This is a genomic window from Bacillus sp. MN7755 (genome assembly GCF_054771475.1).
In genome coordinates this window covers 1-115,343 of the sequence record NZ_BTRL01000012.1, presented here as the reverse complement: position 1 = coordinate 115,343, position 115,343 = coordinate 1, and the positions used below count along the sequence as shown (strand labels likewise).

The window sequence follows — 115,343 nt, the reverse complement described above, 5'->3', positions numbered from 1 at the left end:
ATTATCTAACACAAAAGTTAGATATCCAAAAGCAAAAAGTATCTCATTTTAGTCAAGAAATTGAGAAATTAAGAAATAAACAGCAACAATTACGTACTTCCAGTGAAAATTTAGCTGGAAAGATGCAACGTTTAGAAAGAGGGTATAAACAAAGTGCTCAAGCAACTGGTAAAAACTCTGAACAAACAAAACGTTTAAAGCAAGAATTAGATAGTGTTAAAGCTCAGTACACAGAGAATATTCAAAGCTTAAGTCGAGTCAATGCAGCAATTGAAAAGAATGCTACCAACCTAAATAGGGCAAGGGAAGCTGAAGCGAGACTTAAGAATCAAATTCATCAAACGAATGAAGCTTTAGAGAGACAAACTTCTCTTTTTCATAGAGCTGGAGAAAGAATGCGCTCAATCGGGACCCGAATGCAAGATGTCGGGGCTACGATGGGCGCTTCTTTTATGGCTGGAGCTACAACTCTTGGATATGCTCTTGGAAAAACAATTACAACGGCAGCTGATTTTGAATCAGCAATGTCACGTGTAGCGGCTTTATCTGGTGCATCAGATGCTGAATTAAAAAAGTTAACGCAAACGGCGAGAGATCTTGGAGCTTCAACATCTTTTAGTGCAAGTCAAGCAGCAGAAGGTATGCAATATTTAGCGATGGCTGGTTTCAAAACAAATGATGTTATTGTAGCGATGCCAGGATTATTAGATCTTGCAGCAAGTGGTCAAATGGACCTTGGGGCAGCGGCGGATATTACATCAAATATTATGTCTGGTTTTGGAATCGCAGCACAAGATGCAGGAAGGGTAGCAGATGTATTAGCGAAGGCAAGTACAAATGCAAATACAGATGTTGCTCAATTAGGTGAGGCAATGGTTTATCTTGCTCCAGTATCTAAATCATTAGGATGGTCACTTGAAGAAGCGACGGCGGCCGTTATGGCAATGAGTGATGCAGGTATTCAAGGGGCTCAAGCCGGGGCAGCATTCTCAACTTCTATGGGACGTTTAGCTAAACCGACTGGCGAAATGGAAAAAACAATGAAGAAGCTAAAAATAGAAATATTTGATGCTAATGGAAAAATGAAATCCATGCCAGGTGTGATTAAAAAACTGGAAAAAGCAACTCGCGGAATGACGGATCAGCAAAAATCAGCTACTTTAACAACTATTTTTGGAGCTGAAGCGTATAAGCACTGGGCGGTATTAATTGATAAATCATCAGATGCTTTAGCTAGTAATACAGATATGCTTAAAAAGAGTGCTGGCACAGCAAAAGAGATTGCAGCTAAACAGCTAGATAATTTAAAAGGTAAGATAGTAATCTTACAATCTTCTATCGAGGGCGCATCTATAACGATTGGTCATGCATTAATACCAGCGATTGATGCAATTGCTTCTGGCGTACAAAGTGCTGTTGATTGGTTTAATAACCTTGATGAAGGTACTCAGCAAATGATTGCAACGGGCGCCGCGTTGACTGTCGGGATAATGGGGATCGTTGGTGTGTTAGGACTTATGTCTATGGCTGTTGGAGCGTTATTAGCTAATCCGGTTGTTATCGCAATTGCAGCAGCGACAGGAGCCGTGGCAGGTCTAAGTTTAGCTGTAATAAAACTTATGGATGATACAAAAAAGGCTGATAATGATGCACGTAATTTTGGCGATGGTGTTTCAGAAGGTACAAAAAAAGCAGCATCTGGTTATGTGAAAATGCGTGATCAAGCACTTGTTGCGTTAAATGATTTGGCTTTTTCTACAGGAGAAAAATCTAAAGAAGCTGTACAAAAGGCACATGAGGAATTTGCTAAATTAACCGATGAAGCAATAAAAGCGTTAGAGAAAGATAAAGCAAAATTCAATAATTTCATGGGTAAGTTCTTTGGAGATGCAGCTGACGAGGGAACAAAAAAACTTAGTGAACGTATTAGAGCTAAAGCAAATGAATACTACGCTCAACAAGAAGAAGCAATTCGTAATGCTGATAAAACGATGCATGATCTAATTAATAAGTATGGAAATAATCTATTTGATATGTCAGAGAAAGATTTCCAGCGCTATACGGCAGCATGGCAAGCGTTTGATAAATCAACAGCTACATCAGTTTCTAAATCGATTGGAGAATTAAAAAAAGTAAACGATGCTTTTAATAAAATCGATAAAGGTGTCTCGTTAGAACAAGCACAGAAGCATGTTGTTGAATTAACCAATTCTACTACGAAATCTCTGTCAGAGATCTCAAAGGCTAGGGATAAAGATGTAGACAATGCGAAAAAATATGCTAAACAAATTGGACTCCAAGGTCAAGAAGAGACCGCATTTATTGATCAAGTAAAGCGTAAGTACGGAGAACAAGAGGTCGCTGTACGAGAAAATTATTTTACAAAGATGAATAAAATTCGCGATGTACTTGGTGCAAAACAGTCTGAAATTGATTTTGAAGGGAAAATGACTAAAGCTGAGAAGGACCGTTTCGATGCATTTTTAGCAAGCACAGGAAGCGTATCTTCTGGATTTGAAGATTTGTATGATAAGAACAATAAATTCTTTGATAAATTAAAAAATAACTTCGATAAATCAGTATCTGATTGGACGAAATATGAAGAAAGTGTAAAACGTTTTGGAGACGCTTTACCAGAGTCTTTAAATAAGTTTTACGATACTTTAAAGTCTGGTGGAGAAAAGGCGAAAATAGCAACTGAATTGATTGCTATTGAAATGGAGAATGGGGTCAAAGCAGTAGACCTTGGGCCAGCAGGTAAAGTGAAAGTTGACGAGTTCATAGCAGGAGTGCAAAACGGGACTTACAACATAGAGCATGTAGCTATTGCTACAATTAATCAAATGCGAGATACATTTGGTCAGCAGAGTTTGACACAAGAAGGTATAGATACAATGAAATCTTATGTGGATGGACTTCGTGAAATTGACAACGTAAAAGAAATCGCAAAAAATTTAAAGTTAGATCTTCAAAGTGAAACGAAAATTGATCTTGGGCCATATGGACAACATACAGCTCAAACTTTTGCCGACGGGTTAAAAGATGGAAGTATGGGGATTGATTCAGTATATATCTATTTTCAACAGAAATTAAAAGGTGTTACACAAGTTGACTTGAACCAAGAAGGACGCCAAACGATAGCAACATTAAAAACTGGTCTTCAAAATGGATTTTTAGATATAAATCAAGTTTTGGAAAAATTCAAGTTAGACGTTAAATCGGATGTGAAAGTAGACGTAAAAGGTGAAGGACAATTCACCGTTCAAACTCTTGCTGAGGGATTATCCGGTGGACAAATTAATGTTGATACCGCAATTCAGGCGATTAAAGGTCTTGTAGAGCAAGGGGCAACTATTGATCTAACTGAAAAAGGAAAGCAAACATCACAAACACAGGCTGATGGTATGCAACAAAATCAACAAGCACCATTTGCAGTAGCTGAGCAAACAAAACAAGGTATAGAAAATACACTCGGAGCCACTAGTGATGGTAACGGTGGTCCTAAATCTATGTTAGATATGTATAATGGCATACTTGGTAATCAAGCTCTTGTAAATCAACAGGCGGATGCAACAAAGAATAATATCCAAAGTACACTTGGAAGTACAACAGATGGTAATGGTGGCTCTAATTCAGTTAATATGATGCATGGAAATATGATTAATACACAAGGACTTGTATTCAATCAAGCTGGATTTATTAATAGTAATGTCCAAGGCACTTTAGGAAGTACAACAGATGGCGATGGTGGTTCGAAAGCTGGGGGCATGATGGCTGGAGGCCTAGGTTCGCAACAAGGTAATGTACAAGGAAATGCTGTAGGACTAGCAAACTCAGCAACTGGTGGGATGAATACAGTAAATGGCCGTGATCCAGGTATAAAAGGTGGAACAGAGTTTGCGAGAGGAGCCTTGAGTCAAGAAGGTAACGTGCAGTCTTCCGGTAAACAAATAGCGGAATCAGGAAAGAATGGTATGAGTAGTGTTTCAACGAATTCGGCTGGAATGAATTTTATTTCTGGATTTATTACTGGTATGCAAAATAAAGAAGGACCTTTAATGAGTGCAGCTAGAGGTCTAGGTAATATGGCACTTGGTGCTATGAAACGTGCGTTAGACATTCGCTCACCATCTCGTAGAGCAAAGTCTGAAGTTGGTGAAATGGTCGGAGAAGGTGTTATTTTAGGGCAAGAGAATAAAATTCCAGCATTGAAAAAAGTAGCACAAAGAATGGCTGATGCATCTATACCTAAAGTAAACCCGAGTGATATTTCACGTGCCACAAGTTACCTAAAAAATTCTACTAGTAATGTAAGTACTGGAGATAGTTATCAATCTAGTAACTCGCCTTCATCAAGAAAGGGAGCTTCATTTGGAAGTATGCCAATGCAACGGAGTACTCCAATTCAATTAGTAATAAATGATCAAGTTCTCGGGGAGGCAGTTGTTCCTTGGGTGGATCTTGCTCAAGGACAGCGAGTAAATACAACATTATTCTTTTCGGGGGCGAGATGATGCACTTAACAATAATAAGAAAAAATGGGAAACGATATAAGTTGTCTCAAGAAACCGGATATCATGTTTTATATTTTCGTCCGGATTCTATAAAAGTGAATTCTATATCAGATAAAGTAGATGGGAGACCTGGTGCTGTTAGTTCTGGTATAGAAGTTGAAGGCAGGATGATTCGAACATCAATTGTTTTTGAAGCATATGACTTTCCAGATTATGCATTAAAACGAAATGAATTCTTTCAAATTCTTGATTCGAGAGAAGATTTTTATGTGATATATAGTGAAGAACCGGGAAAACGTTGGCTAGTAAGGGCTAATCAATTTACTCCTGAACCTTTAACTCGAGTGTGGGGACAATGTGATATCATTCTTGAATCTGATTTTCCATATGCAGAATCCATCGGTACCACGATGGATTCTTTTACTTTTAATTCAAACCTCTGGCAAATAGGCCAGGGCTTAATCGCAGAAGATACAAAGTATGTACACAATACTACGTCTTTCCGGATTTATAATGCTGGTGATGTGTTAATAGATCCTAAGTTCATGCCATTAAAAATAAAGTATAAAGGCAAGTCTAACAATCTATCTATAAAAAATGTTACTACTGGTGACCTTTGGAGTTACACAGGTAGCACAACAACAGAGCGTGATGTTATTACTCTAGATGGTGTCAAAGCATATCGAAATGTGCTAGGAAGTATTTTTAAAAATACGAATTGGGGACTAATCACATTAAAGTCTGGATGGAATGACCTTGTGTTAACTGGTACAACAGGTGATTTTAAAATAGAATTCGATTTTCGTTTCTATTATTTGTAGGTGAAGAGAAATGTTAGTAGTGAAAGGTATTAATCAACAAGAAGAAATGCTAGCAGATTATAAAGAGGTGAAGAGAAAGAGACGTGTGAATGGCGAACACTCTCTTTCTTTTTATTTATTGAATACTCCTAATGTGAAACACGCTTATCATTTGGTAGATAAGCGTGCGAGCATTATGGATAAAACTGATGAGTATATCGCATTGGGCATTAGTAAACGAGGTCATTATGGAAAGGTCATAACAGCACCGCATATCTTCTTTGATGACATGATGGATTGGAAGTATGAACTATATAACGGATACGCCAATTTTAAGCAGTGTATGGATTTCATTTTTAATGGGACAGGCTGGAAATATGTTAATCAAGGAGCGTTTGCAGCAACGAAATTTGAAAACTTTGGTGATGACACACGGTCAGCGCTTTTACAAAAGGCTTTAAATCGTTATGAAGCTGAGATGGAAATTAGTTATTCATCTAAAACAGTTACATTTAAAAATCAAATCGGAAAAGAAACTGATGCGCAGTTCCGTTATGGCCATAATCTTAAAACGTTTGAAGAAGATACGGATATGTCTAACTTTGCAACGGTCATCCGTGGGTATGGTAAAAATCATAACGGACAAGAAATTATGGTTGAATATGTATCACCGATGGCTAAAATTTATGGGCGTATTCATCAGAAACCAATTCGTGATGAGCGATTTAAATCGAAAGAAACACTATTAGAAAAATGTAAAAAGGAAATTAATGATGTACCGGATACAAGGTTTAAGGTAAGCATTGTTAGTTTAATAGAAAATGGCTTATCGCCACTTCATAAGTTTGACTTAGGTGACTATGTATATATGTTATATGAAGAAGCTGATGTGAAAGTGAAAATTCGTGTCATCGAAATTGAGGATGACCCAACAGATCCAACTAAAGCGCCGATAGTTGAATTATCAACTTTTAAAGAATTAAAAACGGCGAGTGCCGTTCAAGCGCAATTTAAACAAACACAGAAACAAGTGCAGCAACTTATGGATGACGGTGGTAATTTAAATCTAGCGTTAAAACGTCTATACATGAATACCGAAACATTTGCTGATAACACTGGCGTTTGGTATATAGATCCAGAAGATAAAAACAGATACGTCCATATTGGTGCAGGAGGCCTCGATGTTCATCGTGGTCTTATTCGCGTTGAAAGAGAAGATGGTTTTGCAACAATTATTGGCGGTGCTATACAGTATGGGTTTGATATCGCAGGACATTATCCTCCATATCGGGGGATTCATGTAGTAGAAGATGGTTGGTGGTTAACGTCTACCCATGATGTCTTAGATAGTTGCCAATTTTACACCTTTGAACACAAAACAAGATATGTAAAATTAAAGGCACAGATTTTCACTGAAGAAGGCGGAGAAGTTGAAATCGCAATGGTTTCTGCCGATAGTGGTCAACAAATCATGAATAAAGTTTCATCTAAACAGACTAGCGCACCATCACAAAACGATGATGTGGATCTTGTTTATGATTTAGGTGTTCCAAATGGTGAACTTAAAAGTTTTTATTTCCGCATGAGAAATAAGGTCAAAGGAAAGAAAGCATATACGCGTGTGTTTCGCGTGTGGTTAGAAGGTTAATAGAGAAGTATTAAAAAACGAATTTTATATAAAAACAAACTTTAGGAGGAATTATTTATGAAATCAGTTCAAATTTACTTAGGGAAACCTCAAACAAACAAATTAGTAGTATATGATGTGCAACAAAATCAACAAATTACTGTAAAACAACTCATCTTCAATAATGCATTAGAAACTGAACAAACAGTAACATTGACACTTAATACGATTGATATTATGACTGTTAAATTGAAACCTGGGGACAATGTACGCGATACATTTATTGTTCTAAATTCCGGAGATAAACTACTAATTCAACAGGAAACAGAAAATGCAGTAAATGTAATGATTAACGGAACTACAGAATCAACAACTCAATATTAAATAGGGAGCCTTTTTGGCTCTCTTTTCTTTATATAAAAATCATGCCGAACAACAATGTTAAAGAAAAGATAGGTGATGTAAATGCCAATGAATTTAGATCGATGGGGCAATGATTTGTATGACAGACGATTACGTAATGAAACCAATAAGAACTGGGATAAAATTGAAGGTTCCTACAACAATATCGAAAAAAACAGTAGCAAAGCGACATTAGATGCTACGGCAGCAATAACAAAAGCAAATACAGCTAATGAATTATCTAAAAGTGTACAAGAACAACTAAATAAAGTAACCATTCAAGGCGATTCTTCAGTTGAAGCAGCGCAAGCACGTGTATCACTAAACGGAACTACTTTTAATGTCCTAAATGATAGATTGAATTACATGGAAGCCAGTAATCCTGAAACAGGAATTATCGCCTTTACACACGATGATGGGTTTTTTGAAGATCGTTTAACATATAGCATTTTTAAAGAATACGGTCTTCCTTGCACTTTCGCTCTTATTAAAGACAGGGTATTTAGTTATAACTACATCGACTACTATCGCCAATACCAACAAGATGGATTCACTATTATGTCACACAGTTGCACTCATCAAGATATGAGTACAGAAGTAATGTCATTACAAGAAGCAGAATATGAAATTTCTAATAGTGCTAATTGTTTTGGTAAATTTGGATTAAGTGTAAATGGATGGGTAACTCCAAACAGTACACTTAATGATAAATATTTAGATTTAATTAAAGCGAACTATGATTATGCGGTTACAAGATTCAATGGGACCTTAGGTGCCGACGCTATAGGGCATATAAAAAAGTCACATGATCCGTATAAATTGTATCGTTACAGTTTAACTCATAATCGCCTAGATAGAATCAAAAAGGCAATTGATAATTGTATTAAAGAACGTGGGTTACTGTTATTTTACGATCATCGTACTGGAGCTGGTTCCGGTCATGTGGAAGAAGCAAAATTAAGAGAGATATTAGCCTATGCAAAATCTAAAGTAGAAAGCAAAGAATGTCGTGTACTCAATATGAACGATGCAATTAGTTCATTCTTTGGAAAACAATTAATTGATAAAACAAAAGGAAGTGCAACAATTAATGTTTCGCCAAGTTTATTTGATAATACAGGGGCAGTATTAACGGAGAAAAAGTGGTTTTTTTCAAAACATGGTAATAATATAGGAGAAACCTACAAAATAGTATCGTTGAACAATGAAAATATCGGTATGGTTGAGTATTATGGGATGATACCAAAAGGAAAAGGGAATAGCTTACAAACAAAATTACCACTAAATAATATAAATATGAATAACATCGAAAGTCAAAATGTGTATTTCGCACAAGATGTTTGGGTAGATGGTGATATTTCAAAAGCAAAATTTACTTTTGAAGTAAGGTTCTATGCTAGAGATGGAAGTTATGACGGTACCCACGTTCATAAAATTAATGTAGGTAATAAACGAATGAGATTCGAGTCTATTTCAACTCCTTATAAGTTAATAGATTTTAGTTACGCCATGGTATATCTTCGATTTGAATCTTTAGAAAACATCGAATCGACATTTAAATTTTATCTAGGGAAACCTGTTATTTCTTTTGGGATTCCTAAGGAAGATCTTACTCCTGTACAGGAAACGCCAAGTTTAGATAATAAAGAAATAAGGTTATCTCTTGATGCAAGTACGCCGTTAGGAATACCTTGGTCCCCAAGAACTTGGACTAGTTATTCGCTACCAACATATGAAAATGGTTATTTAAAAAGCTCTTCGAATGCCACTTTTGAAGTGAAGGTAAGCGGGTTCTACAATATTAATTTCAACGCACATTTTAATGTAGTTGAATCTGGTTCACCGAATGCTTTTTCTCGCATGGTTTTTGATATTGGTAAAAGTGGATTTGGACCAAATGCAGCAGAAAGAAGTATTTGTTATTTCAGGCCGCCGGATGACCGTTTTTCTGTTCAAACAAATCATCTATTGTATTTAGAAAAAGGAGAAAAGATTTATATTCGGGGGTTTTATGATGACACGATAGGGACATGTACTGAGTATAAAGAAAAGGCGACTGTAAGTGTAATGTATATGGGGTTTAAACTTTAATGAATCTATTTGAAGTAGGGTAAGTTATCATTGCAAAAGCTCCAAGGATTAAGATTAATAAAAAGTGATTTAAAAAACGTTACTCTTGATGTCCGTTAAATCACTAAGTCAAATTAATCCTGTGAATCAGCGTCGCCATGATTATTGCCGTCTGAATAATCATGAGCGCTTTTCATAGATGCTGTAATAAATGCGGTTGTCATCACGGCATTCATCCAATTTGCTTCAGCATCATTAGCATTTGTTCCTGGGATGCTTTGATTACCATTTTCTTGTGTTGAGGAATGGGTTTTTAATTCTTTTTCAATAAATTTGTTAGGTTGTTTCTTTCTACCAAAAATCTTCATGAATACTTGTATTATAAAACATGCAATGAAGACTACTAGAAGAAAGAAAAAAAGACCTAAGGATAGATTAATTATATCTTCCATGCTTATACCCGCTTTCTAAATCATTAAATGAAATGGAATTTTATGTTTTTTATATTAGTATGCCGGTCATTAAAGTAGTTGTACTATTAAAAGATAACAAAAAAATATTTAATTGTAAAAAATCAAAGGATACAAGGGATATGAGTTTTCAAAAGTTGGTGGTTTGAAAAAGTATTTCATTATTATTTGAACAATGATAAGATTGCTAGGGACAATATATGTTGATTTTATAATTAGGGAGATATGGTTAATAATGGTTAAGCAAATAGCTATTTTAGGTTCTTGTGTTACAAGGGATAATTTCAATTCCCTTTTCAACAAAAATTACAAAATATTTTTTGATGTTGTGGCATATCATCATCAATCTTCTGTACTGAGTCTTATGTCAAAGCCACTTCCTTTTCTAGAAGGGGAAGACTTGACGGGGTTAAGGGATTTTGATAAATGGCATTTAAGGTCAGAACTAAGTAAAGAATTTTTAGGTCTATTAGCAAATAAAAATATTGATTATCTAATTATAGATTTTTATGGGGACCTCTATAATAGTGTAATTAAACTAGATGATGAAAATTACTTAACGGATAATCCTAAGTTTAAGAATTTATCTTTTTTCAAAAATCATCAAAATAGAATAAATATCAAGGATGAAAAAGATCTATTTTTAGATTTATGGAAAGAAAAGGTTGATGCCTTTTTCAAATTTATAAAAGAAGTTACACCGAATACTAAAGTTATTTTGAATCAATCAAGATTCGCAGATACTTTTGAAAATGGAAAAAGCTTAACGGCGTTTAGAAAGCAAATGAATATCCAAACTATAGATGTAGATGAAATGAATGCTATTTGGGATATTTTAGACAACTATGTAATAGACAACTATGATGTAATAACCATAGATATGAATGAAAAAACATATCATTTAAGCGAAACGCACCCATGGAAGGCATTTTATGTTCATTACACAATGGACTTTTACGATGATTTTTTACATAAATTTTTAAATTTTGATGTTAATCAATTGCAGAGTGAGATGGAGCATACAAAGAAAAAGGTAGAAAACATGGTACATGAAATAGAATGTACAAAGAAAAAAACAGAAGACATGGCACATGAGCTTGAAACGTCAAAAAAGACAATTAGTTTAGTGACAAACCAGATTAATGATTTAAATCAAAGTAATCTAGATCTTCTCTCTAAGATAAATATAATGGAGAATGAAAATTTTATTGGATTCATTAAAAGAAAACGCGCTTTTAAGAAAGAAGACAGGTAATAGTCTTCTTTTTTTTATTTTTAAGTATGGTAAAATAATCCTAAGCAATGAGGACTGGAGGATTTACTAACATGAATTTAAAGAAGATTGCTATTATATCTGTAGTATTAAATGTAGCCTTTCTAATAATAGGTGGTTATTTCATCTACTCAAATATGAATCTGTATTCTGATTCTAATAAAAAAGTATCGGTCGCAAACGATAATAATGAGAGAAATGTAGAAAATAAATCAAATAATAGTAGTACTGAATCAATATCAACAGAAAAAAATAGGGATAAAAAATATAGTGTTTCTCCGCAGTATAAAGTTCGTTCAACGCTTATTAATAGTGATAATAAATCAGAATCAGGAGTACTATTTTTAGGCGATAGTTTAACAGATTTCAATGAATGGGATGAAGCATTTCCAGGTATTAAAACTTATAATCGGGGGATTAGTGGCGATACAACTGTAGGAGTAATCCATCGATTAAACCAAGCTATTAGTTTAAAACCGTCTAAAATATTCCTTATGATTGGCGTTAATGATTTGGCAGCGAAAACACCAAAAGAAAATGTACTAAAAAATTATAAGAATATCCTTGAACAACTTACAGTAAAACTTCCTAACACAAAAATATTTATTGAGAGCATGCTTCCTGTTAAACCATTATCTAAGGCAACAAACTTAAACAACTCCGATATAAATTGGTTGAATAAAGAACTTGAAAAATTAGCTGAAGAAAATAACCATACTTTTATCGATTTACATTCTTTATTTACAGATGAAAAAGGGGAATTGAAAAAAGTATGGACGGTTGATGGGGTACACCTAAATGGAGAAGGATATAAAATATGGGAAAATAAAATAAAGAGTTATGTTTACTGATAATTAATTTTCAAACAAAATACGGATTTGATTAAATTTAGTCCATAAATCAAGAGGAGCGATTTCGCTTCTCTTTTTATTTTGTATAAAGGAGATGAAAAAGTGGAGGATGCAATTTTTAATTCAGTTATTCAGCAAGGAGCATTCGCAGCATTATTTGTGTGGATGCTTTTTACTACACAAAAAAAGAATGAACAGCGGGAAGAAAAGTATCAACAAGTAATCGATAGAAACCAACAAGTTATTGAAGAGCAGGCCAAGGCCTTTGGATCTATTTCTAAAGATGTAACAGAAATTAAACAAAAACTATTTGAAGGAGATGTTCAATAATGGGACACATTGTAGATATTTCAAAGTGGAATGGTGATATTAACTGGCATGTAGCAAAACAGTATTTAGACTTTGTTATTGCTCGTGTACAAGATGGTTCAAATTATGTAGATCCATTGTATAAAGGATATGTACAAGCGATGAAGCAGTATAGAATTCCATTTGGTAACTATGCTTTTTGCCGTTTTGTTTCAATCGCTGATGCAAAGAAAGAAGCGCAAGACTTTTGGAACCGCGGTGATAAAAACGCTACGGTTTGGGTGGCGGATGTAGAAGTGAAAACAATGGAGGATATGAGAGCCGGTACACAAGCGTTTATCGAGGAGTTATATCAATTAGGAGTTAAGAAAGTTGGTTTATATGTCGGTCATCATATGTATGCTCCATTCGAGATGGCTAATGTGAATTGTGACTTTGTATGGATTCCACGATATGGTCGTCATAAGCCAGCATATCCTTGCGATATTTGGCAGTACACTGAAACAGGAAATGTACCTGGTATCGGGAAATGTGACCTAAATTCACTTATAGGAAATAGGTCACTGTCTTGGTTTACTGAAGCGGTAACAAAAGAGCCTGTACAAGTACCTACACAAAACATCATTCAATCAGGGGCCTTTTCAAGGGATTATGTTGGAGATGTGATGGGAGCATTAACATCTCTAAAAATGACAGCTAATTTCATTTTACAACCGAATGGACAAGCATACTTTATTTCTGATTCAACATCGGATACACAATTAAATGCAATGAAAGAGTACCTTGATCGTAGAGATTGGTGGTATGAAGTTAAATAAAAAAATACCGGCTCTTAATTGAGCCGGCTTTATTTTAATAATTCTAATGTTCTATTATGTAACTTAATAAGTAATTCTTCGGATATATTTCCATTCTCTATAGACTTAAAATCTTGTTCAATCTCACAATATAATTCATAAAGATCATAATCATAAATGTTCTTATTTTTAAATGAGTTCTTTACTTCCGTCAAAATTGTACGAATTTCATTCTCATAATTAACTACAGACATAATACAGACCCCCAGATTTGTTACATAATATAATTATATTTTATGAAAAATTTTACAAAAATCCAATTACAATATTATAATTTATTAATATAAATACCCTTGCAAAAATCACTCTCCAACTAAAAAAACATCCAGTGATATGATCCCCCTTATAATAGACAGGATATAAAGCTTTCTTTTTTCTGTCTACTATAGGGGATCATATCATTAATTGGACGGCTTTGTTATATGCTCGTTTGTTTTGCTATACTCCGTATGTCATTTCCTCCAAAAATTCCCCACCACTCTTGATACATTTTATTAATCTACTACATGCACAATGAAAGTAATGCTCACTTGTTGCAGCTGATTTTACCAGAACTGGATCTATTTCATGAAACATTTGCTCTTTTTTATGAAAATACATTTTTCCGATTTTATCTGGATATTCTGAGGGATAAAATTGATATACAACTATTTCCTCATCTTCAAATTCTTTATTCATTGTGATATGAATCGCTATAATTTATCTCCTCTTCTGTTTATTTTTTATCTATTGAATGAACTGTTGATTAGAGGCACCAATCCGCTGAAAACACAAATAGTTAATTTCATTACGTAAATTATTATGTATAGATTCTAATGCGATTCTGGTATTACTTGCAAGATTTGCAACTTCGTCTAGCAGTTCAGGTGTCACTTTGATTTGAACCATTTTTCCCCCCTTTCCCAATTAAAATTATGAAATAAAAAGAAAAAATGTAAATTTCAGATTATATTAAGGGACATTTATATAAACTAAAAATCGTTATCTGGTTCTATAAGTAGATAATTATATATTGATTTTCATATTTATAAATGTTAGTGTAAATATACACCGTTTCTTATTTATCTATGAGTACTGTCTGTAGAACGAATAGAATAATTTGAAAAAAATCCCCTTTTGCATCCGTATGCAGAAAGGGGATTTTTATTTTTATGAGATTTAAAATTTACTTATTAGATAATGTCTTTAATATTATATTTATGATTTTACTCAACAAACGACATATGCTGAAAATAGATCCCATAACCTTCACAGTAATGTCCCTACTTTCATACCTTATAAATTTGAAATTCTTTTCACTTCTGTTTCTTTGCTTTCATTGTATATGCTCCTTTTAGGAATTATTGTAATTAATTAACATATTGTACCGTAAAAGTATTATAAATATTAGATATACAAATTTCCTATCTTTACAGTGGAATTCATTTATTGTATTAATGAAGAATAGGATATACATACTTGGAAATAAAAATAAATTTACAGTCCGCAAAAGGGACATATAATAGAAGAAAAAAGAAATATTTATATTGTCATTACCCTGTTGGCGTCAACCTGATGCGCCTAATGGCGACAAAAAACATCTATTTCGTCCCATTCGGTCAAGATGCACCAGAGAAAAAACCAAACTCGATGGTAGCTCGTATGGAGTTACTGGAAGATACAGTATTAGAAGCGCTGCAAGGTAAGCAATTGCAACCGGTTGTCGTAGAAAAATTCAGATATATGAATTAAAAAACGAAAAAAAACGGACAATTTTTGATGAAACCATCATTCTTACTGTAGAATATGATAAAATTAACGTTATTAAGATTAGAAGGGGTATTCTATACTCCTTCTGATTCTAAGTTATAGAAGGATTGGTATCTAGAAAGGGGCATAGTGATGGAAAAGCAAAAAACTTTTCATGTCGCTGTAGTTGGAGCAACCGGCGCAGTTGGTGAACAAATGTTAAATACTTTAGAGAAACGAGAATTTCCAATCGGGAAGTTAACGTTACTTTCATCTAAACGATCTGCAGGTAAGAAACTTGTATTTAAAGGCGAAGAATTTACAGTTCAAGAGGCAACTCCTGAAAGTTTTGAAGGAGTAGATATCGCACTATTTAGTGCTGGTGGATCTGTATCAAAACAATTAGCGCCAGAAGCAGCAAAGCGCGGTGCGATTGTTGTTGATAATACAAGTGCATTCCGTATGACAGAAAACGTGCCACTTGTTGTACCTGAAGTAAATGAAAACGACTTAAAAGAACATAATGGTATCATTGCAAATCCAAACTGTTCTACAATTCAAATGGTAGTAGCTCTTGAGCCAGTTCGTCAGCAATATGGTTTAAAACGAGTAATCGTTTCCACATATCAAGCTGTATCAGGTGCTGGTGCGGCAGCGATTGAAGAACTTCATGAACAATCACAAGCAATCTTAAATGGCGAAGAAGTGAAGGCGAATGTTTTACCTGTATCAGGTGATAAGAAACATTTCCAAATTGCTTTCAACGCGATTCCGCAGATTGATAAGTTCCAAGATAATGGATTTACGTTTGAAGAAATGAAAATGATTAATGAAACGAAAAAAATTATGCATATGCCTGAATTAGAAGTAGCGGCAACATGTGTACGTTTACCAGTTGTATCAGGTCACTCTGAGTCTGTTTACATCGAAGTAGAAAAAGAAGGCGTAACAGTAGAAGAATTAAGGAGCTTACTTGCAAATGCGGAAGGTATCGTTCTGCAAGATAACCCAGCAGAGCAGTTATATCCAATGCCAGCTACTGCAGTAGGTAAAAACGAAGTATTCGTTGGAAGAATCCGTAAAGATTTAAATAACGATAAAGGATTCCATCTTTGGGTCGTATCTGATAACTTATTAAAAGGCGCTGCATGGAATTCTGTTCAAATTGCAGAGCGCTTAGTAAAATTACAATTAGTGTAAACGGCTAAGAGAAGGTGCAAAATATGAAAATTATTGTTCAAAAATTTGGTGGCACATCCGTACGTGATGAAAATGGACGTAAGCATGCGCTTCATCATATAAAAAAATCGCTAGATGCGGGTTATAAAGTAGTTACTGTCGTATCTGCTATGGGCCGTAAAGGTGAACCATATGCAACTGATACTTTGTTAAGTCTTGTAAATCAAGAGGAATCTCACATTTCTAATCGTGAGCAAGATTTATTATTATCATGCGGAGAATTAATCTCAGCAATCGTCTTCTCTAATATGTTAAATGAGAACGGTATAAAAGCGGCAGCGTTCAATGGTGCACAAGCTGGTTTTGTAACAAATGCTGATTTTACGAATGCTAAGATTATTGAAATGAATTGCGATCGTATACATGAAGAGTTAGAAAATGTAGATGTAATCGTCGTTACAGGATTCCAAGGGCAAACGAAAAAAGGTGATACGACAACACTTGGACGCGGAGGTAGCGATACTTCAGCTTCAGCTTTAGGTGTTGCGCTTCATGCTGAATATATCGATATCTTTACAGATGTAGAAGGTGTTATGACTGCGGATCCTCGTATCGTAAAAGATGCACGTCATCTTCAAACAGTAACGTATAACGAAATCTGTAACATGGCATATCAAGGTGCAAAAGTTGTTCATCCACGTGCAGTGGAAATTGCGATGCATGCTAAAGTACCGCTTCGTGTACGTTCTACGTATTCTGATAGTGAAGGTACGCTTATTTCAGCATCTGACGGTGCTACAAAAGGCCGTGATGTAGAAGAACGCCCGGTTACAGGTATTGCTCACGTATCAAACGTAACGCAAATTAAAGTGCTTGCAAAAGAAACAGCATTTGATTTGCAGCAGCATGTGTTTAAAGAAATGGCGAATGAAGGAATAAGTGTCGATTTAATTAACATTTCACCTACTGGGGTAGCTTATACGGTGAGTGATAATGTATCAAATCGTGCAGTTGAATTATTACAGAACCTTGGATATGAGCCAATTGTGACAGAGCATTGTGCAAAAGTATCTATTGTAGGAGCTGGAATGGCAGGATACCCAGGGGTTACTGCGAAAATCGTTACAGCTTTAGCGGAAAAAGGTGTTCAAATTCTGCAATCTGCAGATAGCCATACGACAATTTGGGTTCTTGTAAAAGAAACTGATTTAGTGGAAGCTGTAAATGCATTACATAGTGCGTTTGAGCTTTCAAAAGAAAAGCAACTGGAACAATAAGGAGTGAGACCATGATAGATTTTGGGACAATTGCAACCGCGATGGTAACACCGTTTGATATAAACGGAAATATCGATTTTGCAAAGACAACGAAATTGGTAAATTATTTAATAGATAACGGTACAACAGCAATCGTGGTAGGAGGAACGACAGGAGAATCTCCTACATTAACTTCAGAAGAAAAGGTAGCGTTATATCGCCATGTCGTATCTGTTGTCGATAAAAGGGTGCCCGTAATCGCTGGAACAGGTAGCAATAATACGCATGCTTCTATTGACTTAACTAAAAAGGCAACAGAGGTTGGTGTTGATGCAGTAATGCTAGTAGCACCGTATTATAACAAACCGAGCCAAGAAGGAATGTATCAGCACTTTAAAGCAATTGCTGAAAGCACGCCGCTTCCGGTTATGCTATATAACGTTCCAGGACGATCTATTGTACAAATCTCCGTTGATACAGTTGTTCGTTTATCAGAAATAGAAAACATTGTTGCGATTAAGGATGCAGGCGGCGATGTGTTAACAATGACAGAAATCATTGAAAAAACAGCGGACGACTTTGCAGTATACAGCGGTGATGATGGTTTAACGTTACCAGCTATAGCAGTTGGAGCGAAAGGTATCGTTTCTGTAGCATCTCATGTTATCGGAAATGAAATGCAAGAAATGATTGCGGCATTCCAAGCAGGAGAATTTAAGAAGGCGCAAAAATTACATCAATTACTTGTAAGAGTAACGGATTCATTATTTATGGCGCCAAGCCCAACTCCAGTAAAAACAGCGTTACAAATGGTTGGATTAGATGTAGGTTCTGTACGTTTACCGCTTCTTCCATTAACAGAAGAAGAAAGAGTAACGTTACAATCCGTTATGCAATCTATCCCTCGTTAATAAAAAATGACCTAGTGTAGAACTAGGTCATTTTTTATTGGTATGAAAATCTTTTCCTCTCTATTCTCATCTATATGTCTTCTTATAAAATCTATATTATGCACCTGTTTAGCCGCTTCTTCATTATATATTGCAACATGTATAAGAAAATAATCGTACCCCTTTAAAGGAAGCAAAAAATCATAGTTATTTTAGAATAAACATTTGTATAAACGTAATAAACTATCGATTTTGTTTATTGCAGAAATTGCCTCAAATGTGACGGGAATCGAACAAAAACTACATTTTGTAAGTGTTTTTGTTCGATTCTAGAAAAATAAGTCTTGAAAATCCATATTATGAAATTAATTTAGTATTTATGGATATTTCTTCAAAATAATATGAAGTATAAAATCGAAGTAAACATAAAGGAAATATGTTTGATACTTTTGTTGTAATTCCGTTCTTTTACTTTTTCTTTCGCACGATTTAACTTGTGTTCTATTTCTTGTATCAGGTATAATATGGCTAAGTAGCTTAGTACGGGTATGCTTAGCAAAATTGGTAAAAAATTATAATTTGATTACATTTTCATATCATATCGAATAAGATATTTGATTTATATAATGAAAGAGAGGTGAAACCTGGTTTAAAAAATAAACAAGGACATGATATCGCATAACGGTAAGGACATTCGTCTTGGACGGTGAATATATGGTGGTTGTAGAGTTTCCCCTGGTGTCTCTGCAATTTTAGTGAAATCAGTGTTTGAAAGATTTTTAAACCAGGCAACAACATGAAGAGAAAAGAGAATGAGTCTGTTAAAGTATTTGCTCTTGGTGGAGTAGGTGAAATCGGGAAAAACATGTACTGTGTTGAAATTGATTCTGAAATCTTTATTGTAGATGCAGGATTAATGTTCCCGGGAGATGAAATGTTTGGAATTGATATCGTTATTCCTGATATTACATATTTAGTGGAAAATCAAGAGCGAGTAAAAGGTTTATTTATTACTCACGGTCATGAAGATCATATTGGTGGTATTGTTTACGTACTTCGTAAATTATCTATTCCAGTGTATGCAACGAAATTAACAGTAGGGCTTATACAAGAAAAACTTGGCGAAGCGGGTATGTTAGGCCGCGTAGACTTAAAAACAATCGATTCAAATTCAACAGTAGAGTTTAATACTACAACGGTGTCATTCTTTGGAACGACACATAGTATTCCAGATTCTGTTGGTGTTTGTTTCCATACATCAAAAGGTGCTATCGTATATACGGGAGACTTTAAATTCGATCAAACTCCAATTGGAAATAATGGAGCGGACCTTGGAAAAATGGCGCAAATCGGAAATGAAGGCGTACTATGCTTACTATCTGATAGTACAAATGCTGAGCGTCCAGGCTATACAGGTTCTGAAAAAGAAGTTGGTGTAGAAATTTCTAAAGTGTTCTACGGAGCAGAAGGACGTATTATTGTTGCTTCATTTGCATCGAATGTACATCGTATTCAACAAGTATTTGATGCAGCTGCTGAAACAGGACGAAAAGTAGCGGTTGTAGGACGTAGTATGGTGAAAGTGGTAGATATCGCAAGACGTCTTGGTTATTTAGATGTTCCAGAGGGTATGGTTATTTCACTACAAGAAGTAGACAATTTCCCAGAGAAAAAGGTAGCTATTTTAACGACAGGTAGCCAAGGTGAACCGATGGCAGCCCTTTCTAGAATGGCAAAGCAAGCTCATAAACAAATTTCAATTCGTAAAGGTGATACGGTTATTATTGCGGCTTCTCCAATTCCGGGTAATGAAATATCTGTATCGAAAATTATTGACTTGTTATTTAGAGCTGGAGCTGAGGTTGTTTATTACGGTGAAAGAAAAGTTCACGTTTCAGGTCACGGTAGCCAAGAAGAATTAAAACTAATGTTAAATTTAATGAAACCGAAATATTTTGTACCCGTACATGGTGAGTTTCGTATGCAAAAAGCACATGCATATTTAGCTGAAGATGTAGGTATTGCAAGAGAAAATATCTTTATCGTAGAAAAAGGCGATGTAATTGCTTTTGGTGACGATGAAGCAAACTTAGTTGGCAAAGTGCAAGCTGGTAATGTTTTAATTGATGGACTAGGTGTAGGTGACGTTGGTAATATCGTTCTTCGAGATAGAAAAATGTTATCTCAAGATGGAATATTAGTAGTTGTTGTAACACTTGGTAAAGATGAAAAGAAAATTATCTCTGGTCCAGAAATCATTTCACGTGGCTTTGTATATGTTCGTGAATCAGAAGCGTTAATTGACAGATCTACAGAGATTGTACGTATGATTGTTGAGCAATCAATTAAAGAATATTCAATTGAATGGTCTATGTTAAAACAAAATATTCGTGAATTATTAGGGCAATTCTTGTACGAAGAGACGAAGAGAAAGCCTATGATTTTACCGATTATTATGGAAGTATAAAAAAGGTCACCTTTACGGGTGATCTTTTTTTCTTTTTTCACTCTATCGAATGAAATTTATAACTTAAGAAATAATAGTTATATACGAGTGAAAGGGGATGCGATATGACAGAACGTGATCGTTATACAAATGAAGAGAAAGAGGCTGAGCCGAAAGAAGGTGGGAAAGAAGCTTCATTAGTGGAAAAAATTCAACAGCTTGGACAAACGAATGTACCACAAATGAATGAATCGCGTATTCATTGTTTAACAATCATTGGACAGGTGGAAGGTCATGTTCAGTTGCCGCCGCAAAATAAAACAACAAAATATGAGCATATTATTCCGCAAATTGTTGCGATAGAACAAAATCCGAAAATTGAAGGATTGCTTTTAATATTAAACACGGTCGGAGGTGACGTTGAAGCAGGGCTAGCAATTTCTGAGATGGTCGCTTCGCTTTCAAAGCCAACGGTATCACTTGTTCTGGGTGGAGGGCATTCTATCGGGGTACCAATAGCCGTTTCTACGGACTATTCATTTATTGCAGAAACTGCGACGATGACAATTCATCCTATTCGTCTAACAGGTCTTGTTATAGGTGTACCGCAAACATTTGAGTATTTAGATAAAATGCAAGAAAGAGTCATTCGATTTGTGACGAAGCATTCGAAAGTGACGGAAGATCGTTTTAAAGAGCTTATGTTTGCGAAAGGGAATCTAACGCGAGATATTGGTACGAATGTAATTGGTGGAGATGCAGTGAAGTATGGTCTTATAGATGATGTCGGTGGTATTGGAAATGCGATTCGAAAATTAAACGAATTAATAGATGCTCGCGGGAATGATAGTGCAGAAGGGACAATGTTACAATGATTTTATATACAATTATGCCAGAGCAACTCGTGTATCCAGCCGATTATTCACAATGTGAAAGTCAAAAAATCGTAAATATAAACGGTGTTGAATTAATGGTTTCTGAAGAAGAACGTGGGAGTTATTCGATTGTGCGGGTGTTAAGTACGGACCCGCTTCACTACTTAGAGTTTGAGCCTGGCCAGCAAATAACCTTTTAGCAAAAAGAAGGATTTTGTGTAGAAGCTATGGTATAATATAAAAAACAAGACGGTTGAGCAGCCATGAGAGGGCTGCTTTCTTCTGTTTATTTAACATTTTACAAGAAGTGTAAAAATAGAAGATATAAAGACCTGAAAAAATAGAGAAAACGGACATATAGGTGGAGTTTTTTAGGGGGCTTTACTTATATGTAGAACACGAGGTGAAGAAATGGCAAAACAAAAGCAAAGAGGGACGAAGGCAAAGGCAAGACGTACGATAAAGCCAACTTTGTATTATGAAATCGTCGGTTTAACTCTTTTTGCACTTTCAATCATTACGATTTTACAGCTAGGTGTTGTAGGGAAATCGTTTGTGTTATTTTTTCGCTTCTTCTTTGGTGAGTGGTACATAATTGGTGTGTTAGGTGTAATAGCTTTATCCGTTTCGTTCGTTATAAAACGTGGATGGCCGAATCTATTAAATAAACGGTTAATCGGTTTTTATTTAATAGTATTGGCGATATTAATGTTTAGCCATATTACATTATTTAACCTTCTTACGAAAGACGGGGCAGTGCAAAATACTTCTGTTATTGTGAGTACGAAAGATAATTTCTTTCTTGAAATGAAAAAAGGACCAGATAGTGTTCATTTAGGTGGTGGCATGTTTGGTGCGCTTATGTTTGCTACATGTTACTTCTTATTTGACGAAGTAGGAGCTTATATCATTGGTATTATTTTAGTTATTCTCGGTATACTTTGTATAACAAATAAGCATATTGGAGAAGTGTTAGCTCCAGTTGGTAGAATTCTTAGAAGTCAATTTCAAGTGATGCAAGGGGATTATAAAGATTGGAGAGCCAAAAGAACGGCTGAACAAACAGAAAAGAAAAAAACAACAAGAAGCACAAGGAGCAAACGTGCTGCAGAACAAGAAGAAATTATTGAGCCGATGGAAGAAATCTCAATTGATCCTCCAATTATTTCAAATTTCACTGAGAATTATCCTGTAAATGAAGAAGAGGATAAACGAATTGAAGTAGAGCAAGAAGAGTTAATCACTTCACCGTCTATCGAAGAGGCTCCGCCAATTGAAGAGCCGAAGAAAAAGCGTGGAGAAAAAATCGTTGAATCGCTAGAGGGGGAAACACAAGCGCCTCCTATGCAATTTTCAAATGTAGAAAATAAAGATTACAAGCTTCCTGCACTTGATATATTGAAATTTCCAAAGAATAAACAAGTTACAAATGAAAATGCGGAAATTTATGAGAACGCTCGTAAATTAGAACGTACATTCCAAAGTTTTGGTGTGAAAGCGAAAGTAACAAAAGTACATAGAGGTCCTGCAGTTACGAAGTATGAGGTGTACCCTGATATGGGGGTAAAAGTAAGTAAAATTGTCAGTTTAAGTGATGATTTAGCGCTTGCTTTAGCTGCAAAGGACATTCGTATTGAAGCTCCAATTCCCGGGAAATCAGCTGTAGGGATTGAAGTTCCGAACTCAGAAGTTTCTATGGTAACACTAAGGGAAGTTCTTGATTCTAAGGCTAATAATCATCCGGAAGAGAAGTTGTTAATTGGTCTTGGACGAGATATTACAGGTGAAGCTGTATTAGCTCGATTAAATAAAATGCCCCATTTGCTTGTAGCTGGTGCGACAGGTAGTGGGAAGAGTGTATGTATTAACGGTATTATTGTTAGTATTTTAATGCGTGCAAAACCACATGAAGTAAAATTAATGATGATTGATCCGAAAATGGTAGAGTTAAATGTATATAACGGTGTACCTCATTTGTTAACGCCAGTTGTAACTGATCCGAAAAAAGCATCACAAGCATTGAAAAAAGTTGTGAGTGAGATGGAACGTCGTTATGAACTATTTGCTCATAGTGGTACACGTAATATTGAAGGGTATAATGACTATATTAAAGAACATAATAGTCAATCAGAAGCGAAACAACCGGAATTACCGTATATTGTAGTAATTGTAGATGAGTTAGCAGATTTAATGATGGTTGCTTCGTCTGATGTAGAGGATGCGATTATGCGTCTAGCGCAAATGGCTCGTGCTGCTGGTATTCATTTAATTATTGCAACGCAGCGTCCATCAGTTGATGTTATTACGGGAGTTATTAAAGCGAATATTCCATCACGTATTGCATTCGCTGTATCTTCTCAAACAGATTCTCGTACAATTCTTGACGGCGGTGGTGCAGAGAAGCTACTAGGTCGTGGAGATATGCTGTTTATACCAATTGGTGCATCGAAGCCTGTACGTGTACAAGGTGCGTTTTTATCAGATGATGAAGTTGAGAGAGTTGTAGAATATGTTATTGGCCAGCAAAAAGCGCAATATCAAGAAGATATGATTCCGCAAGATGTTCCTGATACAAAGCAGGAAGTAGAAGATGATTTATATGATGAAGCAGTTCAGCTCGTAGTGGAAATGCAAACAGCATCTGTTTCTATGTTGCAACGTAGGTTTAGAGTTGGTTATACGCGGGCTGCCCGTTTAATTGATGCAATGGAAATGAATGGTGTAGTAGGTCCGTATGAAGGTAGTAAACCACGAGAAGTGCTCATTAATGATGTACAAGAAAAAAGTTCATAAAAAAAGCCTAATTGTTTTTACAATTAGGCTTTTTTATATGCTGGTTTTGTTATATACTATATTCAGTGATAAAGAAAGGGCTTACATTTAAAGTGATTCTTTAGAATACGAATACTTTGGTGTGGTTTTTTATGAACGTTCGATATTTAATGTAGAAAAATGTTAAATTTTGTTGACACGTATGGGAGCAAGTGGTAAGATTACTTCGAAAAGAATCACTGCCTCATATAATCTTGGAGATAAGGTCCATAAGTTTCTACCTGGCAACCATGAATTGCTGGACTATGAGGGGAAAAGTGTGTAACAAAGGATGTAAGCGATCTTTGTGCCGAACTTTTTCTCGAAATGAGGAATGTTTATGGTGCAAAGTTTTTTTTATGCAGTAAAGAGTGAAAATTTCATCTTAAAAAATTATTAATATTTATTCGACAATTATGATTATTTTTAGTATTCAGTAATTTTATTATGTTGTAAGTTGAAAAAAGAGAAAAGAAGTCTTACATCAGAGGTCGAATAATTGAAATGCGGGGGAGTCTTATGTCAGTAAAATCCGATAGTCGTCACCTATATTTACGGGTGATTGATCACATCAAAGAAAAAATTAAAGATGGAGCTTACAAAGAAAGGCAGAAGCTACCATCAGAGTTTGATTTAGCGAAAGAACTTGGCGTAAGTAGAGCGACTTTAAGGGAAGCGCTGCGTATTTTAGAAGAAGAAAATGTTGTCATTCGTAGACATGGTGTAGGAACATTTGTAAATGCCAAGCCGTTATTTTCTTCTGGAATTGAACAACTTTCTAGTATTACAGATATGATTTCTAGTGTGGGGAAAACACCAGGAACTATCTTTTTATCATCATCTACAACAAGTTTAACAGAAGAAGAAAAAGAGAAGTTTAATAGTGAAGAGGGTTTTAATGCAGTGATGATTGAGCGTGTACGTACAGCAGATGGGGAACCTGTTGTATATTGTATCGATAAACTTGCAAAAGAAATATTGCCGGATTTATCGGGATACAATGAAGAATCATTACTAACGGTGATACATAATAACACGCATAAGCGCATAACATATGCGGTTGCTCATATTGAGCCAATTGGTTATCACCCGAAAATCTCACCGATTTTAGAATGTGAGCCAGAAACAGCACTGCTAGTATTAAAACAAATGCACTATGATCAAAATGATGAGCCAATCTTATATTCTATCAATTACTTTAGAGCTGACAAGTTTAGCTTCCACGTACTAAGAAAACGTATGTAGGTGAGTTCCTTTTTAGGGAGGTGACAGCAAGAAGTTAGGGACAGCAGCGTATAAAAAAATAGACAAATCATTTCAGGAGGGGTTTCTAGTATGAAGAAAAAAACAGGTCTTTTATTATCATTAACATTAGCAGCAAGCACGGTGTTAGGTGCATGTGGTAACTCGGATAAGGCGAGCAGTGACAAGAAAGAAGATAAAGAGTTTAAGGTTGGTATGGTTACAGATGTTGGGGGCGTTGATGACAAATCATTCAACCAATCTTCTTGGGAAGGATTAAAAAAGTTTGGTAAAGATAATGGATTAAAAGAAAAGACAAATTATCGTTACCTACAGTCTGAAAAAGAAGCAGATTATATTCCAAACTTAAAGAAATTTTCAAAAGATAAGTATGATTTATCTTTCGGAATTGGTTATAAATTAGAAGGTGCAATTAAAGAAGTTGCAAAAGAATCTCCAAAACAACAATTCGCAATCGTTGATACGGTTGTAGATGCACCGAACGTAACAAGTATTACATTTAAAGATCATGAAGGATCATTCCTTGTAGGTGCGGTAGCAGCTATGTCAACAAAATCAAATAAAGTAGGATTTGTTGGTGGGATGAAAAGTGATTTAATTAGTAAATTTGAAAATGGATTTAAAGCTGGTGCAAAGGCAGTAAATCCAAACATTGAAATCGTATCTGAATATGCAGAAGCATTCGATAAGCCTGAAAAAGGTACAGTTCTTGCTTCAGCAATGTATGGTCAAGGCGTAGACGTAATTTATCATGCTGCTGGTGGTACAGGTAACGGTGTGTTCACAGAAGCGAAAAACCGTAAGAAAAAAGGTGAAAATGTTTGGGTGATCGGTGTTGACCGTGACCAACATCAAGAAGGTATGCCTGAAAATGTAACATTAACTTCAATGATTAAACGTGTTGATGTAGCTGTAGAAAAAGTAGCTAAAGAAGCAAAAGATGGGAATTTAAAAGGTGGGAAAATTGAAGAGTTTGGCTTAAAAGATGACGGTATTGGTATTTCCAAAACAACTGATAACGTGAAAAAAGTTAACCCTGAAATTTTAACAAAAGTAGAAGAGCTTGAAAAGAAAATTACAGCCGGTGAAATTAAAGTACCAGCTACAGATAAAGAGTATAAAGAATACGAAGCTTCTCTAAAAAAATAAATAGAGAAATAGCAAAGGTTAGTTCATAGAACTAACCTTTGTATGTATAAAACTTCCAAATCGCTTAATAAGTTAATAGTGTAATAGGGAATGTTCCCTGTTAAAAGGAGGAACACAATGGAATACGTAATTGAGATGAATAACATTACGAAAGTATTCCCAGGCATTGTAGCGAATGATGACATTACGCTGCAAGTAAAGCAAGGAGAAATACATGCTTTACTTGGAGAAAATGGTGCAGGGAAATCCACATTGATGAATGTACTATTTGGTTTGTACCAACCAGAACAAGGTGAAATTAAAATTAAAGGAAAGCCTGTAAACATTACCAATCCGAATGTGGCAAATGACCTTGGTATTGGAATGGTTCATCAGCACTTTATGCTTGTTCATAATTTTACAGTTACAGAGAATATTATTCTCGGAAATGAGCCGAAGAAAAAAGGGAAAATTGCTGTTGACGAAGCTGCTAAAGAAATTCAGGAATTGTCTGAACAATACGGTTTAGCTGTAGATCCATATGCGAAAATACAGGATATTTCAGTTGGTATGCAACAGCGTGTTGAGATTTTGAAAACTCTTTACCGCGGTGCAGAAATTTTAATATTTGATGAACCGACAGCTGTGTTAACACCACAAGAAATTCATGAGCTAATTCAAATTATGAAAAAGCTTGTACAAGAAGGAAAATCTATTGTTCTTATTACACATAAGTTGAAAGAAATTATGGAAGTTTGCGATCGTTGTACGATTATTCGTAAAGGAAAAGGGATTGGAACGGTTGACGTTGCAAATACGAATGAAAATAAACTTGCAGAATTAATGGTCGGACGTCAAGTGAATTTTAAAACAGAAAAAATAGACGCGAAGCCAAAAGAAGAGGTACTTTCAATTGCAAACCTTGTTGTTCACGATGCACGTCAACTACCTGCTGTAAAAGGCCTTGACTTAACTGTTCGTGCGGGGGAAATTGTTGGGATTGCAGGGATTGATGGAAACGGACAAAGTGAATTAATAGAAGCGATTACTGGTTTACGAAAAGTTGAGTCAGGTTCTATTGCAATTAAAGGAAAAGAAATAACAAATTGGCCTGTTAGAAGAATAACAGAAGAAGGAATTGGTCATATTCCAGAAGATCGTCATAAACACGGTCTCGTTCTTGACTTTTCTGTTAGAGATAATATAGTGCTGCAAACGTACTATAAAAATCCGTTTTCAAAGAAAGGGATTTTAAATTTCAGTAAAATTACAGAAAAAGCAAAGGCGCTTATTGAACAGTTTGATGTACGTACACCTAGTGAGCAAACGTTAGCACGCGCTTTATCTGGGGGGAATCAACAAAAAGCAATTATTGCACGTGAAGTGGACCGTGATCCGGACTTGTTAATTGCGGCACAGCCAACACGCGGTTTAGATGTAGGAGCAATTGAATTTATTCATAAGAGATTAATAGAGCAAAGGGATAAAGGAAAAGGGGTATTACTTTTATCACTAGAGTTAGATGAAATCTTAAATGTTAGTGACCGAATTGCTGTTATTTATGAAGGGAAAATCGTAGCAATTGTTGATGCGAAAGAAACGAATGAACAACAGCTTGGGTTGTTAATGGCTGGAGGAACAAAGAAGGAGCAGGTGGGTACAAATGGCTAAAAAACTTTTAACAGAACGAACGATAAATATTTTAGTCCCAGTACTATCCGTTATTTTTGGCTTACTTGTCGGAGCAATTGTAATGCTAGTTAGTGGCTATGACCCAATTGTTGGTTATAGTGCACTTTGGACAGGAATGTTCGGCAGTTCAAGTGCAATTGGTGAAACGCTTCGTACAATGATACCGCTTATTCTTGCTGGCTTATCTGTGGCGTTTGCATTTCGTACAGGTTTATTTAATATCGGAGTAGAAGGTCAATTGTTAGTTGGTTGGCTTGCAGCGGTTTGGTTCGGTTATGCAGTTTCGCTACCAGCTGTTCTTCACATTCCATTATCTATTTTATTTGCAGCATTAGTGGGCGGAATATGGGGATTCATTCCTGGATATTTAAAAGGCAAGTTTCAAGTTAATGAGGTTATTGTAACAATTATGATGAACTATATCGCATTATATGTAACATATGACATCATTAAGCGCTTTTTACATGAGGGTAATGATAAAACATACGATATTAAAGAGAGTGCGTCATTATCTTCAGACTGGCTTGCTTCTATTACTGATGGTTCACGCCTTCACTGGGGAATTATTGTGGCTATTTTAGTAGCTATCTTAATGTGGTTCTTATTAGATCGAACAACTTTAGGTTATGAATTAAAGTCGGTAGGTTTTAATCAACATGCTTCTCAATATGCAGGTATGAAAGTTTCTCGTAATGTAGTATTCTCCATGACAATTGCTGGTGCATTTGCGGGAATTGGTGGCGCGATGGAAGGATTAGGAACATTCCAAAGTATGACAGCAATGTCTTCGTTTACAGGAGTAGGATTTGACGGGATTGCCGTAGCCTTACTTGGAGGGAACAATCCGTTTGGTATTATCCTTTCAGCTTTATTATTTGGTGGTTTAAAAAGTGCTTCCCCTCAAATGAACTTTGAGGCAGATGTACCATCAGAGCTTATTAACGTAATTATTGCATGTATCATCTTCTTTGTTGCATGTAGTTATGTGTTAAGATGGGCGCTTACACGCATGAGCAAGGAGGGGAAATAAATGAGCTTTTTAGATATATTAGCCATTCTTGTGACGGGTACGTTATATACATCAGCACCTATAATTTTTACAGCACTAGGTGGTGTATTTAGTGAACGATCGGGTGTTGTAAATATAGGATTAGAAGGACTAATGCTATTTGGTGCATTTATTGGAGTTGTTACAAACTTATTAATGGGTGATACTTGGGGAACGATGACTCCTTGGATTGCATTATTATTTGCGGCAATTGGTAGTGGATTATTTGCATTACTTCATGCGGTAGCTTCTATTACATTCCGAGCGGATCAAGTTGTAAGTGGTGTAGCGATTAACTTCTTATCTCTTGGTTTAACAGTATTTGCAATTAAGAAGATTTTTGATAAAGGGCAAACTGACTTTATTCAGTATCGTATTGAAAAGATTGACATTCCAGGCCTTTCGGATATTCCGGTTTTAGGAAAAATATTCTTCTCAAACGTACCAATAACGTCGTATATTGCCATTATTTTAGCATTCGTTGTTTGGTATGTTATTTATAAAACACCGTTCGGTCTTCGATTGCGTGCTGTTGGTGAACACCCAATGGCAGCGGACACGATGGGGATTAACGTATATAAAATGCGCTATATCGGAGTTTGTATATCGGGAGTGTTTGCTGGAATTGGTGGAGCGATTTTTGCAATGTCAATTTCTAATAACTTCTCAGGGGCAACTATTACAGGACAAGGTTTCCTAGCTTTAGCTGCTATGATCTTTGGGAAGTGGAATCCACTAGGTGCATTAGGTGCAGCGCTATTCTTTGGTTTTGCGCAATCATTAAGTGTAACAGGTGGAACAATTCCTGTATTAGATCAAATTCCGAGTGTTTTATTAACAATATTACCGTATGTATTCACAATATTAGCACTTGTTGGTTTTGTAGGTCGTTCTGAAGCTCCGAAAGCATTAGGAACTCCTTATGAAAAAGGAAAACGATAAGTATAAAAAAGCTCGCACATTAGTGCGGGCTTTTTTACATAGACTATATTTAATACGGAATTTTACTATGTTCCTTACATATTACAGTTTTTAGAAAGGGGCTAATGTAAGTATAGTGAGGAAGAAAAGTTGATTTTTCATTTCTAAAAACTGTATATTGAAGAGGAATATTCCTATATACGTAAAGGAGGGCTATAAATGAAACTGATGGAACAACAGTTACATGAGTTAGGTGGTTTACGAGTACATATTATTTCAACTGATAAATATAAAACAAATACATTTGTATTTCGTTTTAAAGCACCTTTAAATGAGGAGACGGTGACAGAGCGTGCCCTATTGCCATACGTATTGCAAAGTGCGACAGAAAAGCTTCCTTCTGTAATTCGTCTTCGTCAATATTTAGAAGAATTATACGGATCTTCTTTGGCAGTAGATGTAAGTAAAAAGGGAGAAGACCATGTCATCTCTATTTATGTAGACATTGCAAATGAAGTATATTTACATGATGCACCACCGTTATTTGAAAAAGCGCTTTCTATGTTATCGGATATCGTTTTACATCCAGCAACAGAGGGGAACAGTTTTTTATCTTCTATTGTAGAAAGTGAAAAGAGAGCGCTCTTGCAACGAATTGAAGCGACTTATGATGATAAAATGCGTTATGCAAACGAGCGTTTAATTGAAGAAATGTGCAAAGTAGAACCGTATCGTTTAAGCGCAAATGGGAAAAAAGAGAGTGTTGCATCTATTACAAATGAAAGTTTGTATCAATATTATCAAAAAGTGTTAGCGGAAGACGAAATGGATCTATACATTATTGGTGATATTTCAGAAAATGCAGTTGATCTTGTAAGTAAGTATTTTTCAATTTCAGCGCGTCCTGCGAGAGAAAGAAATGTACTTCTTCATAAGAGAAATAATGAAGAAAAAGAAGTTGTGGAAAAACAAGAATTAAAACAAAGTAAATTACACATCGGTTATCGTACATTTATTACGTATAAAGACGAAGATTATTTTGCGCTGCAATTGTTCAATGGATTGTTTGGAGGATTTTCTCATTCGAAGTTATTCGTTAATGTTCGTGAAAAAAATAGTTTAGCGTACTATGCAGCATCCCGCTTTGAAAGTCATAAAGGCTTATTATTTGTCATGTCAGGGATTGAAGCGAAAAATTATGAAAAAGCGGTTGAGATTATTAAAGAGCAAATGCTTGCAATGCAAAATGGTGATTTTTCTGAAGAAGAGATGCATCAAACGAAAAGTGTCATTCAAAATCAAATATTAGAAGCAATTGATACACCACGTGGATTTGTGGAAATGCTGTATCATGGTATTATTTCAGACCGTACGCGTCCGGTTGAAGAATGGCTTACAGGCATTGAAAGTGTGACGAAAGAAGAGATTGTGAAAGTTGCTAAAAATATTGAACTAGATACAATTTACTTTTTACACGGAACGGAGGGAGAATAAATGGAGAAAATTGTTTATGAGCAATTGAAAGAGACACTCTATTATGAAAAACTTCCTAATGGATTAGATGTATATATTTTACCGAAGCAAGGATTTAATAAAACATTTGCAACGTTTACGACAAAATATGGTTCTATGGATAATACATTCGTACCACTAGGCAAAGAAGAAATGATTCGTGTGCCTGATGGGATTGCTCATTTTCTTGAGCATAAATTATTTGAAAAAGAAGATCACGATGCTTTCCAATTGTTTAGTAAACAAGGAGCATCGGCCAATGCTTTCACATCTTTCACAAGAACAGCTTATCTTTTTTCGTGTACATCAAATGTAGAACAAAATTTAAATACATTGTTAAACTTCGTACAAGAGCCTTACTTCTCTGAAAAAACAGTTGAAAAGGAGAAGGGGATTATCGGGCAAGAAATTCAAATGTATCAGGATAATCCAGATTGGCGCTTATACTTTGGATTAATTGATAGCTTGTTTGTAAAGCACCCAATTAAAATTGATATTGCAGGGACAATCGAGTCTATTAGTAAAATTACGAAAGACCTACTATATGAATGTTATGAAACGTTTTATCATCCAAGTAATATGTTGATGTTTGTTGTAGGTGCAATTGATCCAGAGAAAACGATGGATTTGATACGTGAAAATCAAGCGAAAAAAGATTATAAAAACCAGCCAGAAATTGTACGTTCATTTGAAGAAGAACCAGATGAGGTAAATGAAAAGAAGAAAATTATTTCAATGCCTGTACAAACACCGAAATGTTTAGTCGGTATTAAAGCGACAAACTTAAAAGAAAAAGGGGAAGCCCTTTTAAAACAAGAAATTGCGCTTACGTTACTTTTAGATTATTTATTTGGGAAAAGCTCCGTTCATTACGAATCTTTATATAATGAAGGACTCATTGATGATTCGTTCTCGTATGATTATACGGAAGAGAATAACTTCGGTTTTGCAATGGTAGGCGGCGATACGAAGCAACCTGATGAGCTGGAAGAGCGTTTGAAAGGAATATTATTAAACACAAATTATGATCAATTAGATGAGGCGGCATTAGAACGGGTCAAGAAAAAGAAAATAGGTGGCTTTTTACGCTCCTTGAATTCACCTGAATATATTGCGAATCAATTTACAAGATATGCGTTTAATGAATCGAGTCTGTTTGAAGCATTGACTGTATTAGAAAGTCTAACGGTTCAAGATTTACAAGAAGTAGCCAAATTATTGTTGTCAGAAGAGAAAATGAGCGTTTGTCAAGTTTTACCGAAAAAATAAAAGGTTTCATAATAATACCCTCATCTTATCATTGATAAATTGTAAGATGAGGGTATTATTTATTTATAGGAAAAAGATTTTGTCGAGATAAGAGAGGGAATTTATGAAAAAGTATGCATTAGTAACTGGAGGAAGCGGAGGGATTGGCTCTGCTATTTCAAAACAATTAATTCAAGATGGATATACAGTATATGTTCATTATAATAACAGTGAAGAGAAAGTGAATGAGTTGCAGAAAGAATGGGCTGAAGTGATTCCTGTTCAAGCGAATTTAGCTTCTAGTGACGGGGCAGAGCGATTGTGGGCACAAATTGAACATCCTCTTGATGTTATCGTATATGCAGCTGGGAAGAGTATCTTTGGACTCGTAACAGATGTAACGAACGATGAATTGAATTATATGGTAGAACTTCAAGTGAAGAGCATCTATAAACTATTATCAATGGCACTGCCATCTATGATTCAGCGGAGAAGTGGTAATATTGTAATTGTTTCGTCTATATGGGGACAAATTGGCGCATCATGTGAAGTGCTTTACTCGATGGTAAAAGGTGCGCAAAATTCATATGTGAAAGCTTTAGCAAAAGAAGTTTCATTAAGTGGATTAAGAGTTAACGCGGTGGCGCCAGGTGCAATTGAAACAGAAATGTTAAGTGTATTTTCAGAAGAGGATAAGAATGAAATTGCTGAAGAGATTCCGTTAGGTAGGTTGGGATTACCAGAAGAAGTAGCAAAAACAGTGTCATTTCTCGTATCGCCAGGTGCATCTTACATAACTGGACAAATTATCGGAGTAAATGGCGGTTGGCATTGTTAAAAATTTCTTACATAAAAAATGAAAAACTGTACAAATTAAGCATGATTCTATTACTAAGTAGTGAGGTGCTTACACATGTCAGTTTTAGATAATTTTGATCAATGGAAGAGCTTTTTAGGAGAACGTTTAGAACAAGCAGAAGGAAAAGGGCTTAACAGTGGTGCTGTATCAGATATGGCATTTCGTGTTGGTGATTATTTAGCAAATGAAGTAGAAGCGCGCAACGATCAAGAGAAATTATTGTCTGAGCTTTGGAAAGTTGCTGATGAACAAGAGCAACATACAATCGCAAACTTAATGGTAAAGTTTGTACAACATAAGTAAAAAATAGAGAGGAGATTCTCCTCTCTATTTTTTTTGTATAACAATAACGCGGGATAGATTATACATTTAGCTTCCCTATTAAGGTGAAATCATATAATATAGTACGTAGGTGTAAAGTAAGCAAGGGGAGTGATCTTGGATGATTGAATGGTATTTTGAATATGAAATACATAAAAACCGACCTGGCTTGCTTGGTGACGTTTCTTCGTTAATCGGTATGCTCGGCATTAATATTGTCACAATTAATGGTGTAGATAATGCACGACGTGGATTACTCCTTATGTGTGATAATCAAGAGCAAATCTCTAGACTTGAATCAATTTTAAATACGATGGATAACATAACGGTAACGAAATATCGTCCGCCAAAGCTAAGAGATAAGCTAGCGGTTAGACATGGTAGGTACATACAACGGGATGCAGATGATAAGAAGACATTTCGTTTTGTGCGTGATGAATTAGGATTACTTGTAGACTTTATGGCTGAAATAATGAAAAAAGAAGGTCATAAACTAATCGGGATACGAGGAATGCCTCGTGTCGGAAAAACAGAATCCATTGTTGCCGCAAGTGTTTGTGCAAATAAAAGATGGTTATTTGTATCATCTACTCTTATTAAGCAAACTGTTCGTAGTCAATTGATTGAAGATGAGTATAGCGACGACAATATTTTTATCTTAGATGGAATCGTGTCAACAAAGCGTGCTAACGAAAGGCATTGGCAGCTTGTTCGTGAAATTATGAGATTGCCTGCAACAAAAGTTGTGGAACATCCTGACGTATTTGTGAGTCAATCAGAATACACGTTGGATGATTTTGATTATATTATCGAGTTGCGTAACGATTATGATGAAGAAATTCAATATAATTTAGTAGATGAAATTGAGCAAGGTACGCAAAATAATTTCTCTATGTTTGACTTTTAAAGAAATATTGAGGTGTTAGTAGTGACAGAATTAGGACAAAAGCTGAAAGAAGCAAGAGGAACGAAAGGCTTGTCTATTGATCAGCTGCATGAGATTACAAAAATTCAAAAGCGCCATTTAGTAGCGATTGAGGAAGGCAATTATGATGTATTGCCAGGAGCTTTTTATGCGCGTGCATTCATTAAACAATACGCAGATGCGGTTGGATTAAGTGGAGAGGAACTGCTTGTAGAGTATCAGAGTACGATACCACAATCTGAAAAACGCGACGTTCCACAAGTATCAACTGGACAAAAAACACAAGAAACAATGCAAAAATCTTCATCTTGGCCAATTGCAGATCATATGCCGAAAATCTTAGTTGCGCTGTTAGTAATCGCAGTTGGAGTGGTAATTTGGTTTGTGTTTCAAGCGTTAACTGGAAAAGATGATGAGAAAGTTCCGAATGCTCAAAGTGAGAAAATTGAAGTTAAAAAAGCGGAAAACTCTCCGTTAGACACGAAGAAAGAAGAAGTGAAAGCGGAAGAGCCGAAAAAAGAGGAACCAAAAAAGGAAGAGCCTAAGAAAGAAGAACCAAAGAAAGAGGAACAGCCAACTGGACAAGAAGAAGTGAAAGTAGTTGGAACAGCTGGTAAGGAATCCACTTTGGAAATTCATAACAATAAAACGTTAGAACTAGAAATTACAACAAAAGGCGCAAGTTATGTAGGTATTAAAAATGAGGCAGGAAATGATATCTTTAGTGGTACAATAGAGGAAGGTCAAACTCAAAAATATGATTTATCAACAGCGAAAGTGGTAAACCTTAATATAGGAAGTGCACCGAATGTTGAATTTAAATTAAATGGCCAAGTCGTTACATTCCCGTTGAATCCAGAAGAGAATTATCATCAAAAATTCTTGATTAAAAATCTAGGGATAGAGCAACCTGCACAATAACAGTCATCGCTTCGATGACTTTTTTCAATGAACAAATGTTTTTGATATGATGGAGGAATAGCTGTGAATTTACCAAATAAAATTACAATATCTAGAATCTGCTTAATTCCAATTTTTATGGTAATTATGTTAGCACCCTTTGATTGGGGTTCATACACAATTGGTGATGTTGATTTACCAATTCAACATTTAGTAGGAGCACTTATCTTTATTATTGCTTCGGCTACAGATTGGATTGATGGACATTACGCAAGAAAGTATAATCTTGTAACGAATTTAGGGAAGTTTCTTGACCCGTTAGCTGATAAATTACTTGTTTCAGCAGCACTTATCACGTTAGTTGAGATGCAATACGTACCTGCTTGGATCGTTATTGTAATTATAAGCCGTGAGTTTGCGGTAACTGGTTTACGCCTTGTACTTGCTGGGACAGGAGAAGTAGTTGCGGCAAATCAGCTAGGGAAAATTAAGACATGGACACAAATTATTGCGATCGCAGCATACTTATTACACGATGTACCTTTAAATTTAATCCATATTCCGGTAGCTGATATCTTTATATGGATTGCATTAATTTTTACTGTTATTTCAGGATGGGATTATTTCTGGAAAAATAGAGAAGCTTTTGTAAACTCAAAATAGAAGTTTATGGGGGAATTGGGATGAATGCTGAAATTATTGCGGTTGGAACTGAATTATTACTTGGACAAATTGCAAATACAAATGCCCAGTTTTTATCTGAAAAGTTAGCTTCAATTGGAATTAATGTGTATTACCATACTGTAGTTGGAGATAATAACAAACGATTACAGCAGGCGATTGAAGTTGCGGAAGAACGTGCTGACATGCTTATTTTCACAGGTGGATTAGGTCCGACAAAAGATGATTTGACGAAAGAAACGATATCTTCTTGTTTGGGTGGAGAGCTTGTGTATGATGAAAAAGCATTAGCCTCAATAAGCGATTACTTTAAGCGTACAGGCCGCGAATTCACGGAGAATAATAAAAAGCAGGCGCTCGTTTTAGATGGAGCAACTGTATTTGCGAATGATCACGGTATGGCACCTGGTATGGGGTTAAATAAGAACGGAAAAGTTTATATTTTATTACCAGGACCACCAAAAGAGATGAAGCCGATGTATGTAAGTTATGTAGAGCCTTTTTTACGTAACTTTACAACAGGAGAAAACATTTATTCTCGTGTGCTTCGTTTTTTCGGAATTGGGGAATCTCAATTAGAAGTGAAAGTTCAAGATTTAATTGATAGACAAACGAACCCGACAATCGCCCCCCTTGCGAATGATGGAGAAGTGACACTACGTTTAACTGCCAAACATCAAAATGCTGATGAAGCAACGAAACTCATCCAGCATATGGAAGATTTGATTTTAGAAAGAGTAGGAGAATTTTTCTATGGATATGACCAAGAGTTTCTGCACTATAAAGCGATAGAGTTATTGAAGAAAAAAGGATTAACTTTAGCGTGTGCAGAAAGTTTAACAGGTGGTCTCTTCGGCAATCAAGTGACAGAAAGTGCTGGTGTGTCTTCAGTATTTAAAGGCGGTGTCATTTGTTATCATAATGATGTGAAACAACATGTTTTACATGTACCTGGGGGAGTGTTGTCTACTGATGGTGCAGTTAGTAAAGAATGTGCTCGTTATCTCGCTGAAAATGTTAAAGGTTTATTAAAAGCGGATATCGGAATTAGTTTCACTGGGGTAGCAGGACCGGATGCTTCAGAACAGAAAGAGCCGGGAACGGTATTCATTGGATTGGCGATTAAGGATGAACCAACTATAGTCTTTCCTCTCCATTTAAGTGGAAGTCGTCAACAAATTAGGGAACGTTCGGCGAAATATGGATTTTATCATTTGTATAAAAAGCTAGAAGAGATGTGAGTCTCTTCTAGCTTTTTTTAATGCTAAAATGGAGTTTTATTAAATGGAAAATAAAAAAATCGAATAAATGTTCGATTTTTGTTGGCAAATTGAATTGAAAATAGGTATAATAAGATTAGCAATTCAGTTAAGGAGGAATTTTGAATGAGTGATCGTCAAGCGGCATTAGATATGGCGTTAAAACAAATAGAGAAGCAATTCGGTAAAGGTTCAATTATGAAATTAGGAGAACAAGCGGAGCGTAGAATTTCTACAATTTCAAGTGGTTCTTTAGCACTTGATGTGGCACTAGGGGTAGGCGGATACCCGCGTGGCCGTATTATTGAAATTTACGGACCTGAAAGTTCGGGTAAAACAACAGTTTCATTACACGCAATCGCTGAAGTACAGCGTCAAGGTGGACAAGCAGCGTTTATTGATGCGGAGCACGCGATGGATCCTGTATATGCACAAAAATTAGGCGTTAACATAGATGAATTACTATTATCACAACCTGATACAGGGGAGCAAGGACTAGAAATCGCAGAAGCACTTGTACGAAGTGGCGCGGTTGACATTATTGTAATTGACTCTGTAGCAGCTCTTGTACCGAAAGCTGAGATTGAAGGGGACATGGGTGACTCTCACGTAGGTTTACAAGCTCGTTTAATGTCACAGGCACTTCGTAAACTTTCAGGTGCAATCAATAAATCAAAAACAATCGCAATCTTTATTAACCAAATTCGTGAAAAAGTTGGGGTTATGTTCGGGAACCCAGAAACAACTCCAGGTGGTCGTGCGTTGAAATTCTATTCAACAGTTCGTCTTGAAGTACGTCGTGCGGAGCAATTAAAGCAAGGTAACGACATCGTTGGTAATAAAACGAAAGTAAAAGTAGTTAAGAATAAAGTAGCACCACCATTCCGTGTTGCTGAAGTTGATATTATGTACGGAGAAGGTATTTCAAGAGAAGGTGAAATCTTAGATATGGCTTCTGAACTTGATATCGTTCAAAAGAGTGGTGCTTGGTATTCTTATAATGAAGAGCGTTTAGGACAAGGTCGTGAGAATTCGAAGCAATTCTTAAAAGAGAATACGGATTTAAGAGAGGAAATTGCCTTCTTTGTTCGTGATCATCACGGAATTGGTGAAGATTCTGGTGTGGAAGACACGGAAGATTCAACTCTTCAAGATTAAAAAATAAAAGACACGGGACCGTGTCTTTTATTTTTTTTATCTTCTATTAAAGTGGAATATATCGCAGTGATAAAAATATTTTTTTGACTCAAATGGGATGTGTAAAGAGGAATATTTATATGTTTTAGGTAAATGAAATGGTATTTACTAAGGTTTTCCAGGATAATATGCTATCTATTTTTCAAATTCAGACAACATTCAGGGCTGAAGGTAAAGAAAGTAAAAGTAGACAACGCTTGACAATGAAAATTGCGATAGATACAATGAGAATGTATATTTTTTCTTATATACGAAATACTCTTCTCAAGAAGAGAAGTAATATTCGGAGTAAGACTTAAATCTTGCCGAAATAATAATATGACATTTTAATTGTGAAATGAAGAAAGTCCCTTAAAAAAGCGGGACGACGGTCTTTGCTGTATGTTGGTATTTAATGTACATGCCGACAGTCTTTTTTCATTCATAGCAAGGGGAGGTGAAATCATGAGTAGTACAGTTTGGATACTCATCTCCATTTTGCTTGCAACAGTCGGTGCAGTTGTTGGCTTTTTTGTTCGAAAGTCTATTGCTGAAGCGAAGATTAATGGTGCATCTAATGAAGCGAAACGTATTCTAGACGAAGCGAATCGTGAGGCTGAAGCACTTAAGAAAGAAGCGCTTTTAGAAGCAAAGGATGAAATTCATACACTTCGTACAGAAGCTGAATTAGAAATTCGTGACCGTAGAAGCGAATTACAAAAACAAGAAAATCGTTTAATGCAAAAAGAAGAGAACCTTGATCGTAAAGACGAAACGCTCGATAAACGCGAGCAACAGTTAGAAAAGAAAGAGGATTCTCTTGTAGCGAGACAACAACAGATTGAAGAGTTGGAAAGCAAAGTGGGAGAGTTAGTTCAAAAGCAACAAACAGAATTAGAGCGCATTTCCAATCTGACACGCGAACAAGCGAAAGCAATTATTCTTGGTAAAGTAGAAAGTGAAGTTTCTCATGAAATTGCCGTAATGGTAAAAGAAAGTGAAGTTCGTGCGAAAGAAGAAGCGGATAAGAAAGCAAAAGAGATTTTATCTCTTGCAATGCAAAGATGTGCAGCTGATCATGTTGCTGAAACAACCGTTTCGGTTGTAAATCTTCCAAATGACGAAATGAAGGGACGTATTATCGGACGTGAAGGTCGAAATATTCGTACGTTAGAAACGTTAACAGGTATTGACCTAATTATCGATGATACACCAGAAGCGGTTATCCTTTCTGGATTCGACCCAATTCGTCGTGAAACAGCTCGTATCGCTCTTGATAAACTAGTACAGGACGGACGTATTCACCCAGCGCGTATTGAAGAGATGGTCGAAAAATCAAGACGTGAAGTGGACGAGTATATTCGTGAAGTCGGAGAGCAAACAACGTTTGAAGTGGGTGTTCACGGATTACATCCAGATTTAATTAAGATTTTAGGTCGTTTAAAATACCGTACAAGTTACGGACAAAACGTCTTAAAACACTCTATGGAAGTTGCATATTTAACTGGACTTATGGCAGCAGAGCTTGGTGAGGATGAAAAACTAGCAAGACGTGCTGGTCTATTACATGATATCGGTAAAGCGATTGACCATGAAGTAGAAGGTAGCCACGTTGAAATTGGTGTTGAACTCGCAACGAAATATAAAGAGCATCCTGTAGTTATAAACAGTATTGCATCTCACCATGGGGACACAGAACCAACTTCTATCATTGCAGTTTTAGTTGCAGCAGCAGATGCATTATCAGCTGCAAGACCTGGAGCACGTAGTGAAACACTTGAGAACTATATTCGTCGTCTTGAAAAGCTAGAAGAGATTTCAGAGTCTTATGAAGGCGTAGAAAAATCTTTCGCAATTCAAGCAGGACGAGAAGTTCGTATTCTGGTAAAACCAGATACAATTGATGATTTAGAAGCTCATCGTTTAGCTCGTGATATTCGAAAACGTATTGAAAATGAACTGGATTACCCAGGACATATTAAAGTAACTGTTATTCGTGAAACACGTGCAGTGGAATACGCAAAATAAAGTGGTGAAACACCACTTTATTTTTTTGTGTTGGAATTGGTTAAAATAAAGGAAATTAGTTATATATAGCATACAAATGAAACAAACTTATAATAAATATATTGTAAGGAAATCACTTGAAGCTATAGTAATAAAAAATGTAGTACATAGGAAGGGTAAGACATATGAGAATATTATTTGTTGGGGATGTAGTAGGATCTCCTGGTAGAGGTATGATTCAACAATACGTACCGGCATTAAAGAAGAAATATACACCTACAGTAACCATTATTAATGGAGAAAATGCAGCAGGTGGACGTGGAATTACAGAAAAAATATATCGAAACTTTTTAGAATGCGGGGCACAAGCGGTTACACTTGGAAACCATGCTTGGGATAACCGTGAAGTATTTGAATTTATTGATGATGCAAAATATCTTGCAAGACCAGCTAACTTTCCAGAAGGAACTCCAGGAAAAGGGCTTATCTTTGTAAACTGTAATGGAACAGAAGTTGCAGTTATTAATTTACAAGGACGTACTTTCCTTCCTCCAATTGATTGTCCATTCCGTAAAGTGGATGAATTAATTAATATTGCAAAAAAACGTACGAATATTATCTTTATTGATTTTCATGCAGAAACTACAAGTGAAAAACAAGCGTTAGGTTGGTATGTAGATGGTCGTGCTACAGCGGTAGTAGGTACACATACGCATGTTCCTACAGCAGATAATCGTATTTTACCAAGCGGAACGGCATATATCACAGATGTTGGTATGACAGGACCGTACGATGGAATTTTAGGTATGGACCGCGAAGCGGTATTGAAGAAGTTTTTAACAAACTTACCAGTACGATTTGAAGTAACAAATGGTAGAACGCAATTAAGTGCAGTGCTAATTGATGTGGATCCTAATACAGGAAAAGCTAAGAAAATTGAGCGTATCTTAATTAATGATGATCAACCATTTTTTGAGTAATTCTTGGCTAAAATTTAGATAAGTTATTATTTTTTAATTTTTTAGAAAAATTACAGAAATTTAGCAGGAATACGCGTCATTCCTCGTGAATATAAGTTAAAGTGAAATAATTGCTAATACTTTTTATAGAAACGAGGAGGAAACGCGGAATGGAAATATTAAAAGTTAAAGCAACGTCGGTCCCTAATTCTGTAGCTGGTGCACTTGCAGGTGTTATTCGCGAACGCGGAACAGCAGAAATTCAAGCTATTGGTGCAGGTGCATTGAACCAAGCGGTAAAGGCAGTAGCAATTGCAAGAGGATTTGTAGCGCCTAGTGGTTTGGACCTGATTTGTATCCCAGCGTTTACGGATATTATGATTGATGGGGAAGAACGTACAGCAATAAAATTAATTGTAGAACCTCGTTAAGCTTAAACAACCTGTTTGCAGTATGCAAACAGGTTGTTTTTATAATGGAGGAATGAAAATGAAAATTTTTGATGCTCATTGTGATGTGCTTCTTCAGTTATGGAGTGCACAAGGGAAAAAGAATTTTAAACATGATCCGCAATTACATATTACATTTGAACAATTAAAGAGAAGAAAAGGAAGTATACAATGTTTTGCTATATATGTGCCAGAAACAGTGGCATATGAAAACCGATTTGAAGTAGCATTACAAATGGTAGATATTTTTTATAATGAAATTTTATCCCTACCAGGTGTGAAGTTTATGCAGACAAAAGATGATATTAACATGTTAAAACAGGACGAGATTGGAGCGATATTAACACTAGAAGGATGCGAAGCAATTGGAAGAGATGCAATGAAATTACGGTTGTTGTATCGCCTAGGAGTACGTTCTTTTGGACTAACATGGAATTATGCCAATCTGTTAGCTGATGGTGCGCTAGAGACACGTGGGGCAGGTTTAACGACTTTCGGTAAAGAAGTTGTACAAGAACTTAATACGTTACATGCATGGACTGATGTGTCTCATCTGAATGAAAGAAGTTTTTGGGATGTTGTAGAAAGTGCAAAAAATCCTATTGCTTCCCACTCAAACTGTATGAAACTTTGTCAGCATCCACGTAATTTAAACGATGAACAACTTAAAGCTCTTATAAAGCGAAATGGTATGATAGGTGTCACTTTTGTACCGCAGTTTCTAACAAATGAAAAACAAGCGAATATAGCAGATATAGTAAGACATATCGAATATATTTGTTCATTAGGTGGAGAGAACAATATAGGATTTGGTTCAGATTTTGATGGGATTTTAGAAACGGTTGTAAATGTATCAGCGTATCGAGATTATGAAAATGTAATGAATGAGCTTTGTAAACACTATGCTGCATCTACTGTAGAGCGATTTTTATATGATAATTTTGTTGAACATATAAGTTTTTGAGATTTTTGTTTTAAAAATCCAGAAAAATTAGAATTAATTCATTTGATATTATTGCTTTTTTTAAGACCTAATACTAGAATGAAAAACAAAATAGCTTTATACTAAAGATTCAGGGAAATCAGAAGAGGCATAATTTGCGTCCGTTGTAGTTTATTTGTATAAAAAATGCTAAACTATTACTGTAAAAAAATACACTACAATGAATGCAGCCAAAAGGGGTGTAGGAGATGATTAGTCAACTTTCATGGAAAGTTGGAGGCCAACAAGGTGAAGGAATTGAAAGTACAGGAGAAATCTTCTGTATTGCATTAAACCGATTAGGATATTACCTATACGGTTACCGCCACTTCTCATCACGTATTAAAGGCGGCCATACAAATAATAAAATTCGTGTAAGTACAACAGAAGTACGCGCGATCTCAGATGACTTAGATATTTTAATTGCTTTTGATCAAGAAACAATTGATTTTAACTTCCACGAACTACGTCCGGGCGGGATTGTAGTTGCAGATGCGAAATTTAATCCGACAATACCTGACAATACAGATGTAAATCTATATGTGATACCGTTTACAGATATTGCTTCAGAATTAGGCACATCATTAATGAAAAACATGGTTGCTGTTGGGGCATCAAGTGCGGTATTAGGATTAGATGAGACAGCTTATTTAGATGTTGTTGAAGAGATCTTTGGTCGTAAAGGAGAGCAAGTTGTTCAAAAGAATATGGACGCAATTAAGCGCGGCTCTCAATATATGAAAGAGTTACTAGGTGAGAAAGTAAACATGATGCAGCTTGAAAAAGCTGATGGTAAGAAACGCATGTTTATGATTGGAAACGATGCAATCGCATTTGGTGCGGTAGCTGGTGGTGCTCGCTTTATGTCTGCATATCCAATTACACCTGCATCTGAAATTATGGAATACTTAATTAAAAAATTGCCAAAGGTTGGCGGGACAGTAATCCAAACTGAGGATGAAATCGCAGCTTGTACAATGGCAATCGGTGCAAACTATGCTGGTGTTCGTACATTAACTGCATCTGCTGGTCCAGGTCTATCTTTAATGATGGAAGCGATTGGTTTAGCGGGTATTACAGAAACGCCATTAGTGATTGTTGATACACAACGTGGTGGTCCAAGTACAGGATTACCAACGAAACAAGAGCAGTCTGATTTAATGGCTATGATTTACGGTACGCACGGTGAGATTCCAAAAATCGTAATGGCGCCAAGTACAGTTGAAGAAGCTTTCTATGATATTGTAGAAGCATTTAACCTAGCTGAAGAATATCAAGTTCCTGTTATTTTCTTAACAGATTTACAGCTTTCTTTAGGGAAACAAACGGTAGAACCACTTAAGTTAGATAAAGTGGAAATTCGTCGTGGTAAGCTTGATTTAGAAGCGGAATTGCCAGAACGTGAAAATAAAGCATACTTCAAGCGTTATGAAGTAACAGAAGATGGCGTTTCACCACGTGTTTTACCTGGTATGAAAAATGGTGTTCACCATGTTACAGGTGTAGAACATGATGAAACTGGTAAACCATCTGAATCAGCAATAAACCGTAAAGATCAAATGGACAAACGTTTCCGTAAAATGGAGAACTTGAAGTTCAATACCCCTGTCTATAAAAATGTTAAGCATGAAGAAGCAGACGTATTGCTTGTTGGATTTAACTCAACTCGTGGTGCAATCGAAGAAGCAATGGAGCGCTTAGAACAAGAGGGCATGAAAGTAAACCATGCTCATGTGCGTTTAATTCACCCGTTCCCAACAGCTGAAATCGATCCACTTGTGAAAAATGCGAAGCGTGTTGTAGTGGTAGAAAACAATGCAACAGGTCAGCTTGCTAACATTATGAAAATGAATCTTGGTAACGGTGAGAAAATTTCTAGTCTTTTAAAATATGATGGGAACCCATTCTTGCCAAAAGAGATTTACAACGAATGCAAAAAAGGGGTTGTATTAAATGGCAACATTTAAGGACTTTCGTAACAGTGTAAAACCAAACTGGTGCCCAGGTTGCGGAGACTTCTCAGTGCAAGCTGCAATTCAACGTGCGGCAGCTAACGTTGGTTTAAATCCAGATGAACTAGCTGTTATTTCTGGTATCGGCTGTTCAGGTCGTATTTCAGGTTATATTAATTCATATGGTGTGCATAGTATTCATGGTCGTGCCCTTCCAATTGCACAAGGTGTGAAAATGGCAAACCGTGATTTAACAGTTATTGCATCAGGTGGTGACGGTGATGGATTTGCGATTGGTATGGGACATACAATCCACTCTATTCGTCGTAACATCGACATTACATACATCGTAATGGATAACCAAATTTACGGATTAACAAAAGGGCAAACTTCACCACGTAGTGAAGCTGGATTTAAAACGAAAAGTACACCACAAGGTTCAATTGAACCGTCACTAAATGTTATGGAAATGGCTTTAACAGCTGGTGCGACATTTGTGGCGCAAAGCTTTTCAAGTGATTTAAAAGAATTAACACAAATTATTGAAGCTGGTATTAATCATAAAGGATTTTCATTAATTAACGTGTTCAGCCCATGTGTTACTTACAATAAAGTAAATACTTACGATTGGTTTAAAGAAAATTTAACAAAACTAAGTACAGTAGAGGGATATGATCCGTCTAATCGCATGATGGCTATGCAAACGTTAATGGAAAATAACGGATTAGTAACAGGTTTAATTTATCAAAATACAGCACAACCTTCATACCAAGAACTTGTAAAAGGCTATAGCGAGAAGCCTTTAGTGCAATCTGATTTAAATATGGATCAGAAAATGTTTGATGAGCTTGTTGCTGAATTTATGTAATGTAAGAAGAGCAGGTTGCCATTTGGCAACCTTTTTTAATGAGGAAAAATATAAGGTAGTTATATTTACTTAGAAAATTCAGAATGGTAAAATAATATATAAATCGTTGTATGAAAATTGCATGTTCATTAACTAGGAAATGTAATAATAGGATAAGCCTTCTTCTTTGTAAAAATTGGCGAAACGCTTCATACTATGGTAATGTTTATAGGGATAAAGCAATATGCTTTTGGGTAGGACAAAAGAAATACAAAAAGGGAATGTCTATTTGTGTGGGGAAGACTTCATTCTTACGGATGATTAGATTGATTACTCAAGTTTCAAAGGACAAGTTATCTCTCAAGCTATCTAACCATTTTTGAGGTGGGTCTAGGCGCATTAAAATGGACTATAGAGTGTGTATAGTTAAGGGTGAAAGGAGATTACCGATGAACGAGCAACAACGATTAGTAAGTCAACAAGCAAATTCCTCTACGAAAAAAGAAGAGAAAGATTATAGCAAATACTTTGAAAATGTATACCAACCACCATCCTTAAAAGATGCGAAAAAACGAGGGAAAGAAGAAGTTAAAATTGAACGGGATTTTGGCTTACCTGAAGAGTTTCGCAATTTTGGTATAGGGAGAAAGTTCTATATTCGTACATATGGTTGTCAAATGAATGAGCATGATACTGAAGTAATGGCTGGTATTTTCACTGCACTTGGATATGAGCCAACCTTTTCAACTGAAGATGCAGATGTAGTATTATTAAATACTTGTGCCATTCGTGAAAATGCTGAAAATAAAGTATTCGGTGAACTAGGTCATTTAAAGTCACTAAAACGAAGAAATCCGGACCTTTTAATTGGTGTATGTGGTTGTATGTCTCAAGAGGAATCTGTTGTAAATAAAATTATGCAAAAAAATCAGCATGTAGATATGGTGTTTGGAACGCATAATATTCATAGATTACCGTACATTCTAAAAGATGCAATGTTCTCGAAGGAAACGGTAGTTGAGGTTTGGTCAAAAGAAGGGGACGTAATTGAAAACCTTCCGAAAGTACGCCGTGGCGATATTAAAGCTTGGGTAAATATTATGTATGGCTGTGATAAGTTCTGTACATATTGTATCGTACCGTATACACGCGGAAAAGAGCGAAGCAGACGTCCAGAAGACATTATCCAAGAAATTCGTCATTTAGCTGCGAATGGTTATAAAGAAATTACGTTACTTGGACAAAACGTAAATGCATATGGTAAAGACTTTGAAGATATAGAATATGGTCTAGGCGATTTAATGGATGAACTCCGTAAAGTTGATATAGCCCGTATTCGTTTTACAACGAGCCACCCACGCGATTTCGATGGTCACTTAATTGAAGTGCTTGGAAAAGGTGGAAACTTAGTAGAACATATTCACTTACCAGTTCAATCTGGAAGTACAGATATGTTAAAAATTATGGCGCGTAAATATTCACGTGAGCATTATTTAGAACTTGTAAGAAAAATTAAAGAAACAATTCCAAATGCAGTATTCACAACTGATATTATCGTCGGTTTCCCAAATGAAACAGATGAGCAATTTGAAGAAACGATGTCGTTATATCGTGAAGTAGGATTTGATACTGCCTTTACCTTTATTTATTCACCGCGCGAAGGTACACCAGCTGCAAAAATGAAAGATAATGTACCGATGGAAGTGAAAAAAGAACGTCTTCAACGCTTAAATACACTAGTAAATACGTTGGCAATTGAAAAGAATAATCGTTACAAAGGTCAAATTGTAGAAGTGTTAGTTGATGGGGAAAGTAAAAATAATCCAGAAGTACTTGCAGGTTATACTCGTACGAATAAACTTGTAAACTTCGTCGCTTCAAAATCTTTAATTGGTCAGCTTGTGAAAGTAAAAGTAACGGAAGCAAAAACTTGGTCTCTTAACGGGGAATTAGTTGAAGAGCCGATTGAGGTGGAATAATAGATGAAAGCATATTCAAAAGATGAAATTGTTGAACAAGCGAAAGAATTAGCAAAAATGATTTCTGAAACAGAAGAAGTTGATTTCTTTAAGAAAGCAGAGGCGCAAATTCATAAAAATGAAAATGTAAAGCGCGCAATTGATGAAATTAAAGCACTGCAAAAGCAAGCAGTAAACTTGCAGCATTACGGGAAATGGGAAGCTTTGAAAAAAGTAGAAGCTGAAATTGATGCCCTGCAAGATAAGTTAGACAGTATTCCAGTCGTACAAGAATTTAAATCTTCACAAACATACGTAAATGACTTACTACAGCTAGTTGCAAGTACGATTTCTAACAACGTAACAGATGAAATATTAATTTCAACTAATGGCGATGTATTGAAGGGTGAAACGGGTGCAGCGGTAGAAAGTAAAAAAGGAAATTGTGGTTGTTAAAGAGATGTCGAATTGACATCTCTTTTTTTAGTGGATTAAACGTAGTTCTTCTCGAAAAAAGAATGACACATTCCGCTATTGTCACGCATATGATTAAGTGAATAGTGATTGAGGAGGGTTACGAATGTCCGAATTTAGAGAGATTATTACAAAAGCAGTGGTTGGAAAAGGACGTAAGTATACAAAGTCAACGCATACATGTGAATCGAATAATGAGCCAACAAGTATTTTAGGGTGCTGGGTAATTAACCACTCGTACGAAGCAAGAAAGAACGGAAAGCATGTGGAAATTGAAGGTTTCTATGATGTGAACACTTGGTATTCATTTGATGGCAATACAAAGACAGAAGTTGTAACAGAACGTGTGAACTACACGGATGAAGTAAGTATTGGGTATCGTGATAAAAACTTTTCTGGTGATGATTTAGAAATTATTGCTCGTGTCATTCAGCCACCAAATTGTTTAGAAGCTCTTGTGTCACCAAATGGTAATAAAATTGTTGTAACTGTAGAACGTGAATTTGTAACAGAAGTAGTTGGCGAAACGAAAATTTGTGTAAGTGTAAATCCTGAAGGTTGTGTAGAATCAGACGAAGATTTCCAAATCGATGATGATGAGTTTGAAGAGTTAGATCCGAACTTTATCGTTGATGCAGAAGAAGAGTAATAGAAAGCTAGGGAGAAGTTCTTCCTAGCTTTTTACTTTACATAAGTAGTGCTTGAATGAACATGGTTCCTTATGAAATGTGCTATAATGAAGAAAGACTCCTGAAATAGGAGATATGGATGTCCGTGAAGTGTGACATATATGAAAATTGATTACTATGTAAGAATTATGGAGGAAAAGTATGACGCAATATACCCCTATGATACAGCAATATTTAAAGGTTAAGGCAGACTATCAAGATGCCTTTTTATTTTTCCGATTAGGTGATTTTTATGAAATGTTCTTTGAAGATGCGATTAAAGCAGCTCATGAGCTTGAAATTACATTAACGAGCCGAGATGGTGGTAGTAGTGATCGTATACCGATGTGCGGTGTACCGCATCATGCAGCTAAAAATTATATTGAGCAACTTGTTGAAAAAGGATATAAAGTAGCTGTTTGTGAGCAAGTGGAAGATCCAAAAACAGCTAAAGGTGTAGTGCGCCGTGAAGTAGTACAACTAATTACGCCAGGAACGATGATGGAAGGGCGTACGATTGATGAGAAAGAAAATAACTTCTTAGCAGCATTAACACATTTTGAAGATGGATCGTATGCTTTAGCTTGTAATGATTTAACGACTGGACAAAATACAGTAACGTTGTTAACAGGTTCAGTAGAAGATATTTTATTAGAAGTGTATGCAACTGGTTCAAAGGAAATTGTTGTAGATTCTTCATTTTCTAAAGATGAATTAAATAAATTAACTGAAACATTAAAAATGACAATTTCATATGAAGATGCAACGGCAATTCCTGAAGGATTAGAACATCTTGTGAAAAATGTTTCGCAAGCAAAGTTAATTAAAGCAATTGGACGCTTATTTAACTATGTGATAAGAACGCAAAAACGTTCATTAGATCATTTACAACCAGTAGAAATTTATTATACGAATCAATTTATGAAAATTGATGTGCATTCAAAGCGAAATTTAGAGCTGACAGAAACACTTCGAACGAAAGAAAAAACAGGATCATTATTATGGCTATTAGATAAAACAAAAACAGCTATGGGTGGTCGTATGTTAAAACAGTGGATGGAACGTCCACTTATTCAGAAAGAAAAAGTTGAAGAGCGTTTAGAAATGGTTGAAACATTTGTAAATGATTACTTCTTACGTGAAGATTTAAAAGAAAAACTAAAAGAAGTATATGATTTAGAACGTTTAGCAGGGAAAGTTGCATTTGGTAATGTGAATGCACGGGACTTATTACAGTTAAGACGATCTTTACTTCAAGTACCAGCTATTTTAGAAGCGATTAGTTTGTTAGATAATGCTTATGCAGCAAGGTTAATTCAAGGGGCGGATCCATGTGAGAGCTTAACTGAATTACTAGGAAGAAGTATTCAAGAAAACCCACCGCTTTCTATTAAAGATGGAGATATTATTAAAGACGGTTATAATGACAAGCTTGATCAATATCGTTACGTTAGTAAAAACGGAAAAACGTGGATCGCTGAGCTTGAAAAACGAGAGCGTGATATTACAGGAGTTAAATCGTTAAAAATCGGGTACAACCGTATTTTCGGCTACTACATTGAAGTGACGAAGGCGAATCTTGCAGCACTTCCAGAAGGGCGCTATGAGCGTAAACAAACACTTGCTAATGCGGAACGTTTCATTACAGATGAACTGAAAGAAAAAGAAACATTAATCTTAGAAGCAGAAGAAAAAATTGTACAACTAGAATACGATTTATTTACAGCGCTTCGTGAAGAAGTAAAAGTATTTATTCCGAAATTACAACATTTAGCGAAAGTAATTAGTGAATTAGACGTACTGCAAAGTTTCGCGACAGTTAGTGAAGAAGAACAGTTTGTAAAACCTGTACTAACAACGAAGCGCGAAATCTTTATTAAAGATGGTCGTCATCCTGTCGTTGAAAAAGTATTGAACGGGAAATTGTATGTACCGAATGATTGTATTATGCCAGAGAAGATGGATGTCTTTTTAATTACAGGACCGAACATGTCTGGTAAAAGTACGTATATGAGACAATTAGCACTTGTAACTGTTATGTCGCAAATCGGTTGTTTCGTACCAGCAACAGAAGCAGTATTACCTGTATTTGATCAAATCTTTACGAGAATTGGTGCAGCGGATGATTTAATATCAGGCCAAAGTACATTTATGGTCGAAATGTTAGAAGCGAAAAATGCAATTGCAAACGCATCAGAAAGAAGTTTAATTTTATTTGATGAAATTGGACGCGGTACATCTACGTATGATGGGATGGCGCTTGCACAAGCAATCATTGAACATATTCATGACCAAATTGGTGCAAAAACGTTATTCTCTACGCATTATCATGAATTGACAGTGTTAGAAGAGAGTTTAGATCAACTGAAGAATGTACACGTTTCAGCTATTGAAGAGAACGGAAAAGTAGTATTCCTTCATAAAATTCAAGATGGAGCAGCTGATAAAAGTTACGGAATTCACGTTGCGCAACTTGCGGAGCTTCCAGATAGTTTAATCGCTCGTGCGAAAGAAGTGTTAACACAACTAGAAGGACAAGAAGAAATTATTATTCCAAAGCGTGTAGAAGTGAAAGTGCAAGAGCAAGAAGTTATTCCAGAACCTGTAGTTGTAAAAGAAGCGCCAGTAGAAATACAAGAGACGAAAGTAGAGACTGAAGAAGAATCGCAACTATCATTCTTTGGTGGAGAACAGTCTTCGAAAAAACAAGACAAGCCAGTTCTAGATGCAAAAGAAACGGCAGTACTTGCGCAAATTAAAAAAATTGATTTACTTGATATGACACCTTTAGAAGCGATGAATGAACTGTATCGCTTACAGAAAAAGTTAAAGAAAGGATGAGTAAGTAGATGGGGAAAATTCGCAAACTCGATGACCAACTCTCTAACTTAATTGCGGCAGGGGAAGTAGTAGAGCGACCTGCCTCAGTCGTAAAAGAACTTGTGGAAAATTCTATCGATGCGAATAGTACATCTATTGAAATCCACTTAGAAGAAGCTGGTTTATCGAAAATTCGCATCATTGATAATGGAGATGGTATTGCAGAAGAAGATTGTATCGTCGCCTTTGAACGACATGCGACGAGCAAAATTAAAGATGAAAACGATCTGTTTCGCATAAGAACACTCGGTTTCCGTGGCGAGGCATTGCCGAGTATTGCCTCTGTTAGTGAATTAGAATTAATCACTAGCACAGGTGATGCGCCTGGTACACACCTTATTATTAGAGGTGGAGACATTATAAAGCAGGAAAAAACAGCGAGCCGAAAAGGAACAGATATTACAGTACAAAACTTATTCTTTAATACACCAGCGCGTCTAAAATATATGAAAACCATTCATACAGAGCTTGGGAATATTACAGATATTGTGTATCGTATTGCAATGTCACATCCAGAAGTATCATTAAAGCTGTTTCATAATGAAAAGAAATTGCTTCATACATCAGGAAATGGTGATGTAAGACAAGTACTTGCATCGATTTATAGCATTCAAGTTGCGAAGAAGCTTATTCCGATTGAAGCACAATCTTTAGATTTCACAATTAAAGGTTATGTAACATTACCAGAAGTAACGAGAGCATCTCGAAATTATATGTCAACAATCGTAAATGGCCGTTACGTTCGAAATTTCGTATTAATGAAAGCCATTCAGCAAGGATATCATACATTACTGCCAGTCGGACGATATCCAATCGGCTTCTTATCAATTGAAATGGATCCAATGCTTGTTGACGTTAACGTACATCCAGCGAAATTAGAAGTTCGTTTTAGTAAAGAACAAGAACTGCTAAAGCTTATCGAAGAAACATTGCAAGCGGCATTCAAAAAAATACAGCTCATTCCAGATGCAGGTGTAACAACGAAGAAAAAAGAAAAAGATGAAAGTGTGCAAGAACAATTCCAGTTTGAGCATGCGAAGCCGAAAGAACCATCCATGCCGGACATCGTTTTACCGACTGGTATGGATGAAAAACAAGAAGAACCAATAACTGTGAAACAACCAGCACAACTGTGGCAACCGCCGAAGCAAGAATGGCAACCACCACAGTCGCTAGTAAGAGAAGAGCAAAGTTGGCAGCCATCTACTAAACCGATAATGGAAGAACCGATTCGAGAAGAAAAATCGTGGGACAGTAACGAAGAGGATTTTGAACTAGAGGAATTAGAAGTAGAAGTTCGGGAAATAAAAGAGATTGAAATGAACGGTAATGATTTACCACCGCTTTATCCAATTGGACAAATGCATGGAACATATATTTTCGCCCAAAATGATAAAGGCTTATATATGATTGACCAGCATGCCGCGCAGGAACGTATTAATTATGAATACTTCCGTGATAAAGTAGGACGAGTAGCGCAAGAAGTACAAGAACTACTCGTACCATACCGTATTGACTTATCTCTTACTGAATTTTTACGTGTCGAAGAGCAGCTAGAAGAACTAAAGAAAGTCGGTCTATTCTTGGAGCAATTCGGCCATCAATCCTTTATCGTCCGCTCACATCCAACGTGGTTCCCGAAAGGACAAGAAACAGAAATTATCGATGAAATGATGGAGCAAGTCGTTAAACTAAAAAAAGTTGATATTAAAAAATTGCGTGAAGAAGCAGCCATCATGATGAGCTGTAAAGCATCGATTAAAGCAAATCAATATTTAACGAACGATCAAATATTTGCTTTACTGGAAGAACTTCGTACAACAACAAACCCATACACATGCCCGCACGGAAGACCGATTCTTGTGCATCATTCTACTTATGAGTTGGAGAAGATGTTTAAGAGGGTTATGTAGGGATAATATATTGAGGTCAAAGTTAATCTTACTGAGTTAAAAATAAATTATAAAAAAGATGTTTTCGGTATAATGCCGAAAACATCTTTTTGTTTGTTTCAATTGGATCATTTTTTATAAAAAGTTGGATTATTTCCTGCCGATATTGCTCAACAATCCCGCCTGGTAGCTTAATAAGAAAAGCTTTTATTCAAATACAACCATTTCCCCGACATCTATAAATTCAAATCGCTTATAAATATTTTTCCCATCATCTGAAGCTTGTAATACAACTGGCTTTTGTTTGATTTAGAAGAAATTGAAACATGTCACTGCCAATTCCTTTACCTCTAAATGTTTCTTTTGTCATGACATCATAAATACCATAACTATCTGGCGGAGTGATTTTGTAGTTTATTTAAATTTGAGCGTATCAATCTTAAGGTTGTAAGTAGTTCTAGACTAAGATAACTTTGATTTATCTATGTATAAAAAAGCGCCGTATATCAGCACTTTTTAAAGGTACGTAAATTGTATAATAAAGATTTCTACATTACTAAACACATAACTATGAATGGCCAAATATTGATTCTTATTTGGCTAATTGTCATAAGGATCAATATCATTATTTATTTTTATTATTATTAATTTTTTCCGTATATAACACCTGTTCTTTATAGTGCTTCTTAATTGGGAAAGTGTGTGTACCAGAGCCGTTTTTAAAATTTTTATTGATAGGATTCTTTAGAGGGATTGTTGTAGTTTCTGTAAATTCATATGGGTAGTTGATTTTAGATTTATCTTCAAACATGAAAATGCCTCCTTTTAGGATTTCCTGAATTCTTTACTATAACATGATATGCATATAGATTTTTTTTGGACTAGTTATTTATAGAGGTTAATGGAATTTAATTACGTAACTACTGAAGTATTTTAAAGGAAAACAATTCGAGAAAGATATTGTATGAATAGCCGCTCGCTATTATTGTTGTTTAAGTTATCATGGTATATTTGAAATTCACGTAGCATATCAGTCTATCTAACAAGCACTACGTGACGAGTTCTTTTATATAGGTGAAGTTAATTGTGCATATATATTCGTTATAAATTGTTTTTATAATGTAATCCATATAGGTTTTTCCTGATAATATAATGTGGGATATTATAGTCTTATTAGGTTATTAGGAACATTTAATGCTGTTTCACAACTGAAAGGGAATTGAAAAAAAACTGAAACTTTTCTCATAAAAATTCAATCTAACTTGAAAAATGAAAGGAAAATGAAATTTTTCACAAGATATTCTTTGTTAAGATAAAAAGCATACATAAATAAAGTGTTGACATATCTTAAAAATGTATTTTCAAGATATAGTGGGGGAAAAGATGAGATTAGAAAAACAATTAATAAAAAAGATGTATTATGAAACATTCCTAATGGAGAATGAAACAAAACCAACTCTTGACGTACTTGGACAAGCTTATGTAAACGAAGAAAAAAATGAGATTTCTGATGGATCTTATATTCGTTTTGCGCAAGGTGAATTTTATTATCGCCATCAAGATTTTGAAGCAGCTATTTTTAAATGGGAGAAGGTTAGTAATGAATTAGCACCATGGGCACAAAAAAATATTGCGGATGCTTATTTCGAACTTAATCAATTAGCAGTTGCTGAAAATGTTTATACTTCCATTACTACTGATAATAAAATATTGATGACCGAGATTGGACTACAATTACTTTCTCTTTACATAGAGCAAAATAATTTTGACTCAGCTTTCTCTGTTATTAAAGAAGCAGTTTCCTTAAATCCTGATTATCCAAATGTCACAAAAATTGCCCGTTCTTTTTATGAGGAACAGCAAGATTTTGATAGTGCAGTAGAGCTTGCTGTGAATGAGTTAATTCGAACAGAATCTTATCCATGGTTTGAGGTGTTAAAAGGATATATTGATAAAGGATTTACTAAACATATTTCACCAGATTATTTTTATGATGCATTAATTACATTAAATAATGTAGATCAAGTACAATTTACACAAATGGTTTCATCACTTTGGAACAGTTATAGAAATGAACAAAATTACTTATTATGGCTTAATACAATAAATGAGTTTTTCTTACATATTGAAATACATTCGTCCGATATATGGGACAAAATTTCTTCTCTTTACGAAGAAACGTACTTTGCATTAATTCAAGGGCAATATATGCTTAGACAATTACACGATATCATTCCAAATCTTTTAACAAATTGGTTAAAAGTAGTCAATCCATCTTATGCTGTATTTCCATCAGCAGCTGTATTGGCATGGGAGGAGATTTTCCCTTCCAAAATAGATTCAGCAAATATAAAACATGCGGAAAACCTAATGTCATATTCTATTAATCATGTGAATGGTTTAGAGTACAGTTTACATCTTTTTGATTCTATTACACAGTGGGCACAAAAGCACAATATAGAAATAGGTCACCGATTTAGATGGTTAGTTGACGAACTCGCAGATTTAAGAACAACTCGTATTTTAGTAACGGGAACTTCAGGGAACGGAAAAACTACATTTATCAACTCTATATTAGGAGAAAATATATTAGAAAAATCAATTTCAAATGTAGTAGTTTTAAAAAATGATGCTCATACAGAAATTAACGCCATAACAGACGCTGCAATTACAACAACGGAAGATGTCTCTGATTACCATAATATGATGTCTCAGCACCATCAAACATATAGAGATAGAGCATGTGTTGAATTTAAATTACCATGCAGATTTTTAAGTGAAAATAAACTTACATTTGTAGTTACACCTGGCTTTAATAGGAATAACGACACTAGGGATGAGGTATTTGAATATCTAAATTCTGTGGATGAATTATTGTTTGTATTGAATGCGGATTCACCTTTTACTGATAAAGAGCGTGATATTCTATTAAGCATTCAAGAACATACACCAAATTTACAAGTGCATTTCTTATTAAATAAAATCGATAACATTTATAGTGAAGCAGAAGTGAAAAGAGTATTACATGATACGGCAGCGAGAATAAACACATATTTCCCGCATGCGAGAATTTTCCCTTACTCTTCGTTATATACAAGTAGTCAGCAATTGAATGAATTAACAGAGTTTATTCATTTTAACTTTAATCATAAAAATATCGATGCAGAACGTACTGAAAAGCTATTGTTTTTCATTCGAAAAACAATTACATATCTTTTAGATAAACGAGTTGAGAAAGAAAATAATCTAGTGGATGCTATGAATTGGAATGAGGATATGCTAGTGAAACTAAACGGTAGCATTAATAACCTTACTGCATTTGAGAGGGAAAAAATTCATTTCATTACACAATCATATCGTTCAATGAAGACTGAAATTACAAATGATCTTACCGAAAATATTCCGAAGATATTAAAGAGCTGTTCTAATTTAATTAGTGAAGAAAGCGATTTCGGGCGCATGGATACGGAACTAAATAAAGCAATGAATGAAAGAGTGCATAAATATTTAGAACAAACTGTATTACCTAATCTTGCTCTTTCTATGCAAAATTGGATTGCAACTTCTAATAATGAGCTTCTTCAAAGTCAAACGTATTTAGAAGAACTTAGTGAAGGGCTTAATTCACTATTTGGAGAAAATAGAATACAGTTAGAATGTGACTTTAAAGTGCTTGATGACTGGCGTAGAGATACTGACAGGATGACGACTAGAATACAAATGGATGAAGTAAATATTTTACGTCGATTTACGCCAGCACAATTTTTACTGAAAAGTGCCGGTAAATTATTTGGAGTTCTTCCTAAAAATAAATCTATGCTGTATAACAAATACAAACAGTATGTAGAAAATGAAGATTATACCGAGGTAACGGATTCTATTATGAAGAAGTTTTTCTTGCAATTTGAGCTGTTTGAAAACACACAAGAGCGAGATATTAATATATTCTTTAGGAATCCATTTAACTCCTTGAAACAAGCTGTAGAAAATATGCAATTAGAAATACAAGAAAAACAAGAGATGTTACATAAAATGAAATCAAATCCTGAAGTTTATCATGATTCTATCGTGCTCTTTGAATTGAGATTACGTCAATGTGAAGTGATTTTACATATAGGTGATGATCATACCTATACAGATGTAACTTTAGAAACAAGCGTAGAATAAAAGTTAAAAATTTCAGGTTTTTTATATGAAATTGCATCATGTGTTATAAGAGAATAAAAGGGAGCAACTGTAATGAGTTGCTCCCTTTTTATATTTAGATTATTTTTCTATTTATTTAATTTTAGTTTGTACTTCGCCAGTTTTAATTTTATTACTTTCTGAGAAACGTAATAAATCGCCTTCAATAATTTTGTCAGACATTCGTAATTCATTTTGTGCACGGTTAATGAGTGCTTGCGCTTCTTTCTTTGGTAAATTTACAATTTCACCTGTTATGCGGTCATAGAAAATATTGTTTTTGTAAGCATACTTGTCTGTAACGAAGCTACCATCACGTAAAACAACAAAGCCAGTATATTCATCTGAAAACATATCATGACCAAAACGGATATCGTTCGTAGTATCAATTCCTAATAAATTTAGAATAGTAGGTTTCATATCAATTTGCCCCGTAGGCTTTGATATAGTTTGACCTTCTGTCTGTCCAGGGATATGAATATATAAAGGTGTGCGTTGTAAATTTAAAGTGTCAAATTCTGTTATTTGATCTTTTTCTAAAAACTGTGCCATTGCGCGATTATGTTTTTCAGAAATGCCATAATGATCACCATATAAAACAATAATAGAATCATCATACATTCCCTCGGCTTTCAAACGCTCAATAAATTTTTTAATTGATTCGTCTAAGTAACGTGCTGTTACGATATAACGATCAAATACGCCATTACCAGAGTTGTATGGTTCAATGAATTTTGTATCTTCATCATACGTAAATGGATAATGGTTTGTTAGAGTAAGGAAACGAGCGTAAAATGGTTGATTAACAGTTTTTAATATATCTACTGATTGATCAAAGTATTCGATATCTTTTAAGCCCCAATTTAAATTTGTTTCAGGCGTAATTTTGTAATCAAGTTCATTATAGTAACGATCATAACCGAGAGCAGAGTACATGATATTACGATTCCAAAATGTTGCGTTATTCGCATGGAATACAGAAGTGAAATAACCTTGCTGACGTAAAATTTCTGGAGTCGCAGTATAATCGTTGTTACCGTGTGTGAAGAATACAGCTCCTCGATTTAATGGATACAACGACGTATCGATGAGAAATTCAGAATCGGATGTTTTTCCTTGTCCAGTTTGATGGAAAAAATTATCAAAGTAATAGCTTTCATTTATGAATTCATTCAAGAATGGCGTAACTTCTTGGCCATTGACCGATGCACCTATTAAAAAGGTTTGCAAGGATTCAAGAGTAACGACAATTACGTTTTTTCCTTTCGCTGAACCAAACATATTAGGGTTTGGTTCACTTTGGTTTGCCTTTACATAGTTTTCTGTTTCTTGTAATTTGCTACTATCAGCAAGTGCTTTTTGTGATCCTGCTTTTACTTGCAGTGTTAAGTCATATACTTGATGAGTGTATAGTCCTAAATTTTTAACAAGCATGACTCGGTCGAATGATCTCGTTAATAGTTCAGGTCGTTCTTTTTCTGCAAGATGTAGATTTGCAGAAAATACACCAATCGTTAAGAGAAAATATAACAAGCGTGCCGAATGAGTTACACGTCCTGTTTGGAAGACTAGTGACTTCTTCTTTAATAAAATAAAGAAGAAAATAATGTCTACGAATGCGAGAATAATTTTGTAGTTCAATATTTCTATAATACTGCCGCCTAATTGGCCGAAGTTTGATGTTTGTCCAAGTACTGGTAACGTAACGAAATCACTATAAAAATCATAGAACATTACATTCCCAACGAGAACAATTGTTAATAAGAAATTGATACATAGCGCGATATAATTTCGTTTTTCACCGGTTGCAAATAATGCTAGTCCGACAAAAGCTAATGATGCAGCGAGAGGGCTAATAAACAAAATAAGCTCTTGTATAGAAGACTCAATTTTTAAATCAAAACTGAATCTTGTAATAAGATATGTTTTTAACCATACTGCTAAAGCAATTATTAAAACAAAGCTTATATTTTGCATTTGTAAATTGATTTTATTTTTCATTTTTACACCTTCTTTATACATTTTATTTAACTTGTGTTATATATTATGTTTTTATAACTATTAGAGTATAATGAACCATTTAACTTATGTTTTCCAAAGGTAATAATATGAAGTATTCACATACGTACAATGGGGAATTTTAAAGCACAAATCTATTTTTTAGAAGCAGAACAGAAAAAGTCATAGTTGTAGTAAAAAATACTTATAGACATCCTAACATATTAAACACTATGATGAAGTTACAAAATATCGAACAAATGAAAGTGGAAACGAATAGAGACTTGTAAAACTGTTGACATTCAATTTGTTAGAATGGAATGTCAATAGTTTTACATACATAGTTATGTTACATATGTATCTCATAAAATCCCGATTCTTTGCGGGATAATCGTTAGGGGGGGAGGGATAAGGTACATAAATAAAGCGTTGTGAAACTGAAAATATTTAATTGGTATCTTAATTAAAGAATTTAAACCGTAGATAAACATTTTCCAACATACAACCCACTTGCAGCAGCTTGAGATAATGAATGAGTGACGCCTGAACAATCTCCAACTAAAAATAGTCCATGCACACTTGTTTCAAAATGGTTATTGAGTTTTATCGTAGGAGCATAGAACTTTCCATCAATTCCATATAATAAAGTATCTGTATCGATCGGTTCTTGGATGAATTGTTCTAAGCGTAATAAAAATTCTTTAAGTCCTTCAATATATAATGGAGGAATTTCTGTATTCAAGTCTCCATAACCTCCTTGTAGTGTAGGCTGTATATGGTTATGTTTCATGTCGTTCGCTGTTGTAGGCTGTTTATTTAGTAAATCCTCTAAGCGCTGTATAACAATCCGATCTCGTCCTTGGTTAATGCCTTTAATAATTGAACTTGCGTATACATTTGCTTCTTTGAGAGTTGGAAAATAGCGAGGAATAAATAAAGTGAAATTTAAATTAGAGGTGCCAGTTCCTTGCTCTCGAAAATTTTGACCGTCAGGCATAACTAAACCTTCTTCGTACTTTCGAATGATGCGTCCTTGTGGATTCATACAGTAAGTAGTTGCTGTGAAATACTCACCTTGATAAGAAAGTTTTGTTTCAAAAGTATCTTTTAATATAGAACGTAATTGATGTTCTTTCATTTCTACTCTAATTCCTAAATCTACACGTGTTTGCTCCTGAGAAATATTTAGAGAACTGCACATTTCTTTTAACCAATCGGCCCCAGAGCGCCCAGTTGCAAATACTAGTTGCTTAGATTGAACTGTTCCTTCATTTGTCTCTATTGTAAAATGATCTTCCTGTTTCAGAATATGTTGTACATCTATATGAAATTGGATCTTTATTTTCGTCAGTAAAAATTCATAGAGCTGCTGAAAAATATTACTGGAAAGTGTAGTACCAAGATGTCTTACTTCTGTTGTGAGCATTTGTAAACCACACGCTTCAGCTCTCTTAGTGAGATTTGAATTTTCAGTAGAATATTTTGAGACAGAACTTCCACCAAACTGGCATAGAATTTCATCTACTTCAGCCATGAGTTGTATAAAGACCTCTTTACCGACTTTTTGCTCAAGTTCTCCGCCAAATCCGTTTGTATAATTAAATTTCCCTTCAGATTTTCCTAAACCACCAAACCCGAAATATTTATCACATGTAGTACAATTGCATGTTTTCCCTTCGTCTAAAGGACAATGTCGATCTTCAAGCGCTTTACCTTTATCAAGAATTAAAACCTTTTTGTTACTTTTAGCTAGTGAATAAGCCATAAAAATGCTACTTACTCCAGCACCGATAATTGTAACATCATACATATTCTTTCACCTGCTAACGAATAGTTTGTTTTTTATTTTTCTAGTGTATAACAATTTTATGAAGTTAAGAAATAGCTTTTATTAATAAAGAGGGAGTTTTTGAACTTGATGCTTTTTTAATTTCTCCGACTGGTGGAGTAAATACAAATGTTTTTATTTGAAAGAAGAGATAGTTTTAAAAGATCACTATGTCATATGATTAATAAAATCTTACATATAAAAAAACAGACCTTTTAAGTGAAGAGGTCTGTTAATGATTTTAAATCTTATTTAGCGAAGACGTGGTTACCAATTACTGCTACTGTTTGACGTGTCGTAATCCATTTGTCTGTTGATGTTTTCGGATTATAGAAATAAAGCCAATCAGAATGTATTCCATTTGTGGAGATAGCCTCTTCTACTGCCATTTTTGCTTCTGGGCTTGCAGGGTGATTAATTCTTCCATCTGTAACAGGAGTAAATGCATATCCATATTTAATAGGTTCGTAAATAACGCCTGTTATTGTATTTGGAAAACCTTTTGCGTTTACACGATTTAGGATAACTTTTGCTACGGCTACTTTTCCTTTATACGATTCGCCACCTGCTTCAGCAGTAACTAAGCGTGCCATTAAGTCTTTTTCTTTTTCTGAAATGTTTGAGTTGATTTTTAAATGTTGTCCTGTATAAAGTTTGTTTCCGGCTGTATTGTTAATTTGTTTTATAGATTGAACGGTAACATTGTAACGCTTTGCTATCGTTTCTAATGAATCTCCCGGTTGTACTTGATAAATAATTTGTCCAGAAATGTTCACAGGTTTTGCGTTTTGAGGAACAATGTTTTCATTTGAGTTCACGGACCCTGGAATATGTAACTGTTCGCCAATAAAAGTTTGATCGGTTCTTTTATTATTAGCCTGTTTAATGGATTGTATTGAAACGCCGTATTGTTTACTAATGCCCCAAAGTGTATCGTTCTTTTTTACTGTATGAATGGTAGAGGCTTCAGCTGTACTTTGACTACATACGAATGTAATTGCAGCCGCAGATAAAGGGATTATATGTTTTATTTTTAGTAATTTCATTGTAAATCCTCCTAAGAAAAAATTAAGGTGAAACTGTTAAGTAATGTAGTTCGAAATGTTTATATACGTTATATATTAATGTAAGTATATTAGCACGTATAAAATAAATAATCATCAAAAGTTTCTTATTCATGTAGTGTAGAGTCCGAATATGAAATATTGCATATGAAAATACATTGAAGTTCATATTTCTGATTACTATAATCTATTTAGTAGAAAGGGAATACGTAATAGAAATAAAATCATTATAGATTAATATAATGATTAATAATTGTTAATAGGAGGATTGATGTAATGAAAATATTTCAAAAAATGTGTGCGTCAACTGTAATCATTACAACACTTTTAGGAATAGGAGGCACTGTCAATAGTGTACATGCTGATTCTATAGAACAGCAGAGTAAATTAGGAATAGAACAAGAAACAGATAAGCAAATCATTGTAAAATTTAAAGCGGATTTGAAATTTCCATATGAAGATGGTATTGAAAAACAAATACGATCTCAAACGAACGATAAAGTAATAAAAGATCTTTTGACAGAATATCCAGATGTAACATTTACTCGTTTATTCACATCTGTAAGCCCGGAACAAATACAAAACCTTGAGGTGAAAGCACCCAATAATGTATCTACAAGTTTATTAAACTACTATATTCTTCAAACTCAAAATAGTGGGCATGAAGAAGAACTAGTAGATAAGTTAAAGACATCTTCTTTAATAAAAGATGTGTATATGAAGAAACAAGAAAAAATAACACCACCGGAGGTACAACCATTAAGTATATCTTTTAATCCGAATAACAATCCTAGATATGAAAAACAAGGTTATCTTGAAGCAGCACCATACGGTATTAATGCGCCTTTCGCCTGGGGAGTTCAAGGCGGTAAGGGAAGCGATGTCACCTTTGTTGATATGGAATATGGATGGTTATTAAATCATGAGGATTTAGTACATCAAAATATTGAATTAATGTCTGGAATAAATATAGATCAACATGTCGGTCATGGGACGTCTGTACTAGGAATTGTATCCTCTGAGGACAATAAAATTGGGAATATTGGGATTGCGCCAAAAGCGAAAGCAAAGGTGATTTCTCAAATAAGAGATAACGGACAGTATAATACAGCTGATGCAATATTAAGTGCTGTGAATCAGTTAGAAGCTGGAGATGTTTTATTACTAGAGGCACAGGCTTCCTTTGATGGATATGGTGATAAATATTTACCTGTTGAGGTACAACCAGATATCTTTGATGCAATTCGTGCTGGTACAGATAAAGGTGTTGTCATTATAGAAGCTGGAGCAAATGGTTGGAATGATTTAGATCAATTTAAAGATAGAAATGGTAAACAAATTTTAAATCGTAATAGTAAAGATTTTAAAGATTCAGGTGCAATTATGGTAGGAGCGGGCTCCTCATCTTTCCCTCATGAGCGTATGTGGTTTTCGAATTATGGAAGCCGTATTGATGTGTATGGCTGGGGAGAAAACGTAGATACAACTACAGCTGAGCAAAGTCGAAGTGCTGTAAATCTTTATACATCTAGCTTTAGTGGCACGTCGAGTGCTTCGCCTATTATTGCCGGAGCAGCGACTTTAGTACAAAGCATTGCTAAAGAAAATTTAGGACAACCATATAGACCGAGTAAACTAAGAGCAATATTAAGCAACCACAACACAGGAACAAAATCTAAAGATCCATATTCAGATAAAATTGGTGTTTTACCAGATTTGAAGTCTATACTAGTAAACTTAGGGTATGGACAAAGAAAACCAAACGGTGGGAATGAGTTACAAGTAACAGAAAATGAACCAAATAATGAGCCTAGACAGGCAAATAAAGTTAACATTCATACACCGGTGAAAGGAACGCTACATAATAGTGATAATGTAGATGTATTTACTTTCCAAATTGACTCACCAGAAAATATTAATATTTCTCTACTAAATGAACAAAATATCGGAATGACATGGGTACTTCATCATGAATCAGATTTAAATAACTATGTAGCATATGGTGAAAATGAAGGAAATGTAGTTAAAGGTACTTATAATGCAAGGCCAGGTAAATATTATTTATACGTCTATAAGTATGAGAATAAAGATGGTTCATATGTATTGAATATAAAGTAAACGAAAGGAACTTCAGATGAAGTTCCTTTAAATTTTTCTGATTCAGGATATGTGAATGATTTTTTAACTTTACTTCTATGCAATATTTCATACTTATGAAATGTTATTTATTTTTTACTCACCAGATTATATTATATTCAATAAGTTTGATATAAAACAGAAAAAGGAGGAATAATAATGAGCAGTAAGAAATTTATTTTGAAATTATTCATATGTAGTACGATATTTATCACATTTGTATTTGCTTTACATGATAAGCAAGTAGTTGTAGCAAGCTCTGTTAATGAGCTTGAAAATTGGTCAAAGTGGATGCAACCTATACCTGATAATATCCCATTAGCACGAATTTCAATTCCAGGAACACATGATAGCGGGACGTTCAAGTTGCAAAATCCGATTAAGCAAGTATGGGGAATGACGCAAGAATATGATTTTCGTTACCAAATGAATCATGGAGCTAGAATTTTTGATATAAGAGGACGTTTAACAGATGATAATACGATAGTTCTTCATCATGGGCCATTATATCTTTATGTAACACTGCATGAATTCATAAACGAAGCGAAACAATTTCTAAAAGATAACCCAAGTGAAACGATTATTATGTCTTTAAAAAAAGAGTATGAGGATATGAAAGGGGCAGAAGGTTCATTTAGTAGTACGTTTGAAAAAAGTTATTTTGTTGATCCTATCTTTTTAAAAACAGAAGGAAATATAAAATTGGGAGATGCTCGTGGGAAAATTGTACTACTAAAAAGATATAGTGGTAGTAATGAATCTGGAGGATATAATAATTTTTATTGGCCAGATAATGAGACGTTTACCACAACTGTAAATCAAAATGTAAATGTAACCGTACAAGATAAATATAAAGTGAGTTATGATGAGAAAGTAAAATCTATTAAAGATACGATAAATGAAACGATGAACAATAGTGAGGATTTAAATCATCTGTATATTAATTTTACAAGCTTGTCTTCTGGTGGTACAGCATGGAATAGTCCATATTACTATGCCACCTATATAAATCCTGAAATTGCAAACCATATAAAACCAAAGGACCCTACAAGAGTAGGCTGGATAATTCAAGACTACATAAATGAAAAATGGTCACCATTGCTGTATCAAGAGGTTATAAGAGCGAATAAGTCACTTATAAAAGAATCAAAATGATGAGAGTAAGAAGCGATAAAATACGTCGCTTCTTTTTTGTTTTGCAAAAACTAACAGTAGATATCGTACTTTCATGATAGAAAAAAATAAAAACATACGATATAATCTTACATATAAAATTTGTACCTATAAATTTTATATGTACGAATAAATTTAATTTATTGTAATGAAATGGAGGTATATACTATGAAGTTTCCACATGATTTTTTATTCGGGGCTGCTTCAGCTTCTTATCAAGTAGAAGGTGCATGGAATGAAGATGGAAAAGGTGTTACGAATTGGGATGAATTTTCAAAAATTCCTGGTAAAACATACAATGGAACAAATGGTGATGTAGCTGTTGATCATTATCATCGATATAAGGAAGATATTCGCTTAATGGCTGAGATGGGGTTAGAATCGTATCGTTTTTCTATTTCTTGGGCGAGAATATTGCCGGCTGGAGATGGAGAGGTAAATGAAAAAGGAATCGAATTTTATAACAACTTAATTGATGAGTGTTTAAAATACGGGATTGTACCATTTGTCACTTTATATCATTGGGATTTACCATTGCCTTTAGAGAAAGATGGCGGATGGACAAATAAACGAACAGCAGAGGCTTTCGTAAAATACGCAGAAATTTGTTTTAAGGCATTTGGTGATAGAGTTAAACATTGGATTACTTTTAATGAGACAGTAATGTTTTGTGGATTAGGTTATTTAAAAGGTGCACATCCACCAGGAATACAAAATGATGTTCCAAAGTATTTTCAAGCGACTCATTATGTATTTTATGCGCATGCGAAAACAGTTGCGGTGTACAAGCAGCTGAAACAATATGGTGAGATTGGGATTACACATGTTTTCTTACCTGCTTATAGTGTGGATGATCAAAAAGAAAATATACTAGCAGCAAATCATGCGAATGAATATGAAACGTATTGGTATTATGATCCCGTTTTAAAAGGTGAGTACCCGTCTTATGTTGTACGACAATTAAAGGAAAAAGGGTGGACGCCTAATTGGACGGTTGAAGAATTAGAAATCATTAAACAAAATGCCGAAAAGAATGATTTTATTGGCTTTAATTATTATCAACCAATACGAGTAGAAAGATACGATATGGATATAAAGAGCGAGGAGCATTCTAGAGAAAATTCAACACTTGCTCCAGGTAGTCCTTCTTTTGATGGTTTTTATCGAACAGTTAAAATGGATGATAAAACATATACAAAATGGGGATGGGAAATATCTCCCGAAGGTTTCTTAGATGGATTACACATGTTGAAAGAGCGTTACGGTGACATAAAGATGTATGTAACGGAAAATGGACTTGGTGATGAAGATCCAATCATTGACGGAGAAATTGTAGATGTTCCGAGAATTAAATTTATTGAAGAGCATTTAAAAGTAATAAAGCGTGCAATTGAAGAGGGAATCAATTTAAAAGGTTATTATGCATGGTCAGTGATTGATTTGTTAAGTTGGTTAAATGGATATAAAAAGCAATATGGCTTTATTTTTGTCGATCATAATGATAACTTAAAACGTAAGAAGAAACTTTCGTTTCATTGGTATAAACATGTGATTGAAACGAGAGGAGAAGAGTTATAACAGATAAAAGAGTATTTTAGGAGAAAGTGTATGAGTGCAAAGTATAAACAAATTGCAGATGTGTTAGAGCAAAACATTCGAGATGGGATTTTTAATGAAACGAAAAAATTACCTACAGAAGAAGCGTTGATGAATCGATTTGAAGTAAGCCGTAATACGATACGTAAAGTAATTAGTCAGCTTGTGAATAGAGGTTATATTTTTCAAGTGCAAGGTAGTGGCATGTTTTTACGTGAAACTTCTGTAACAGATTACATTAATTTAGGAAGTTTACGTGGATTAACGAAAAATCTCGTTTCGCAAAATATTGAAACGAAAGTGTTAGAGCTTGAAGTAATAGATGCGGACGAAGAGATAGCAAAGCGGATGCAATGTGAAGCTGGAACTAGGATATATTTTTTGAAGCGCTTAAGAATTGTAGATGGAAAACCATTCTCTATTGAAGTAAGTTATTTCAAAAAGGATATTATTCCATATTTGAATGAAGAAATAGCATTAAGTTCTGTATACAGTTATTTCATTGAAGATTTACGATTAAATATTGGTTTTGCCGATAAAGTTATTAGTTGTGAAAAAGTAAATAAAGAAAATGCCCAGCTTTTAGAATTGAATGAAGGTGATCCGGCGCTTCTTATTGAAAATACTGTGTATCTTGTAAATGGAACAATTTTTGAATTATCTCAATCGATGTTTCATTATGAAAAGACTAAACTTTTAAATCGAATTAATTTTAAATGAAAATTAGCATAAATAATCCTGCGAAAAAGCAACTGATCATAAGTGTTCAGTTGCTTTTTATTTTTAAAGTGGATGAGCAAAAAAACGTAAAAGTGGTTGGTCCGTTTTTTGCAAACATCTATTATGATAAGAGAAGAAAGGTAGTATGTTATCAACGTTTTAAAGAGGAAGTTCTTAATAAAAATAGACTAGCCTTAGAGAGGTGAAAATACAATGAGCTTTGCGATTTCACTAGTCGTTATTATTGTAATTGTATCACTGTTTGGGACCGTACTAGTTGCACGAAATGTGGAGGAGAATTACGGAAAGTCCACAAAGAAAAATGTAAAAAACTTATCAACTATTTATATTATCCTTCTTTTCGTACTACTTGTTGGAGTAACGTGGTATGCGGTAGTGATTTAATAGTTTTTAAAGAAAAAGGTTAATATGGTGTACGATGGAGGAGTATGATTTTGATAAAAAATGAACGCCACGTTTTAATTGTTTTTCCGCATCCAGATGATGAGTCATATTGCGTGGCAGGTACAATTTTGGCTTACGCTCAGCGGAATGTTCCTTTAACTTACGTTTGTTTAACGCTAGGTGAAATGGGGAGAGCGATGGGAAATCCGCCTTTTGCAACACGTGAATCGTTATATGCTATAAGAGAGAAAGAACTAAAGAGCGCTACAAATATTTTAGGGATTAAAGATTTACGTATGATGGGATATCGTGATAAAACTCTTGAATTTGAAACTCCTGGAGAGTTAAGACGTGTAATACAAAAATGTGTAGAAGAATTGAATCCTTCATTGGTCATTTCTTTTTATCCGGGGTATGCAGTTCATCCAGATCATGATGCAACAGGAGAAGCGGTGGTTGAAGCGTTATCTAATATTCCTGAAAATAAAAGGCCAACATTTTATGCGGTAGCTTTTTCAAATAGTCATGAAGTGGAAATAGGTCCGCCACATTTTAAAAATGAAGTAAAAGAATATGTTCCAAAAAAGCTAGAAGCATTGCAAGCACATGCATCACAATTTGCGACTAAAGTAACGGAACTGAAAAGAGAGTATGACGATGGTGTACCAGAAACAGTCGAGTGGTTAGAAAGAGAACCGTTTTGGATATATCCATTCAAAGATAAAAATAAGTGATGCTACAGCAGAAGGTGATGAATATGTATTTTGAATATAAGAATCGAAAGGTTTTTTACAATATAGAAGGGTCGGGTCCTGTCATATTGTTTTTACACGGCCTTGGAGGAAACGCAAATAATTGGTTATATCAAAGGCAATATTTCAAGGGGAAATGGACAGTAATCTCTCTTGATTTACCAGGTCATGGAAAATCTGAAGGGCTAGAAATTAACTTTAAAGAATATGTAAATGTTTTGTATGAGTTATGCAATTATTTAAAGTTACAAAAAATAGTCATTTGTGGACTTTCAAAAGGAGCTAGGGTAGGTATTGATTTTGCTATTCAATATCCAGACTTTGTTTCTAGTTTAATTATTGTAAATGCATTTCCCTATTTGGAGCCTGAAGATCGAAAGAAACGGCTTGAAGTATATGATTTACTTAGCTTACATGATAACGGGAAAACATGGGCGGATACATTGTTGAAGGCGATGGGAGTAGCAAATAATGAAGTAATTGTCAGGGGGTTTTATCAATCTTTACAGTTTATTAATCCGGTGCATATTCAAAGATTATTTGCTGAATTAGTAGATTATGATCAAAGACCATTTCTTTTGAATATTTCATGTTCCGCTTTAATTATAAGAGGGGAACATGATGATTTTGTCCCCGAGAAATATGTAAGAGAGTTTGAAAGACGTTTGAAAAATACAACTTTTATTGAGTTTAAAAATAGTGGACACTTACCTTATTTAGAACAACCGAGCAGCTTTAATATGACGGTAGAAAGATTTTTAAATCATGTAATTAATTAATTAATACTATTATTACAGTCAATACTGTTATTAGTGAGTAAAATATAGTTAGTTTTGAGAGGAGGCAACTATATGGAATGGAAACCAAATCGTGCAGATAAAACGCCTGTATATAAACAAATAGCGGATTATATTGAAAGGGGTATTTCTTCAGGTGAGTTTCCTTCTGATAGCAAGTTACCTTCTGAGCGTATGTTAGCAAAAGAGTTACAGGTGAACCGGAGTACAATAGTAGCTGCATATGAAGAATTAAAATCACTTGGAGTAGTAGAACGGCAAAAAGGAAGCGGAACAAGGGTGAATACAGACATATGGGGTGTTTCACATAAACGAATACCGAACTGGGGTAGGTACGTTGAGGATGGATCGTTCTTACCTAATGTACCACTCGTTCAACAAATTAGGACGGAAACACAAAAAGATGACTTAATTAATTTAGCGAGTGGTGAATTGTCACCAGAATTAATTCCGAGTGATAGATTCCGAACGATTTTGTCGGAGAAAACATTTATGGAAAACCTCGGTTATGACCATCCACTTGGAAATGAAATGTTGCGAAAAACAATTGCAGCACATGTTCAGCAATATAAACAAATTGAAGCAGATTCAAATTCTATCCTTATTACATCTGGAGCACAACAGGCACTTAATCTTATCGTTCAATGCTTATTAAAACCTGGCGATGCGATTGCAATTGAGGACCCTTCGTATTGTTTCTCATTGCCGATGTTTAAATCTGCTGGCTTAAAAATATTCCATTTACCTGTAGATCAGCATGGAATGAATCCAGATGACTTAATTGATTTGCATAAAAAGCATCGTATTCGTATGGTGTTTTTAAATCCAGATTATCAAAATCCAACGGGTACTGTGCTTTCATTAGCGAGACGTAAAAAGATTTTAGAGTTGTCTTCTGAATTTGGTATACCGATTGTAGAAGATGATCCGTATAGTTTAACTTCTTTTAATGGAGAAGTGAATCCAACATTAAAATCAATGGATCAAAACGGAAATGTTCTTTATGTAAGTTCATTATCAAAAATTGTTGCATCAGGATTACGTATTGGTTGGGTAATTGGCCCTACGCGTGTAATAGAACGCTTAGCGGATGCGAAGCAGCAAGTTGATTTTGGACATAGCGTATTTACGCAGTGGGTGGCAAATCAATTTTTAGAATCAGAAGATTTTCATGCTCATATTACAATGCTTCGTGGACAATTAAAGGAAAGAAGAGATGCGTTAATTAGAAAGCTTGAAGAAATATTAGGGGACCAGGTTGAATTTTTTGTTCCAGAGGGTGGAATACATTTATGGTGCAAAGTGCAAGGAACGTTTGATGAATATCATTTATTAGGTGAATCTATACGAAATGGTGTAGCGTTTGTCCCAGGAAGTGTTTTAGGTACTAAGAGTGAATATATTCGATTTACTTTTGGGAGAGTAGATGTCGAACAAATTCAACTGGGAATTACGAGGTTTGCGGAAACGTTAAATGAAATTTCATAATAGTGATGCGTAATATTGAAATGAGGAAAAGAAATGAAGTACGTGACGCTTTTACTTCAAGTAGGCGTGTTATATGTATTTGGCTTAGTTGGTACGTGGATTCAGGGAGTGTTCCATCTATCAATGCCAGGAAGTTTAATAAGGATGTTAATGCTGTTTCTACTCCTTTCTACTCGTATTGTACCATTAAAGTGGTTTGAGGAAGGTGCGGAAAAATTAATAGTATTTTTACCGTTATTTCTAATTCCTTCGACAACAGGGCTGATGGAATACGGGTCTTTTCTTTTCAGTAAGGGGAGTAGTATATTCCTTTTAGTAGTAGTAAGTACAGTAGTGACTTTGATTGTTTCAGGGTATATAAGTCAATTATTAGTAACATCAAAAAAATAAAATCGACAAGGTGCACGATGCAAACGGTCTTCATTATTATTACTGTAGTAATGTATGTATTGGCGACAAAGTTATATAAAAAATTTCCGTTTCCATTTACATTACCAGTGTTAACAGTTACGGCAATTATGATTTGTTTATTTCTGACTTTTGATATTTCTCATCATGAGTATAGGGAAAATGGGGGAGACATTCTTTCCGGTTTATTGAGTCCTGCAATTGTAGCGTTAGCGATACCTTTATTTAAAGAGCGAAAAATACTTATGAAAAACTTTTTTTCGATACTTATCGGTGTAGCGGTAGGTATAGTGGCTTTAACGAGTATGAATGTAGTGATTGGTGAGATGTTGAATATAGATAAGGAACTCATATTAACAACACTCCCGCAATTAGCGACGATGCCTATTGCTATTTCATTAGCGGATCAAATTGGTGGTATTCCATCTATGACTTCTAGTTTTGTAGTTGTTGCAGGAATCACAGGTGCTATTATCGGACCAACGGTACTTAAGTTTTTCCGTATAACGAGCACGATTGGAAAAGGAGTGGGAATGGGTTGCGCCTCACATATTATCGGTGTGAGCCGTCTCGTGAAGGAAGGCGAGAAGGAAGCGACGATTGGTTCGGTGACGATGATTGTAACCGGAATACTTATTAGTATAGTCATACCGTATGGAACGAAATTTATATTTTAAAATGTAATGGAGATGATGAAAATGACAACATGGTTTATAGTTACATTATTTATTTTTGGAGCTATTAAAGTATTAGTTTCTAGTATGCCCACTTCTGTTGTAGAATCAATTATTAGTAGATTTGAATTGCATCAAAAGCTTGAGGCGGAGAATACCTCTATATCGATAGATGGAAAAAATATAGAGGGAGAAATGAAATTACAAGTTATTCATGAATTTAATGAGGCTTTATTTTTAGATAAACATTATTTTCCACCGTACGGGGAAGGCATACCAATTGTTATTAATACGAAGAAAGGGAATAAAGAGATTAGGTTTTCTCTGTATAGCTATGAGGAACACGTTGATGTAATAAAGCAATATAAGAAGAAAATCGTTGCCTATCGTTTACGTTCAAAAAGTCTTCAAAACCCTACATCATTAATGGTAACCAAAGATTATGCTTAAGAAGAGATCTATAAGGATCTCTCAGACTGCAGACAAACTATTTTTTGAGAGTTCAGATGCTAAAAAATAGTTTGTCTCTTGCTTTATGGGAAATTTATCCAACAATATTTATACGTAGTGCTTTCTATGCTACAATTTACTACAAGTGAGGAAGGAAGGTGTCTTATGGAAATATCCGTCTATGTTGCAAGTGCATTCAGCAAGGATCATAAAGGTGGAAATAAAGCAGGAGTGGTATTTATTGAGAATACATTGACCACTACTCAAAAAATGGCAATAGCCAAACAACTGGGCTATGCGGAAACCGCATTTATATCAGAATCTGAAATTGCTGATTATAAATTTGAGTATTTTACACCAAAAGAAGAAGTTGATTTATGTGGTCATGCCACAATTGGCTCTTTCGCGATACTGATGCATTTAAATAAACTTTTCAGGAATCGCTATACGATTGAAACGAACAGCGGTGTTCTTACTATTACCATAAAAGATGACATCATATTCATGGAACAAAACAAACCGATATTCTATGATGTTGTATCTCCAAACGAGTTCATCGACTGTTTTGACATTAAAGCTATAGACAATACATACCCAATTCAAATTGTCTCCACGGGTCTAAAAGATATTTTAATTCCTATAAAAAGCGAAACACAATTACATACACTGCAACCTAATTTTGAAAAAATTAAAGAAATCAGCAAGTATTATAATGTTGTCGGGATGCATCTATATACTTTTAATGACAATCGTATTATATGCAGAAATTTTGCTCCACTATACGATATCAATGAAGAAGCAGCGACTGGAACTTCAAACGGTGCATTAGCTTGCTACCTTTATGAACAGCACAACTTGCAAAAAGAAGTCTATGTATTTGAACAAGGTTATTCTGTACACTCGCCTTCTGAAATATTAGTTACATTAGCAACCAATAGCAACAATAAAGTAGAAAAAGTTTATGTTGGCGGCAAAGGCTATTACTGTGAAACTAAGTATTTAAATGTAGAAAATATTGAGTGAAAATAAAGAGATTTATAAGGGTCTCTTTATTTTTGTATGAAATAATATATTTTCCAAATAAAAGAAAAGAAAATCATATAACCAAATAAAGAGTATGTATGATTCCAATCTACGCTATGAATAAAGAAACCTAATCTTTCAGCAATCTGTTCAAAAATGCTGGCACAAATACCTATTGCAACAATAAATAGAGTCCTAGAAAATACAGATAATGTTTTTGAAATTTGTATAAAAGTCGTTGTTAAAATTGGTAGTACAAACAAAGTAAAGCCGATGTTAACTGAAAATATGGAGGGAAAGGGTCTAACCGGAAAGGAATATATTTGTTTCGCAATAAAGAAAGCATCTAAGTAAGTCCCGATAATAGAAGAGAGTAAGATTGTAATAACTAGTGCGAAAAGGTTATTCGTCTTCTCGAAGGAGAACATTTTTCTTTGCAAGAATGGCAAGTTCAATTTTTTCGAGCGTTTTACAGTAGTCTTCTGTAATTTGTCCATTTATATTTTCCTCCTTATCCACTAAGTAATTTACAACTTGCCAGTCCGTAAACCAATCTTCACTGTCAACTTCTTCATGCTCAATATCTCGCCATGCGTAGCTGAGTGCAGGGCTGTATATACGATAAGCGCCATTACGCAACTGGCATTTCTTTATTCGGCGCTTATAAAATTCACGGGAAAAAGTTTCATTTACACTTGAAAATAAATGGGGCCAGTAATCTTTCCTTGATCCTGTATGCGGATGATGTTGAGCCCAGCTTATTATTTGGGATAAAACATGTGTATCCCGAAATAATAATGAATACAACCTTTTTCCGATTAAGATTCGTTCATGTAAGGAAGTAAAATGCTTCATTGTATCACCAAATAGTAATACTTTTTGTTTCTTATCATTTTCGTAGAATGGGAAAAGGATATGATTAAACTGAAAAAAATCAAAGAGTTTAAATCCAATACTATTTAGTACCGTCTTTTTAAAGTGTACATTTTGAATCACTCTTTTTTCTAAATAGTTTTGTTCATTAATAATAGTTGCAATCGCTAATGTTTTTTTATTACCTGTTTTCCAAAAATCGTTCCACATCGTTTCCATAAATGTAGAAACATTTAGGTGAGGGAGAAGGTGAAATAGCTTTTGTGATTTTTTTAAACTTTGTTCGTACAGCAAAAATTGAGGATAAACATCTTGGAAAATAAGCCAATTCCCTCTTTCTAAAAAAGAAAAAAATGTAATTTGATCTTTCTCTGATAAAATTCTCGTATATAAATCGCCCTTTAAATCAGTCATATTCCAACCGCCGTTACGTGATACCATATGTCCAAGTAGTGCCCAATGTATTTCTGGATGTTGAATGTAAAATTGGTAGTATGCGCGTGTTCTTGTAACATTATTTTTATTTAGCTGTTCTGTTTGTATTTTTATGTTGTTAATAATGAGTTGCTCTTCTTTCGTTAATTTATACATCGTGCCAGAATGAATGAGTTTGCTTTTTTGTTTCAATTCATTTTTTACATCAAATAGGGAGAGAGGCAGTGCTTTGGAAGGTCCGTTATATGTATAATTTGAATTGCTTCGGTACATTTCGTTACCTCCCTTTTTCATAAATTTAAACATGACTATTGGCTATGAATCATTCTATTTATTTTATTACGAGTATAAGAAATAAATGAGCGGTGTTTTTTACAGGGAATTTAGTTATCATGCAAACAGTATAAAAAATCTTACTGTTGTAAGGTGAAATGAAAAAACGAAACTATATTTAATAGTTTCGTTTTTTTTATTTTGTCAATTAAATGTAACAAACGACGATTATGATTTGAATCAATTGAAAATAATTCAATAAATTTTAATTGAAATGCTTGGTAGGAGGAAAAGAAATGCTAGATAAAATAATTTTAATCACTGGTGGCACAGGTTCGTGGGGACATGAACTTATAAAACAACTATTAGAAAAATCACCGAAAGAAATTAGGGTTTTTTCAAGAAATGAAACGGTTCAGTTTGAAATGCAGCAACAGTTTATAAATGATGATAGATTAAAATTTATTATTGGAGATATTCGTGACAAGCATCAATTAATCTATGCATGCCAAGGTGTACATTATGTATTCCATCTTGCAGCTTTAAAACACGTTCCAGTATGTGAGTATTATCCTTATGAAGCTATAAAAACTAATATACATGGTACGCAAAATGTAATTGAAGCATCTATACAGATGCAAGTTGAGAAAGTTATATATGTTTCAACGGATAAAGCAGCCGATCCATCAAATACGTATGGGATGACAAAAGCAATTGGTGAGAAGTTAATGGTTCATGCGAATGTACAAACGAAGAAAACAAAATTCATTTGTGTTCGTGGTGGAAATGTTTTAGGGACGAGTGGAAGTGTGGTACCGCTTTTTAAAAAACAAATTAAAAAATCTTCACAAGTAGGGATTACCGATGCAAATATGACTAGATTTTTCTTAACAATTGAAGATGCTGTTGGATTGTTATTTAAAGCCGTATATCAAGGTAGAGGCGGGGAAATCTTTGTTATGAAAATGCCGGCATGTAAAATAACAGATTTAGCAGAAGTGTTAATTGAAGATTCAAAAAAAGAAAATGTGAAGTTAACAGAGATAGGGATAAGGCCGGGTGAAAAATTAAGTGAAATGCTTTTATCTGAGGTAGAGAGTAAAACGAGTATAAGTTTTGATCAAAATTATTTTGTGGTACTACCGACTATGCCTATAGAAGGGCTTCAAGAATATTATGCTAGTTATCCGCTTGTGGATGTGAAGAGTTTTAGCTCACAACAAGACTTACTTGCAAAACATGAGGTGAAACAAATGTTATTAAAGGGAGGTTTTTTACAATGAAAAATAATGCGAGCCTTTTAATAACAGGTGCAAATGGTTTTACAGGACGCCATGCTTGCCAATATTTTTTAGAGCAGGGCTTTCATGTAATTCCTATGTTTCAAAATTGTACACATAGAGAAAAAAATGAAAATGGTATTACTTGTAATTTAACAAATAAGAGCGAAGTAATGAAGGTGATTAAACAAATAAAGCCAGATTATGTATTGCATTTAGCAGGAAGGAATTCGGTCATAGAGTCTTGGACAGCTGCACTTGAATATGTAGAGATTAATGTAATAGGGACGTTATATTTATTAGAAGCAATTAAGCAAGAAGCACCACATTGTAGAACGTTAGTTATAGGATCTGCTTTGCAAGCAGATAGTATAAACGAAATAAAAATTTCAAATCCATATAGTTTAAGTAAAACGATGCAAGTCATTATTGCAGAGGCTTGGGGCGGATTAATGGATTCAAATATTATTATTGCAAAGCCCTCAAACTTAATTGGTCCAGGAGTATCAAATGGCATTTGTTCGATTCTCGCAAAAAAAATGATAGATATAGAATCAGGTAGAAGTAAAGCCATTATTGAAGTAAACAGTTTGAAAGATAGCAGGGATTTTTTAGATGTACGTGATGCGGTTAAAGCGTATCATGTGTTATTACGAGATGGAATAAATGGAAAACAATATAATGTCGGGTCAGGAGTGAAACGATCTTTATTAAATGTACTAGAACAATATAAAGAATTAACAAAGCTAAATTTTTTCATAGAAGAAACAGTGAAAAGTGGGAGCGACTCAAATGAGAGTCTAGAAATAGAGGAAATAAAAAGATTAGGTTGGATCCCAGAAATTCAATTTCATCAATCATTAAAAGATGTACTTGAGTATGCAAAGTGTAATGACATCTGCATTCAATGAAAAATAAAAAGGGTGTAAGAAATATATGAATGGTTATGAAGTAATAGATAATCAAAATATGCTATTTCTTTCAATTGTTGATACGCTGGACTGGAGGGATGAAGAAGCACATGTTTTGCATCTTTCAGAGGCAATAAATAAATATCGAGCGTATGTAGAAGAAGAAAGAGTTAATCGACTAAAGTCAGCATTAGAGGCGGAAACTAGGTATGTGATTCAAGTCTTTGCTCAATATGAGTGTAGTGAGTATGGAAATGATTTTTATGAACTCATTAAAGATCTTTTAAAAGATATAGAGGTGGAGTTAAATATTTATATAAATGATAAAGTTATTTACATTTAAAAGGCTAATATAAAGCTAGATTTTTAATAATAAAGGTGGATATAAATTATGAATAAAAAGATTCTCTTTACTGGGGGCGGTACAGCCGGACACGTTATGATTAATATTGTATTAATTCCTAAATTTATAGAGCAAGGATGGAGAGTTGAGTATATTGGATCCAAAAATGGTATTGAAAAATCATTAGTGCAAAATGTTAAATACAATAGTGTCTCAACGGGGAAGCTTAGGAGATATTGGGATTTGGAGAACTTTAAAGATCCTTTCAAAATTATACACGGTTGTTTACAAAGCTATAAGTTGATTAAGAAAATAAAGCCTGATGTTATCTTTTCAGCAGGAGGATTTGTTTCAGTTCCTGTTGCTATAGGGGCATGGTTAAATCGTGTGCCTATAATTATACGTGAACCAGATAGCACATTAGGACTTGCCAATAAAATAGCATTACCTTTTGCTACAAAGCTATGCACAACATTTCCTCAGACAGGAGAAAATGTAAGTAATGAGAAGAAGGTTTATGTAGGACCAATTGTAAGGGGAGAACTTGAGAAGGGTAACGTATTACGAGGGAGAAGTTATTGTAAATTTCAGCAAGATAAACCAGTATTGTTAATTATGGGTGGGAGTCAAGGTGCTCAATGGATAAATAATATGGTAAGAAAAAGTTTGGAAACATTGTTATTAAATTTTAATATTGTTCATATGTGCGGTAAAGGGAAGGTAGATTCATCTATTGGCATGGAAGGTTATATGCAATTCGAATATATAGGGGAAGAGTTGCCGCATATACTAAATATGGCGAGTGTTGTAATTTCCAGAGCGGGTTCTACTGCTATTTCTGAATTGCTATTCTTGAAGAAACCGATGTTGCTTATCCCGTTAACTAACAGTTCCAGTAGAGGAGATCAAGTTTTAAATGCTGAATATTTTTCTCGGCAAGGATATGCGGAAGTTATACTCCAAGACAGAGTAAGTACGAATACATTTATACATGCAGTAAATAAGTTGTATACAAATAAGGAGAGATATATTCAAAACATGAATGGATATAAGAAAACCAATAATGAGGGGATTCATCAATTAATAGATATAATCAATGAAGTCGTGAAGTAATAGAGATGTAAATAAAAAACAAAAGGAAAGAAGATATCTTCTTTCCTTTTTACTATAGTTGTTCAAATTCATTAGTACTTATCCAGATTGGCTATGTACTATGGGTGAATCCCGATTTCTAATAGCTCAGTAAATGCATTAGTATGGATAGGTTTACTATAATAGTAACCTTGAATAAACTGACATTTATTTTTTTGAAGGAAATTCACGTGTTCTTTCGTTTCTACACCTTCAGCAATAACAGACATTCCTAATGTATTTGCTAATGTGATGATCGTTTTAATAATTTCCATTCCATCGTCACATGTTTCAGACATTGTAATAAATTCTCTTGGAATTTTTAATGTATCGATTGGATATAAAGGTAAGTAAGCTAGCGAAGAATAGCCTGTACCAAAGTCGTCGATTGAAATGTGAATCCCTAAACTTTTTAGTGTACGCAATTTTATCAATGTTTCTCGCTCATCCATCATTGCAATTCGCTCTGTTAACTCAAGATCGAGAGAACTTGCTGGTAAACCTGTATTTGCTAAAGTAGAAGAAATAGACTTTACAAAATCCTCTTGTTCAAATTCTTTAGCAGATAAATTTACACCTATTTTTAAATGTGAATATCCGAGTGCGTGCCAACGTTTCATTTGCTCACAAGCCTGCTCTAATGTCCATTTTCCTATTGGAATAATTTGTAGTGTTTCTTCTGCAATTGGAATAAACTCGTATGGAGAAATAACGCCTAATTCAGGATGATTCCACCTAATTAGAGCTTCTGCACCGATAATTTTATTAGATTCACTATCAACTTGAGGTTGATACAAAACGAACAATTCTTCATTTTGTATTGCATTTGGTAAATCTTTTTCTAATCGTAATCGTCTTTCAATTTTTTTAGCGATTACATCGTCATAAATAGAGACAGCGTTAAGCTCTCTTGTCTTTGCATCATACATTGCAACATTAGCGTTTTTCAAAAGTGTAGCAGTATCGATTCCAGAATGTGGATAAATAGCGATACCGATACTCAGTGATAAAGTTAATGTATGCTCATATATGACAAACGGCTTTTCTATGCTTTTAAATAATTGATTACATAACTCGAATAAGGCATCTTCGTCAGTATAATTTTCAATTAAGATTGTAAACTCATCACCACCGATTCTTGACAGATGAGTATGTGATGGAAGACATGATTGGAATCGCTTCGCTACTTCTTCTAATATGTGATCTCCTGCCGAATGTCCAAGTGTATCGTTAATTGCTTTAAAGCGATCTAAGTCTAAATATAATAGTGCAAACTCGCTTTCTGTCGTTTTAGCATGTTTTATAACTCTTTTTAATTTCTTATGGAAAAAGGCACGGTTCCCAATTTTCGTTACAGTATCATGGAATGCTAAATATTTTATTTCTTCTTGCTGCTTTTTTAGTGCAGTAATATCTTTCACCATAATATAACTTCCTGAAATTTGCCCGTCTATCATAATAGGGACGATGGTAACGTATAAAAAATAAGTAAAGCCATCTTTATATTGAGAACGTAGTTGCAAGGATGCCGATTCTTGTTGTTTCACTTTTTCTAATGCTGATGCTAGTTTATATTTGTCTTCATCTAAAATAATCGAAAAACAAGTTTCACCGAGTAACTCATCTGTTGGTGCTCCAAGTAGTATATTTCCAGCTGTATTTACATTTAAGAATACTCCATTTAAATCAATTGTAAAAATAGGATCAGGGTGATATTCATATAATGATTTGAATTTTTGTTGTTTTTGAGATAGAGCCTCTGATTTATAAACTAAATCAGAAGTTCGTAAAGTAACTTTTTCTTCTAGTTGAGCATTAAATGCCTGTAAACGTTTGGTTAGGGAATTGTTTTGCATACGTACAATAGAATGACGAATGAGTACGAAAATGAAAGTAATACAATTTCCTATAATGAGAGTTGAAGATGCTGTTTGTTCTTTTAATGTAAACCCGATTAGTATTGCAACAGCAAGATAGGGAAATACAACTAGAGCTTTTTTTCCTATTATAGGGTTTACAATGAAATAATTTTTATGACTATTACGATCTTCTGAAATAGATCCAGCTATTGCAATAAGTAATATAGGTATTCTATATAAAAGACGTAATAATGTTATCGTTTCAGTTGATAAATGGTTATTTAGGTAAAAATAAATATAGTTAAAAGTTGCAGAACTTATTAATACAAAAATAAAGATGTAAATTTTCCGTTTCGAATTAAAAATGGTTGGACGGAAAAAGAGACTAACACCTAGTAAAAGAAATAATAAATCTGCAATTGGATATAGAAATGAAAGAAAAACATCTCCTAGTGAAAGAGAGAATATATTTAAATTTGGTTGATTAAATAAATACCACTCTAATGTGAATATGGAAGTAAGTACTATACATATATCACAAATAAAGAACGCTTTTTCCCATTTATCGCATTCTTTTAAGATTTTATAACTGAAAGCGATAAGACAAAAGAGTAGAAAAAACATGTAAAATACATCAGAAATAGTAAAACGATGTATTGGAATTTCGAAGAAGCTATCTTGATATGTATATACTATTTTTCCTAATAAAAAACTACCAATTGCTATTGTGATACATATCCAAAACGGATTTGAACTGACTTTTTTAGAATATATAGAGTAAATGAGTGACACAAATGTAATAGCTTCAACAATAAGTGAAGCGAAGCGTACATCTGAATTTGAAAAATGAGTGGGGAACAGATAAAAAAACATAAAATAGATTGAATAACATATTAATGTTCCAATTAATATACATAGTTGTAAATTTTTATTTAATTTCAATAAAATCACCTTCTTTAATTATGCACTATATTCGTAATATCTATACATAATAATATTATTTAAGAATTGTATCAGATTTCCTTATAAAAATCATGTTTATAAGGAAAGTGTTGAAAAGTGTAATACTTCTTAAAATTAAAAAAATATTGTTTTTAATAATATGTGCTTTATCAAGATTTTAAATGGGAATTGTATATTTAATCATCCTTTGAATTGTAAAGGTTTTTTAGTGATTTGTAAGTGGAGATGCACAATTGCATATAAAATGATGAGAATCTTTTTTCTAGCTGATTTTTGATTGTTATAGGCTATTTTAAGTAAGGTTTTAATTTTCAGTCTGAAAATTAACATTTGTAAAAATATTAAATGGAGATATAAAATAAGAACGTGTATTCTTACAGAGTGGATAGCATCTTTACTAAATAGGGAGAGATTTTTATGTTATTTCGAATGAAAGGTGCAGAAGTATACTATGAAATTGTGGGAGAGGGTAAACCAGTCATTATCATACATGGCTGTGCTCCTGATCATAGGTTAATGCAGAGATGCATGGAATCAGTATTCGCAAAATATAAAGGTTACCAAAGAATATATATTGATTTACCTGGCATGGGGAAATCGAATGCTCCGGATTGGATAAATAGTTCAGATCATATGTTAGAACTGTTAATTGGATGTATTGAAAAAATCATTCCATCGAAAAGCTTTTTATTAGTAGGGGAGTCCTATGGCGGATATTTAGCTAGAGGTATACTCACAAAGCTGTTCGAAAGAGTTAATGGATTACTATTAGTATGCCCTGTTGTTGTAGCGGAGCAAGAAAAAAGGACTCGTCCGAATAAACAGGTAATTGTAGAGGATAAGGAGTTTTTAAATACACTAACTTCCACTGATAGAGAAGAGTTTTGCGAGTTAGCGGTGGTCGCGAATGAATATACATATAAGCGATTTAAAGAAGAAATTAAGCCAGGGTTAGATGTTGCTAATTATGAATTTATTGAAAGGTTGCAAAAAAATTACTCTCTTACTATGGATTTTCACCGTAAGGAATATGAGAAACCCGTTCTTTTATTAGCCGGAAGACAAGATATATCGGTCGGTTATCAAGATATTATAGGAATTATTGATGATTATCCAAGAGCGACATTAGCAGTGTTAGATATGGCAGGGCATAATTTGCAAATTGAACAGCCTGAATTATTCGAGAGTTTAGTAGGAGAATGGATTAGACGAACAGATCAGCAAAGTTTATAAAAAACGAATGAACATTTTCAAGGAGGAAGTATGAATACATATATTTATATGGTTAGGCATGGTGAATCACCAAGATTAGAAGGGAGTGAAAGAACACGGGGATTAACTGAAAAAGGAAAAATGGATACTCATAGAGTGACTGACGTATTAAAAATGGAGGGAATTGATACTTTTATTTCAAGTCCTTATAATCGGGCTATGTTAACGATTGAAGCGGCAGCTAATTTCTATGAAAAAGAAATAATAGTATATGAAAATCTCAAAGAATGTAGGTTTGTAAGTGAGGATCAGATTATACCAGATAAAGAGGTGTATCCACTTGTAAAGAAGATGTTCTCTAATCCTGACTTTGCACATATGGAAGGAGAGTCATATAAGGATTGTCAGAGACGGGTAGTGAAAGTGTTAAAGGAAATATTAATGGATTTTCAAGGGCAAAAAATTGTAATTGGCACACATGGACTTGTAATGACTTTAATGATGAATTGCTTTGATAATCAATACGGATTTGAATTTCTTATAAATACATCAAAGCCCGACATATATAAGCTGGAATTTAATGATGAACAATTATTGAATGTAGAAAAATTATGGATAGGAGAATGAAACTGAATATATGGAGTGTGTTTTAATTCGTACTTATAAAACACACTCTTTTTTAATAGAATGCATTTTTATCAACTATTTTTAGAATGTTAAATCAATAAGTAATTATTCAAATTCTGAATAATACAAATGGAAGTTGTCTTAAGGAAACAATTTTAAATGTGACAAAACTCCAAACGTTGGATTTCTATTCAATTGGAAAAAAAGATGTAGAATTTTGTCTTACGGTCCCCGTTTACTTTTCATTTCATTACATATAGGCTTTGTGGTGTAAAGGGGAATATCGCCTTTACACAAAATTTATAAGGAGGGCATTGTGATGAAAAAGATTAAAAAGTTTGCGGGAGTAGCTTTAGCGGGTACGATTGGATTAAGTGGGCTACTGTTTTTAGAACCAAGTGTAAGCGCTGCGGAAACACAGCAGGTGAAAGAAGGAAATTTCAATACAATTGATGTAACAATGAATCAAAGTGAATTTTATGTATTGAGTGGTAGAAGTATTGATATTCTTTCTGGAGATAAAGAAGCAATTCAGCTAAATAAATACACAATTCGTTTTAGTAAACCCGGGAAGTATGTTATTAGAGTAAACGGTTGTATTTATGATGATGTATATACTTTTATTGTGAATAAATAGTATATATTCTTAAACTGTGAGATAAAAAAAGAAACACCCTATTTGCGGTGAGAATCGTAGATAGGGTGAATTTATTTGTATGAAGTTGTGTTTTATAAATTTTCATTAATTTGCTCTTTGTTTTTGTTTTGTAAAGTATGTAGGAGTGTTTGAAACATTTTAAATGATTGCTGAAAGATTGGACTTTGAATAAAAGTGTATAGAAAAGTTACGATAAAAACAGGACCACCGAGCATAAATCCAATAACTAGTACAACGCATTCTACAATGATTCGAGCACGGCTAATAGATAGACCTGTTTTATCGGAAATAGTAAGCATGAATCCATCACGAGGTCCAGCGCCAATTCCAGCTGCAACATACATACCTCCACCGATACCTGTAATGGCAATACCAGAAAATAAAATGAGTAAGTTTATCCATAAATAATCACTAGCATTTGGAAGAATATTTGATTGTAAGAAAAAGTCCATAATAGGACCGATAAGTAGTGCATTTAAAAATGTTCCCACATTTATATATTTTCGATCTACTAGTAAAGAAATGAGAACGAGACATAACCCACATATGACACTCCACGTACCAATCGTCCATCCAAACCTTTGGTAGAGAGCCATGTTTAAAACTTCCCAAGGATGTAAACCGAGAAATTTAACTTTGACTGCAAGAGCATTTCCAAGGCCAAAGAAAATTAATCCTAAGAAAAAAAGAAAATAGCGAAAGAGGGTTAGCCTCATCTTTCATACCTCCTATATTTTATAATTATGAATGTTACATGTTAAAGTTTAAATGTACAAATGTTATGACTTCTGTTGATTTATTTAAATCTATAAAAATGTAAATGGAATATATACTTTCAGAGTCAAAAAAGTTAAAAAATTTCGTCTTAAGGATTATAATGAAGAAAGAAATATAAAAGGGAGTGAACAAATTTGAAACAAGAGCTTATTGAAAGATTTACGAGATATGTCAAAATTGATACGCAATCAAATGAGGAAAGCCATACAGTTCCAACAACAACTGGGCAAATTGAGTTTGGTAAATTATTAGTGGAAGAGCTACAAGAAATTGGGTTAACAGAGATAACGATGGATGATAATGGTTATGTAATGGCAACACTTCCGGCTAATACGGACAAGGATGTTCCCGTAATTGGCTTTTTAGCACATTTAGATACAGCAACAGACTTTACGGGGAAAAACGTAAAGCCACAAATTCATGAAAACTTTGATGGTAATGCGATTACGTTAAATGAAGAGCTAAATGTTGTGTTAACGCCGGAACAGTTCCCAGAATTACCATCTTATAAAGGGCATACGATTATTACAACTGATGGTACAACACTGCTAGGAGCAGATGATAAAGCTGGTCTTACAGAAATTATGGTTGCAATGAATTATTTAATACATAATCCGCAAATTAAGCATGGGAAAATTAGAGTGGCATTTACGCCAGATGAAGAAATCGGCCGTGGACCAGCTCATTTTGATGTAGAAGCGTTTGGTGCATCATTTGCTTATACGATGGATGGAGGTCCATTAGGTGGCTTAGAATATGAAAGCTTTAATGCTGCAGGTGCTAAGTTAACGTTTAACGGAACAAATACACATCCTGGGACAGCGAAAAATAAAATGCGTAATGCAACTAAACTTGCTATGGAGTTTAATAGGCATTTACCAGTAGAAGAGGCACCAGAGTATACTGAAGGATACGAAGGATTCTACCATTTACTCTCTTTAAATGGTGATGTTGAGCAAAGTAAAGCATATTATATTATTCGAGATTTTGATCGTGAAAATTTTGAGACACGTAAAAATACCATTGAAAATATTGTGAAACAAATGCAAGAGAAGTATGGGAAAGATGCAGTCGTTTTAGAAATGAATGATCAATACTATAACATGCTTGAAAAAATCGAACCGGTGAGAGAAATTGTTGATATTGCTTATGAAGCAATGAAAAGTTTAGACATTGAACCAAATATTCATCCAATTCGTGGAGGAACAGATGGATCACAATTATCATATATGGGATTACCAACGCCGAATATTTTCACTGGTGGTGAAAACTATCACGGTAAATTTGAGTATGTTTCGGTAGATACGATGGAAAAAGCAGTTCAAGTTATTGTAGAAATTGCAAGACGATTCGAAGAACAGGCTTAAAAAAGAACCAAGTAGTACAGATGTGCTACTTGGTTCTTTAGTATAAAACTCGCCACAAATAAAAAGTTGCGTAAGACTCCCAGTTGATCCAATTTGCCGCAAAATCTTTTATTTCATGTTTAGTCGGTTTACTTTCGGAACCTGTTATGCATTTAATTGCATTGTGCAAGCCGACATCGTCAATTGGAAAAGCGGAAGGAAATCGTAAACAGCGCATTAAAACATAGTTGGCAGTCCATGGTCCTATACCATGTATAGCAGTTAATTGTTTTTCAGCGATTTTTATATTTTGTATTTGTAGTAAAGATTCTTTTGATAGTTTTCCTTCTGTAATAAGCTTTGCAACCCCGATTAAATATTCACATTTTCTAGTTGTCATTTTTAACTTTTTGAGATCTTCTACATGTAGCTTTCCAATCGTTTCAGGAGAAGGGAATATCCAATGTTTTCTATCGTCCCATTCTACATAACTTCCAAATGTCTCGACTAATCTTCTTTTTAGCGTATAAGCATATGTAAGATTAATTTGCTGACCAATAATTCCCCAGGAAAGTGCCTCGAATAAATCAGGAATACCTAAAGTTCGAAGTCCATAAAACTTTTGAATAGGACCTCGAAGGAGTGGATCAAGTTTAGCTAATTGATAGAAGGGAGCCAAATCAGTATTTAAATCAAACCATTCAGTTACATAGTTAGCTACAGCGTTGCATATCCACTTTTCAGAGATATAGGATTCTCCTAAAAAACGTATTTGAATAGTATCATCCGTATTCATACTAATCTCAACTAAAGGATTTACATCGTGAACAGGGATAACTTTATAAATTTTGTTATCTTCAATGTGAAACATACATTCATTGTTAGAGCGGGATAGATAGCGCAAATTTTCTTGGAAACTAAATTCTGTTGGAACTGCTAAAGTTAATGCGTTATTATATTTTGCTGTCATATGAATTCCACCTGTAACTTTTCTAATGCAAGCAATTCTTTCTTCATTTCTAATCCCCCTCTAAAACCAGTTAGTTTACCATTCTTCCCGATAACACGATGACAAGGAATTGTAATGAGAAGAGGGTTGGCAGCAATAGCAGAAGCAACGGCACGTACAGCTTTAGGTTTTTGAATTCTTTCGGCAATTTCTGTATAAGAATATGTGTTTCCATAAGGAATTTCACGTACCGTATTCCAAACAGATAATTGAAAGTCAGTTCCGTAAGCATCGATAGGGAATGTAAAAGTTTCTCGCTTGTTTTCTAAATACTCGATAATTTCTTTCGTATATATTTGCAAGTAATCTGGACTATGGATCAATATATGATGGGGTAGTTTTTTGCTAGCCCATATATTTAATTCTTCAAAGTTTTCATTTTGTGATCCAATGAAACATAGTCCATTTTCAGTCGCAGCAATATGAAAATGCCAATTTTTATGTGTAAGTAGTGTCCAATATATATAATTATTTTTGTAGGAATTCATTATTGTATCCCTCTTTCATTTCGTTCTTTTTTCGATATTCAGTAGGAGTAAATCCGGTTTTCTTTTTAAATAAAGTTGCGAAATACTCCGGGTTTTCTATCCCGACAGCAGTACTAATTTCTTTAATAGATTGATTTGTATTTGATAGATATTCTTCTGCTTTAACAATCCTGAATTGTTGTATATATTCTATTGGACTTATTCCTGTCATTTTTTTGAAAGTACGTTGTAAATGAAAGGGGCTACCATGGCACATTTCCGCAAGTATGTCGAGAGTTAGTAATTCTTCAAAGTGCTTTTCAATATAATTTTTAATTTGTTCTACCCACTCTTCATTAGGTAAAGTGAGCCCATTTGGTTTACAACGTTTGCACGGGCGAAAGTTTTCACTTAATGCTTGATTTGCATGAAGAAAAATTCGTACATTGTTTTTATTCGGTATTCTTGATTTGCATGACGGCCTGCAAAAGATTCCGGTTGATTTCACGGCATAAAAGAATTTGTTATCATAGGAAGAATCATTATGAATAATTGCTTGCCAATGCTCACTTGTTAACGTAAACCCTTCATTGTGCAAAGAACATCACCTCTGAAATTAGTATAACCTGAATAATGTACGTATGTATGTATTCACAAATGTAAGAGCAAGATTACAAAGGTGAAAATATGATTGTTTTTCTATTTTGTGATAGCATGAAATTTGGAAATAAACATCAAGAGGAGGGCTATAAATGAAGTTCATTTCATGGAATGTAAATGGTTTACGTGCAGTTATCGCAAAAGGTGGATTTTTAGAATATCTCGAGGAATCTAATGCAGATATATTTTGTTTACAAGAGATTAAATTACAAGATGGGCAAATCGATTTAAATCCAGAGGGATATTATACATATTGGAATTATGCTGTGAAAAAAGGCTATTCAGGAACGGCTATTTTCACGAAAAAAGAACCGCTTTCTGTTACTTATGGTTTGGGCATTGAAGAGCATGATCAAGAAGGACGAGTTATTACTTTAGAGTTCGAAGGTTTTTACATAATTACGTTATATACACCAAATTCAAAACGAGGATTAGAACGATTAGATTACAGAATGAAATGGGAAGATGATTTCCGGGCGTATATTAAACGATTAGATGAGAAAAAACCAGTTATTTTTTGCGGAGACTTAAACGTTGCTCATAAAGAAATAGATTTGAAAAATCCAAAAAGTAATCGTAAAAATCCTGGGTTTTCTGATGAAGAAAGAGAGAAGTTTACATGTATTTTAGAAGAAGGATTTATTGATACGTATCGTTATCTATATCCTGATCAGGAAGGCGCATATTCGTGGTGGTCGTATCGAATGGGAGCGAGAGCAAAAAATATTGGATGGCGTTTAGATTATTTTGTTGTTTCCGAAAGAATGAAAGACCAAATAACAGAGGCGAAAATTAATAGTGAAGTAATGGGATCAGACCATTGCCCAGTTGAATTACATATAAATTTCTAAAAAAAGAAGTGTCCTCCTAACATTAGGCGGATACTTCTTTTTTAATTCAGTTTGTTAAAATTTTTCAAATCTTTCTTGAAATAATTGCATATTAAATATATACTTAGTAACGATAATCATTATCAATGAAAAGGGTTATCAATAAATGAGGTGTAAAAGAATTATATCCTAGGGGAAGTGAACGAGAATGAGTTCTGGATAGAATTATTAATCTAATGAAATATATATGTAAGACAAGTTTCATATAGTTAAATTTTATTGAGAATATAGTTTTGAAAACTCGAGAGGAGATATATAAAGATGAATAAGAAGTTATTTACATTAGGGATGGTTACAGTTTTAAGTGTAGGACTAGCAGCATGTAATAGTGCGGATAAGACTTCAGGAGAAAAAACACAACAGACAAAGGCTAGTGAGACGAAAAAAGACGAAAAACGAAAAATTACATACTTAGGTAAAGAATATACAGTACCAGCAAAAGTAGATAAAATTGCGACAGCTAGTTTAGAGTCAATGGAAGATGCAGCGGTACTTGGAATTAAACCAGTAGGTGCGATTACTGTAGGTGGAAAATTACCAAAGTATCTTGAGAAAGATTTAGAAGGTGCGAAATCTGTTGGTGAGAAAATGCAACCAAATTTCGAAACATTACTTCAATTAAAACCAGATGTTATTACATCAAGTACGAAATTCCCAGCAGAAACAGCTGAAAAGTTTACGAAAGTAGCTCCGACATTCCCGGTATCACACGTTTCAACAGATTGGGAAGATAACTTAAAGTTAATGGGAGAATTAACTGGTAAAAAAGATAAAGCAGAAAAAATTATTAAAGATTACAATGCGGATGCTGAAAAAGCAAAAGCAAAACTAGGAGATAAGTTAAAAGACAAAAAAGTACTTGTCATTAGACTAAGAGCAAATGAATTATTCCTATATCCAGAAGGAGTGTACTTCAACCCTGTAATTTATAAAGATCTTGGATTAACTGCTCCAGAACAATTGAAAACAGTAAAAGCACAAGAGAAAATCTCATTTGAAAAACTTGCTGAACTTAACCCAGATTATATTTTCTTACAATATGAGACAACTGAAAATAAAAACCCGAAAGTGCTAGAAGAAATTGAAAGCAATCCAATTTGGCAAAGTATGAATGCTGCGAAAGAAAAGAAAGTATTTGTAAACGTTGTGGACCCAATGGCACAAGGTGGTACAGCTTGGAGTAAAACAGCATTCTTAAAAGAAGCAGTGAAAAATTTATCTAAATAATATAATAAGTAAGGTGCGTTGAATGATATGCAGAAAACGAATGCGGTACCAGTAACCATTTTATGTATAGCGCCCGTATTGATTTTATTTACAGTTATACTTTCTGTATTATATGGTGCGAAAAACATCGATGCTCAAACAGTGTGGAATGCATTATTTCATTTTGATTCAAGCGATGTAAATCATAATATTATTATTACTTCACGTTTGCCAAGGGTAGTTGCAGCTCTTTTAGTCGGAGCATTTCTAGCCATATCAGGAGCACTTATGCAGGGGATGACAAGAAACTATCTTGCATCCCCTTCTATTATGGGTGTGACGGATGGGGCAGCCTTTGTTATTACACTTTGTATGATTTTTCTTCCAGGAATGTCCTCAATTGGCATGGTTTTATGTTCAATGATTGGTTCTGCACTCGGAGCCGGTATTGTGTTTGGTTTTGGTTCGCTTCTTCAAAATGGCTTATCACCGGTTCGGTTAGCAATTATAGGGACAGTTATTGGAACATTTTTAAGCAGTGTATCTGCTGCAATGGCTTCATATTTCCAAATTTCTCAAAATGTTAGTTTTTGGTTTAATGCAAAATTAGATCAAGTCGATCCTAATATAATTAAAGTCACGATACCTTTTGGGATAATTGGAATAGTTTTAGCTCTGTTAATCTCAAAATCTATTACTATTCTTTCTTTAGGAGAAGAAGTTTCTATTAATCTAGGACAGCGTACAAAATTAGTTAAAGCGATGGCTATTTTATCAGTTATCTTTTTAACAGGAACTGCAGTTGCTTTAGTGGGGAAAGTTGGTTTTGTAGGTTTAATTATTCCGCACATTACTCGCTTTATAATTGGGGTAGATTATAAATGGATTTTACCATGTGCAGGCGTTATTGGCGGCGTTTTTTTAGCATTATGTGACGTTTTAAGTAGATTTGTAAATTATCCATTTGAAACGCCAATCGGAGTCGTAACATCTTTAATTGGAATTCCTTTCTTCCTTTATTTAATCCGTACAAGAGGAGGAGAGAGACATGTTTAAAAGCTCAAGTCAACGTTTTGGAATGACGATGGGGATTATTATATTTTTAATACTATGTGCTATTTACATAAGTTTAACGAATGGTACGTTTGATATTACAATTACAGATGTATTTAAAACACTCCTTAGAATAGATCCAGTGCCAGACCATGATTTAGTTATTTTTGAGTTTCGTCTTCCGCGCATTGTAATTGCTGGATTAGTAGGATTAGGTCTCGGCGTTGCCGGTGCTGTAATTCAAGGGATTACGAGAAATGGATTAGCGGACCCAGGTATTTTAGGCGTAAATGCCGGAGCAGGAACAGCCATCGTTATTTTTATGTTTTTCTTTCAAGGACAATTAAAAAGTACAGACTGGGTTTCTATTATGATGATGCCAATGTTTGGTTTAGTGGGCGGATTAGGTGCAGCTATCATTATTTATCTGTTTTCTTGGAAAAACGGTAAGTTAGATTCGCAGCGTCTTTTATTAACAGGGATTGCGATTGGATCAGGATTTGGAGCCTTTTCTATGTACTTATCACTCAAAATGAAGTCAACTGATTTTGAAATGGCTGCAGTATGGGTATCTGGAAGTATTTATAATGCAAACTGGAAATATATTATTGCTATGTTGCCATGGCTTATTATATTAATTCCTCTCATACAAAAGAAAGCTTATTTATTAGATTTATTTCAATTGGAAGAAACGAGTATTACAAGTTTAGGTGTTGCAGTAGAAAGAGAGAAATCAATTTTACTACTAAGTAGTATTGGACTTGTGAGCGCATGTGTTGCTGTTTCAGGAAGTATTGGTTTCATTGGACTAATGGCACCGCATATAGCGAAACGACTTGTCGGTATTCAGCATAAGCATATCATTCCTACGTGCGGAGTAATCGGAATGTTCCTTGTAATTGCTTCAGACTTTATTGCAAAAACAGTTTTCACACCTGTAGAGTTACCGGTTGGAATCGTTATTTCTATTGTCGGTGTACCTTATTTCTTATATTTACTTTATAAGGCGAAAGCGTAAGGGGAGGAATAAAAGTGAGTATTTTAAGTGCAAAAAATTTAGAAACAAGTTATGAAAAGCTTACAGTGTTTCGCGATTTAAATGTGGAAATACAAGAAGGAAAAGTAACGACAATTATAGGACCAAACGGGTGCGGTAAATCGACACTGTTAAAAACAATGGGAAGAATTTTAAAGCAAAAGAGCGGTAAAGTATATTTGCAAGGACAGGATTTAAATACAATTCCAACGAAAGAAATTGCTAAGCAGTTAGCTTTACTCCCGCAAACTCCAATTGCGCCAGGAGAGCTGAAAGTAGAAGAATTAATTTCTTATGGACGTTATCCACATCGAAATAATGTAAATAAGCTAACTTCAAAAGATAAAGAGATGATTGACTGGGCATTAGATATAACGAAAACTTCTGAATTTCGAACGAGACAAATTGCAAATTTATCAGGCGGTCAACGACAAAAGGTATGGCTAGCGATGGCGTTAGCACAAGAGACAGAAGTGTTACTACTAGATGAACCAACTACATATCTTGATATGTCTCATCAATTAGATGTATTACAAATTGTAGAAAAATTAAACAAAGAGCATAATTGTACGGTCGTAATGGTACTACATGATATTAACCATGCAGCGAGGTTTTCAGATGAAATTATTGCAATGAAGGAAGGGGAAATCGTTACAACTGGTAGCCCAGAAGAAATCATTACAAATGAAGTGTTAAAAGAAGTATTTCATATTGATGCACGTGTCATGATTGATCCGTATAATGGGTCTCCTGTTTGTTTTGGGTACGATAGCGTTGTACCTCAAGATGAAAAAGTGGGAATATATGTAACGAGTTAAGGGGGGGATATAAGATGAATACTACTATTGAAAAACAGCAGATTATAACATCTAATACAGAGCAGTGGAACATGTATTCAAAATTAGAAGGTAAGGAATATCAAATTCATATTTCAAAGCCGAGACAGCCAGCACCAGAGTCAGGATATCCTGTTATATATGTATTAGATGGCAATGCCTTTTTTCAAACATTCCATGAAGCAGTTAAAATACAATCAGTTAGAGCAGAAAAAACAGGTGTTTCACCAGCCGTTATAGTAGGGATTGGTTATCGTATTGAAGGGGCATTTTCAGGTGAAGAAAGGTGCTATGATTTTACGCCTAGCGTAATTTCAAAAGATGCGCCTTTAAAACCAGACGGTAAACCGTGGCCTAAAACAGGAGGTGCGCATAACTTCTTTACTTTTATAGAAGAAGAACTGAAACCTCAAATTGAAAAACATTATAAAATTAATGAAAGAAAACAAACATTATTTGGGCATTCGCTAGGTGGCCTATTTGCTTTACATATATTATTTACAAACGTAAATGCCTTTCAAAATTACTTTATTAGTAGTCCATCTATTTGGTGGAATAACCAATCTGTGCTTGAAAAAGAAGAGAATCTTATAAATGAATTAAACAATGCAAAAGTTAAAACAGGAGTATTTCTTACAGTTGGTTCACTAGAACGAGAGCATATGGTTGTAGGTGCAAACGAATTATCAGAGCGCCTTCTTCAGGTAAAAAACGACCAGTTTCGATTTGCGTTTTATGAGGCTGAAGGGGAGAATCATGCATCTGTTGTGCCGACTTCTTTAAGTAAAGGATTAAGATTTATTAGTTACCTATAAATTGAAATGAATATCTAATAAAATGCAAACAAAAGGCTATGGGAAATTCTCCATAGCCTTTTGTTTGTGCAAGTAGAATTGTCATTTTTGAAAGTTTTGTTTCAACTTTTCGTCTAAAGAGACAAAAAGTTGTCACAATTCGGTCACAATTAGCATAAACATAAAATAGACGAAATGAACTTATTTCCAAAAGGCTTGGTTTATTACAATCAGGATTCGTAGAGCTGAAAAAGCATGGATGAAAAGTTCACTATATTCCCAAGGAGGTAGATCGTATGAAAACTATTCTTGCTATCGCTGGACTTATTTGGGTTTTATCGCATGGCATCCCAATTTATGAAGGAGAACAAATTCGCAGTGCTCTGAATAAAAATTTTAATGAATATCATATCATTGATCGGCAAGATAATGTTGTGACAGTTCGAGTGAATGATTGTTTTCATACGGTAACCGTTGAAGGAACTTCAGTAGTGAATGATACAAAAGTATGTGATCAGCAATAATTATATAGGGAGAAAAAAATCTCAATTCAAATATGTGAAGATTGAGGCTTTTATATTTGTAGACGAATAATAAGCGGGGATGGATAATCCTCGCTTATTATTGTTTTAATTTATTGGATTTTGATCGGACATATAATGATTTTTTGACAAAAAGGAAAGGGTATCATGAAAATTGAGACTGAGAAGCTAATAATGTGTTAAGAATAATCATAAAGTGGAAATATACTCATATGGGGTATCATACATAGATATTTAATGCTATAATTGGTATACTCATAAAATCAATTGTTTTATTGGATGAAGAGAACTTTTAAGAAGGTGATAATATGGATCATAAAGAGCATGAATCAGTAACACATAGATCAGAAAAAGAAAAAGAGCAAATTATAAATAGATTGAAGAGAATCGAAGGACAAGTTCGTGGTATTCAAAATATGATTGAAAATGATCGTTATTGCGTGGATATTTTAGTGCAAATTTCAGCGATTAATGCAGCAATGAAAAAAGTAGGGATGGGTGTTCTCAAAAACCATACGAATCATTGTGTTTCGGGTGCTATTAAAAACGGTAATGGTGACGAAGCAATTGAAGAATTAATGACAGTATTTGAACGTTTTTCAAAAGCGTAAGAACAAGCTAGTATGTAACTGGCTTGTTTTTTTTTATTTACCTCTATATAGGATTTCGAGGTATTGGTGTGAAAAAGTGTGTGTAAAATAAAATTTTAGAAAATAATTGAAAAATCATGACACAAAACCATTGATTACCTTAGGGGGGTATGGTAAGATGAGGTTGTGATTAACAAACAATGAATAAACAAGAGGAGGATTTTAAATGGAACAGTTAACATTAAAAGTTGAAGGTATGTCTTGTGGACATTGTGTAAATGCTATCGAAAGCAGTGTGAAAGAGTTAAACGGTGTTGAACAAGTGAAGGTTCAATTGGCAGAAGGAACTGTTGAAGTTACTATCGATTCGTCTGCTATAACATTAAAAGATATCGTTGCTGTAATCGAAGATCAAGGATACGATGTTCAATAATTATTTTTTAGATATGGAAATAAATCGTACTTTATAGGAAGTACGATTTATTTTGCTAATAATTATACCTCATAAGGGTATGTAGAGGTGAGAGACATGAATGAACAAAAAGAGGCCAATCTTCAAATATCAGGAATGACATGTGCGGCGTGTGCAAATAGAATTGAAAAAGGTCTAAAAAAAGTAGAAGGTGTTCATGATGCAAATGTAAATTTTGCACTTGAAAAAACAAAAATAATGTATGATCCCCAAAAAACAAATCCACAACAATTTAAGGAAAAAGTTGAATCGTTAGGATATGGAATTGTAAGTGATAAAGCTGAATTTACTGTTTCAGGAATGACATGCGCAGCATGTGCCAATAGAGTAGAAAAGCGTTTAAATAAATTAGAAGGTGTGAACGAAGCGACAGTAAATTTCGCTTTGGAAACGGCTACAGTAGATTTTAATCCTGATGAAGTTAATGTAAATGAAATGAAGAGTGCAATTACAAAATTAGGATATAAATTGGAAGTGAAATCAGATGAGCAAGATGAATCAACTGATCATCGCTTACAAGAAATTGAGCGACAAAAGAAGAAGTTTATCATTTCGTTTATTTTATCATTCCCGTTACTGTGGGCAATGGTAAGTCACTTCTCATTTACATCGTTTATTTATTTACCTGATATGCTTATGAATCCTTGGGTGCAGCTAGCTCTTGCAACACCAGTTCAATTTATCATTGGTGGACAGTTTTATGTTGGGGCTTATAAAGCGTTACGTAATAAAAGTGCTAACATGGATGTTCTTGTGGCGCTTGGAACATCGGCTGCTTATTTCTATAGTGTATATTTAAGCATTCAATCTATCGGTTCTTCGGAACATATGACAGATTTATATTTTGAAACAAGCGCGGTACTTATTACACTAATTATTTTAGGTAAATTATTTGAAGCAAAAGCAAAGGGACGTTCATCAGAAGCAATTAAAAAGTTGATGGGTTTACAAGCAAAGACAGCTACAGTTGTGCGAGATGGAACAGAAATGAAAATTTTAATCGAAGAAGTAGTAGCTGGTGATATCGTTTATGTAAAGCCTGGTGAAAAAATTCCGGTAGATGGTGAGATTGTAGAAGGGAAATCAGCAATTGATGAATCGATGTTAACGGGTGAAAGTATTCCAGTTGATAAAACAATTGGGGATTTAGTAATCGGTTCTACAATGAATAAAAATGGATTTTTAAAAGTGAAAGCAACTAAGGTAGGAAGAGATACTGCATTAGCTCAAATTATTAAAGTAGTAGAAGAGGCTCAAGGTTCAAAAGCTCCTATTCAAAGGGTAGCAGATCAAATTTCAGGTATTTTCGTACCGGTTGTAGTTGTAATTGCTATTATTACATTTGCAGTGTGGATGATATTTGTTACACCAGGTGATTTTGGTGGGGCACTTGAGAAAATGATAGCAGTACTTGTCATCGCATGTCCATGTGCATTAGGTCTTGCGACACCTACATCTATTATGGCTGGATCAGGAAGATCAGCTGAGTATGGCATTTTATTTAAAGGCGGGGAGCATTTAGAAGCAACGCATCGATTAGATACAGTTATTCTAGATAAAACAGGTACTGTGACAAATGGGAAACCGGTGTTAACAGATGTAATTGTAGCAGATGGATTCCACGAAGAAGAGATACTACGTTTAGTAGGTGCGGCAGAAAAAAATTCTGAACACCCACTCGCAGAAGCGATTGTAGAAGGAATTAAAGAAAAGAAAATTGATATCCCAAGTTCAGAAACGTTTGAAGCGATTCCGGGATTCGGTATCGAATCAGTTGTAGAAGGGAAACAACTATTAATTGGTACACGTCGATTAATGAAGAAATTCGATATTGATATTGAAGAAATTTCTAAATCGATGGAAGAGCTAGAACGAGAAGGAAAAACAGCAATGCTTATTGCGATCAATAAAGAATATGCTGGTATAGTGGCTGTTGCAGATACTGTAAAAGATACTTCAAAAGCAGCAATCGCTAGACTGAAGAAAATGGGTCTAGACGTTGTTATGATTACAGGAGATAATACACAAACTGCTCAAGCAATCGCTAAGCAAGTTGGTATTGATCACGTAATTGCAGAAGTATTACCAGAAGGAAAAGCAGAAGAAGTGAAAAAACTTCAAGCGCAAGGTAAGAAAGTAGCAATGGTTGGAGATGGAATAAATGATGCACCTGCTCTTGCTACGGCGGATATCGGTATGGCAATTGGAACAGGAACGGATGTAGCGATGGAAGCAGCAGATATTACGTTAATTCGTGGTGATTTAAATAGTATTGCTGATGCAATCTTTATGAGTAAGATGACGATAAGAAATATTAAGCAAAATTTATTCTGGGCACTAGCTTATAACGGCTTAGGAATCCCGATTGCAGCGTTCGGCTTCTTAGCACCTTGGGTTGCAGGAGCGGCTATGGCATTTAGTTCTGTATCGGTCGTATTAAATGCATTACGATTGCAAAGAGTGAAATTAAAATAATAAAAATGTAAATCTATAGAGTAATTGAATATGCTTTTAAACAAAAAACAATACTTTGAAATAAGTATTGTTTTTTGTTTATATAGGAAGAAAAAATTTATAATAAAGCAGAAATATTGAATCGTAAATGGTAGAAAAGTTAAATGATAGTTTAGTAAGGAGGCTCAAATATGTTAAAAGATACGATCATTAGGACATTCCATAAAGACGATTTAGACCAAGTATTACAGTTGTTCTATGAAACAGTTCATACAATTAATGCAAAAGATTATAACGTGTTACAGTTACAGGCATGGGCATCAGATCAACTAGATAGGGAAAGCTGGTTAAAGTCTTTAGAGAAGAATATTAGTTATGTAGCGGATTATAACGGTGTGATAGTCGGATTTGGAGATTATAATGAGGATCATTACGTAGATCGCTTATTTACACATAAAGATTATCAAGGGAAAAGGATAGCTTCATCCATATTACAGAAGTTAGAAAAAGAAGCAGTGAACTTGGGACATAGGGAGATATATACAGAGGCGAGTATTACAGCAAAACCTTTCTTTGAAAGTAAAGGTTTTATTTGCATAAAGGAACAAAAGAAACAGCATAATGGTCAGATTTTTATTAATTATGTAATGAAAAAAATAGCCTTCTCATAAACGAGAAGGCTATTTTTCATTATTTTACAGCTTCTTTTAGTTCTTTACCAGCTTTGAAAGCAGGTACTTTAGAAGCTGCGATTTGCATTTCTTCACCAGTTTGTGGGTTACGGCCTGTACGAGCAGCTCTTTCGCGAACTTCGAATGTACCGAATCCGATAAGTTGTACTTTTTCACCAGCAGCTAAAGTGTTAGTGATTGATTCTACTACAGTTTGTACAACTACAGTAGCTTCTTTTTGAGAGATCTCAGCATTTTGTGCTACGTTTTTAATTAATTCTGTTTTGTTCATGTTTTTCACCTCATATGTAAATAATGCTATTTAAGTTGTTATTATAACGTATAAAACATTCGAGAACAAGTGTACGTACATATATTCGCAAAAAAAATGAAATTTGTAATATTTTTAGAGTCACTTTATAGACCTCTAATTTAAGCCGATACAGATTTGTTCTTTATTTCATTCTTCTCTTTATTTAGAGATAGTTTCTTATTATAAGATATGAAATAAGGTAATGCTACAAAGAACATACCGCCTACTAAGTTTCCGAAGAAAACAAAAATGAAGTTTGGAAAATATCCAGCCCAAGTTAAATGACCGGAAAAAATTGCAGCTGGGATGACAAACATATTGGCTACAACGTGTTGAAATCCAATCGCAACAAAAGTCATAACTGGGAACCAAATGCCAATAATCTTTCCGATAAATTCTTTACTTCCCATACTGAGCCAAATAGCTAAACAAACGAGCCAATTACATCCGATTGCAGAAATGAAAGCTTGTAGTGGTGTATCTTGTAGTTTAGCTTGCGCAATAGAAACTGTTTTCGCTAAAAAAGCCCCCTCTGTTAATCCGACGATATGACCGAAAAAATAAGCAACGAATACAGCACCTATGAAGTTGCTAAACGTAACAATAACTAAATTTCGAATGAAATGAAATAAGTCGATTTTTTTGTGGAGCCAAGCCATAGAAACTGTCATCATATTGCCAGTTACTAACTCACCACCTGCAAGAATAACGAGTATAAGACCGATAGGGAATACAGCGGCACCTAGAAAACTAGTAAATGATCCCCAAGATTTTGGCATTGTTCCAATAACATGAATATCGAGTAAATACCCTAATGCTATGAAAGCGCCACCAAAAAAGCCGAGAATTAGCATAGGGAGTAATGATAAATGAGCTTTTTTTCTTCCAGAATTAGCAGCAAGTTCCGTAATTTCTTCTGGTGTAAATACAGACATGAATAATCTCTCCTTAATAAAATGATAAAAATAAATGGAACATTTTTAAGAATCTATGTATTATAAAAATATGTTATGACTTTTGTATAAATTTGTCAAAGTAAGCAGGAGTGGAATTGGATATAACTAACGTTGTTCGTGTTGTCACATTAATGTAACAATAAGGCTTTAAAGTACGTCTAGAGGTGAGAACATGAATACGTATCATGTAAAAGAAGAACAAAAAAAATCAATCGTCAAGATATCTATAATTAGTTTCATAAGTATAGTAATGATTTCTATAAGTTTGTATTTCTATGCGACAGAAATAGAACGAAAACTAGTAACAGTTACGTGGAATGAAATAGAAGCTTCTACAATTCCTAAAGAGTTTAATAATAAAAAAATATTGCAGTTCTCAGATGTACATTTAGGGCCAGAATTCACATTGAAACAACTAGAAAATTTGGTGGAGAAGATGAATGCATTAAGTCCAGATGTAGTAGTTTTCACAGGGGATTTAATAGATAAGTTTGGATCGTATAAAGCAGAAAGAGAAGAAGCGAAAAGTATTTTACAGAAAATACATGCGCCCTTAGGGAAATATGCTGTGTTTGGGAATCATGACAGGGGCGGTGGAGGTAGTTTATTTTATAAAAAGTATATGGAGGAAGCTGGTTTCTCTGTGTTAGTAAATGAAGTGCAGAAAATTAAAGCGGAAAACGGTAAATATATTACAATATCAGGTTTGGATGATTTCTTATTAGGTAAGCCGCAAATAGACTCGACTTTAAAACATGTAAGGCAACAAGATTTCAATATGCTATTAGTACATGAGCCGGATGTTGTAGATAAAGTAGCTCGTTATCCGGTTGATTTTCAAATGTCAGGACATAGTCACGGAGGACAAGTTCAAATTCCTTTTATAGGTCCATTAATTACTACAAAACTAGCTGAAAGTCATGTTGAAGGTATGTATGAATTAGAAGGGAAGAATAAGCAGTTACATTTATACGTAAATCGTGGTATTGGGACAACTCGAATGCCTGTTAGATTTTGGAGTGTGCCTGAACTTTCAGTATTTGTGTTGAAGCAAAATAGTAACTAGCCTATTCAATAGTAGCAGGACTTTCAGAGAAAGTTGTCTTTTTTATTAATTAAAAACAGAATATTATGTAATTTTTATTTAAAGTGTTAAAAAAGAAAGGGGAATTTCTATGATAGAAACATGGCATAAAGAATTGGAAAGTTTATATAACCAAATGGTTTTGTGGCGAAGAGATTTTCATCAATACCCAGAGCTATCGTTTCAAGAAATAGAAACGCCGAAAAAAATAGCTAAAATCTTAAAAAGTTTTCATATTGATGTGACAACAGATGTTGGGGGAAGAGGGGTAATCGGTGTAATTGAAGGTGAAAGACCTGGAGAGACGATAGCGTTACGTGCGGATTTTGATGAACGCGCGATGTTAATTGGTGGTAAATTACTTTTAAGCCTTGTAAATAGTTATGTAAGAGATCGAAAAAAATCTCTTCATCATGTAGAAGTGAAAAAGTAATTTACATAAATAAAAAACAACAATAGGTCCTATAACCTATTGTTGTTTTTTATTATTTTTGAAAGGGAATAGCATCAAAATATGTTCTATAGTTACTAGAGAATTCAAAGTTATTTTTTGCATCCCAATTAATAGACCAAGACATTAGACCGCGGAAGGCAGGATAGCCACTTTGATTTGAAAGTTTATACTTTCCGCCGAAAGGAATGCCTTTAATGATATAATCTAAAGCTTTTTTCATTTCAGTTGGAGAAATATATCCGCCACTTGGAGCTGCCGCTGGTGCTGCAGGGAGTCCAATCATTACTTGATCCGAACGAAGAGCTGGGAAAATGTTATTTGCATTACCCCCTACTGGAAAACCATGTAAGAGCATATCTGCCATAGCGACTTCGTAGTCTGCAGTACCTTGATTGTAGTTATTACCGTCCATTCCAATGCCACTGCCAGCATTGTAGTGTTGAACGTGAATGTATGTTAGTTTATCTTTCACTCCGTAAATAATTGGTAAATATGCACCCCAGATGCTTCCATATGCGCTATAACCCCCTTGAACATAAGCTGTTTCAGGAGCCATGCTTAATAGAAAATCTGGACCATAATGATCTGAGATTGTTCGAATAGCTGAAATAAGATTTACGATTTGAGGAGTAGTTGGGTTTTTGAAATTAGTGTCATTTCCGTTTAAGTAAATACCTGATTCAAGGTCAATATCTATTCCATCAAAACCGTATTTATCGATCAGAGATTGTATGGAATTAATAAAACGTTGCTTAGCAGCATTGTCAGGAAGTAAAACGACCCCATTTTGTCCGCCTATTGAAAGAACTACTTTCTTTCCTTTACTTTTTAAATAAGAAATATCTGATTTGAACTCTGCATCTGTACCATATACAGGAGAAAATTCAACAGTGGAACGGTCACCACCAGTTTCACCGAAAGATACGTTAATTACATCCCATTTTGATGAAACGTCTTTTAATTTAATAATGCCAGTACCGTTATCGAAGTTATGCCAGTATCCAACGAGTAATTTTGAACCTAAATTGTTTGCTGCTTGTGCTTGAAAGGAAACCAGCGGTAGCAGTAAGAAGATTACTAAAGTACAACAAATGAATTTGAACTTGTTTAACATATTAACACTCCTATACAAAAAGTTGTCTAGATGTATAATCTTGTTAATTTAATAATATCTGAAAATTCTTCCTTTTGTAAGGTGGCTATAATTTTCTCAACAATTGTGTATGGAAAAATATTAAACCTAATGTAATAATTTCTATAGGAGATTGCATTACAATTGTTAATTTCAGAATATTTTGATATATTTTAAAGTATGGGACAAGGTTTTTCGCATAATACTCTTACATAAATTTCAAAATTAAGTTTGGAAGGGGATGTACAAGAGTTGGATAAAAATCTTAAGAAAGACCTCAAAATACGCCACATTACAATGATCTCAATTGGCGGCGTAATAGGAGCTGGTTTGTTTGTTGGGAGCGGTGCAGTTGTGCATTCAGCAGGACCGGGCTCTATCGTTTCATATGCTTTAGCAGGCCTACTAGTTATTTTCGTTATGAGAATGCTAGGAGAAATGGCGGCTATTAACCCGACAAGTGGTTCATTTGCAACATATGCACGAGAAGCAATTGGGCCGTGGGCAGGTTATACAATTGGATGGCTATATTGGTTTTTCTGGGTAATTGTTATTGCGATTGAAGCCACAGCAGGTGCTGGTATTATTCAATACTGGATTCCAGAAATCCCACTCTGGTTATTAAGCCTAATATTAACGATTTTATTAACATTGACGAATGTTTTTTCGGTGAAATCATTTGGAGAGTTTGAATATTGGTTTTCTTTTATTAAAGTAATTAGTATTGTTTTGTTCCTTTGTCTTGGACTAGCTGTTATTTTAGGATTTGTACCAGGAACGGAAGCACCTGGTACTTCGAATTTAGTAGGACAAGGAGGATTTATGCCAAACGGTATAAGTTCGGTGCTACTTGGAATTACTGTCGTTATATTTTCATTTATGGGATCTGAGATTGTTGCAGTAGCAGCTGGTGAATCTGCTGAACCTGTAAAAGCAGTCAAAACAGCAACAAATAGCGTGATTTGGCGTATTCTCGTATTTTTCATTGGATCTATCGCTGTAGTTGTTACACTTCTTCCATGGAATTCAGCGAACATACTAAAAAGTCCGTTTGTAGCGGTACTGGAACATATAGGAATACCAGCGGCAGCACAAATTATGAATTTTATCGTTTTAACAGCTGTACTTTCATGTTTAAATTCGGGTTTATATACAAACTCAAGAATGCTTTTTTCGATGGCAGAAAGAGGAGATGCTCCAAAGGCGTTTTTGAAATTAAACAGTAGTGGTGTTCCAGTCCGGGCAGTTTTATTCGGAACGTTCTTCGCTTATATTGGAGTTGTTTTTAGCTACATATCTCCAGATAAAGTCTTTTTATTTTTAGTGAATGCATCTGGCGGGATTGCGTTACTCGTTTATCTCGTTATTGCTGTTTCGCATTTAAAGATTCGTAAAAAAATGGGAAGATTAGAACAAAAAAATTTGAAAGTGAAAATGTGGTTCTTCCCGTATGTGACGTATGTTACAATTGCAGCTATTATAGTAGTTTTAGTTGCGATGCTTGCAATTGAATCTTTACGTTCACAAGCACTTTTGACGATGCTTGTTACAGTTCTTATAATCATTTCTTATTTTCTTTTTAATAGAAATAAAAATAGTACAGTGTTGAATACTAAAAGTAAGAATGAGGAATCTGTTCGATTCTAATTTCTTGTTTTGTAAGAAATGCTACATCCAATCATTAGTAGAAAAGATTCATATATAAGTAAAGAAAAGAGTAATTACTATTGTCATAGTGAATATAAACTTTTTTCTTGACTTTTTATACGAAGGCGAGCAAAATGGTAAAAAAGGAAGGGAGGATGAAGATGGAAGAGTACGTATTAGAGCTGTATAACCTGTTATATACGACAGAATGGCAAGATATTGTTTCGTTTCTAGGAATCGTATTTTGTATGAAGATTGTAATTGTATATATGGAAGAGCAAGGTATGTTCTATTCTTTCTCATCCCCGTTCGATGTGCAACGCGAGCCGTTGCTGAACTATGCCAAGGTAAATTACGAACAATTTCCTTTTGTAGCTTTCTTTATGATTCGATTTATTACAGCAATTGTAAAGAAAAAGGAAAGTGACGATGAAGAGTGCCATTCAACTTGTAATATAGCGAATGTTTTTTAAGCTAAATACAAGGAGGAGATTTATATGTGGTTTCGATTTCTTATGATTGGTTTCTTTTCATTAACAGCAATTTCATTAATGGGATATCAAGTGTCTGAAATTTTTCAAGCATATAGCGATACATTTTTTAACAAAAACTAATCGCGTTGCTATTTGAATAATAAAGCGATAAAATCCTTCTTAAGAAGTTTTATTAAGAAGGATTTTTTCTTTGTTTTGTCTTGCTGTGTCAAACTATTGTCACATTTACACTGTGAATAGTATGTTAAAATAGTGAGGTTACGTATACATATTTGAAGGAAGAAGGAGTGACCATTTTGGTAGATCAATCAACAAATCAGAAAAGCTATGCTCCTATTGTGATAACGCTTTCTGTAATTGTAAATGCGATTATTTTATTTTTGTTCTTTGGACCTGTTGGCTATGAAGGAGAAGTACATTTTGATGTAACGATTTTACCAATGTTAAACGCAATTTTTAATAGTTTTACGTTCGTATTCTTATTAGCTGCTTTATATTCTATTATTAAGAAGAATGTGAAAATGCACCGTGGTTTCATCCTAGCAGCATTTACAACAACGTTGCTATTTTGTGTTTCGTATTTATCGTATCATTACTTAGCGCCAGCAACACATTTTGGTGGAGAAGGATTTATTAAATATGTGTATTTCATTATTTTAATTACACATATTATCCTAGCAGCAATTATTGTACCACTTGCATTGTTTGCACTTGTATTTGGTTTTACAAATCAATTAACACGTCACCGTAAAATTGTACGTTGGACGATGCCGATTTGGTTATATGTAAGTTTATCTGGTGTTATTGTTTACTTAATGATCTCACCTTATTACCAATAAAAAAATCTCAGCCTATAGGCTGGGATTTTTTTATTAAGCAAATATTTTTGTGAAATGAAAAAAATATGGTATACAAAAGTATAGTTGCTTTTCATATAGAAGGGATGGTAAAGGAATATGCAAAATTTTGTATTTCGTAATCCAACGAAACTTATTTTCGGTAAAGGTCAATTAGAACAGTTAAAAACTGAAATTCCACAGTTTGGTAAAAAAGTTCTTCTCGTATACGGGGGGGGCAGTATTAAAAGAAACGGTATTTATGATAATGTAATTTCTATTTTAAAGGATATAAATGCAGAAGTATTTGAATTGACAGGTGTTGAACCGAATCCACGTGTATCAACTGTAAAGAAAGGAATTCAAATTTGTAAAGATAATGGTGTTGAATTTATTTTAGCAGTTGGTGGAGGAAGTGTAATCGACTGTACGAAGGCAATTGCAGCTGGTAGTAAGTACGATGGAGATGTGTGGGATATTGTAACGAAAAAAACATTTGCTAGTGAGGCATTACCATTTGGTACTGTGCTTACTCTTGCAGCAACAGGATCTGAAATGAATGCTGGCTCTGTCATTACAAACTGGGAAACGAATGAAAAATATGGTTGGGGTAGCTCAGTTACCTTCCCGCAGTTTTCGATTTTAGATCCAGTTCATACTGCTTCTGTACCGAAAGATCAAACAATTTATGGTATGGTGGATATTATGTCGCACGTATTAGAACAATATTTCCACCATGGAACAAATACAGAACTACAAGATCGTTATTGTGAATCTGTTTTAAAAACAGTAATTGAGACAGCTCCTAAGCTTTTAAATGATCTAGAAAATTATGAGCATAGAGAAACTATTTTATATTGCGGTACTATGGCGTTAAACGGCATTTTAGCGATGGGAGTAAAAGGAGACTGGGCAACTCATAATATTGAGCATGCAGTTTCAGCTGTTCATGATATACCACACGGGGGTGGCCTTGCAATTCTATTCCCGAACTGGATGAAGCATGTTGTAGATGAAAATGTAAGTCGTTTTAAACAGTTTGCTATTCGTGTATTCGATGTAGAAACAGATGGAAAGACTGATCGAGAAATTGCGTTAGAAGGAATTGGGGCGTTACGTCAATTTTGGACTTCGATTGAGGCACCAGTAACATTATCTGATTACGCTATTGGTGAAAATGAAATTGATTTAATGGCGGATAAAGCGATGGCTTATGGCGAATTTGGTAACTTTAAAAAATTAAATAAAGATGATGTTTTAAGTATATATAAAGCTTCTATATAAGTGAATCGAGAAAAGAAACCCATTTGATTGTTATATCAAATGGGTTTCTTTTTTGTTTTCTATAACCGTTTGTGACTGATTTTGATTATTTGTGAATGTTTGTGGTTGATTTTTGTGATCGTTTTCATTATACTGTAATCAAAGAAGAGGTGAATAAAATGTTAACTCCTGAACGTCACCAAATGATATTGCAACATGTAAAAGAGCAGAAGATTGTTAAATTACAACAATTAGTGGAAAGAACAGAAAGCTCTGAATCAACAATTCGTCGTGATTTAGCACAATTGGAAAAGCAAAGGTTATTAAAAAGAGTTCATGGTGGTGCTGCTGTTTTAACAGGAAAAGGACAGGAGCCAACGATGGTTGAAAAATCATCCAAAAACATTCAAATAAAACAACAAATTGCGAAGTATGCGGCTAACATAGTTGAACAAGGTGATTGTATTTATTTAGATGCAGGAAGTACAACATTTGAAATGATTCCATTTTTAATAAATAAAGATGTTACAGTCGTTACGAATGGACTTATGCATATTGAAGCTTTAGTTGAAAATAATATTCGTGCATATTTACTAGGCGGGATGATGAAGAGTAGGACGAAAGCTTTAATCGGTGCAATGGCGCAGGAAAGTATACAGAAATATCGCTTTGATAAATGTTTTTTAGGGGCGAATGGTGTACATGAACAGCTTGGTTTTACAACTCCAGATCCAGAAGAGGCACTTTTAAAGCAAATGGCATTAACATTAGCAAACGAAGGATATTTCTTAATTGATGAAAGTAAGTTTTCAGAAGTTGCGTTTGCGAAAATTGCCAATGTTGAAGATGCAAATATTATTACAAACCATTTAGAAATCGATTTAGAAAAATATAAAAGACAAACCAATGTAATTGAGGCTGATAAACAATGATCTATACAGTTACTTTAAACCCATCTATTGATTATGTAGTGCAAGTTAATACCTTCGATTTAGGAGAAGTAAATCGAGCGGAGAAAGATATGAAGTTTCCTGGAGGAAAAGGCATTAATGTTTCTCGCGTTCTTCATCGTTTAGGTGTTGAAAATGTAGCGCTTGGATTTACTGGTGGATTTACCGGTCAATTTATTAAAGATGTATTACATGATGAAGGGGTAATAACAAACTTCATCCAAGTAAATGAAGATACTCGAATTAATGTGAAAATAAAAGGGCAAGAAGAGACAGAATTAAATGGGCAAGGACCTAGTGTGACAAATGAGCAATTTGAACAATTAATGGAACAAATTGAAAGTATGCAAAAGGGAGATTGTGTTGTACTAGCTGGAAGTGTACCCGCGTCTATCCCAACTACTTTTTATGAATCAATCGCAGCGTTCGGAGCTGGAAAAGGCATTCGTGTAGTGGTAGATGCAAGTGGTAATGCGCTGCAGCATGTAATTAAAAACAAACCATTTTTAATAAAGCCAAATCATCATGAACTTGGTGAGTTATTTGGAGTAGAGATTTCAACAGTAGAAGATATTTTACCGTATGGAAGAAAATTAATTGAACAAGGTGTAGAGCACGTTATCGTATCAATGGCCGGAGATGGAGCTTTATTGTTTACGGCAGAAGATATATATGAAGCAACTGTTCCAAAAGGTGTTGTAATTAATTCGGTTGGGGCTGGAGATTCTCTTGTTGCGGGATTTGTAGGTAAATATGAACAGACAAAAGATATTGAAAAGGCATTTCAATATGGCGTTGCTACAGGGAGTGCAACAGCATTTTCAGCTGATTTATGTGAAAAGGAAAAAGTAGAAGAATTATTGTCGCAAGTAATTGTAACTAAGCGATAGGGGGAAGCAACATATGAAAATTACAGAACTATTAAAAAGGGATACAGTTATTATGAATTTGACAGCTTCAAATAAAGAAGCTGTCATAGATGAATTAGTTGAGAAATTAAACGGGGCAAATCGTTTAAATAGTAAAGCCGAATTTAAAGAAGCTATTTTAAAACGGGAGTCACAAAGTACAACCGGCATTGGTGAAGGGATTGCTATACCTCATGCGAAAACAAAAGCTGTTAAGCAACCAGCGATTTGTTTTGGTAGAAGTGTAAGCGGTATCAACTATGAATCGCTTGACGGGCAGTCTGCGCATTTATTCTTTATGATTGCTGCGAGTGAAGGGGCGAATAATACTCATTTAGAAACGTTATCACGCCTATCTACACTATTAATGGATGAAGGGTTTCGTAAGCAATTGTTAGAAGTAAAGGATGAAGAGGAACTTCTTCGTTTATTTGATGAAAAAGAAAATGAAAAAGAAGAAGCTGATATTGAAGTTGCAAAACCAGAAGGAAATGAACCGTACGTATTAGCAGTTACGGCTTGCCCAACTGGAATCGCTCACACATACATGGCTGCGGATAGCTTGAAAGCAAAAGCAGCAGAGTTAGGAATAGCAATTAAAGTTGAAACAAACGGATCAACAGGTATAAAAAACGGTTTAACGAAAGAGGATATTGAACGTGCAACGGCTATTATCGTCGCGGCAGATAAACAAGTAGAAATGAACCGTTTTGCTGGGAAGCATGTCATTCAAGTGCCAGTCGCTGACGGGATTAGAAAAACTGAAAATCTTCTTAATCGTGCTGTAAAACAAGATGCACCAATCTTTAAAGATGTAAAAGAGGATGGAAAGGCAGAAAATACGGAGAAAGAAAAAGGATTAGGAATTTATAAGCATTTAATGAACGGTGTAAGTAATATGCTTCCATTCGTTGTTGGTGGCGGGATTTTAATTGCGCTAGCATTTTCGTTTGGTGGTATAAAGGCGGAAGGTCCTTTAGCTGAATTGTTCATGTCTATTGGAGGAGGGGGAACAGGGGCATTTTTATTCCTTGTACCAATTTTAGCTGGATTTATTGCGAGTTCTATTGCTGATCGTCCTGGTTTTATGCCTGGTGTTGTCGGAGGATTTTTAGCGGCACATGCGAATGCGGGATTTTTAGGTGGATTAATTGCTGGTTTCTTAGCCGGATATGTTGTTTTAGGATTAAAAAAATTATTTTCAGGGTTACCAGTACAGTTAGAAGGAATTAAACCTGTTTTGTTATATCCAGTCTTTGGATTATTGATTACAGGAGTTGTTATGCAAAAAGTAGTAATTCCGCCTGTAGTAGCATTGAATGAAATGTTAACAGGATGGTTAAATGGTTTGAACGGTACAAATGCTATATTACTAGGTCTTATTTTAGGTGCGATGATGGCAATTGATATGGGTGGTCCAATTAATAAAGCAGCATTTACATTTGGTATTGCTGCAATAGAAGCACAGAACTTTGGGGTGCACTCAGCAGTTATGGCTGGTGGTATGGTACCGCCGCTAGCAATTGCATTAGCAACTACATTCTTTAAATCGAAGTTTACAGAAGCGGAACGTAAGTCTGGTTTAACAAATTATATTATGGGAGCATCGTTTATTACAGAAGGTGCGATTCCATTTGCAGCTGCAGATCCGGTTCGAGTAATAGTAAGTTGTGTTGTTGGTTCAAGTATTGCAGGTGCATTATCTATGTTATTCCAAATTACATTACCGGCACCGCATGGTGGATTGTTTGTTATCGCATTAGTAAATAAACCAGTGTTATATATTTTCTCGATATTGATAGGGGCAGTTGTTTCTGCTCTTATGATGGGAATTTGGAAAAAGAAAGTTAAATAATACGTGTAAAGGGAGTAGCTTTTATTAGCTGCTCCCTTTTATTACAAAAAAGGAGGTTAATAATTGAAGAAAGATGAATTTTGGTAAAAGATGTAATGAAATATGGTTTTTTTGTAACAAAAAAGTAATACTGTAATTTTTTCTGGAAAAAAATCCTGGTGCTTGTATGTGGAAAATATATGAAAACTATTGGGAATTCTATTGGAAATGTAATTCATTAATATGGAAATTTATGTTACAACTCATTAATCGTATATTACGAATGGTTTGTAATTGTGTGTTTTCTAAAAATTTTAAAAATCCGTTGCTATAATGAAAATACGAAAACAAAGCAAATGGAGGCTATTCATGAAAAAATTATTAGGTATAGCAACGGCGGCAGTTTTTGGTCTTGGGATTTTTGCAGGTTCTGCGAAAGCAGAAACGATTGTAACAACAGACGTATTAAATGTTAGAGAAAACCCAACTGTAGAGTCAAAGCTTGTAGGTAAAATGTTGAGTGGAAATAGATTAGACGTTATAAATACAGAAAATGGATGGACAAAAATTAAAGTAAATGGTAAAGAAGCATTTGTAAGTGCTGAATTTACAAAAAGTACATATTATGTAACGGCAGGCGTGTTAAATGTTCGTGCTGGAGCGAATACTGACTCTGAAATTCTTGGTAAACTGAATAAAGATGATGTAATTGAAACGACAAATCAGGTTCAAAATGAATGGTTACAATTCGACTACAATGGAAAAGTTGGATATGTTCACGTGCCATTTTTAACAGGAACGGCACCAGTGATTGAAAAGAAAGAAGTTGTAACGCAAGAAGAAGCGCCGGTAAGAGTAAATACGCCGGTTAAAAATAATAAAGTAGTTAAGAGTAAAGAATCTGTTAAGAATGTAGATTCAAGTAAACCTGTGGCAAAACAGCAGTCAACTACGAAACAAGTTGCGAAATCTACTGAAACAAGTGCACCTGCTGGTGGACGTGAAATAACAGTAGAAGCGACAGCGTATACAGCGCATCCAAGTGAGAATGGTACGTATGGTGGTCGTGTATTAACTGCAATGGGGCATGATTTAACAGCGAATCCAAACATGAAAGTAATTGCTGTTGATCCTAAAGTAATTCCACTAGGATCAAAAGTGTGGGTAGAAGGATATGGAGAAGCGATTGCTGGAGATACTGGTGGTGCGATTAAAGGAAATCGTATTGATGTATTAGTAGGCTCAGATGGTACTGCTAATAGCTGGGGGCGCAAATCTGTAAAAGTGAAAGTTATCCAGTAGTGTATATGTATTAATATAAAAGGCGGTTGCTTGAAAGTATGTAAGCAACCGCCTTTTATGGATTATTGAAAAGGATAAATAGTTTTACCTGTAATAATTTTATATGCACTGCAAAATTGATTTTGTATATACTCTGTATCTTTATTTTCTGGATGTAATGTTGTTTCTTGGAGAGCAGAATGAAAAGAGCGTAGCAAACAATTTAAGGCGAAGTATAATTCTTCTTGTGAACAATTTTGTTCTTTTGTAGCAGTAGCTAAAATGAGGTCTTTTGTTAAAGATGAAAAATTAATGGTGGATTGTTTCATAGTCAACTCATCCTCTCGAAGGTACTTTTAATCATGTATATGTGGAATTGGACAAACTATGTTCTTTTTTTATTTATAATTTCATGTACCGAAATGAAAGAACTTGCAATCATGCCGTTAAAATTGGTAAGATTGGATATAATCAATAGATGGAGTACATTACATAAAGAGAGTTGAATGATATGGGAGAAGTGCAACGTGAAAAAGTTGCTGTCATCATTGGACCAACTGCTGTTGGGAAGACGAAGTTAAGTATTGATCTTGCCAAAGCGTTGAATGGTGAAATTATAAGTGGAGATTCCATGCAGATTTATCGTACGATGGATATTGGAACTGCAAAGGTGACGAAAGAAGAGATGGACGGAATTCCACATTATATGGTCGATATAAAAAATCCGGAAGAACCATTTTCAGTTGCCGAATTTCAAGAACGTGTTCGTAAGCATATTCGAGAGATTACAGAGCGTGGTAAATTGCCAATTATCGTTGGTGGAACTGGTCTGTATATACAATCTGTTTTATTCGATTATCAGTTTACGGATGATGCTGGTGATACTATATATCGAGAGCAAATGGAAAAATTAGCATTAGAACGTGGTGTGGAATATGTACATAAGAAATTACAAGAAGTAGACCCAGAAAGCGCTGAGCGTATTCATGCAAATAATGTACGCCGTGTCATTAGAGCGTTAGAAATTTTCCACACGACGGGTGAAAAAATGAGTGATCAACTTGAAAAACAAGAAAACGAGTTGTTATACGATGTTTCCTTGATTGGCTTGACAATGGATCGAGAAATGCTATACGATCGCATTAACTTACGAGTTGATATAATGATGGACCAAGGTTTATTAGAAGAAGTAGAAGGATTGTATAATAGAGGGATAAGTGATTGTCAATCTATTCAAGCAATTGGGTATAAAGAGATATATGATTATTTTGAGGATCGTGTCTCTTTAGAAGAAGCGGTATCACAATTAAAGACGAATTCACGTCGTTATGCAAAGCGTCAATTAACGTGGTTCCGTAATAAGATGGATGTCACATGGTTTGATGTTACAGACGGTGAAAAAACGTCAGAAATTTTACGATACATAGAAGGAAAGTTACAACTAAAGTCGAATAATAGTAAGTAGAGAAAAAGAGGAGGATTCGACATGAAGCAATCAATCAATATTCAAGATCAGTTTTTAAATCAACTCCGTAAAGAGAATACGTTTGTTACGCTGTACTTATTAAATGGTTTCCAGCTTCGTGGATTAATTAAAGGATTTGATAATTTTACAGTCCTACTGGAAACAGAAGGTAAGCAACAGCTTATTTATAAACATGCAATTTCTACATTTGTTCCACAAAAAAATGTTTCAATTGAATTAGAGTAGTAATGAATTATTGTACATAACAAAAAAAGAGCGAGTTTGAAGTGACCCCTAAAAGT

102 protein-coding genes, 4 pseudogenes and 1 riboswitch (1 of these 107 running past the window's edge) are annotated in these 115,343 nt (G+C 34.6%); of the genes and pseudogenes, 86 read left to right on the top strand and 20 right to left on the bottom strand.

All coding sequences use genetic code 11. From position 1 onward, the window contains the following. The 5 genes from ACYVEC_RS12610 to ACYVEC_RS12590 form a co-directional block, all read left to right on the top strand. On the top strand, nt 1-4,514 hold the 3' portion of the coding sequence (locus ACYVEC_RS12610; protein ID WP_460506714.1) for a phage tail tape measure protein. The gene continues 172 nt to the left of window position 1, outside the view; only the last 4,514 of its 4,686 coding nucleotides appear in the window; its start codon lies beyond the left edge, outside the window; its stop codon occupies nt 4,512-4,514. Beyond that, a complete protein-coding gene (locus ACYVEC_RS12605) occupies nt 4,514-5,335 on the top strand; it encodes a phage tail family protein (RefSeq protein WP_460506711.1) in 822 nt (273 codons plus the stop codon). The genes ACYVEC_RS12610 and ACYVEC_RS12605 overlap by 1 nt, the downstream gene beginning before the upstream one ends. 10 nt (nt 5,336-5,345) lie before the next feature. Further along, entirely contained in the window at nt 5,346-6,962 is a 1,617-nt protein-coding gene (locus tag ACYVEC_RS12600; protein ID WP_460506707.1) for a phage tail spike protein, read from the top strand. Nucleotides 6,963-7,019: 57 nt separating this feature from the next. Continuing rightward, nucleotides 7,020-7,325: a hypothetical protein gene (locus ACYVEC_RS12595; protein ID WP_460506704.1), complete on the top strand. Its 306-nt coding sequence runs from the start codon at nt 7,020-7,022 to the stop codon at nt 7,323-7,325. Between the two features lie 81 nt (nt 7,326-7,406). Further along, the gene (locus ACYVEC_RS12590) at nt 7,407-9,434 is read left to right on the top strand and encodes a polysaccharide deacetylase family protein (protein ID WP_460506701.1); all 2,028 of its coding nucleotides are present in this window, start codon (nt 7,407-7,409) and stop codon (nt 9,432-9,434) included. 113 nt (nt 9,435-9,547) lie between these two features. Here the strand turns inward: ACYVEC_RS12590 and ACYVEC_RS12585 are convergent, their stop codons facing one another. Further along, nucleotides 9,548-9,865 carry a hypothetical protein gene (locus ACYVEC_RS12585; RefSeq protein ID WP_460506698.1) on the bottom strand — a complete coding sequence of 106 codons (318 nt, stop codon included), beginning with the start codon at nt 9,863-9,865 and terminating at the stop codon, nt 9,548-9,550. Nucleotides 9,866-10,118: 253 nt separating this feature from the next. Between ACYVEC_RS12585 and ACYVEC_RS12580 the strand changes: the two genes are divergently transcribed. The 4 genes from ACYVEC_RS12580 (at nt 10,119) to ACYVEC_RS12565 (ending at nt 13,134) form a co-directional block, all read left to right on the top strand. Next, entirely contained in the window at nt 10,119-11,138 is a 1,020-nt protein-coding gene (locus ACYVEC_RS12580) for a DUF6270 domain-containing protein (RefSeq protein WP_460506695.1), read from the top strand. 71 nt (nt 11,139-11,209) lie between these two features. Next, on the top strand, nt 11,210-12,007 hold the full coding sequence (locus ACYVEC_RS12575) for an SGNH/GDSL hydrolase family protein (protein ID WP_460506692.1): 798 nt from the start codon (nt 11,210-11,212) through the stop codon (nt 12,005-12,007). Between the two features lie 102 nt (nt 12,008-12,109). Beyond that, nucleotides 12,110-12,337 (top strand): BhlA/UviB family holin-like peptide, encoded by a 228-nt coding sequence (locus tag ACYVEC_RS12570; RefSeq protein ID WP_000389069.1) that lies wholly within the window; start codon nt 12,110-12,112, stop codon nt 12,335-12,337. Continuing rightward, nucleotides 12,337-13,134: a GH25 family lysozyme gene (locus ACYVEC_RS12565; RefSeq protein WP_460506688.1), complete on the top strand. Its 798-nt coding sequence runs from the start codon at nt 12,337-12,339 to the stop codon at nt 13,132-13,134. The genes ACYVEC_RS12570 and ACYVEC_RS12565 overlap by 1 nt, the downstream gene beginning before the upstream one ends. Nucleotides 13,135-13,163: 29 nt before the next feature. On the opposite strand, the gene ACYVEC_RS12560 is transcribed toward ACYVEC_RS12565, so the two are convergent. From ACYVEC_RS12560 to ACYVEC_RS12550, 3 genes and pseudogenes are all read right to left on the bottom strand, one after another. Beyond that, nucleotides 13,164-13,367 (bottom strand): hypothetical protein, encoded by a 204-nt coding sequence (locus ACYVEC_RS12560; RefSeq protein ID WP_460506686.1) that lies wholly within the window; start codon nt 13,365-13,367, stop codon nt 13,164-13,166. 244 nt (nt 13,368-13,611) lie between these two features. Continuing rightward, nucleotides 13,612-13,869, bottom strand: coding sequence for a hypothetical protein (locus tag ACYVEC_RS12555; protein ID WP_460507079.1), 258 nt, complete (start codon nt 13,867-13,869; stop codon nt 13,612-13,614). Nucleotides 13,870-13,902: 33 nt separating this feature from the next. After that, nucleotides 13,903-14,061 (bottom strand): annotated as a pseudogene (locus ACYVEC_RS12550) (WXG100 family type VII secretion target); the annotation flags it as partial. Between the two features lie 654 nt (nt 14,062-14,715). On the opposite strand from ACYVEC_RS12550, the pseudogene spoVFB reads away from it, so the two are divergent. The 33 genes and pseudogenes from spoVFB to mutL all read left to right on the top strand — a co-directional run. Then, nucleotides 14,716-14,904: pseudogene (gene spoVFB, locus ACYVEC_RS12545) on the top strand (dipicolinate synthase subunit B); the annotation flags it as partial. 150 nt (nt 14,905-15,054) lie between these two features. Beyond that, nucleotides 15,055-16,101: an aspartate-semialdehyde dehydrogenase gene (asd, locus tag ACYVEC_RS12540; RefSeq protein ID WP_098555002.1), complete on the top strand. Its 1,047-nt coding sequence runs from the start codon at nt 15,055-15,057 to the stop codon at nt 16,099-16,101. A gap of 23 nt (nt 16,102-16,124) precedes the next feature. After that, a complete protein-coding gene (gene dapG / locus ACYVEC_RS12535; protein WP_063221065.1) occupies nt 16,125-17,357 on the top strand; it encodes an aspartate kinase in 1,233 nt (410 codons plus the stop codon). Nucleotides 17,358-17,368: 11 nt separating this feature from the next. Beyond that, nucleotides 17,369-18,247, top strand: a complete 879-nt coding sequence (dapA, locus tag ACYVEC_RS12530; RefSeq protein ID WP_098555000.1) for a 4-hydroxy-tetrahydrodipicolinate synthase — start codon at nt 17,369-17,371, stop codon at nt 18,245-18,247. Nucleotides 18,248-19,022: 775 nt separating this feature from the next. Continuing rightward, entirely contained in the window at nt 19,023-20,693 is a 1,671-nt protein-coding gene (locus ACYVEC_RS12525; RefSeq protein ID WP_063221064.1) for a ribonuclease J, read from the top strand. A gap of 104 nt (nt 20,694-20,797) precedes the next feature. Beyond that, nucleotides 20,798-21,547: a translocation-enhancing protein TepA gene (gene tepA / locus ACYVEC_RS12520; RefSeq protein ID WP_060631960.1), complete on the top strand. Its 750-nt coding sequence runs from the start codon at nt 20,798-20,800 to the stop codon at nt 21,545-21,547. Further along, nucleotides 21,544-21,747 carry a YlzJ-like family protein gene (locus ACYVEC_RS12515; protein ID WP_063221063.1) on the top strand — a complete coding sequence of 68 codons (204 nt, stop codon included), beginning with the start codon at nt 21,544-21,546 and terminating at the stop codon, nt 21,745-21,747. The genes tepA and ACYVEC_RS12515 overlap by 4 nt, the downstream gene beginning before the upstream one ends. Nucleotides 21,748-21,958: 211 nt before the next feature. Beyond that, nucleotides 21,959-24,340, top strand: coding sequence for a DNA translocase FtsK (locus tag ACYVEC_RS12510; RefSeq protein ID WP_063221062.1), 2,382 nt, complete (start codon nt 21,959-21,961; stop codon nt 24,338-24,340). A 203-nt stretch (nt 24,341-24,543) separates the two neighbouring features. Beyond that, nucleotides 24,544-24,645: riboswitch (purine riboswitch) on the top strand. 232 nt (nt 24,646-24,877) lie between these two features. Beyond that, complete coding sequence (locus tag ACYVEC_RS12505) at nt 24,878-25,603, top strand: GntR family transcriptional regulator (RefSeq protein WP_071758850.1); 726 nt, start codon at nt 24,878-24,880, stop codon at nt 25,601-25,603. Nucleotides 25,604-25,693: 90 nt separating this feature from the next. Continuing rightward, a complete protein-coding gene (locus tag ACYVEC_RS12500; protein WP_098554999.1) occupies nt 25,694-26,770 on the top strand; it encodes a BMP family lipoprotein in 1,077 nt (358 codons plus the stop codon). Between the two features lie 117 nt (nt 26,771-26,887). Then, nucleotides 26,888-28,420: an ABC transporter ATP-binding protein gene (locus ACYVEC_RS12495; RefSeq protein WP_063221059.1), complete on the top strand. Its 1,533-nt coding sequence runs from the start codon at nt 26,888-26,890 to the stop codon at nt 28,418-28,420. After that, the gene (locus ACYVEC_RS12490) at nt 28,413-29,471 is read left to right on the top strand and encodes an ABC transporter permease (protein ID WP_060631955.1); all 1,059 of its coding nucleotides are present in this window, start codon (nt 28,413-28,415) and stop codon (nt 29,469-29,471) included. Before ACYVEC_RS12495 ends, ACYVEC_RS12490 begins: the two co-directional genes overlap by 8 nt. Then, nucleotides 29,472-30,431: an ABC transporter permease gene (locus ACYVEC_RS12485; protein WP_000008857.1), complete on the top strand. Its 960-nt coding sequence runs from the start codon at nt 29,472-29,474 to the stop codon at nt 30,429-30,431. Nucleotides 30,432-30,629: 198 nt separating this feature from the next. After that, the gene (yfmF, locus tag ACYVEC_RS12480) at nt 30,630-31,904 is read left to right on the top strand and encodes an EF-P 5-aminopentanol modification-associated protein YfmF (RefSeq protein ID WP_098554997.1); all 1,275 of its coding nucleotides are present in this window, start codon (nt 30,630-30,632) and stop codon (nt 31,902-31,904) included. Beyond that, the gene (gene yfmH, locus ACYVEC_RS12475; RefSeq protein WP_098554995.1) at nt 31,905-33,191 is read left to right on the top strand and encodes an EF-P 5-aminopentanol modification-associated protein YfmH; all 1,287 of its coding nucleotides are present in this window, start codon (nt 31,905-31,907) and stop codon (nt 33,189-33,191) included. Between the two features lie 103 nt (nt 33,192-33,294). After that, on the top strand, nt 33,295-34,008 hold the full coding sequence (gene ymfI, locus ACYVEC_RS12470; protein WP_063221056.1) for an elongation factor P 5-aminopentanone reductase: 714 nt from the start codon (nt 33,295-33,297) through the stop codon (nt 34,006-34,008). A 75-nt stretch (nt 34,009-34,083) separates the two neighbouring features. Continuing rightward, nucleotides 34,084-34,332, top strand: a complete 249-nt coding sequence (locus tag ACYVEC_RS12465; RefSeq protein ID WP_029439572.1) for a DUF3243 domain-containing protein — start codon at nt 34,084-34,086, stop codon at nt 34,330-34,332. A 139-nt stretch (nt 34,333-34,471) separates the two neighbouring features. After that, nucleotides 34,472-35,257: a DUF3388 domain-containing protein gene (locus ACYVEC_RS12460; protein WP_000574107.1), complete on the top strand. Its 786-nt coding sequence runs from the start codon at nt 34,472-34,474 to the stop codon at nt 35,255-35,257. Between the two features lie 12 nt (nt 35,258-35,269). After that, complete coding sequence (locus ACYVEC_RS12455) at nt 35,270-36,196, top strand: helix-turn-helix domain-containing protein (RefSeq protein WP_199677465.1); 927 nt, start codon at nt 35,270-35,272, stop codon at nt 36,194-36,196. A gap of 63 nt (nt 36,197-36,259) precedes the next feature. Then, complete coding sequence (pgsA, locus tag ACYVEC_RS12450; protein WP_060631950.1) at nt 36,260-36,838, top strand: CDP-diacylglycerol--glycerol-3-phosphate 3-phosphatidyltransferase; 579 nt, start codon at nt 36,260-36,262, stop codon at nt 36,836-36,838. Nucleotides 36,839-36,858: 20 nt separating this feature from the next. After that, entirely contained in the window at nt 36,859-38,097 is a 1,239-nt protein-coding gene (gene cinA, locus ACYVEC_RS12445) for a competence/damage-inducible protein CinA (RefSeq protein ID WP_063221054.1), read from the top strand. Nucleotides 38,098-38,241: 144 nt separating this feature from the next. Then, entirely contained in the window at nt 38,242-39,273 is a 1,032-nt protein-coding gene (gene recA / locus ACYVEC_RS12440) for a recombinase RecA (protein ID WP_001283854.1), read from the top strand. A 483-nt stretch (nt 39,274-39,756) separates the two neighbouring features. Further along, on the top strand, nt 39,757-41,319 hold the full coding sequence (rny, locus tag ACYVEC_RS12435) for a ribonuclease Y (RefSeq protein ID WP_063221052.1): 1,563 nt from the start codon (nt 39,757-39,759) through the stop codon (nt 41,317-41,319). 164 nt (nt 41,320-41,483) lie between these two features. After that, the gene (locus ACYVEC_RS12430; protein WP_003199419.1) at nt 41,484-42,278 is read left to right on the top strand and encodes a TIGR00282 family metallophosphoesterase; all 795 of its coding nucleotides are present in this window, start codon (nt 41,484-41,486) and stop codon (nt 42,276-42,278) included. A gap of 149 nt (nt 42,279-42,427) precedes the next feature. Further along, a complete protein-coding gene (gene spoVS, locus ACYVEC_RS12425) occupies nt 42,428-42,688 on the top strand; it encodes a stage V sporulation protein SpoVS (protein ID WP_000404341.1) in 261 nt (86 codons plus the stop codon). A gap of 58 nt (nt 42,689-42,746) precedes the next feature. Beyond that, a complete protein-coding gene (locus ACYVEC_RS12420; RefSeq protein WP_063221051.1) occupies nt 42,747-43,670 on the top strand; it encodes a dipeptidase in 924 nt (307 codons plus the stop codon). 227 nt (nt 43,671-43,897) lie between these two features. Beyond that, nucleotides 43,898-45,655: a 2-oxoacid:acceptor oxidoreductase subunit alpha gene (locus ACYVEC_RS12415; RefSeq protein ID WP_063221050.1), complete on the top strand. Its 1,758-nt coding sequence runs from the start codon at nt 43,898-43,900 to the stop codon at nt 45,653-45,655. Continuing rightward, nucleotides 45,642-46,508 carry a 2-oxoacid:ferredoxin oxidoreductase subunit beta gene (locus ACYVEC_RS12410; RefSeq protein ID WP_000190154.1) on the top strand — a complete coding sequence of 289 codons (867 nt, stop codon included), beginning with the start codon at nt 45,642-45,644 and terminating at the stop codon, nt 46,506-46,508. Before ACYVEC_RS12415 ends, ACYVEC_RS12410 begins: the two co-directional genes overlap by 14 nt. A gap of 428 nt (nt 46,509-46,936) precedes the next feature. After that, nucleotides 46,937-48,466: a tRNA (N6-isopentenyl adenosine(37)-C2)-methylthiotransferase MiaB gene (gene miaB / locus ACYVEC_RS12405; protein WP_063221049.1), complete on the top strand. Its 1,530-nt coding sequence runs from the start codon at nt 46,937-46,939 to the stop codon at nt 48,464-48,466. A gap of 3 nt (nt 48,467-48,469) precedes the next feature. Then, nucleotides 48,470-48,901, top strand: coding sequence for a YlbF/YmcA family competence regulator (locus ACYVEC_RS12400; protein ID WP_016086647.1), 432 nt, complete (start codon nt 48,470-48,472; stop codon nt 48,899-48,901). A gap of 124 nt (nt 48,902-49,025) precedes the next feature. Beyond that, nucleotides 49,026-49,568: an outer spore coat protein CotE gene (gene cotE, locus ACYVEC_RS12395; protein WP_001288800.1), complete on the top strand. Its 543-nt coding sequence runs from the start codon at nt 49,026-49,028 to the stop codon at nt 49,566-49,568. Nucleotides 49,569-49,749: 181 nt separating this feature from the next. After that, complete coding sequence (gene mutS / locus ACYVEC_RS12390; RefSeq protein ID WP_098554990.1) at nt 49,750-52,428, top strand: DNA mismatch repair protein MutS; 2,679 nt, start codon at nt 49,750-49,752, stop codon at nt 52,426-52,428. A gap of 8 nt (nt 52,429-52,436) precedes the next feature. Then, on the top strand, nt 52,437-54,380 hold the full coding sequence (gene mutL, locus ACYVEC_RS12385; RefSeq protein ID WP_063221047.1) for a DNA mismatch repair endonuclease MutL: 1,944 nt from the start codon (nt 52,437-52,439) through the stop codon (nt 54,378-54,380). Between the two features lie 186 nt (nt 54,381-54,566). Here mutL and ACYVEC_RS12380 read toward each other — a convergent pair. Both ACYVEC_RS12380 and ACYVEC_RS12375 read right to left on the bottom strand, forming a co-directional pair. Next, a pseudogene (locus tag ACYVEC_RS12380) lies at nt 54,567-54,765 on the bottom strand (GNAT family N-acetyltransferase); the annotation flags it as partial. Nucleotides 54,766-54,984: 219 nt separating this feature from the next. Continuing rightward, nucleotides 54,985-55,170, bottom strand: coding sequence for a hypothetical protein (locus ACYVEC_RS12375; protein ID WP_000461128.1), 186 nt, complete (start codon nt 55,168-55,170; stop codon nt 54,985-54,987). Nucleotides 55,171-55,742: 572 nt separating this feature from the next. Between ACYVEC_RS12375 and ACYVEC_RS12370 the strand changes: the two genes are divergently transcribed. Next, nucleotides 55,743-58,526: a dynamin family protein gene (locus ACYVEC_RS12370; RefSeq protein WP_460506655.1), complete on the top strand. Its 2,784-nt coding sequence runs from the start codon at nt 55,743-55,745 to the stop codon at nt 58,524-58,526. Between the two features lie 111 nt (nt 58,527-58,637). Here ACYVEC_RS12370 and ACYVEC_RS12365 read toward each other — a convergent pair whose 3' ends face one another. The 3 genes from ACYVEC_RS12365 to ACYVEC_RS12355 all read right to left on the bottom strand — a co-directional run bounded on the left by ACYVEC_RS12365 (nt 58,638) and on the right by ACYVEC_RS12355 (nt 63,416). Next, nucleotides 58,638-60,545 carry an LTA synthase family protein gene (locus ACYVEC_RS12365; RefSeq protein ID WP_063221045.1) on the bottom strand — a complete coding sequence of 636 codons (1,908 nt, stop codon included), beginning with the start codon at nt 60,543-60,545 and terminating at the stop codon, nt 58,638-58,640. 469 nt (nt 60,546-61,014) lie between these two features. Continuing rightward, nucleotides 61,015-62,352, bottom strand: a complete 1,338-nt coding sequence (locus ACYVEC_RS12360) for an NAD(P)/FAD-dependent oxidoreductase (protein WP_063221044.1) — start codon at nt 62,350-62,352, stop codon at nt 61,015-61,017. A 266-nt stretch (nt 62,353-62,618) separates the two neighbouring features. Beyond that, complete coding sequence (locus tag ACYVEC_RS12355; protein ID WP_063221043.1) at nt 62,619-63,416, bottom strand: cell wall hydrolase; 798 nt, start codon at nt 63,414-63,416, stop codon at nt 62,619-62,621. A gap of 294 nt (nt 63,417-63,710) precedes the next feature. On the opposite strand from ACYVEC_RS12355, the gene ACYVEC_RS12350 reads away from it, so the two are divergent. The 12 genes from ACYVEC_RS12350 to ACYVEC_RS12295 all read left to right on the top strand — a co-directional run bounded on the left by ACYVEC_RS12350 (nt 63,711) and on the right by ACYVEC_RS12295 (nt 75,056). Next, nucleotides 63,711-65,552: a S8 family peptidase gene (locus ACYVEC_RS12350; protein WP_063221042.1), complete on the top strand. Its 1,842-nt coding sequence runs from the start codon at nt 63,711-63,713 to the stop codon at nt 65,550-65,552. Nucleotides 65,553-65,729: 177 nt separating this feature from the next. Beyond that, a complete protein-coding gene (gene plcA, locus ACYVEC_RS12345) occupies nt 65,730-66,725 on the top strand; it encodes a phosphatidylinositol diacylglycerol-lyase (protein WP_063221041.1) in 996 nt (331 codons plus the stop codon). Between the two features lie 186 nt (nt 66,726-66,911). Continuing rightward, on the top strand, nt 66,912-68,321 hold the full coding sequence (locus ACYVEC_RS12340; protein WP_460506648.1) for a glycoside hydrolase family 1 protein: 1,410 nt from the start codon (nt 66,912-66,914) through the stop codon (nt 68,319-68,321). 30 nt (nt 68,322-68,351) lie between these two features. Beyond that, nucleotides 68,352-69,059 carry a GntR family transcriptional regulator gene (locus tag ACYVEC_RS12335; RefSeq protein WP_063221039.1) on the top strand — a complete coding sequence of 236 codons (708 nt, stop codon included), beginning with the start codon at nt 68,352-68,354 and terminating at the stop codon, nt 69,057-69,059. 213 nt (nt 69,060-69,272) lie between these two features. Continuing rightward, on the top strand, nt 69,273-69,464 hold the full coding sequence (locus ACYVEC_RS12330) for a hypothetical protein (RefSeq protein ID WP_063221037.1): 192 nt from the start codon (nt 69,273-69,275) through the stop codon (nt 69,462-69,464). Between the two features lie 53 nt (nt 69,465-69,517). Further along, nucleotides 69,518-70,198: a bacillithiol biosynthesis deacetylase BshB2 gene (bshB2, locus tag ACYVEC_RS12325; RefSeq protein WP_275718959.1), complete on the top strand. Its 681-nt coding sequence runs from the start codon at nt 69,518-69,520 to the stop codon at nt 70,196-70,198. A gap of 23 nt (nt 70,199-70,221) precedes the next feature. Then, complete coding sequence (locus ACYVEC_RS12320) at nt 70,222-70,995, top strand: alpha/beta fold hydrolase (protein ID WP_063221036.1); 774 nt, start codon at nt 70,222-70,224, stop codon at nt 70,993-70,995. Nucleotides 70,996-71,067: 72 nt separating this feature from the next. Further along, nucleotides 71,068-72,501: a MocR-like pyridoxine biosynthesis transcription factor PdxR gene (gene pdxR / locus ACYVEC_RS12315; protein WP_063221035.1), complete on the top strand. Its 1,434-nt coding sequence runs from the start codon at nt 71,068-71,070 to the stop codon at nt 72,499-72,501. A gap of 33 nt (nt 72,502-72,534) precedes the next feature. Continuing rightward, the gene (locus ACYVEC_RS12310; protein ID WP_275718940.1) at nt 72,535-72,891 is read left to right on the top strand and encodes a CidA/LrgA family holin-like protein; all 357 of its coding nucleotides are present in this window, start codon (nt 72,535-72,537) and stop codon (nt 72,889-72,891) included. A 17-nt stretch (nt 72,892-72,908) separates the two neighbouring features. After that, nucleotides 72,909-73,586 (top strand): LrgB family protein, encoded by a 678-nt coding sequence (locus tag ACYVEC_RS12305; RefSeq protein ID WP_098554982.1) that lies wholly within the window; start codon nt 72,909-72,911, stop codon nt 73,584-73,586. Nucleotides 73,587-73,607: 21 nt separating this feature from the next. Then, entirely contained in the window at nt 73,608-74,033 is a 426-nt protein-coding gene (locus ACYVEC_RS12300) for a YfmQ family protein (RefSeq protein WP_063221032.1), read from the top strand. A gap of 165 nt (nt 74,034-74,198) precedes the next feature. Continuing rightward, a complete protein-coding gene (locus ACYVEC_RS12295; protein ID WP_063221031.1) occupies nt 74,199-75,056 on the top strand; it encodes a PhzF family phenazine biosynthesis protein in 858 nt (285 codons plus the stop codon). Between the two features lie 26 nt (nt 75,057-75,082). Here the strand turns inward: ACYVEC_RS12295 and ACYVEC_RS12290 are convergent, their stop codons facing one another. Together ACYVEC_RS12290 and ACYVEC_RS12285 are read right to left on the bottom strand one after the other, a co-directional pair. Continuing rightward, complete coding sequence (locus tag ACYVEC_RS12290) at nt 75,083-75,484, bottom strand: CBO0543 family protein (protein WP_231428581.1); 402 nt, start codon at nt 75,482-75,484, stop codon at nt 75,083-75,085. After that, nucleotides 75,459-76,637 carry a DUF2515 domain-containing protein gene (locus ACYVEC_RS12285; RefSeq protein ID WP_063221029.1) on the bottom strand — a complete coding sequence of 393 codons (1,179 nt, stop codon included), beginning with the start codon at nt 76,635-76,637 and terminating at the stop codon, nt 75,459-75,461. Before ACYVEC_RS12285 ends, ACYVEC_RS12290 begins: the two co-directional genes overlap by 26 nt. Before the next feature lie 296 nt (nt 76,638-76,933). Between ACYVEC_RS12285 and ACYVEC_RS12280 the strand changes: the two genes are divergently transcribed. Genes ACYVEC_RS12280 through ACYVEC_RS12265 form a run of 4 tightly spaced genes read left to right on the top strand, consistent with a single transcriptional unit; the run spans nt 76,934 to nt 80,284 of the window. Next, complete coding sequence (locus ACYVEC_RS12280) at nt 76,934-77,920, top strand: UDP-N-acetylglucosamine 4,6-dehydratase family protein (protein WP_063221028.1); 987 nt, start codon at nt 76,934-76,936, stop codon at nt 77,918-77,920. Next, the gene (locus ACYVEC_RS12275) at nt 77,917-78,828 is read left to right on the top strand and encodes an NAD-dependent epimerase/dehydratase family protein (RefSeq protein ID WP_275718938.1); all 912 of its coding nucleotides are present in this window, start codon (nt 77,917-77,919) and stop codon (nt 78,826-78,828) included. Before ACYVEC_RS12280 ends, ACYVEC_RS12275 begins: the two co-directional genes overlap by 4 nt. A 25-nt stretch (nt 78,829-78,853) precedes the next feature. Continuing rightward, nucleotides 78,854-79,171 carry a DUF6572 domain-containing protein gene (locus ACYVEC_RS12270; RefSeq protein WP_063221026.1) on the top strand — a complete coding sequence of 106 codons (318 nt, stop codon included), beginning with the start codon at nt 78,854-78,856 and terminating at the stop codon, nt 79,169-79,171. Nucleotides 79,172-79,219: 48 nt separating this feature from the next. Then, nucleotides 79,220-80,284, top strand: a complete 1,065-nt coding sequence (locus tag ACYVEC_RS12265) for an undecaprenyldiphospho-muramoylpentapeptide beta-N-acetylglucosaminyltransferase (RefSeq protein WP_063221025.1) — start codon at nt 79,220-79,222, stop codon at nt 80,282-80,284. A gap of 98 nt (nt 80,285-80,382) precedes the next feature. Here the strand turns inward: ACYVEC_RS12265 and ACYVEC_RS12260 are convergent, their stop codons facing one another. Continuing rightward, nucleotides 80,383-83,103: a putative bifunctional diguanylate cyclase/phosphodiesterase gene (locus ACYVEC_RS12260; RefSeq protein WP_275718937.1), complete on the bottom strand. Its 2,721-nt coding sequence runs from the start codon at nt 83,101-83,103 to the stop codon at nt 80,383-80,385. Nucleotides 83,104-83,541: 438 nt separating this feature from the next. Here ACYVEC_RS12260 and ACYVEC_RS12255 point away from each other — a divergent pair, with 438 nt between their 5' ends. The 3 genes from ACYVEC_RS12255 (at nt 83,542) to ACYVEC_RS12245 (ending at nt 85,600) form a co-directional block, all read left to right on the top strand. Further along, on the top strand, nt 83,542-84,357 hold the full coding sequence (locus tag ACYVEC_RS12255; protein WP_063221023.1) for an alpha/beta fold hydrolase: 816 nt from the start codon (nt 83,542-83,544) through the stop codon (nt 84,355-84,357). A gap of 30 nt (nt 84,358-84,387) precedes the next feature. Continuing rightward, entirely contained in the window at nt 84,388-84,963 is a 576-nt protein-coding gene (locus tag ACYVEC_RS12250) for a histidine phosphatase family protein (RefSeq protein WP_063221022.1), read from the top strand. Between the two features lie 319 nt (nt 84,964-85,282). Further along, nucleotides 85,283-85,600 (top strand): hypothetical protein, encoded by a 318-nt coding sequence (locus ACYVEC_RS12245; RefSeq protein WP_063221021.1) that lies wholly within the window; start codon nt 85,283-85,285, stop codon nt 85,598-85,600. Between the two features lie 92 nt (nt 85,601-85,692). Here the strand turns inward: ACYVEC_RS12245 and ACYVEC_RS12240 are convergent, their stop codons facing one another. Further along, nucleotides 85,693-86,337, bottom strand: a complete 645-nt coding sequence (locus ACYVEC_RS12240) for a YczE/YyaS/YitT family protein (protein WP_063221020.1) — start codon at nt 86,335-86,337, stop codon at nt 85,693-85,695. 195 nt (nt 86,338-86,532) lie between these two features. Here ACYVEC_RS12240 and pepT point away from each other — a divergent pair, with 195 nt between their 5' ends. Continuing rightward, a complete protein-coding gene (gene pepT, locus ACYVEC_RS12235) occupies nt 86,533-87,765 on the top strand; it encodes a peptidase T (RefSeq protein WP_063221019.1) in 1,233 nt (410 codons plus the stop codon). 37 nt (nt 87,766-87,802) lie between these two features. Here pepT and ACYVEC_RS12230 read toward each other — a convergent pair whose 3' ends face one another. Genes ACYVEC_RS12230 through ACYVEC_RS12220 form a run of 3 tightly spaced genes read right to left on the bottom strand, consistent with a single transcriptional unit; the run spans nt 87,803 to nt 89,818 of the window. Then, complete coding sequence (locus ACYVEC_RS12230) at nt 87,803-88,714, bottom strand: DNA-3-methyladenine glycosylase family protein (protein WP_063221018.1); 912 nt, start codon at nt 88,712-88,714, stop codon at nt 87,803-87,805. Beyond that, nucleotides 88,711-89,241 (bottom strand): methylated-DNA--[protein]-cysteine S-methyltransferase, encoded by a 531-nt coding sequence (locus ACYVEC_RS12225; protein WP_063221017.1) that lies wholly within the window; start codon nt 89,239-89,241, stop codon nt 88,711-88,713. The genes ACYVEC_RS12230 and ACYVEC_RS12225 overlap by 4 nt, the downstream gene beginning before the upstream one ends. Then, on the bottom strand, nt 89,222-89,818 hold the full coding sequence (locus ACYVEC_RS12220; RefSeq protein WP_063221016.1) for a bifunctional transcriptional activator/DNA repair enzyme AdaA: 597 nt from the start codon (nt 89,816-89,818) through the stop codon (nt 89,222-89,224). The genes ACYVEC_RS12225 and ACYVEC_RS12220 overlap by 20 nt, the downstream gene beginning before the upstream one ends. A gap of 154 nt (nt 89,819-89,972) precedes the next feature. On the opposite strand from ACYVEC_RS12220, the gene ACYVEC_RS12215 reads away from it, so the two are divergent. The 11 genes from ACYVEC_RS12215 to ACYVEC_RS12165 all read left to right on the top strand — a co-directional run bounded on the left by ACYVEC_RS12215 (nt 89,973) and on the right by ACYVEC_RS12165 (nt 100,424). Continuing rightward, nucleotides 89,973-90,731 (top strand): exodeoxyribonuclease III, encoded by a 759-nt coding sequence (locus ACYVEC_RS12215; protein WP_063221015.1) that lies wholly within the window; start codon nt 89,973-89,975, stop codon nt 90,729-90,731. Between the two features lie 300 nt (nt 90,732-91,031). Continuing rightward, nucleotides 91,032-91,997: an iron-hydroxamate ABC transporter substrate-binding protein gene (locus ACYVEC_RS12210; RefSeq protein ID WP_063221014.1), complete on the top strand. Its 966-nt coding sequence runs from the start codon at nt 91,032-91,034 to the stop codon at nt 91,995-91,997. Nucleotides 91,998-92,024: 27 nt separating this feature from the next. Next, nucleotides 92,025-93,032 (top strand): FecCD family ABC transporter permease, encoded by a 1,008-nt coding sequence (locus tag ACYVEC_RS12205; protein WP_063221013.1) that lies wholly within the window; start codon nt 92,025-92,027, stop codon nt 93,030-93,032. Next, a complete protein-coding gene (locus ACYVEC_RS12200) occupies nt 93,025-94,047 on the top strand; it encodes a FecCD family ABC transporter permease (RefSeq protein ID WP_098555277.1) in 1,023 nt (340 codons plus the stop codon). The genes ACYVEC_RS12205 and ACYVEC_RS12200 overlap by 8 nt, the downstream gene beginning before the upstream one ends. A 14-nt stretch (nt 94,048-94,061) precedes the next feature. Next, a complete protein-coding gene (locus ACYVEC_RS12195) occupies nt 94,062-94,883 on the top strand; it encodes an ABC transporter ATP-binding protein (RefSeq protein WP_063221011.1) in 822 nt (273 codons plus the stop codon). Nucleotides 94,884-94,897: 14 nt separating this feature from the next. Further along, the gene (locus ACYVEC_RS12190; protein ID WP_063221010.1) at nt 94,898-95,716 is read left to right on the top strand and encodes an alpha/beta hydrolase; all 819 of its coding nucleotides are present in this window, start codon (nt 94,898-94,900) and stop codon (nt 95,714-95,716) included. Between the two features lie 275 nt (nt 95,717-95,991). After that, nucleotides 95,992-96,219, top strand: coding sequence for a hypothetical protein (locus ACYVEC_RS12185; protein ID WP_000849103.1), 228 nt, complete (start codon nt 95,992-95,994; stop codon nt 96,217-96,219). Between the two features lie 326 nt (nt 96,220-96,545). Next, nucleotides 96,546-96,848: a metal-sensing transcriptional repressor gene (locus tag ACYVEC_RS12180; RefSeq protein ID WP_063221009.1), complete on the top strand. Its 303-nt coding sequence runs from the start codon at nt 96,546-96,548 to the stop codon at nt 96,846-96,848. A gap of 205 nt (nt 96,849-97,053) precedes the next feature. Further along, entirely contained in the window at nt 97,054-97,260 is a 207-nt protein-coding gene (gene copZ / locus ACYVEC_RS12175; protein WP_060631903.1) for a copper chaperone CopZ, read from the top strand. A 96-nt stretch (nt 97,261-97,356) separates the two neighbouring features. Continuing rightward, nucleotides 97,357-99,774, top strand: a complete 2,418-nt coding sequence (locus tag ACYVEC_RS12170) for a heavy metal translocating P-type ATPase (protein WP_460506625.1) — start codon at nt 97,357-97,359, stop codon at nt 99,772-99,774. A 170-nt stretch (nt 99,775-99,944) separates the two neighbouring features. Beyond that, complete coding sequence (locus ACYVEC_RS12165) at nt 99,945-100,424, top strand: GNAT family N-acetyltransferase (protein WP_063221007.1); 480 nt, start codon at nt 99,945-99,947, stop codon at nt 100,422-100,424. 19 nt (nt 100,425-100,443) lie between these two features. Here ACYVEC_RS12165 and ACYVEC_RS12160 read toward each other — a convergent pair whose 3' ends face one another. Next, complete coding sequence (locus ACYVEC_RS12160) at nt 100,444-100,716, bottom strand: HU family DNA-binding protein (RefSeq protein WP_001043904.1); 273 nt, start codon at nt 100,714-100,716, stop codon at nt 100,444-100,446. Between the two features lie 140 nt (nt 100,717-100,856). After that, the gene (locus ACYVEC_RS12155; protein WP_063221006.1) at nt 100,857-101,672 is read right to left on the bottom strand and encodes a formate/nitrite transporter family protein; all 816 of its coding nucleotides are present in this window, start codon (nt 101,670-101,672) and stop codon (nt 100,857-100,859) included. Nucleotides 101,673-101,865: 193 nt separating this feature from the next. Between ACYVEC_RS12155 and ACYVEC_RS12150 the strand changes: the two genes are divergently transcribed. Together ACYVEC_RS12150 and ACYVEC_RS12145 are read left to right on the top strand one after the other, a co-directional pair. Then, nucleotides 101,866-102,759: a metallophosphoesterase gene (locus ACYVEC_RS12150; protein ID WP_063221005.1), complete on the top strand. Its 894-nt coding sequence runs from the start codon at nt 101,866-101,868 to the stop codon at nt 102,757-102,759. Between the two features lie 109 nt (nt 102,760-102,868). Continuing rightward, a pseudogene (locus tag ACYVEC_RS12145) lies at nt 102,869-103,108 on the top strand (amidohydrolase); the annotation flags it as partial. A 154-nt stretch (nt 103,109-103,262) separates the two neighbouring features. Here ACYVEC_RS12145 and ACYVEC_RS12140 read toward each other — a convergent pair. Continuing rightward, entirely contained in the window at nt 103,263-104,345 is a 1,083-nt protein-coding gene (locus ACYVEC_RS12140; RefSeq protein WP_063221004.1) for a chitinase, read from the bottom strand. Nucleotides 104,346-104,615: 270 nt separating this feature from the next. On the opposite strand from ACYVEC_RS12140, the gene gabP reads away from it, so the two are divergent. The 8 genes from gabP to entD all read left to right on the top strand — a co-directional run bounded on the left by gabP (nt 104,616) and on the right by entD (nt 113,597). After that, nucleotides 104,616-106,010 (top strand): GABA permease, encoded by a 1,395-nt coding sequence (gene gabP / locus ACYVEC_RS12135; RefSeq protein ID WP_098555274.1) that lies wholly within the window; start codon nt 104,616-104,618, stop codon nt 106,008-106,010. A gap of 134 nt (nt 106,011-106,144) precedes the next feature. Then, nucleotides 106,145-106,483 (top strand): hypothetical protein, encoded by a 339-nt coding sequence (locus ACYVEC_RS12130; protein WP_142332688.1) that lies wholly within the window; start codon nt 106,145-106,147, stop codon nt 106,481-106,483. Between the two features lie 317 nt (nt 106,484-106,800). After that, the gene (locus ACYVEC_RS12125) at nt 106,801-107,343 is read left to right on the top strand and encodes a DUF420 domain-containing protein (protein WP_000228316.1); all 543 of its coding nucleotides are present in this window, start codon (nt 106,801-106,803) and stop codon (nt 107,341-107,343) included. Nucleotides 107,344-107,460: 117 nt separating this feature from the next. Beyond that, the gene (locus ACYVEC_RS12120; RefSeq protein WP_063221001.1) at nt 107,461-108,624 is read left to right on the top strand and encodes an iron-containing alcohol dehydrogenase; all 1,164 of its coding nucleotides are present in this window, start codon (nt 107,461-107,463) and stop codon (nt 108,622-108,624) included. Between the two features lie 158 nt (nt 108,625-108,782). Further along, nucleotides 108,783-109,535 (top strand): DeoR/GlpR family DNA-binding transcription regulator, encoded by a 753-nt coding sequence (locus ACYVEC_RS12115; RefSeq protein WP_063221000.1) that lies wholly within the window; start codon nt 108,783-108,785, stop codon nt 109,533-109,535. Further along, nucleotides 109,532-110,443, top strand: coding sequence for a 1-phosphofructokinase (pfkB, locus tag ACYVEC_RS12110; RefSeq protein ID WP_063220999.1), 912 nt, complete (start codon nt 109,532-109,534; stop codon nt 110,441-110,443). The genes ACYVEC_RS12115 and pfkB overlap by 4 nt, the downstream gene beginning before the upstream one ends. A 13-nt stretch (nt 110,444-110,456) precedes the next feature. Next, the gene (locus ACYVEC_RS12105; protein ID WP_460506611.1) at nt 110,457-112,316 is read left to right on the top strand and encodes a PTS fructose transporter subunit IIABC; all 1,860 of its coding nucleotides are present in this window, start codon (nt 110,457-110,459) and stop codon (nt 112,314-112,316) included. Nucleotides 112,317-112,664: 348 nt separating this feature from the next. Further along, nucleotides 112,665-113,597: a cell wall-binding protein EntD gene (gene entD / locus ACYVEC_RS12100; protein WP_098555272.1), complete on the top strand. Its 933-nt coding sequence runs from the start codon at nt 112,665-112,667 to the stop codon at nt 113,595-113,597. Nucleotides 113,598-113,659: 62 nt separating this feature from the next. On the opposite strand, the gene ACYVEC_RS12095 is transcribed toward entD, so the two are convergent. Continuing rightward, the gene (locus ACYVEC_RS12095) at nt 113,660-113,905 is read right to left on the bottom strand and encodes a hypothetical protein (protein ID WP_048530335.1); all 246 of its coding nucleotides are present in this window, start codon (nt 113,903-113,905) and stop codon (nt 113,660-113,662) included. Nucleotides 113,906-114,087: 182 nt separating this feature from the next. Here ACYVEC_RS12095 and miaA point away from each other — a divergent pair, with 182 nt between their 5' ends. Together miaA and hfq are read left to right on the top strand one after the other, a co-directional pair. Further along, the gene (gene miaA / locus ACYVEC_RS12090) at nt 114,088-115,041 is read left to right on the top strand and encodes a tRNA (adenosine(37)-N6)-dimethylallyltransferase MiaA (RefSeq protein ID WP_063220997.1); all 954 of its coding nucleotides are present in this window, start codon (nt 114,088-114,090) and stop codon (nt 115,039-115,041) included. A gap of 21 nt (nt 115,042-115,062) precedes the next feature. Continuing rightward, entirely contained in the window at nt 115,063-115,287 is a 225-nt protein-coding gene (hfq, locus tag ACYVEC_RS12085; RefSeq protein ID WP_000813896.1) for an RNA chaperone Hfq, read from the top strand. The last annotated feature ends 56 nt before the right edge of the window (nt 115,288-115,343 follow it).

Excerpts from the sequence above, each read along its gene's own strand:
- ACYVEC_RS12605 (WP_460506711.1), top strand. The coding sequence starts at position 4,514 with ATGCACTTAACAATAATAAGAAAAAATGGGAAACGATATAAGTTGTCT.
- ACYVEC_RS12600 (WP_460506707.1), top strand. The coding sequence starts at position 5,346 with ATGTTAGTAGTGAAAGGTATTAATCAACAAGAAGAAATGCTAGCAGAT.
- ACYVEC_RS12595 (WP_460506704.1), top strand. The coding sequence starts at position 7,020 with ATGAAATCAGTTCAAATTTACTTAGGGAAACCTCAAACAAACAAATTA.
- ACYVEC_RS12590 (WP_460506701.1), top strand. The coding sequence starts at position 7,407 with ATGCCAATGAATTTAGATCGATGGGGCAATGATTTGTATGACAGACGA.
- ACYVEC_RS12585 (WP_460506698.1), bottom strand. The coding sequence starts at position 9,865 with ATGGAAGATATAATTAATCTATCCTTAGGTCTTTTTTTCTTTCTTCTA.
- ACYVEC_RS12580 (WP_460506695.1), top strand. The coding sequence starts at position 10,119 with ATGGTTAAGCAAATAGCTATTTTAGGTTCTTGTGTTACAAGGGATAAT.
- ACYVEC_RS12575 (WP_460506692.1), top strand. The coding sequence starts at position 11,210 with ATGAATTTAAAGAAGATTGCTATTATATCTGTAGTATTAAATGTAGCC.
- ACYVEC_RS12565 (WP_460506688.1), top strand. The coding sequence starts at position 12,337 with ATGGGACACATTGTAGATATTTCAAAGTGGAATGGTGATATTAACTGG.
- ACYVEC_RS12560 (WP_460506686.1), bottom strand. The coding sequence starts at position 13,367 with ATGTCTGTAGTTAATTATGAGAATGAAATTCGTACAATTTTGACGGAA.
- asd (WP_098555002.1), top strand. The coding sequence starts at position 15,055 with ATGGAAAAGCAAAAAACTTTTCATGTCGCTGTAGTTGGAGCAACCGGC.
- dapG (WP_063221065.1), top strand. The coding sequence starts at position 16,125 with ATGAAAATTATTGTTCAAAAATTTGGTGGCACATCCGTACGTGATGAA.
- dapA (WP_098555000.1), top strand. The coding sequence starts at position 17,369 with ATGATAGATTTTGGGACAATTGCAACCGCGATGGTAACACCGTTTGAT.
- ACYVEC_RS12525 (WP_063221064.1), top strand. The coding sequence starts at position 19,023 with ATGAAGAGAAAAGAGAATGAGTCTGTTAAAGTATTTGCTCTTGGTGGA.
- tepA (WP_060631960.1), top strand. The coding sequence starts at position 20,798 with ATGACAGAACGTGATCGTTATACAAATGAAGAGAAAGAGGCTGAGCCG.
- ACYVEC_RS12515 (WP_063221063.1), top strand. The coding sequence starts at position 21,544 with ATGATTTTATATACAATTATGCCAGAGCAACTCGTGTATCCAGCCGAT.
- ACYVEC_RS12510 (WP_063221062.1), top strand. The coding sequence starts at position 21,959 with ATGGCAAAACAAAAGCAAAGAGGGACGAAGGCAAAGGCAAGACGTACG.
- ACYVEC_RS12505 (WP_071758850.1), top strand. The coding sequence starts at position 24,878 with ATGTCAGTAAAATCCGATAGTCGTCACCTATATTTACGGGTGATTGAT.
- ACYVEC_RS12500 (WP_098554999.1), top strand. The coding sequence starts at position 25,694 with ATGAAGAAAAAAACAGGTCTTTTATTATCATTAACATTAGCAGCAAGC.
- ACYVEC_RS12495 (WP_063221059.1), top strand. The coding sequence starts at position 26,888 with ATGGAATACGTAATTGAGATGAATAACATTACGAAAGTATTCCCAGGC.
- ACYVEC_RS12490 (WP_060631955.1), top strand. The coding sequence starts at position 28,413 with ATGGCTAAAAAACTTTTAACAGAACGAACGATAAATATTTTAGTCCCA.
- ACYVEC_RS12485 (WP_000008857.1), top strand. The coding sequence starts at position 29,472 with ATGAGCTTTTTAGATATATTAGCCATTCTTGTGACGGGTACGTTATAT.
- yfmF (WP_098554997.1), top strand. The coding sequence starts at position 30,630 with ATGAAACTGATGGAACAACAGTTACATGAGTTAGGTGGTTTACGAGTA.
- yfmH (WP_098554995.1), top strand. The coding sequence starts at position 31,905 with ATGGAGAAAATTGTTTATGAGCAATTGAAAGAGACACTCTATTATGAA.
- ymfI (WP_063221056.1), top strand. The coding sequence starts at position 33,295 with ATGAAAAAGTATGCATTAGTAACTGGAGGAAGCGGAGGGATTGGCTCT.
- ACYVEC_RS12465 (WP_029439572.1), top strand. The coding sequence starts at position 34,084 with ATGTCAGTTTTAGATAATTTTGATCAATGGAAGAGCTTTTTAGGAGAA.
- ACYVEC_RS12460 (WP_000574107.1), top strand. The coding sequence starts at position 34,472 with ATGATTGAATGGTATTTTGAATATGAAATACATAAAAACCGACCTGGC.
- cinA (WP_063221054.1), top strand. The coding sequence starts at position 36,859 with ATGAATGCTGAAATTATTGCGGTTGGAACTGAATTATTACTTGGACAA.
- recA (WP_001283854.1), top strand. The coding sequence starts at position 38,242 with ATGAGTGATCGTCAAGCGGCATTAGATATGGCGTTAAAACAAATAGAG.
- rny (WP_063221052.1), top strand. The coding sequence starts at position 39,757 with ATGAGTAGTACAGTTTGGATACTCATCTCCATTTTGCTTGCAACAGTC.
- ACYVEC_RS12430 (WP_003199419.1), top strand. The coding sequence starts at position 41,484 with ATGAGAATATTATTTGTTGGGGATGTAGTAGGATCTCCTGGTAGAGGT.
- spoVS (WP_000404341.1), top strand. The coding sequence starts at position 42,428 with ATGGAAATATTAAAAGTTAAAGCAACGTCGGTCCCTAATTCTGTAGCT.
- ACYVEC_RS12420 (WP_063221051.1), top strand. The coding sequence starts at position 42,747 with ATGAAAATTTTTGATGCTCATTGTGATGTGCTTCTTCAGTTATGGAGT.
- ACYVEC_RS12415 (WP_063221050.1), top strand. The coding sequence starts at position 43,898 with ATGATTAGTCAACTTTCATGGAAAGTTGGAGGCCAACAAGGTGAAGGA.
- ACYVEC_RS12410 (WP_000190154.1), top strand. The coding sequence starts at position 45,642 with ATGGCAACATTTAAGGACTTTCGTAACAGTGTAAAACCAAACTGGTGC.
- miaB (WP_063221049.1), top strand. The coding sequence starts at position 46,937 with ATGAACGAGCAACAACGATTAGTAAGTCAACAAGCAAATTCCTCTACG.
- ACYVEC_RS12400 (WP_016086647.1), top strand. The coding sequence starts at position 48,470 with ATGAAAGCATATTCAAAAGATGAAATTGTTGAACAAGCGAAAGAATTA.
- cotE (WP_001288800.1), top strand. The coding sequence starts at position 49,026 with ATGTCCGAATTTAGAGAGATTATTACAAAAGCAGTGGTTGGAAAAGGA.
- mutS (WP_098554990.1), top strand. The coding sequence starts at position 49,750 with ATGACGCAATATACCCCTATGATACAGCAATATTTAAAGGTTAAGGCA.
- mutL (WP_063221047.1), top strand. The coding sequence starts at position 52,437 with ATGGGGAAAATTCGCAAACTCGATGACCAACTCTCTAACTTAATTGCG.
- ACYVEC_RS12375 (WP_000461128.1), bottom strand. The coding sequence starts at position 55,170 with ATGTTTGAAGATAAATCTAAAATCAACTACCCATATGAATTTACAGAA.
- ACYVEC_RS12370 (WP_460506655.1), top strand. The coding sequence starts at position 55,743 with ATGAGATTAGAAAAACAATTAATAAAAAAGATGTATTATGAAACATTC.
- ACYVEC_RS12365 (WP_063221045.1), bottom strand. The coding sequence starts at position 60,545 with ATGAAAAATAAAATCAATTTACAAATGCAAAATATAAGCTTTGTTTTA.
- ACYVEC_RS12360 (WP_063221044.1), bottom strand. The coding sequence starts at position 62,352 with ATGTATGATGTTACAATTATCGGTGCTGGAGTAAGTAGCATTTTTATG.
- ACYVEC_RS12355 (WP_063221043.1), bottom strand. The coding sequence starts at position 63,416 with ATGAAATTACTAAAAATAAAACATATAATCCCTTTATCTGCGGCTGCA.
- ACYVEC_RS12350 (WP_063221042.1), top strand. The coding sequence starts at position 63,711 with ATGAAAATATTTCAAAAAATGTGTGCGTCAACTGTAATCATTACAACA.
- plcA (WP_063221041.1), top strand. The coding sequence starts at position 65,730 with ATGAGCAGTAAGAAATTTATTTTGAAATTATTCATATGTAGTACGATA.
- ACYVEC_RS12340 (WP_460506648.1), top strand. The coding sequence starts at position 66,912 with ATGAAGTTTCCACATGATTTTTTATTCGGGGCTGCTTCAGCTTCTTAT.
- ACYVEC_RS12335 (WP_063221039.1), top strand. The coding sequence starts at position 68,352 with ATGAGTGCAAAGTATAAACAAATTGCAGATGTGTTAGAGCAAAACATT.
- ACYVEC_RS12330 (WP_063221037.1), top strand. The coding sequence starts at position 69,273 with ATGAGCTTTGCGATTTCACTAGTCGTTATTATTGTAATTGTATCACTG.
- ACYVEC_RS12320 (WP_063221036.1), top strand. The coding sequence starts at position 70,222 with ATGTATTTTGAATATAAGAATCGAAAGGTTTTTTACAATATAGAAGGG.
- pdxR (WP_063221035.1), top strand. The coding sequence starts at position 71,068 with ATGGAATGGAAACCAAATCGTGCAGATAAAACGCCTGTATATAAACAA.
- ACYVEC_RS12310 (WP_275718940.1), top strand. The coding sequence starts at position 72,535 with ATGAAGTACGTGACGCTTTTACTTCAAGTAGGCGTGTTATATGTATTT.
- ACYVEC_RS12305 (WP_098554982.1), top strand. The coding sequence starts at position 72,909 with ATGCAAACGGTCTTCATTATTATTACTGTAGTAATGTATGTATTGGCG.
- ACYVEC_RS12300 (WP_063221032.1), top strand. The coding sequence starts at position 73,608 with ATGACAACATGGTTTATAGTTACATTATTTATTTTTGGAGCTATTAAA.
- ACYVEC_RS12295 (WP_063221031.1), top strand. The coding sequence starts at position 74,199 with ATGGAAATATCCGTCTATGTTGCAAGTGCATTCAGCAAGGATCATAAA.
- ACYVEC_RS12290 (WP_231428581.1), bottom strand. The coding sequence starts at position 75,484 with ATGTTCTCCTTCGAGAAGACGAATAACCTTTTCGCACTAGTTATTACA.
- ACYVEC_RS12285 (WP_063221029.1), bottom strand. The coding sequence starts at position 76,637 with ATGTACCGAAGCAATTCAAATTATACATATAACGGACCTTCCAAAGCA.
- ACYVEC_RS12280 (WP_063221028.1), top strand. The coding sequence starts at position 76,934 with ATGCTAGATAAAATAATTTTAATCACTGGTGGCACAGGTTCGTGGGGA.
- ACYVEC_RS12275 (WP_275718938.1), top strand. The coding sequence starts at position 77,917 with ATGAAAAATAATGCGAGCCTTTTAATAACAGGTGCAAATGGTTTTACA.
- ACYVEC_RS12270 (WP_063221026.1), top strand. The coding sequence starts at position 78,854 with ATGAATGGTTATGAAGTAATAGATAATCAAAATATGCTATTTCTTTCA.
- ACYVEC_RS12265 (WP_063221025.1), top strand. The coding sequence starts at position 79,220 with ATGAATAAAAAGATTCTCTTTACTGGGGGCGGTACAGCCGGACACGTT.
- ACYVEC_RS12255 (WP_063221023.1), top strand. The coding sequence starts at position 83,542 with ATGTTATTTCGAATGAAAGGTGCAGAAGTATACTATGAAATTGTGGGA.
- ACYVEC_RS12250 (WP_063221022.1), top strand. The coding sequence starts at position 84,388 with ATGAATACATATATTTATATGGTTAGGCATGGTGAATCACCAAGATTA.
- ACYVEC_RS12245 (WP_063221021.1), top strand. The coding sequence starts at position 85,283 with ATGAAAAAGATTAAAAAGTTTGCGGGAGTAGCTTTAGCGGGTACGATT.
- ACYVEC_RS12240 (WP_063221020.1), bottom strand. The coding sequence starts at position 86,337 with ATGAGGCTAACCCTCTTTCGCTATTTTCTTTTTTTCTTAGGATTAATT.
- ACYVEC_RS12230 (WP_063221018.1), bottom strand. The coding sequence starts at position 88,714 with ATGACAGCAAAATATAATAACGCATTAACTTTAGCAGTTCCAACAGAA.
- ACYVEC_RS12225 (WP_063221017.1), bottom strand. The coding sequence starts at position 89,241 with ATGAATTCCTACAAAAATAATTATATATATTGGACACTACTTACACAT.
- ACYVEC_RS12215 (WP_063221015.1), top strand. The coding sequence starts at position 89,973 with ATGAAGTTCATTTCATGGAATGTAAATGGTTTACGTGCAGTTATCGCA.
- ACYVEC_RS12210 (WP_063221014.1), top strand. The coding sequence starts at position 91,032 with ATGAATAAGAAGTTATTTACATTAGGGATGGTTACAGTTTTAAGTGTA.
- ACYVEC_RS12205 (WP_063221013.1), top strand. The coding sequence starts at position 92,025 with ATGCAGAAAACGAATGCGGTACCAGTAACCATTTTATGTATAGCGCCC.
- ACYVEC_RS12200 (WP_098555277.1), top strand. The coding sequence starts at position 93,025 with ATGTTTAAAAGCTCAAGTCAACGTTTTGGAATGACGATGGGGATTATT.
- ACYVEC_RS12190 (WP_063221010.1), top strand. The coding sequence starts at position 94,898 with ATGAATACTACTATTGAAAAACAGCAGATTATAACATCTAATACAGAG.
- ACYVEC_RS12185 (WP_000849103.1), top strand. The coding sequence starts at position 95,992 with ATGAAAACTATTCTTGCTATCGCTGGACTTATTTGGGTTTTATCGCAT.
- ACYVEC_RS12180 (WP_063221009.1), top strand. The coding sequence starts at position 96,546 with ATGGATCATAAAGAGCATGAATCAGTAACACATAGATCAGAAAAAGAA.
- copZ (WP_060631903.1), top strand. The coding sequence starts at position 97,054 with ATGGAACAGTTAACATTAAAAGTTGAAGGTATGTCTTGTGGACATTGT.
- ACYVEC_RS12170 (WP_460506625.1), top strand. The coding sequence starts at position 97,357 with ATGAATGAACAAAAAGAGGCCAATCTTCAAATATCAGGAATGACATGT.
- ACYVEC_RS12165 (WP_063221007.1), top strand. The coding sequence starts at position 99,945 with ATGTTAAAAGATACGATCATTAGGACATTCCATAAAGACGATTTAGAC.
- ACYVEC_RS12160 (WP_001043904.1), bottom strand. The coding sequence starts at position 100,716 with ATGAACAAAACAGAATTAATTAAAAACGTAGCACAAAATGCTGAGATC.
- ACYVEC_RS12155 (WP_063221006.1), bottom strand. The coding sequence starts at position 101,672 with ATGTCTGTATTTACACCAGAAGAAATTACGGAACTTGCTGCTAATTCT.
- ACYVEC_RS12150 (WP_063221005.1), top strand. The coding sequence starts at position 101,866 with ATGAATACGTATCATGTAAAAGAAGAACAAAAAAAATCAATCGTCAAG.
- ACYVEC_RS12140 (WP_063221004.1), bottom strand. The coding sequence starts at position 104,345 with ATGTTAAACAAGTTCAAATTCATTTGTTGTACTTTAGTAATCTTCTTA.
- ACYVEC_RS12130 (WP_142332688.1), top strand. The coding sequence starts at position 106,145 with ATGGTAAAAAAGGAAGGGAGGATGAAGATGGAAGAGTACGTATTAGAG.
- ACYVEC_RS12120 (WP_063221001.1), top strand. The coding sequence starts at position 107,461 with ATGCAAAATTTTGTATTTCGTAATCCAACGAAACTTATTTTCGGTAAA.
- ACYVEC_RS12115 (WP_063221000.1), top strand. The coding sequence starts at position 108,783 with ATGTTAACTCCTGAACGTCACCAAATGATATTGCAACATGTAAAAGAG.
- pfkB (WP_063220999.1), top strand. The coding sequence starts at position 109,532 with ATGATCTATACAGTTACTTTAAACCCATCTATTGATTATGTAGTGCAA.
- ACYVEC_RS12105 (WP_460506611.1), top strand. The coding sequence starts at position 110,457 with ATGAAAATTACAGAACTATTAAAAAGGGATACAGTTATTATGAATTTG.
- entD (WP_098555272.1), top strand. The coding sequence starts at position 112,665 with ATGAAAAAATTATTAGGTATAGCAACGGCGGCAGTTTTTGGTCTTGGG.
- ACYVEC_RS12095 (WP_048530335.1), bottom strand. The coding sequence starts at position 113,905 with ATGAAACAATCCACCATTAATTTTTCATCTTTAACAAAAGACCTCATT.
- miaA (WP_063220997.1), top strand. The coding sequence starts at position 114,088 with ATGGGAGAAGTGCAACGTGAAAAAGTTGCTGTCATCATTGGACCAACT.
- hfq (WP_000813896.1), top strand. The coding sequence starts at position 115,063 with ATGAAGCAATCAATCAATATTCAAGATCAGTTTTTAAATCAACTCCGT.